At 70.9% G+C, this 113543-nt stretch carries 103 protein-coding genes and 7 pseudogenes (2 of these 110 only partly in view); 51 read left to right on the top strand and 59 right to left on the bottom strand.

Annotated elements, in window-relative coordinates:
- From LK06_RS30185 to LK06_RS30175, 3 genes are all read right to left on the bottom strand, one after another.
- On the bottom strand, window positions 1-1203 hold the 5' portion of the coding sequence (locus LK06_RS30185) for a GAF domain-containing sensor histidine kinase (RefSeq protein ID WP_043433263.1). Its footprint begins 537 nt before the window's first position; 1203 of the gene's 1740 nt are visible here — the first part of the coding sequence; its start codon is at window positions 1201-1203; its stop codon lies off the left edge, out of view.
- A 346-nt stretch (window positions 1204-1549) separates the two neighbouring features.
- On the bottom strand, window positions 1550-2242 hold the full coding sequence (locus LK06_RS30180; RefSeq protein WP_039651890.1) for a response regulator: 693 nt from the start codon (window positions 2240-2242) through the stop codon (window positions 1550-1552).
- Between the two features lie 185 nt (window positions 2243-2427).
- Window positions 2428-3057: a DoxX family membrane protein gene (locus tag LK06_RS30175; RefSeq protein ID WP_039652222.1), complete on the bottom strand. Its 630-nt coding sequence runs from the start codon at window positions 3055-3057 to the stop codon at window positions 2428-2430.
- A 196-nt stretch (window positions 3058-3253) separates the two neighbouring features.
- Between LK06_RS30175 and LK06_RS33990 the strand changes: the two genes are divergently transcribed.
- Window positions 3254-3649, top strand: coding sequence for a hypothetical protein (locus LK06_RS33990; protein WP_043408391.1), 396 nt, complete (start codon window positions 3254-3256; stop codon window positions 3647-3649).
- A gap of 333 nt (window positions 3650-3982) precedes the next feature.
- Window positions 3983-4741, top strand: a complete 759-nt coding sequence (locus LK06_RS30165) for a thioesterase II family protein (RefSeq protein ID WP_039652223.1) — start codon at window positions 3983-3985, stop codon at window positions 4739-4741.
- A gap of 19 nt (window positions 4742-4760) precedes the next feature.
- On the opposite strand, the gene LK06_RS30160 is transcribed toward LK06_RS30165, so the two are convergent.
- From LK06_RS30160 to lnt, 4 genes are all read right to left on the bottom strand, one after another.
- Window positions 4761-6728, bottom strand: coding sequence for a helix-turn-helix domain-containing protein (locus LK06_RS30160; RefSeq protein WP_052269879.1), 1968 nt, complete (start codon window positions 6726-6728; stop codon window positions 4761-4763).
- A 75-nt stretch (window positions 6729-6803) separates the two neighbouring features.
- Window positions 6804-7622, bottom strand: coding sequence for a 3-hydroxybutyrate dehydrogenase (locus LK06_RS30155; protein WP_039651894.1), 819 nt, complete (start codon window positions 7620-7622; stop codon window positions 6804-6806).
- A 54-nt stretch (window positions 7623-7676) separates the two neighbouring features.
- Window positions 7677-8156, bottom strand: a complete 480-nt coding sequence (locus tag LK06_RS30150; protein WP_039651896.1) for an NUDIX hydrolase — start codon at window positions 8154-8156, stop codon at window positions 7677-7679.
- Between the two features lie 58 nt (window positions 8157-8214).
- Window positions 8215-9816 (bottom strand): apolipoprotein N-acyltransferase, encoded by a 1602-nt coding sequence (gene lnt / locus LK06_RS30145; RefSeq protein ID WP_039651898.1) that lies wholly within the window; start codon window positions 9814-9816, stop codon window positions 8215-8217.
- Between the two features lie 362 nt (window positions 9817-10178).
- Between lnt and LK06_RS30140 the strand changes: the two genes are divergently transcribed.
- Window positions 10179-11186 (top strand): O-antigen ligase family protein, encoded by a 1008-nt coding sequence (locus tag LK06_RS30140; protein WP_234367544.1) that lies wholly within the window; start codon window positions 10179-10181, stop codon window positions 11184-11186.
- A gap of 94 nt (window positions 11187-11280) precedes the next feature.
- Here the strand turns inward: LK06_RS30140 and LK06_RS30135 are convergent, their stop codons facing one another.
- Together LK06_RS30135 and LK06_RS30130 are read right to left on the bottom strand one after the other, a co-directional pair.
- On the bottom strand, window positions 11281-11832 hold the full coding sequence (locus LK06_RS30135; protein WP_039651900.1) for a hypothetical protein: 552 nt from the start codon (window positions 11830-11832) through the stop codon (window positions 11281-11283).
- A gap of 115 nt (window positions 11833-11947) precedes the next feature.
- Window positions 11948-12733, bottom strand: coding sequence for a glutamate racemase (locus LK06_RS30130; RefSeq protein ID WP_039651902.1), 786 nt, complete (start codon window positions 12731-12733; stop codon window positions 11948-11950).
- 69 nt (window positions 12734-12802) lie between these two features.
- On the opposite strand from LK06_RS30130, the gene LK06_RS30125 reads away from it, so the two are divergent.
- Entirely contained in the window at window positions 12803-13966 is a 1164-nt protein-coding gene (locus LK06_RS30125; protein ID WP_078858798.1) for a glycosyltransferase, read from the top strand.
- Window positions 13967-13973: 7 nt separating this feature from the next.
- On the opposite strand, the gene LK06_RS30120 is transcribed toward LK06_RS30125, so the two are convergent.
- Window positions 13974-15269: a TerD family protein gene (locus LK06_RS30120; RefSeq protein ID WP_159025113.1), complete on the bottom strand. Its 1296-nt coding sequence runs from the start codon at window positions 15267-15269 to the stop codon at window positions 13974-13976.
- Window positions 15270-15564: 295 nt separating this feature from the next.
- Here LK06_RS30120 and LK06_RS30115 point away from each other — a divergent pair, with 295 nt between their 5' ends.
- From LK06_RS30115 to LK06_RS30100, 4 genes are all read left to right on the top strand, one after another.
- Entirely contained in the window at window positions 15565-15999 is a 435-nt protein-coding gene (locus tag LK06_RS30115; protein WP_039651908.1) for a DUF6643 family protein, read from the top strand.
- A 44-nt stretch (window positions 16000-16043) separates the two neighbouring features.
- A complete protein-coding gene (locus LK06_RS30110) occupies window positions 16044-16871 on the top strand; it encodes an MOSC domain-containing protein (RefSeq protein WP_039651909.1) in 828 nt (275 codons plus the stop codon).
- A gap of 194 nt (window positions 16872-17065) precedes the next feature.
- Complete coding sequence (locus LK06_RS30105; RefSeq protein ID WP_043408397.1) at window positions 17066-17671, top strand: Rv1733c family protein; 606 nt, start codon at window positions 17066-17068, stop codon at window positions 17669-17671.
- Between the two features lie 172 nt (window positions 17672-17843).
- Window positions 17844-20288 carry a right-handed parallel beta-helix repeat-containing protein gene (locus tag LK06_RS30100; RefSeq protein WP_039651911.1) on the top strand — a complete coding sequence of 815 codons (2445 nt, stop codon included), beginning with the start codon at window positions 17844-17846 and terminating at the stop codon, window positions 20286-20288.
- Between the two features lie 179 nt (window positions 20289-20467).
- Here the strand turns inward: LK06_RS30100 and LK06_RS34705 are convergent.
- Window positions 20468-20724: pseudogene (locus LK06_RS34705) on the bottom strand (hypothetical protein); the annotation flags it as partial.
- A 248-nt stretch (window positions 20725-20972) separates the two neighbouring features.
- Between LK06_RS34705 and LK06_RS30085 the strand changes: the two are divergent.
- Both LK06_RS30085 and LK06_RS30080 read left to right on the top strand, forming a co-directional pair.
- The gene (locus LK06_RS30085; RefSeq protein WP_039652227.1) at window positions 20973-21803 is read left to right on the top strand and encodes a DeoR/GlpR family DNA-binding transcription regulator; all 831 of its coding nucleotides are present in this window, start codon (window positions 20973-20975) and stop codon (window positions 21801-21803) included.
- Between the two features lie 68 nt (window positions 21804-21871).
- On the top strand, window positions 21872-22357 hold the full coding sequence (locus LK06_RS30080; RefSeq protein ID WP_039651912.1) for an SRPBCC family protein: 486 nt from the start codon (window positions 21872-21874) through the stop codon (window positions 22355-22357).
- Between the two features lie 18 nt (window positions 22358-22375).
- Here LK06_RS30080 and cds1 read toward each other — a convergent pair whose 3' ends face one another.
- The gene (gene cds1 / locus LK06_RS30075) at window positions 22376-23500 is read right to left on the bottom strand and encodes an L-cysteine desulfhydrase Cds1 (RefSeq protein ID WP_039651913.1); all 1125 of its coding nucleotides are present in this window, start codon (window positions 23498-23500) and stop codon (window positions 22376-22378) included.
- Between the two features lie 304 nt (window positions 23501-23804).
- Here cds1 and LK06_RS30070 point away from each other — a divergent pair, with 304 nt between their 5' ends.
- From LK06_RS30070 to LK06_RS34695, 5 genes and pseudogenes are all read left to right on the top strand, one after another.
- Window positions 23805-24128 (top strand): hypothetical protein, encoded by a 324-nt coding sequence (locus LK06_RS30070; protein ID WP_039651915.1) that lies wholly within the window; start codon window positions 23805-23807, stop codon window positions 24126-24128.
- Between the two features lie 297 nt (window positions 24129-24425).
- A pseudogene (locus LK06_RS34700) lies at window positions 24426-24842 on the top strand (ATP-binding protein); the annotation flags it as partial.
- 590 nt (window positions 24843-25432) lie between these two features.
- Window positions 25433-26038, top strand: a complete 606-nt coding sequence (locus LK06_RS30060) for a TetR/AcrR family transcriptional regulator (protein ID WP_052269880.1) — start codon at window positions 25433-25435, stop codon at window positions 26036-26038.
- 114 nt (window positions 26039-26152) lie between these two features.
- On the top strand, window positions 26153-26731 hold the full coding sequence (locus tag LK06_RS30055; RefSeq protein WP_039651918.1) for a DUF4865 family protein: 579 nt from the start codon (window positions 26153-26155) through the stop codon (window positions 26729-26731).
- Window positions 26725-27007 (top strand): annotated as a pseudogene (locus LK06_RS34695) (phosphotriesterase family protein); the annotation flags it as partial. The gene LK06_RS30055 and the pseudogene LK06_RS34695, both read left to right, overlap by 7 nt.
- A gap of 123 nt (window positions 27008-27130) precedes the next feature.
- On the opposite strand, the gene LK06_RS30045 reads toward LK06_RS34695, so the two are convergent.
- The 3 genes from LK06_RS30045 to LK06_RS30035 are packed head-to-tail and all read right to left on the bottom strand — an operon-like array spanning window position 27131 to window position 29865.
- A complete protein-coding gene (locus LK06_RS30045) occupies window positions 27131-27931 on the bottom strand; it encodes an NUDIX hydrolase (protein ID WP_234367543.1) in 801 nt (266 codons plus the stop codon).
- On the bottom strand, window positions 27928-29166 hold the full coding sequence (locus tag LK06_RS30040) for an ROK family protein (protein ID WP_039651920.1): 1239 nt from the start codon (window positions 29164-29166) through the stop codon (window positions 27928-27930). The genes LK06_RS30045 and LK06_RS30040 overlap by 4 nt, the downstream gene beginning before the upstream one ends.
- 48 nt (window positions 29167-29214) lie before the next feature.
- Complete coding sequence (locus tag LK06_RS30035) at window positions 29215-29865, bottom strand: alpha-ketoglutarate-dependent dioxygenase AlkB family protein (RefSeq protein ID WP_043433261.1); 651 nt, start codon at window positions 29863-29865, stop codon at window positions 29215-29217.
- 67 nt (window positions 29866-29932) lie between these two features.
- Here LK06_RS30035 and LK06_RS30030 point away from each other — a divergent pair, with 67 nt between their 5' ends.
- Entirely contained in the window at window positions 29933-31063 is a 1131-nt protein-coding gene (locus LK06_RS30030; protein ID WP_043408402.1) for a methyltransferase, read from the top strand.
- Between the two features lie 100 nt (window positions 31064-31163).
- Here the strand turns inward: LK06_RS30030 and LK06_RS30025 are convergent, their stop codons facing one another.
- Both LK06_RS30025 and LK06_RS30020 read right to left on the bottom strand, forming a co-directional pair.
- Window positions 31164-32048, bottom strand: a complete 885-nt coding sequence (locus LK06_RS30025) for a class II fructose-bisphosphate aldolase (protein WP_043408405.1) — start codon at window positions 32046-32048, stop codon at window positions 31164-31166.
- Window positions 32049-32193: 145 nt separating this feature from the next.
- The gene (locus LK06_RS30020) at window positions 32194-33075 is read right to left on the bottom strand and encodes an SIS domain-containing protein (protein ID WP_043433259.1); all 882 of its coding nucleotides are present in this window, start codon (window positions 33073-33075) and stop codon (window positions 32194-32196) included.
- 144 nt (window positions 33076-33219) lie between these two features.
- On the opposite strand from LK06_RS30020, the gene LK06_RS30015 reads away from it, so the two are divergent.
- Window positions 33220-33999: a DeoR/GlpR family DNA-binding transcription regulator gene (locus LK06_RS30015; protein WP_043433258.1), complete on the top strand. Its 780-nt coding sequence runs from the start codon at window positions 33220-33222 to the stop codon at window positions 33997-33999.
- Window positions 34000-34011: 12 nt separating this feature from the next.
- On the opposite strand, the gene LK06_RS30010 is transcribed toward LK06_RS30015, so the two are convergent.
- Together LK06_RS30010 and LK06_RS30005 are read right to left on the bottom strand one after the other, a co-directional pair.
- Window positions 34012-34407: a luciferase domain-containing protein gene (locus LK06_RS30010; protein ID WP_159025352.1), complete on the bottom strand. Its 396-nt coding sequence runs from the start codon at window positions 34405-34407 to the stop codon at window positions 34012-34014.
- A gap of 140 nt (window positions 34408-34547) precedes the next feature.
- Window positions 34548-35246 carry a TetR/AcrR family transcriptional regulator gene (locus LK06_RS30005; protein WP_043433256.1) on the bottom strand — a complete coding sequence of 233 codons (699 nt, stop codon included), beginning with the start codon at window positions 35244-35246 and terminating at the stop codon, window positions 34548-34550.
- A 164-nt stretch (window positions 35247-35410) separates the two neighbouring features.
- Here LK06_RS30005 and LK06_RS30000 point away from each other — a divergent pair, with 164 nt between their 5' ends.
- Window positions 35411-35860, top strand: coding sequence for a nitroreductase family deazaflavin-dependent oxidoreductase (locus LK06_RS30000; protein WP_039652231.1), 450 nt, complete (start codon window positions 35411-35413; stop codon window positions 35858-35860).
- Here LK06_RS30000 and LK06_RS29995 read toward each other — a convergent pair.
- Window positions 35850-37091, bottom strand: a complete 1242-nt coding sequence (locus LK06_RS29995; protein ID WP_039651930.1) for a geranylgeranyl reductase family protein — start codon at window positions 37089-37091, stop codon at window positions 35850-35852. The genes LK06_RS30000 and LK06_RS29995 overlap by 11 nt on opposite strands.
- Window positions 37092-37221: 130 nt before the next feature.
- Here LK06_RS29995 and LK06_RS29990 point away from each other — a divergent pair, with 130 nt between their 5' ends.
- Together LK06_RS29990 and LK06_RS29985 are read left to right on the top strand one after the other, a co-directional pair.
- Window positions 37222-38577 (top strand): dipeptidase, encoded by a 1356-nt coding sequence (locus LK06_RS29990; RefSeq protein ID WP_039651932.1) that lies wholly within the window; start codon window positions 37222-37224, stop codon window positions 38575-38577.
- Between the two features lie 58 nt (window positions 38578-38635).
- Window positions 38636-39148 carry an MBL fold metallo-hydrolase gene (locus LK06_RS29985; RefSeq protein ID WP_052269881.1) on the top strand — a complete coding sequence of 171 codons (513 nt, stop codon included), beginning with the start codon at window positions 38636-38638 and terminating at the stop codon, window positions 39146-39148.
- Between the two features lie 144 nt (window positions 39149-39292).
- Here LK06_RS29985 and LK06_RS29980 read toward each other — a convergent pair whose 3' ends face one another.
- The 3 genes from LK06_RS29980 to LK06_RS29970 all read right to left on the bottom strand — a co-directional run bounded on the left by LK06_RS29980 (window position 39293) and on the right by LK06_RS29970 (window position 41944).
- Window positions 39293-40336: an NUDIX hydrolase gene (locus tag LK06_RS29980; RefSeq protein WP_039651933.1), complete on the bottom strand. Its 1044-nt coding sequence runs from the start codon at window positions 40334-40336 to the stop codon at window positions 39293-39295.
- A gap of 146 nt (window positions 40337-40482) precedes the next feature.
- On the bottom strand, window positions 40483-40674 hold the full coding sequence (locus LK06_RS29975; protein WP_043433253.1) for a hypothetical protein: 192 nt from the start codon (window positions 40672-40674) through the stop codon (window positions 40483-40485).
- 316 nt (window positions 40675-40990) lie between these two features.
- Window positions 40991-41944 carry an ROK family protein gene (locus LK06_RS29970; protein ID WP_043433250.1) on the bottom strand — a complete coding sequence of 318 codons (954 nt, stop codon included), beginning with the start codon at window positions 41942-41944 and terminating at the stop codon, window positions 40991-40993.
- 253 nt (window positions 41945-42197) lie between these two features.
- Between LK06_RS29970 and LK06_RS29965 the strand changes: the two genes are divergently transcribed.
- Window positions 42198-43247 (top strand): LacI family DNA-binding transcriptional regulator, encoded by a 1050-nt coding sequence (locus LK06_RS29965; RefSeq protein ID WP_039651938.1) that lies wholly within the window; start codon window positions 42198-42200, stop codon window positions 43245-43247.
- A 148-nt stretch (window positions 43248-43395) separates the two neighbouring features.
- On the opposite strand, the gene LK06_RS29960 is transcribed toward LK06_RS29965, so the two are convergent.
- The 6 genes from LK06_RS29960 to LK06_RS29940 all read right to left on the bottom strand — a co-directional run bounded on the left by LK06_RS29960 (window position 43396) and on the right by LK06_RS29940 (window position 48035).
- Window positions 43396-44694, bottom strand: a complete 1299-nt coding sequence (locus LK06_RS29960; protein ID WP_039651940.1) for a DUF6986 family protein — start codon at window positions 44692-44694, stop codon at window positions 43396-43398.
- A gap of 220 nt (window positions 44695-44914) precedes the next feature.
- Window positions 44915-45880 carry an electron transfer flavoprotein subunit alpha/FixB family protein gene (locus tag LK06_RS29955; RefSeq protein ID WP_039651941.1) on the bottom strand — a complete coding sequence of 322 codons (966 nt, stop codon included), beginning with the start codon at window positions 45878-45880 and terminating at the stop codon, window positions 44915-44917.
- A gap of 53 nt (window positions 45881-45933) precedes the next feature.
- Entirely contained in the window at window positions 45934-46731 is a 798-nt protein-coding gene (locus tag LK06_RS29950) for an electron transfer flavoprotein subunit beta/FixA family protein (RefSeq protein ID WP_039651942.1), read from the bottom strand.
- 217 nt (window positions 46732-46948) lie between these two features.
- The gene (locus LK06_RS29945; protein ID WP_039652232.1) at window positions 46949-47458 is read right to left on the bottom strand and encodes a flavin reductase family protein; all 510 of its coding nucleotides are present in this window, start codon (window positions 47456-47458) and stop codon (window positions 46949-46951) included.
- Window positions 47459-47502: 44 nt separating this feature from the next.
- A complete protein-coding gene (locus LK06_RS35400; RefSeq protein WP_374208099.1) occupies window positions 47503-47583 on the bottom strand; it encodes a putative leader peptide in 81 nt (26 codons plus the stop codon).
- A gap of 83 nt (window positions 47584-47666) precedes the next feature.
- Entirely contained in the window at window positions 47667-48035 is a 369-nt protein-coding gene (locus LK06_RS29940) for a TlpA family protein disulfide reductase (RefSeq protein ID WP_174673955.1), read from the bottom strand.
- A 213-nt stretch (window positions 48036-48248) separates the two neighbouring features.
- Between LK06_RS29940 and LK06_RS29935 the strand changes: the two genes are divergently transcribed.
- A complete protein-coding gene (locus LK06_RS29935) occupies window positions 48249-48977 on the top strand; it encodes a lysophospholipid acyltransferase family protein (protein WP_039651943.1) in 729 nt (242 codons plus the stop codon).
- Between the two features lie 234 nt (window positions 48978-49211).
- On the opposite strand, the gene LK06_RS29930 is transcribed toward LK06_RS29935, so the two are convergent.
- Genes LK06_RS29930 through LK06_RS29920 form a run of 3 tightly spaced genes read right to left on the bottom strand, consistent with a single transcriptional unit; the run spans window position 49212 to window position 52464 of the window.
- On the bottom strand, window positions 49212-50282 hold the full coding sequence (locus LK06_RS29930; protein WP_039652234.1) for a threonine aldolase family protein: 1071 nt from the start codon (window positions 50280-50282) through the stop codon (window positions 49212-49214).
- On the bottom strand, window positions 50279-51028 hold the full coding sequence (locus tag LK06_RS29925; RefSeq protein ID WP_039652235.1) for an SDR family oxidoreductase: 750 nt from the start codon (window positions 51026-51028) through the stop codon (window positions 50279-50281). Before LK06_RS29925 ends, LK06_RS29930 begins: the two co-directional genes overlap by 4 nt.
- Window positions 51029-51066: 38 nt before the next feature.
- Window positions 51067-52464 (bottom strand): DUF6421 family protein, encoded by a 1398-nt coding sequence (locus tag LK06_RS29920; protein WP_039651944.1) that lies wholly within the window; start codon window positions 52462-52464, stop codon window positions 51067-51069.
- 403 nt (window positions 52465-52867) lie between these two features.
- Here LK06_RS29920 and LK06_RS29915 point away from each other — a divergent pair, with 403 nt between their 5' ends.
- Window positions 52868-53551: a glycerophosphodiester phosphodiesterase gene (locus LK06_RS29915; protein ID WP_043433392.1), complete on the top strand. Its 684-nt coding sequence runs from the start codon at window positions 52868-52870 to the stop codon at window positions 53549-53551.
- 30 nt (window positions 53552-53581) lie between these two features.
- Here the strand turns inward: LK06_RS29915 and LK06_RS29910 are convergent, their stop codons facing one another.
- Window positions 53582-54121 carry a GNAT family N-acetyltransferase gene (locus LK06_RS29910; protein WP_043433389.1) on the bottom strand — a complete coding sequence of 180 codons (540 nt, stop codon included), beginning with the start codon at window positions 54119-54121 and terminating at the stop codon, window positions 53582-53584.
- Window positions 54122-54190: 69 nt separating this feature from the next.
- Between LK06_RS29910 and LK06_RS29905 the strand changes: the two genes are divergently transcribed.
- Window positions 54191-54583, top strand: coding sequence for a VOC family protein (locus LK06_RS29905; protein WP_043433388.1), 393 nt, complete (start codon window positions 54191-54193; stop codon window positions 54581-54583).
- Between the two features lie 199 nt (window positions 54584-54782).
- Here the strand turns inward: LK06_RS29905 and LK06_RS29900 are convergent, their stop codons facing one another.
- Both LK06_RS29900 and LK06_RS29895 read right to left on the bottom strand, forming a co-directional pair.
- A complete protein-coding gene (locus LK06_RS29900; protein ID WP_039651949.1) occupies window positions 54783-55325 on the bottom strand; it encodes a MarR family winged helix-turn-helix transcriptional regulator in 543 nt (180 codons plus the stop codon).
- A 218-nt stretch (window positions 55326-55543) separates the two neighbouring features.
- Window positions 55544-56217 (bottom strand): annotated as a pseudogene (locus LK06_RS29895) (FUSC family protein); the annotation flags it as partial.
- A gap of 124 nt (window positions 56218-56341) precedes the next feature.
- Here LK06_RS29895 and LK06_RS29890 point away from each other — a divergent pair.
- From LK06_RS29890 to LK06_RS29880, 3 genes are all read left to right on the top strand, one after another.
- Window positions 56342-56908, top strand: coding sequence for a DUF5134 domain-containing protein (locus LK06_RS29890; RefSeq protein WP_039651950.1), 567 nt, complete (start codon window positions 56342-56344; stop codon window positions 56906-56908).
- Window positions 56909-57010: 102 nt separating this feature from the next.
- The gene (locus LK06_RS29885; protein WP_039652236.1) at window positions 57011-57946 is read left to right on the top strand and encodes a M56 family metallopeptidase; all 936 of its coding nucleotides are present in this window, start codon (window positions 57011-57013) and stop codon (window positions 57944-57946) included.
- A 560-nt stretch (window positions 57947-58506) separates the two neighbouring features.
- Entirely contained in the window at window positions 58507-59175 is a 669-nt protein-coding gene (locus LK06_RS29880) for a TetR/AcrR family transcriptional regulator (protein WP_039651951.1), read from the top strand.
- Window positions 59176-59370: 195 nt separating this feature from the next.
- On the opposite strand, the gene LK06_RS29875 is transcribed toward LK06_RS29880, so the two are convergent.
- Entirely contained in the window at window positions 59371-59901 is a 531-nt protein-coding gene (locus LK06_RS29875) for a DUF6214 family protein (protein ID WP_078858828.1), read from the bottom strand.
- A 196-nt stretch (window positions 59902-60097) separates the two neighbouring features.
- Here LK06_RS29875 and LK06_RS29870 point away from each other — a divergent pair, with 196 nt between their 5' ends.
- Complete coding sequence (locus LK06_RS29870) at window positions 60098-61444, top strand: FAD-dependent oxidoreductase (RefSeq protein ID WP_043408424.1); 1347 nt, start codon at window positions 60098-60100, stop codon at window positions 61442-61444.
- Window positions 61445-61695: 251 nt separating this feature from the next.
- Here LK06_RS29870 and LK06_RS29865 read toward each other — a convergent pair whose 3' ends face one another.
- The 3 genes from LK06_RS29865 to LK06_RS29855 form a co-directional block, all read right to left on the bottom strand.
- Entirely contained in the window at window positions 61696-66000 is a 4305-nt protein-coding gene (locus tag LK06_RS29865) for a cation-translocating P-type ATPase (RefSeq protein WP_086083569.1), read from the bottom strand.
- Window positions 66001-66017: 17 nt separating this feature from the next.
- The gene (locus LK06_RS29860) at window positions 66018-66515 is read right to left on the bottom strand and encodes a hypothetical protein (RefSeq protein ID WP_039651955.1); all 498 of its coding nucleotides are present in this window, start codon (window positions 66513-66515) and stop codon (window positions 66018-66020) included.
- A 369-nt stretch (window positions 66516-66884) separates the two neighbouring features.
- Window positions 66885-67649, bottom strand: coding sequence for a PaaX family transcriptional regulator C-terminal domain-containing protein (locus tag LK06_RS29855; protein WP_043408482.1), 765 nt, complete (start codon window positions 67647-67649; stop codon window positions 66885-66887).
- A gap of 72 nt (window positions 67650-67721) precedes the next feature.
- On the opposite strand from LK06_RS29855, the gene LK06_RS29850 reads away from it, so the two are divergent.
- Window positions 67722-69404: a DNA alkylation response protein gene (locus tag LK06_RS29850; RefSeq protein WP_174673954.1), complete on the top strand. Its 1683-nt coding sequence runs from the start codon at window positions 67722-67724 to the stop codon at window positions 69402-69404.
- 217 nt (window positions 69405-69621) lie between these two features.
- Here the strand turns inward: LK06_RS29850 and LK06_RS29845 are convergent, their stop codons facing one another.
- Window positions 69622-70212, bottom strand: coding sequence for an Rv1733c family protein (locus LK06_RS29845; RefSeq protein ID WP_039651957.1), 591 nt, complete (start codon window positions 70210-70212; stop codon window positions 69622-69624).
- A gap of 270 nt (window positions 70213-70482) precedes the next feature.
- On the opposite strand from LK06_RS29845, the gene LK06_RS29840 reads away from it, so the two are divergent.
- The gene (locus LK06_RS29840; RefSeq protein WP_039651958.1) at window positions 70483-71568 is read left to right on the top strand and encodes a WD40/YVTN/BNR-like repeat-containing protein; all 1086 of its coding nucleotides are present in this window, start codon (window positions 70483-70485) and stop codon (window positions 71566-71568) included.
- A 365-nt stretch (window positions 71569-71933) separates the two neighbouring features.
- Here the strand turns inward: LK06_RS29840 and LK06_RS29835 are convergent, their stop codons facing one another.
- Window positions 71934-72611: a uracil-DNA glycosylase gene (locus tag LK06_RS29835; RefSeq protein WP_043408433.1), complete on the bottom strand. Its 678-nt coding sequence runs from the start codon at window positions 72609-72611 to the stop codon at window positions 71934-71936.
- Between the two features lie 232 nt (window positions 72612-72843).
- Between LK06_RS29835 and LK06_RS29830 the strand changes: the two are divergent.
- The 3 genes and pseudogenes from LK06_RS29830 to LK06_RS29820 all read left to right on the top strand — a co-directional run.
- Window positions 72844-73311 (top strand): annotated as a pseudogene (locus LK06_RS29830) (uracil-DNA glycosylase); the annotation flags it as partial.
- Window positions 73308-74282, top strand: coding sequence for an N-acetylglucosamine kinase (locus LK06_RS29825; protein ID WP_043408436.1), 975 nt, complete (start codon window positions 73308-73310; stop codon window positions 74280-74282). The pseudogene LK06_RS29830 and the gene LK06_RS29825, both read left to right, overlap by 4 nt.
- A 165-nt stretch (window positions 74283-74447) precedes the next feature.
- On the top strand, window positions 74448-75374 hold the full coding sequence (locus LK06_RS29820; RefSeq protein ID WP_086083567.1) for a sirohydrochlorin chelatase: 927 nt from the start codon (window positions 74448-74450) through the stop codon (window positions 75372-75374).
- A 282-nt stretch (window positions 75375-75656) separates the two neighbouring features.
- Here LK06_RS29820 and LK06_RS29815 read toward each other — a convergent pair whose 3' ends face one another.
- Both LK06_RS29815 and LK06_RS29810 read right to left on the bottom strand, forming a co-directional pair.
- Window positions 75657-76694: a lactonase family protein gene (locus LK06_RS29815; protein WP_078858909.1), complete on the bottom strand. Its 1038-nt coding sequence runs from the start codon at window positions 76692-76694 to the stop codon at window positions 75657-75659.
- Window positions 76695-76869: 175 nt separating this feature from the next.
- Complete coding sequence (locus LK06_RS29810) at window positions 76870-78399, bottom strand: FUSC family protein (protein ID WP_039651962.1); 1530 nt, start codon at window positions 78397-78399, stop codon at window positions 76870-76872.
- A 229-nt stretch (window positions 78400-78628) separates the two neighbouring features.
- Here LK06_RS29810 and LK06_RS29805 point away from each other — a divergent pair, with 229 nt between their 5' ends.
- Together LK06_RS29805 and LK06_RS29800 are read left to right on the top strand one after the other, a co-directional pair.
- Entirely contained in the window at window positions 78629-79105 is a 477-nt protein-coding gene (locus LK06_RS29805) for an Lrp/AsnC family transcriptional regulator (RefSeq protein ID WP_039652244.1), read from the top strand.
- A 198-nt stretch (window positions 79106-79303) separates the two neighbouring features.
- The gene (locus tag LK06_RS29800; RefSeq protein ID WP_039651964.1) at window positions 79304-80767 is read left to right on the top strand and encodes an MFS transporter; all 1464 of its coding nucleotides are present in this window, start codon (window positions 79304-79306) and stop codon (window positions 80765-80767) included.
- A 70-nt stretch (window positions 80768-80837) separates the two neighbouring features.
- Here LK06_RS29800 and LK06_RS29795 read toward each other — a convergent pair whose 3' ends face one another.
- Complete coding sequence (locus tag LK06_RS29795) at window positions 80838-81617, bottom strand: LysR family substrate-binding domain-containing protein (protein ID WP_052318949.1); 780 nt, start codon at window positions 81615-81617, stop codon at window positions 80838-80840.
- A gap of 58 nt (window positions 81618-81675) precedes the next feature.
- Here LK06_RS29795 and LK06_RS29790 point away from each other — a divergent pair, with 58 nt between their 5' ends.
- From LK06_RS29790 to LK06_RS29780, 3 genes are all read left to right on the top strand, one after another.
- Window positions 81676-82077: a DUF5997 family protein gene (locus LK06_RS29790; protein WP_039651967.1), complete on the top strand. Its 402-nt coding sequence runs from the start codon at window positions 81676-81678 to the stop codon at window positions 82075-82077.
- 212 nt (window positions 82078-82289) lie between these two features.
- On the top strand, window positions 82290-82499 hold the full coding sequence (locus LK06_RS29785) for a hypothetical protein (RefSeq protein ID WP_039651969.1): 210 nt from the start codon (window positions 82290-82292) through the stop codon (window positions 82497-82499).
- Window positions 82500-83029: 530 nt separating this feature from the next.
- Window positions 83030-83845 carry a helix-turn-helix transcriptional regulator gene (locus tag LK06_RS29780; protein WP_039651971.1) on the top strand — a complete coding sequence of 272 codons (816 nt, stop codon included), beginning with the start codon at window positions 83030-83032 and terminating at the stop codon, window positions 83843-83845.
- Window positions 83846-83849: 4 nt separating this feature from the next.
- On the opposite strand, the gene LK06_RS29775 is transcribed toward LK06_RS29780, so the two are convergent.
- Window positions 83850-84236, bottom strand: a complete 387-nt coding sequence (locus LK06_RS29775) for an ARMT1-like domain-containing protein (protein WP_324618366.1) — start codon at window positions 84234-84236, stop codon at window positions 83850-83852.
- Window positions 84237-84721: 485 nt separating this feature from the next.
- On the opposite strand from LK06_RS29775, the gene LK06_RS29770 reads away from it, so the two are divergent.
- Window positions 84722-85906, top strand: a complete 1185-nt coding sequence (locus LK06_RS29770) for a beta-ketoacyl-[acyl-carrier-protein] synthase family protein (protein ID WP_039651972.1) — start codon at window positions 84722-84724, stop codon at window positions 85904-85906.
- A gap of 172 nt (window positions 85907-86078) precedes the next feature.
- Here LK06_RS29770 and LK06_RS29765 read toward each other — a convergent pair.
- The 5 genes and pseudogenes from LK06_RS29765 to LK06_RS29745 all read right to left on the bottom strand — a co-directional run bounded on the left by LK06_RS29765 (window position 86079) and on the right by LK06_RS29745 (window position 92895).
- Window positions 86079-88246: pseudogene (locus LK06_RS29765) on the bottom strand (ATP-binding SpoIIE family protein phosphatase).
- A 596-nt stretch (window positions 88247-88842) separates the two neighbouring features.
- Window positions 88843-89601: a hypothetical protein gene (locus tag LK06_RS29760; RefSeq protein WP_052269883.1), complete on the bottom strand. Its 759-nt coding sequence runs from the start codon at window positions 89599-89601 to the stop codon at window positions 88843-88845.
- Complete coding sequence (locus tag LK06_RS29755; RefSeq protein ID WP_052269884.1) at window positions 89598-90389, bottom strand: SDR family NAD(P)-dependent oxidoreductase; 792 nt, start codon at window positions 90387-90389, stop codon at window positions 89598-89600. Before LK06_RS29755 ends, LK06_RS29760 begins: the two co-directional genes overlap by 4 nt.
- Window positions 90386-91828: an AMP-binding protein gene (locus LK06_RS29750; RefSeq protein ID WP_043408439.1), complete on the bottom strand. Its 1443-nt coding sequence runs from the start codon at window positions 91826-91828 to the stop codon at window positions 90386-90388. The genes LK06_RS29755 and LK06_RS29750 overlap by 4 nt, the downstream gene beginning before the upstream one ends.
- Window positions 91825-92895: a methyltransferase gene (locus LK06_RS29745; RefSeq protein ID WP_052269885.1), complete on the bottom strand. Its 1071-nt coding sequence runs from the start codon at window positions 92893-92895 to the stop codon at window positions 91825-91827. The genes LK06_RS29750 and LK06_RS29745 overlap by 4 nt, the downstream gene beginning before the upstream one ends.
- A 1019-nt stretch (window positions 92896-93914) precedes the next feature.
- Here LK06_RS29745 and LK06_RS29740 point away from each other — a divergent pair.
- Both LK06_RS29740 and LK06_RS29735 read left to right on the top strand, forming a co-directional pair.
- A complete protein-coding gene (locus LK06_RS29740) occupies window positions 93915-95768 on the top strand; it encodes a putative Ig domain-containing protein (RefSeq protein ID WP_063837874.1) in 1854 nt (617 codons plus the stop codon).
- Window positions 95769-95977: 209 nt separating this feature from the next.
- Window positions 95978-96523, top strand: a complete 546-nt coding sequence (locus tag LK06_RS29735) for a hypothetical protein (RefSeq protein WP_043433864.1) — start codon at window positions 95978-95980, stop codon at window positions 96521-96523.
- On the opposite strand, the gene LK06_RS29730 is transcribed toward LK06_RS29735, so the two are convergent.
- A complete protein-coding gene (locus tag LK06_RS29730; RefSeq protein ID WP_459171083.1) occupies window positions 96498-97280 on the bottom strand; it encodes a class III lanthionine synthetase LanKC N-terminal domain-containing protein in 783 nt (260 codons plus the stop codon). The two genes, LK06_RS29735 and LK06_RS29730, sit on opposite strands and share 26 nt — an antisense overlap.
- 380 nt (window positions 97281-97660) lie before the next feature.
- Here LK06_RS29730 and LK06_RS29725 point away from each other — a divergent pair, with 380 nt between their 5' ends.
- Entirely contained in the window at window positions 97661-98092 is a 432-nt protein-coding gene (locus tag LK06_RS29725) for a thioredoxin family protein (RefSeq protein ID WP_159025112.1), read from the top strand.
- A gap of 161 nt (window positions 98093-98253) precedes the next feature.
- The gene (locus tag LK06_RS29720) at window positions 98254-98595 is read left to right on the top strand and encodes a hypothetical protein (RefSeq protein WP_039651984.1); all 342 of its coding nucleotides are present in this window, start codon (window positions 98254-98256) and stop codon (window positions 98593-98595) included.
- Window positions 98596-98807: 212 nt separating this feature from the next.
- Here the strand turns inward: LK06_RS29720 and LK06_RS29715 are convergent, their stop codons facing one another.
- Complete coding sequence (locus tag LK06_RS29715; protein ID WP_043408444.1) at window positions 98808-99230, bottom strand: secondary thiamine-phosphate synthase enzyme YjbQ; 423 nt, start codon at window positions 99228-99230, stop codon at window positions 98808-98810.
- A gap of 94 nt (window positions 99231-99324) precedes the next feature.
- Here LK06_RS29715 and LK06_RS29710 point away from each other — a divergent pair, with 94 nt between their 5' ends.
- Window positions 99325-100410, top strand: a complete 1086-nt coding sequence (locus LK06_RS29710) for an NAD(P)-binding domain-containing protein (protein ID WP_039652161.1) — start codon at window positions 99325-99327, stop codon at window positions 100408-100410.
- 12 nt (window positions 100411-100422) lie between these two features.
- On the opposite strand, the gene mltG is transcribed toward LK06_RS29710, so the two are convergent.
- A complete protein-coding gene (gene mltG, locus LK06_RS29705; protein ID WP_039652162.1) occupies window positions 100423-101319 on the bottom strand; it encodes an endolytic transglycosylase MltG in 897 nt (298 codons plus the stop codon).
- 135 nt (window positions 101320-101454) lie between these two features.
- On the bottom strand, window positions 101455-103257 hold the full coding sequence (locus LK06_RS29700; RefSeq protein ID WP_039652163.1) for an ABC transporter ATP-binding protein: 1803 nt from the start codon (window positions 103255-103257) through the stop codon (window positions 101455-101457).
- A 110-nt stretch (window positions 103258-103367) separates the two neighbouring features.
- Here LK06_RS29700 and LK06_RS29695 point away from each other — a divergent pair, with 110 nt between their 5' ends.
- The 3 genes from LK06_RS29695 to LK06_RS29680 all read left to right on the top strand — a co-directional run bounded on the left by LK06_RS29695 (window position 103368) and on the right by LK06_RS29680 (window position 105430).
- Entirely contained in the window at window positions 103368-103817 is a 450-nt protein-coding gene (locus LK06_RS29695) for a MarR family winged helix-turn-helix transcriptional regulator (RefSeq protein ID WP_039652164.1), read from the top strand.
- Window positions 103818-104634: 817 nt separating this feature from the next.
- Window positions 104635-105105 carry a DUF5709 domain-containing protein gene (locus LK06_RS29685; RefSeq protein WP_039652165.1) on the top strand — a complete coding sequence of 157 codons (471 nt, stop codon included), beginning with the start codon at window positions 104635-104637 and terminating at the stop codon, window positions 105103-105105.
- Between the two features lie 40 nt (window positions 105106-105145).
- Entirely contained in the window at window positions 105146-105430 is a 285-nt protein-coding gene (locus LK06_RS29680; protein WP_043433870.1) for a type B 50S ribosomal protein L31, read from the top strand.
- Between the two features lie 69 nt (window positions 105431-105499).
- Here the strand turns inward: LK06_RS29680 and LK06_RS29675 are convergent, their stop codons facing one another.
- The gene (locus LK06_RS29675) at window positions 105500-106294 is read right to left on the bottom strand and encodes a metal-dependent hydrolase (protein WP_039652169.1); all 795 of its coding nucleotides are present in this window, start codon (window positions 106292-106294) and stop codon (window positions 105500-105502) included.
- A 144-nt stretch (window positions 106295-106438) separates the two neighbouring features.
- Here LK06_RS29675 and LK06_RS29670 point away from each other — a divergent pair, with 144 nt between their 5' ends.
- Together LK06_RS29670 and LK06_RS29665 are read left to right on the top strand one after the other, a co-directional pair.
- Window positions 106439-108952, top strand: a complete 2514-nt coding sequence (locus tag LK06_RS29670; protein WP_039652170.1) for a DEAD/DEAH box helicase — start codon at window positions 106439-106441, stop codon at window positions 108950-108952.
- A gap of 19 nt (window positions 108953-108971) precedes the next feature.
- Window positions 108972-109841: an acyl-CoA thioesterase gene (locus tag LK06_RS29665; protein ID WP_043408448.1), complete on the top strand. Its 870-nt coding sequence runs from the start codon at window positions 108972-108974 to the stop codon at window positions 109839-109841.
- Between the two features lie 284 nt (window positions 109842-110125).
- On the opposite strand, the gene LK06_RS34685 is transcribed toward LK06_RS29665, so the two are convergent.
- The 3 genes and pseudogenes from LK06_RS34685 to LK06_RS29655 form a co-directional block, all read right to left on the bottom strand.
- Window positions 110126-110446, bottom strand: a complete 321-nt coding sequence (locus LK06_RS34685; protein WP_039652172.1) for a hypothetical protein — start codon at window positions 110444-110446, stop codon at window positions 110126-110128.
- A gap of 92 nt (window positions 110447-110538) precedes the next feature.
- Window positions 110539-110649 (bottom strand): annotated as a pseudogene (locus tag LK06_RS35395) (hypothetical protein); the annotation flags it as partial.
- A gap of 600 nt (window positions 110650-111249) precedes the next feature.
- The gene (locus tag LK06_RS29655) at window positions 111250-111663 is read right to left on the bottom strand and encodes a roadblock/LC7 domain-containing protein (protein WP_039652174.1); all 414 of its coding nucleotides are present in this window, start codon (window positions 111661-111663) and stop codon (window positions 111250-111252) included.
- Between the two features lie 91 nt (window positions 111664-111754).
- On the opposite strand from LK06_RS29655, the gene LK06_RS29650 reads away from it, so the two are divergent.
- The gene (locus LK06_RS29650) at window positions 111755-112183 is read left to right on the top strand and encodes a PPOX class F420-dependent oxidoreductase (RefSeq protein WP_039652257.1); all 429 of its coding nucleotides are present in this window, start codon (window positions 111755-111757) and stop codon (window positions 112181-112183) included.
- A gap of 8 nt (window positions 112184-112191) precedes the next feature.
- On the opposite strand, the gene LK06_RS29645 is transcribed toward LK06_RS29650, so the two are convergent.
- Window positions 112192-112794, bottom strand: a complete 603-nt coding sequence (locus LK06_RS29645) for a GTP-binding protein (protein WP_039652259.1) — start codon at window positions 112792-112794, stop codon at window positions 112192-112194.
- Window positions 112795-113071: 277 nt separating this feature from the next.
- Between LK06_RS29645 and LK06_RS29640 the strand changes: the two genes are divergently transcribed.
- Window positions 113072-113543: the 5' portion of a class I SAM-dependent methyltransferase gene (locus tag LK06_RS29640; protein ID WP_039652175.1), read on the top strand. The gene runs 128 nt beyond the window's last position; the window shows 472 of its 600 coding nt (coding positions 1-472); it begins with the start codon at window positions 113072-113074; the stop codon falls past the right edge of the window.

Here is a 113543-nt window from a genome sequence, read left to right as displayed (position 1 = left end):
CAGCGTCATGCCGGTGGCGAACAGCCGTTGAATCGCGAGATCGTGCAGGTCACGGGCGATACGGTCGCGGTCCTCCAGCAGGGCGATCTGTTCGGCGTCCCGACGACGCTCGGCTAGTTCCATGGTGACGGCGGCCTGCGCCGCGAACGCCATCAGCGGTTCGGTCTCCTTCTCGGAGAAGTCACTCGCACCCGATCCCCTGGCCAGCAGGACCACACCGCGGGCTTGTTTCCCCAAACCGAGGGGAACGGCCACGGCCGGGCCCAGGCCGACGAACCGCGGCGGTCCGGCCGAAATCCGCTCGTCGTGTGCGACGTCCGGGCTGCTCACCGGGGCGCCCAGGGCGAAGGCCCGTCCCGTGAGGGTGCCGTCCACCGGCAGCACCAGTCCCTGGTGCATCTCGGCACCCTGGCCCATGGCCAGCTCAACGGTGAGTGTGTCCGTGCCCTTCATCGGAATCGCCACCGCAGCGAGGGCCGCCCCGGTGATCTGCCGCGCCCGTTCGGCGATCAGCCCGAGGACCTCCTGCTGCCCGACGCCGGACATGAGACTGCTGGTGATCTCCGCGATGGCCTTCAGCCATCGCTCCCGCAGCAGGGACTCCTCGTACAGGCGGGCGTTGTCGATAGCCACTCCCGCCGCCACGGCCAGCGTCGACAGCACCGCCTCATCGTCCTCGTCGAACTGCTGCCCACCGCGCTTCTCGGTGAGGTACAGGTTGCCGAAGATCTGGTCCCGCACCCGGATGGGGACACCGAGAAAGGAGTTCATGGGCGGATGGTGCGCCGGGAAACCGTAGGACGAGGCGTGCTCCGAGAGCTTGGCCAGGCGCAGCGGCTCCGGATGGCGGATCAGCTCACCGAGGATGCCGTGTCCCTCCGGAAAGGGACCGATCTGAGCGATCTCCTCCTCGTCGACCCCGGCTGTGATGAACGCCGACAGGCGCTTGCCGTCGGATCCAATGACACCGAGTGCCGCGTATTCCGCGTCGACCAGGGCCGCCGCGGCCTCCACGATGCGACGCAGCGCCTGTTCAAGGTCCAGCTCCCGGCCGACGGAGAGCACCGCTTCCAGGAGGCTGTGCACCCGGTCGCGGGTACCGCGGGCCGCGTCCAGCCGGGCCTGTAGTTCCCCGAGCAACTCGTCCAGTCGTAGCTGAGGCAGCCGTACCCGGGCTTCCCGAGCCTCCCCGGCGCTTTCCACCGTCGATCCTCCCCAGCCCCCGAGCTTGCCTGCAGCCGTCCCCGCTCGCCAGTCACGGTAGCGGGCCTGGCAAGGAGGCGATGCGGAATCACGACGGCCGACGGCGTGGAAACGCGCCCGTGCGCCCCTCTACCGGACACGGCGTCGCGCAGAGCACCCACCGCCGCCAGAAGGTGCCCGGGCAGCAGCCCGGACCCGACCATCCACACGAGCGCGACTCGTTGCCGGATTCCGGCGATCAGCGGCCCCCGCCGCCGGGCGCGGAGTACGGAGTACGGAAAGGCTCCAGCCGTGGCGTCCGGTCCGGTACCAGGACCGGGAGCACAACCGCACCTGAACGGTGACATCAGCGAGCTTCGGCGCGCATCCTGTCCTGGGCCTGGGTGGCGATGACGGCCGCCTGGATACGGCGCTCGACGCCCAGCTTGGCCAGCAGGCGGGAGATGTGGTTCTTCACCGTCTTCTCGGCAAGGTACAACCGCTGGCCGATCTGGCGGTTGGTGAGGCCCTCACCGATTAGGGCGAGGATCTCCCGTTCGCGGTCGGTCAGACCGGGCAACGCGTCCGGGACTTCCTCCTGCTGCCCGCCCCGCAGCCTGGCCATGAGCTTGGTGGTGGCGCTCGGGTCCAGCAGCGACTGCCCGCGCGCGACCGTGCGCACCGCCGACACCAGGTCCGAGCCCTGGATCTGCTTCAACACGTAACCGGACGCCCCCGCCATGATCGAGTCGAGCAGCGCCTCCTCGTCGTCGAACGAGGTCAGCATCAGACAGGCCAGTTCCGGCAGGCGCGAGCGCAGTTCCCGGCAGACGCTCACACCGTCGCCGTCCGGGAGGCGGACGTCGAGCACCGCCACGTCCGGGCGCAGCGCGGGGACGCGGACCAGGGCCTGCTCGACAGTGGCCGCTTCACCGACGACCGTGATGTCCGCCTCGTCGTTCAGCAGGTCGTGCACTCCACGCCGTACCACCTCGTGGTCGTCGAGGAGGAAGACCCGGATGGGGGTTCCGGGGCCGCCGTCCTGCTCACGCTCTGCCATCGATCGCTCCTCGTCCTGTGTTCGCTTCATGTCTTCGGTGTCGTGTTGTTCGGTTCCCGGTGGGATCCTCCCGGACGCCGGAACCGGTGACCAGGGCCGGTCGGCCCTGGTCACCGCGGTTTTGATGCCCGGGGGCACCACCGCGCTGCGCGGTGGTGCCCCCGGGCATCAAAACCGGTCGGCCGTCACTGCAACCAGCGGTTGCGGCTCACGAACGGCAGCCGTGCCCACATCCGGCCCAGCCCCCAGGTGGCCCCGGCCCCCGCGGCTGCCACGGCGATCAGGGCAATGGCGTAGATGACATGGTAGTCGGCGAAGGGGTTCGTCGACATACTGCGTGAACCATCGGAAAGGTGCTTCGCCGGCGGCCACTCCGCCAGCCACATCAGCGCCATCATCACGGTCCCGGACGCCGCGGCGATGCGCACGCCGACGCCTGCGATCAGCGCGACACCCATGCCGAGCAGACCGAGCATGAACAGCCAGTCGGCCCAGGCCTCGCCGGCCCACGCATGGTAGGTCGACTCCATCGGACCGGCAGCCACTGAGCCGAGGAACCCCTTCGTGGGTGAGCCACCGTCGAGCCATCCCTTGCCCGAGGGGGTGGCGTAGCCGAGGCCGAAGGTCTTGTCGAGGAACGCCCACAGGAAAACGAACCCGAGCAGCAGCCGCAGTCCGGCCAGGGCGTACCCGCCGGCCGTAGCTGCCGCAGTCGCTTCGGAGGTCGCCGCAGCGGGCCCGGAGACTGTTCCGGACCGGCGCGCGAACGGCAGACGGACGCCCAGGTGCCGGTGGGAGTGGTTGTGCACGGCCATGATGCTCATCCCTTCCGAGGGAGTGTCAGGAGTACCTCGCGCTTTCGTTGCGCTGTCAATCTCCCGCAGCTCCGCCCCCCGGGCAGGGGGTCGGCAGACCCGGCTCCCAGGGCCGAACGTCCTTGTCCCGCAGACCCATTCAGCACGCGGCAGCGCCGAGGCCGGTCCGTGCTCCACGACGGCGGCCCTGTGCACAGTGGTGCGGGCAGGACCGGCGGGACGTCAGGCCTCTTTCAGGCCCGTCCTCCAGGCCGTCCTCCAGGCCGGGACGTTCCGCAGGCTCCGGGAGGTCGTCGACAAGGTCCGACCGGCGCTCGTGGCCGTCGACTGCACGAGCAGGTTGGCCGTGGGCCCGATCCTTTCCCGGGACGTCCCCTCCGTGCTGAGCCTGCCGTTCCTTCCGAGCAACGTGCTCACCTCGCACAACCCCTTCGCGCAGGTTCCGGACCTTGAAACTGGCGTACGACTTCCGGATGACGGGTATGCAGGCCACCGTGGCGCTGGCCAGGTGGAGATACTGGACGGGATCCTCGCCGCCCGGCGTGTCATCGCGAAGCGCTACGACGGACATCTGGCCGACGTCCCGGCCTAGTGCTGTCGTACCTGCCCAACGGCACCCGGGTGTGGCTGGGGACCCGGCACGAGCACGTGCGGGCCCACCGTTGAGCACGATTCCTGCGTCGCCGCGGACCAGTGCGTGCCGGTCCGCCCCGGAGGCCTTCGACTAGGGCGACGACGGACTGGCCCCCTGCCGGACCCGGCCCCCGCGTCCGGGACGGGCGCGGGGCACAGCGCCACCGACCTCTGCCCCGACCATGCCATCATCTCCCTGCACGCGGAGTGAGACCTCCGCTCCCCCGTCGCTGCTCCTGTGCGCCGCGCCGCGGCCACGTAACGGCTCCCGACCGAGAAAGGACCCGAGGTGTTGAACAGCGTGGACGACGACCTGGCTCTGTGGGCCAGGCGCTACCATCAGGCGCCCGGCAGTGCCGTCCGGCTGATCTGTTTCCCGCACGCCGGGGGATCCGCCAGCTTCTACTTCCCCATGTCCACCGCCTTCGCCCCTGGCGCCGACGTCATCGCCTTGCAGTACCCCGGGCGGCAGGACCGCAGGCTGGAGCCCTGTCTGACCGACATCGAGGAACTGGCCGACCGGATCACCGGCACGCTCCTGCAACTCGACGAGAAACCCACGCTGTTCTTCGGCCACAGCATGGGGGCCGTCCTGGCCTTCGAGACTGCGTGGCGGCTGGAGCGGAAAGGCTCGGGCGCCGCGCCCCGCGCCCTCATCGCCTCCGGACGCCGCGCGCCCTCCACGCACCGCCCGGAAACCGTGCACCAGCGCGACGACGACGGCATCATCGCCGAGCTCAAGCTCCTCAACGGCACCGATGCGCAAGTGCTGGGCAACGAGGAGATCCTGCGCATGGCACTGCCAGCGATCCGCGGCGACTACGAGGCCATCGAGAAGTACCGCTGCGACGAACAGCGCCGCGTCCACTGCCGGATCACCACACTGACCGGCGACGCCGATCCGCGCACGACCGTCGAGGAGGCCGCCGCCTGGGAGCGGCACACCGACGGCGCCTTCCGACTGGAGGTACTTCCCGGCGGGCACTTCTTCCTCACGAACCAGCAGGCCGCCGTGACCTCGCTGGTCTCCCGCGAACTCGGGCAGTTGTGATGCGTACGGTGCTGGTCGGCTACTCCGGCATTGGGAACGGCTGCTCCACAGCGGCTGCGCCGGTCCCGCACCCCCTGTCGGGGACCGCCAGTCGGTGGAGTCGCAGGGCGAGTTGAATCTCCAGAGCACGGGCGGGGGTCTGCCAGTCCTCGCCGAGCAGACGGCCCACGCGCTCCAATCGCTGGGCGACGGTGTTGACATGGACGTGGAGGGTCTTCCTGGTGCGGGCTGGGCTCATCCCACACGCGAAGTACGCGTCCAGGGTACGCAGCAGTTGGGTGCCGCGCCGCTCGTCGTAGGAGACGACGGGGCCGATGGTGCGCTCCACGAAGCCGGGGACGTTCTGCTCACCTGCCAGGAGCAGGCCGACGAAGCCGAAGTCCTCGGCAGCCGCCCCGTCTCCGTCCCGCCCCAGCAGGCCTAGCGCGTCGAGGCAGCGCCGGCCCTCGGCGTAGGCGGCGGCCACCGCCTCTGGGTGCGCGGCAAGGTCGGTGACGGGGGCGGAGGCCCCGACGGTCACCGGCTGGTGAACGGCCGTACCCAGGTGGCGGGCGGTACGGCGGGCCACGTCCGTGGGGGTGTCGCCGGCCCCGAGCGGCAGCAGCAGCACGGTGCCGCCGTCACGTGCGGCGGCCAGGCCCTGCCGGGTGGCGGCGAGGTGGGATGCGGCGGACCACAGGCGGCGGCGGGCCGAGGCCTCCCCTTCCACGTCGGTGGACGGGTCGTCGAGGCGTGCGGCGAGTACGACATGGCGGGCCTCCAGGTCTGCGCAGAGCCGGGCCGCGCGTTCGCGCAGCAGCCGGGGGTCCCGGGAACGGGCGTCCAGGAGGTCGTCCAGCAGTTCACCGCGCACACGCTGTTCGGCCTCCGCGGCGGATCGGCGGGCGAGCAGCAGCAGTGAGGTCACCATGGCGGCGCGCTCCAGAGTGCGCTGGTCGACGGGGTCCAGGCCTGGCTGGCCACGCAGCACGAGGGCGCCGAGGAGTTCGCCGCCCGCGGTCACGGCGGCGATCCGGTCGATGCCGTGCTGCATGGCGTGTCCCTCCGCGCGGGACGCCTCCAGCGCCTCGGCCGGAACTGCCGAAGCCTCAGTGAACTCCACTGTGCCATCAAGGACTTGGGATACGGCAGCGGCGACGTCGTGTACTCCGCCTCCACGCAGGACGAGTTCGGCGAGCCGGTCGTGGACCTCGGAGGCGCGCTCGATGACGGCGCTGCGGTCCCTGATGATCTCGTTGGCGCGCTCCAACCCGGCGAGGGCCGAGCGGGTCTCGGTGAGCAGGTTGGCGGTGTCGATGGCGGCCGCGGCGAGCGCCGCGAAGGAGCCGAGCAGGGCACTCTGCCCGCGCTCGAAGACACGTGCTCGGCGGTCGGCGGCGAAGAGGACACCAATGACGTGCGGGCCGAGCATCAGGGGGACGCCCAGGATGGCGACGAGTCCCTCGTCACGCACACCGGCGTCGATGGTGTGGGTGTGCTGGAAACGGCCGTCCTGGAAGTAGTCGTCGGTGACGTAGGGCCGCGCAGTCTGTGCGACGAGTCCGCCGAGTCCCTCCCCCATGCCGAGGCGCAACTGCTGGAATCGGGCGGAGACGGAGCCCGCCGTGACCCTCATGTAGGTGTCGCCGCGCGCCGGGTCGTTGAGGCTGAGATAAGCGACGTCCGTGCCGAGCAGGGAGCGGGCGCGTTGCACAATCGCCCGCAGTACAGCGTCCAGATCTCGCAGACCGGCCAGGTCGTGGGCGGTCTCGAAGAGCGCGGAGAGCTCCGCCTCGCGTCGTCGGCGTCCCTCCAGCTCGGCCCGGACCCGCAGGGCGAGCCGCTTGGACTGTTCCAGGACGGCGATCCGCTCGGCCGGCCGGCCCTCGGCCCGGGCGAGCAGCACCGGCTGCTCGTAGGCCTCCACGGAAGCGTCGCGGGCCAGCAACTCCAGGTACGGGGCCTCGGCGGTGCCACTGGGTGCCGGCTGAAGGTGATCGCGGGACATGTCTCCAGCATTCCGCATCTGCCATCCGGTCCGCCGGGCCTGTGGAAAACTCCGCGGATCGAGGGCGACGGGTTGTCAGTGGGCCGTCCATCCGCCGTCGAGCACCAGGGAGGTACCCGTGATGAAGGACGCCTGCGGGCTGCACAGATAGGCGACGGCCTCGGCGACTTCCTCCGGTTCGATGAGCCGCCGCATGGCAGTGTCCTTCAGCAGGACCTCGGTCAGTACATGTTGTTCGCTCAGGCCGTGGGCCTGTGCCTGATCGGCGATCTGCTTCTCGACCAAGGGAGTGCGCACATAGGCCGGGTTCACGCAGTTGGAGGTCACTTCATGGGAGGCACCTTCGAGCGCGACGGTCTTGGACAGGCCCTCCAAACCGTGTTTGGCCGCCACATAGGCCGATTTGAAGGCCGAAGCGCGCAGACCATGGACGGAGGACATATTGACGATCCGGCCCCAGCGCTGTGCGTACATGTGCGGGAGGGCTCCGCGGATGAGGCGGAACGGCGCCTCCAGCATCACGGTGAGCACGGTGTGGAACACGTCGGGCGGGAAGCCTTCAATGGGCCGCACAAGTTGTAGTCCGGCGTTGTTGACCAGCACATCGGTGCCGACGGCGGTGCGCTCGGCGGCGTCGAGGTCGGTGAGGTCCACGAGGCGCGGTACGACGGTCCCCGCGAGGTCCGTCCGCTTCGCCTCCTCGACCAGCTCGGCCAGCCGGGCGACGTCCCGGTCGACAGCCCGCACCTCGGCGCCAGCGGCGGCGAGCCGGAGCGCGCAGGCGCGGCCGATACCGCTGGCGGCGCCGGTGACCAGAGCGGTACGCCCGAGGAGGTCGAGGGCAGGTGGCTGGACGTGCGGACCGGGACCGGGCAGGGGGCTGGACGAGGTCATGCGGCGACCCTAGGCAGCACCCGGTCGCCGCCCCATGTGGTCACCATCCACACTTCAGCCTGCAGTCGTAGGGTCAAACCATGTGGGTGCCTCTGACAGGGCTTGCTTAATCCGAAAGAGGCCGAACTCGTTCAGGTCGGGCAGCGAATCCAGCTCGAACCAGCCGACCTCCAATGACTCGTCGTCGTTGACCTGGGCCTCGCCGCCCACGGCCCGGCAGCGGAAAGTGATGTCCATGTACTGGCAGACGTCCCCGTTGGCGTAGGTCGTGGGCTCCAGGGCCTGGACGAGGACCACTCGCTCCGCGACACAGTGCACCGCCGTCTCCTCGAAGACCTCCCGAACGGCGCAGGCGGCGGGCTGTTCGCCCGGTTCCGTGATGCCGCCGATCACCGACCACCTGCCGGTGTCGGACCGCCGTCCCAGGAGCACTCTGCCCTGGTCGTCGAAGACGATCGCGGTGACCCCGGGAAGCCAGAGCAACTGATGGCCAACGGAGGTCCGAAGCGTGCGGATGAATTCGGGGATAGCCATGGCCCGACCCTAATGGGCCGGGTCCCGGTTTCCCGGACCAGTGCCGCAAGGGGCGGCGCTAGACCTCACCGGAGCGGCGGCCGCGCAGGCCGGAGCCGATCGCCCAGCCGATCCCGCCCGCGGCCACCAGCACGAGCGCGATCTCCGGCAGGACACCCAGCTCAGTAGCGGGAGTCCGGGAAGTGCGCAGCGGCACCTTCTGCACGAGGTAGGCCGGGACGAACATGCCCGTCTTCTGGGTGACCTTCCCGTCCGGCATGATGATCGCACTGACACCGCTGGTGACCGGCACGGTTACGGTACGGCTGTGCTCGACGGCGCGGACCCGGGACATGGCGAGTTGCTGATAGGTCATCTCGCTGCGGTCGAAGGTCGCGTTGTTGCTCGGCACGGAGATCATCTCCGCACCGCGGGTGACCGTGTCCCGGACGGCCCAGTCGAAGGCCGCCTCGTAGCAGGTGTCGAGGCCCACCTTGGCGCCGTCGATGTCGAACACACCGGGCCGGTGGCCCCGGCTGAAGTCCTGGCGGACCATGCCGGTCCACTCCTTGTTGACCGCGCCGACGAGTCCACGCAGCGGAAGGTACTCGCCGAACGGCTGGATCTGCCGCTTGTCGTAGGTCTGTGTCGGCCCCTTGACCGGGTCCCACAGGATCTGCTCGTTGAGCAGCCTGCCGTCCTTCTCGACCACCGCGCCGACCGAGATGGGGACGCCCACGGCCTGGGCGGCGTCCTCGATCACGGCGGCCGCGTCGGGGTTGGTGAAGGGGTCGATGTCGGAGGAGTTCTCCGGCCACAGCACGTAGTCGGGCCTTGCGGTCTTCCCCGACTGGATGTCGGCGGCGAGTTTGAGCGTCTCGCGCACGTGGTAGTCGAGCACCGCCCGCCGCTGGGCACTGAACTCCAACCCAGAACGCGGCACGTTGCCCTGGATGACCGCGACGGTTCTGGTGCCGTCCTCGGCCTTGTCACTCACCAGTGACCGGGCGGCGACCGCCCCGACCACCGGTACGGCCACGCTCAGCAGCGCGGCTGCTGCAGCACCACGCCGTACGGCCCGGGTGCGGCGCCGCTCGGCGATCAGGCGCCCGGTCTCATAGAGGCCGAATCCGCACAGGACGACGGCGAAGCCGAGCACCGGAGTGCCGCCCACCGCAGCGAGCGGCAGGAAGACGCCGTCCGCCTGGCCGAAGGCGATCTTGCCCCAGGGGAAGCCCCCGAAGGGTGCGCGCGCACGTGCCGCTTCACCGGCGATCCAGACGGCTCCGGCCCACACCGGCCAGGCCGGCAGTCTGGAGACTGCGGCAACACCCACGCCGACCAGGGCGATGAAGACCGCCTCGATGGCGACCAGGGCGAGCCAGGGGCCTGGTCCCACCTCCACGCCCGTCCACACCAGCAACGGCAGCAGGAACCCCAGCCCGAAGAGGTAGCCGAGGCCGAGGGCTGCCTTCCAGCCACGGCCGCGCAGTGCCCAGCCGAAGCCGGCGAAGGCCGGTAGGGCCAGCCACCACAGGGGGCGCGGCGGGAAGCTGAGGTAGAGCAGGACTCCGCAGAGCGCGGAGACGGCGGCCGGGGCCAGACGCAGCAGTCGGCCGCCGGACGCGGGGGACGGCCGGAGCTGCTCCGACTGGTCCACGGAGGTTGCGGTGACGGTCACCTGCGTGAGTGTACGGCGAGGGTCCTGGCCTCCGTCCAGCACGGTCCGATGCCAGTCCGACCACGTCCCCCCAGGTAGCGCCGCCCGGCGTCCGCTCCAACCGGGGACGGGGCCGGATGCGCGGTCGGCACCGGCAGCCGCCCCGGAACAGTGCCGGCCGACGGGCCGGAACCGGACCAGGCGGGCATCACGGCGTTCCTGCGCACCTTGTCCACAAACCGGTCGCCAGCCGCTACGGTGTGGCGTGCCACGGCGGTGCGGCCGTATCCGGCGCGCGGCCTTGGCCTGCGACAGGTCCGAGGACCGGGTACGAGGGGCGACGGGTGGGGTCTACGGGGATGAATCCGACGTCCGGTGGTGTCATGGACGCCGACATCACCAGGAGAAACGTTTCCGACGGGGCGGGCATGATCCTGCTGGGGGCCTGCGCCGGGTGGTCACTGATCACCGCGGCGGCCCAGGGCGGGCGGCCCGAGGGCATGCTGCTCGCAATACTCGCCGTGACCGCCGGCTATGCCGCGGGCCGGGTCTCCGGGGCACTGCTGCCGGCCGCCGCACCGTGCGCTGGCGCGGCGGCCGGGCTCACCCTGGTCGTGGTGCTCCCCGGCCTCTCCCCCAGCTCTCGGTACGCGGCCCCACTCGGACACGCCGGCGCCGCTGCGGCCCTGCTGGCGCTGGCCACCGGAGCGGCCGCCTGTGCCGCGTGGGCGACACCCGTACCAGCGCTGCGGCTGGGTCTGCGAGCACTGGCCGTCGGGATCGTGCTGGCCGGGGCCGCGCTGGGATTGGTGGCCGGTTGCGCAGCCGGCGCGTTGGTCCTGCTGTGCTCGCTCGCCGCGGGGTCAGCACCCCGCCGGGGTGTCTGTCTCCTGGCTCTGGCCGTGGCAGTGGCTCTGACCGCGGGGACGACCTGGGCGATCGCCGCCGACGCCCTGCCCGACGGCATCTCCGGGATCCTCGAAGGCAGGATCGGCCCGTACCGGATACAGCTGTGGCAGGACGCCCTGCGGTTGGCGGGCGCGAACCGCACTCTGGGGGTGGGCCCGGGGCGGTTCGGCGAGCTGAGCCACGGGGTGCCCGGCAAACCGCACTCGGCTCCGCTCCAGCAGGCTGCGGAGCAGGGGCTGGCCGGCTTGTTCCTGCTGATCGTGGCGTTCGGCTGGGTCCTGTACGCGCTGTGGCGCACCCCGCGCTCCACCCCGGTGGCCCTCACCGCGGGCGCGGCCCTGGCAGGATTGGCCATCCTCGCCACGGTGAGCAATGCACTGAGCTTCACCCCCGTGACCGCCGGCGCCGGACTGGTCGCGGGATGGGCGACGGCACGCCCCTGGACGAGCGCCGGCCCGAGGCCCGACAACGATGAACAGTAGGAGTGAACGCTCGTCTCAGCGACCACTCGGTGTGCCCGGCTGACCGGGACCGTTGGCCCGGGCGGTCGCACCGGACCGGGCCGGGCGGACCGTCTCAGGGCGTCGCTCCGGCTCCCGGTGTGATCGTGCGCAGCCGGTCCCTGATGACCCGCACCGCCGACTCCGCGTTGTCCACGGTGATCGTGAAGGTGTGGCCGTCCCACAGGCGCAACACGATGCCCTCACCTCGACGCACGACGACGGCGGTGCCCTTCTCGGGCCGCCAGCGGTAGCCCCAGCCACCCCAGTGCCGGGGAGTGACGAGGGCGGTGAAGTCGGCGCCGGCCACCTGGGAGAGCGGGATGCGGCGACGCGGCAGCCCGATGTGGCCGCAGCGCACTTCGAGGGACTCCCCGTCCAGCCTGAGGTCGACGTGCACGAAGGCGAGGGTGCCGAAGAGGACCAGCAGACCGGCAGCGATGCAGCCCACGACGGACATCGCCAGCGGGGCGATGCCGGACGTCCAGGCGGAGTCCACGGCCAACTCGATGCCGAGCGCCATGCAGGCCGCGCCGATCAGGGCCAGCAGCCACTGGAAGCGGTTCGTGGCCCGCCCGGTCCAGACGTCCGGATGCGCGGTGCCGTCGGCGTGGGGGTGCTCCCTCATGCTTACGAGGTTACTCAGGTTCTGCTGCGCAGGCAGGGTGTCACGGAGAGTGGCCGACCAAGCGATGTGCGGGGCGGCCAGGCGTTCGCGTCGATCCCGGACGGTTCCGCTCAGGTCAGCGGACGGGGCTGACGGCGTGCAGGAAACGTCCCTCGTCGTAGGCGAGGGCCGTGTCCGGGAGCGCTTCCTCGCGACCGCTGAGCAGCACCGTCAGGGTGGTGTCGGCCGCGGCCACCGAGGCCGGCTCCGCTCCGATCCTGCGCAGGGCCTGTGCGGCAACGGCCCCGGCGGAGCCGTGCAGGATAAGCGGCGGACGTCCTGGCCGCTGGACGGCGGCCCGGATGCGCTCGGCGACCAGCTCGTAGTTGGTGCAGCCCAGGACCACGGTGGTCACGTCCTCCGGCGTCCGGGCGGCGGCCGCCGCCACGGCGGCGTCGACGGCGTCGTCATCGGCGTGGTGCACCGCGTCCGCGAGACCCGGGCACGGCACCTCGGTGACGGCCACGCCGTCGGCGAACTGTTCGATCAGTCCTCGTTGGTAGGCGCTGCCTGTGGTGGCGGGGGTCGCCCAGATCGCTACGGACCCGCCGCCAGCCGCAGCGGGCTTGATCGCCGGTACGGTCCCGATGACCGGCAGGTCGGGCTCGAAACGCGCCCGCATCACGGGCAGCGCGTGCACGGACGCCGTGTTGCAGGCGACGATCAGGACATCGGGGTCGTGGGCGGCAGCCGCCTCGGCCACGGCCAGGGCTCGCTCAGTGATGTCCTCGGGGGTGCGCGGGCCCCAGGGCATGCCGTCCGGGTCCCAGGAGAGCACGAGGTCGGCGTCGGGCCGCAGCCGACGTACCGCAGCGGCTGCGGGCAGCAGGCCGATTCCGGAGTCCATGAGCGCGATCTTCACCCGGTCACGATAGACGACACGCCCCGGCGGACCGGCACGGTGGGGCAGACTGCGAGGGTGAGCGCCCTCATGTGGATCACCGCCGTATCGCTGGCCGCCTGGTGCTGGCTGCTGTTGGGCCAGGGCTTCTTCTGGCGCACGGACGTCCGGCTGCCGCCGCACCGGGAACCGGAAGCGTGGCCGCCGGTCTGCGTGGTCGTACCGGCCCGTGACGAGGCCGCCGTGCTGCCCGAGAGCCTGCCGTCACTGCTGGCCCAGGACTATCCGGGGCGGGCGGAGGTCTTCCTGGTGGACGACGGCAGTTCGGACGGCACCGGGGCATTGGCCCGCGAGCTGGCCCGCCGCCACGGCGGGTTGCCGCTCACGGTGAGCTCGCCGGGCGAACCGCCGCGGGGTTGGACGGGCAAACTGTGGGCGGTGCGGCACGGCGTTTCGCTTGCACGCGCGCGGGCGCCCGAGTATCTGCTGCTGACGGACGCGGACATCGCGCACGGACCGGCGAGCCTGCGCGAGCTGGTGGCGGCGGCCCACACCGGGGGCTTCGACGTGGTGTCGCAGATGGCCCGGCTGCGGGTCGAAAGCCCGTGGGAGCGGTTCGTAGTGCCGGCGTTCGTCTACTTCTTTGCACAGTTGTATCCGTTCCGGTGGATTAGCCGGGAGGGATCGCGGACGGCCGCGGCGGCGGGCGGCTGTGTCCTGCTGCGCGCCGCAACGGCCCGGACGGCGTGCATCCCGGACGGCATCCGGCACTCCGTCATCGACGACGTGGCCCTCGCCCGCGCGGTGAAGGGCGCGGGAGGCCGCATCTGGCTGGGGCTGGCCGACCGGGTGGACAGCGTGCGGCCCTACCCACGGCTGCACGACCTGTGGCGCATGGTCGCGCGCAGCGCCTACGCCCAACTGCGGCACAACCCCCTGCTCCTGCTCGGGACGGTCGCCGGTCTGGCACTGGTGTACCTGCTGCCGCCCGCCGCACTGACCGCCGGCGTGACCGCGGGCGACCCGGCGACGGCCGTCCTCGGCGCGCTGGCCTGGACGGTCATGGCGGGCACGTACGCGCCGATGCTGCGTTACTACCGGCAGCCGCTGTGGCTCGCGCCCCTGCTGCCGTTCACCGCCTTCTTGTACCTCCTCATGACGATCGACTCGGCCCTGCAGCACTACCGGGGGCGCGGAGCCGCCTGGAAGGGCCGCACCTACGCCCGCCCCGACGCCGTGCCCGACGAGGGCTGAGCCGGGGTCACTTGCGGCCGGGTGTCCAGTTCATGCCCCACCCGTAGGCACGGTCTATGGTCCGCTGCGGGCTCACTCCTCGCTCGGGCACCAGGTACCGCGCCTCACGCTGGACGACGAGGTCGTCACCCCTACTGGCGATCAGGGCGAGCGCACACACGGTGGAGGGCACGGCGCACTCGTCGAGTGAGAAGTCGATGGGGGCACCGTACTGCGGCTGGAGGGTGACGGTGGCGTGCAGGTCGGCGAAGGAACTGGCGCCTTCGTAGATGGTGACGAAGACGAGGATGCGCCGGAAGTCACGCTTGTGGTCCAGATTGACGGTGAGGTTCTCACCGCTCGCCACAGCGCCGGTCCGGTCGTCGCCGTCGAGGTGGATGTACGGAGGCCGGTTCAGCGAGCCGAAGGCATTGCCGAGTGCCTGGACGACTCCTTTGCGGCCGTCGCTGAGTTCGTACAGGGCGCACAGGTCGAGGTCGAGGTCCCGGTGCCCGCCGCCCCATCGGCCGGTCCAGCCCGGAGTCGTCTTGCGCATCTGCCAGTTGAGGTTCACCCGCATCACCCCGGACGTACCACCCTGCTTGGCCAGCGAGACGGAGGGCGCTGCCTTGGTGAGGGTGACCTTGGACAGGCGGACCGGCGGGGACGCGGGCGCCGGGGGTGCCGCAGGAGGGACCGGCAGGGTCACTGGGGGCGGAGGCAGCGGCGCCTGGGACGGCGGGGGCACGGCCCCGGCCGGCGCCGCGGCGCCGGCGGCCGTCGCCGTGGGCGGTGCGGTGCGCTGAGGTCCGTCCACGGTGATGCCGAAGTCCGTCGCCAGCCCTACGAGCCCGCTGCGGTAGCCCTGGCCGACGGCGCGGAACTTCCAGCCTCCCTGGCGGCGGTAGAACTCGCCGAGCACGAAGGCCGTCTCCTCGGTCGCGCCTGGCGTGTCGAAGCGAGCCACCACCTGACCGGATCCGGCGTCGACCGCCTCGATGTAGAGACCGGGCACCTGCCCGAACGTCCCGCCATCCGCGGAAGCGGCGAGCACGATCCGCTCGACGGCTTGCTCCACCCCTGCGAGGTCGACGAAGAGGGTGTCGGTGACCCGTCCACCGGCCATCCGCTTGCCTTCGTGACGGACCGCGCCGGAGGGGTGGGCGGGCTGGTTGCCGGAGACGAAGTCCCCGTCGGAGCGGACCTTGCCCTCGGCGAGCAACAGCGCCGAGGCATCCGCATCGGGCACACCGGGCCCTGGGCACCAGCCCAGTTCCACGCGCAGGGCCGTGGTCGGCACCGGCTCATTGGCCCCCTTCGACATGGACATGTCCGCCCCCATCCCGTATCGACTTCCGAGCGTCCCCGGCGATCCGGGTTCATCCCTACCCGTTCAACCTAATCCCGGGCTCGACGAACCCCCATGAGGGACGCATGAAGATCAGCGGCCGACCGTCGGTAACCCGGCAGGAACTCGGGCTTTACACGATCCGAACGTCGCCCAGCGTCCCTTTTTGCCAAGTTCGCTCGGATTGACGATCCCAGGTCACTGCCGACACGGAAAACAACCCTCTTATCGGTCTCCCCAACCAGCACATCGTGGGCTTAACTTATGTGCCATGACCTCCCCCCGCTCCACTTATGGTGGCGGCTACTACTCCGCCTCCTTCCCGGACACCCCGATCTACGACTCGCTCGTGGCCGAGCGGGGCACCCCGCAGATCGCCCCGATCCGCGTCCCCGCCGCCTACGACACGGGCAGCCCGCTGCCCGCCCTGCCGTCGGCACTGCCCGCCCTCCCGTCGGCCCCGTCCCCACACGCCACCGCCTACGGTTACCCACAGGTGCCGCAGCCCGCCCCGTTGCAGCAGGCACCCACGGCGTACATCCCGCAGCAGGCGGGCGCCCCGCGCGGCTACCCCGGCCCGCAGGCTCCCCAGCAGCGGCCGGTGGCGACCGCAACGGGCTACGAGGCGATGCGCCCCGCGGCGCCGCGCCCGGCGCAGGCTCCCTACCAGGACCCCTACAACAACCAGCAGTACCGCGGCTACTGACAGCGTATCCCGTGCCGTCGATGCCTCCTGGCACGATGACACCTATGGAAAACGCCAAGGTGCAGTCGATTCACGTCTATCCGGTCAAGGCGTTCAAGGGCAGATCGCCTCGCGAGGCCGTGGTGGAGCCGTGGGGCCTGACCGGTGACCGGCGCTGGGCACTGATCGGCAACGGGGGGAAGGTCGTCACCCAGCGCGAGCAGCCGCGCCTGGCGTTGGCCGCCGCCGAGCCGCTGGCCGGCGGCGGCATCCGTCTGTCGGCACCCGGCCAGGCGCCACTGACGGTCGACGTACCCGACCCGACCATGACCGTACCGGTCGACATCTTCGGCACGAAGGTCGAGGCGGTGCCGGCAGCCACGGCCGCGCACTCTTGGTGCACTGCCTACGCGCAGGCCGAGGTGCGCCTGGTCCACTTGGACGACCCAGGCACCCGCCGGCCGGTCGACCCCGAGTACGCCCTGCCCGGCGAGACGGTGAGCCTCGCCGACGGCTACCCCCTGCTGGTCACCACCACGGCCTCCCTCGACGCCCTGAACTCCCTGATATCCGAGGGCGCGTACGCCCACGAGGGACCACTTCCCATGAACCGCTTCCGACCCAACATCGTCGTGACGGGCACCGAGGCCTGGGCCGAAGACCGGTGGTCGCGGATCTCCGTCGGCGAGGTGGTGTTCCGGGCCGCGAGGACGAGCGCCCGGTGCGTGGTCACCACGACCGACCAGGACACCGCAGCACGAGGCCGGGAGCCCCTGCACAGCTTGGCACGCCATCGCAGGATCGGCAGCAGGCTGGTCTTCGGCCTCAATCTCGTGCCCGTCTCCGCAGGCACCCTCAGGAACGGCGATCCCGTACGGGTGCTGGAGCAGTAGGGCGGTGATGCCCCGGCAACCGGTTCACCGTCCGGGGAACCCTCAGCGGGGTCCCGGCCGTTGGAGAAACATGAGACGTTCCTGAGGAACCGCGTTTCATGACGGCCCGCGATGGACGTGCCGTCATCATCCCGGTCCGCTCCGGGGGCGGGCGGCTACGTCGAGCGTGCCGACGGTGCGAAGGGGGGTGGGTCATGCGGGCTCTCACTGGCCTGTGGCGCTGGCGGCGCAATCCGCTGTGCCGCGCGACCGATCTGGCCGAGGCCTGGATGACGCTCGTGACCGTGGTACTGGTCGCCGTGGTCGCTCCGGTGACCGGCTTGCTGGCCGGGGTTCACGTCCAGGACTCGCTCCAGCGGTCCGCCCGGAGGCAGCGGCACACGCACCACCTCGTCACTGCCAGGGTAGTACGCGCCCTGGGCGAGGCTCCGCTGGAGACGGACCCCGTGTCCACGACCGCGCACCGAGCCCGGAGCCGCGTCCTCGCCGAGTGGACCGCGCCGGACGGCACCCGACAGCACGGCCCGGTCCTCACCGGTCTCAAGTCCCCGCACTCCGGAGAACACTTCGACCTCTGGACGGACTCGCACGGCCGAATATCGACCCGTCCGCTGGACACTCTCACCGCGACGACACACGCGGCCCTCGCCGGAATCGGCGCGGCTCTGACGACCGCGGCCCTGATGGAGAGCGGTCGACGCCTGGCCCTGTGGCGCATGGTCCGCCGCAGGTACGCGCGTTGGGACCAGGCATGGGACCGGGCTGGCCCGGACTGGGGCAAGGCGGGCACCGGCAGCTGATGGCCTTCCCGCTCTGGTCAACCCACCGTGCACCCACACGCTACGGTGGACCGGCCGAAGCGCTTTCGGCGACGACCCGCGGGTGAGCGGACCACAGGGGCGTGCCGGAACCACGGCGACGCCCTGACGGCAGCGAGCCATCAGTACGACGAGGTGGGGGCAGAACAACGCCATGGCACAGGGCACGGTCCAGGTGACGCACACCGGTACTTCGCGGTGGCGGCGCCGCACGGGTGAGTACGCTTCGCTCGCCGCCGCTCTGGAGGCCGCGGCCGACGGCGACGTCCTCACGATCGCCCCCGGAACCTACCGGGAGAACCTCGTCGTCCAGCGGGCGGTGACGCTCCGTGGCCCCGAGGGCTCGCCGGGCTCGGTGCGGATCGCGCCCCTGGACGGGGTGCCGCTGATCGTGCGGGCCTCGGCCATGGTGCAGGACCTGCACGTGGAGGGCCAGGACGCGGCGGCGCCCGCGCTGCTGGTCGAGGAGGGTACGCCCGAGCTGACGGACCTGCGGATCGTCACCCGGTCGGCAGCCGGTGTCGAGGTGCGCGGTGGCGCCCGCCCGACCGTGCGCCGCTGCACCGTCGACAACCCGGCAGGTGTCGGCATCGCCGTACTCGACGGCGCGGGCGGGGTCTTCGAGGAGTGCGAGGTCGTGGCGGCTGGGCAGGCTGGCGTGGCGGTCCGCGGCGGTGCTCATCCACGCCTGGAGCGCTGCCGAGTGCACCACGCCTCGGGCAACGGCCTGACCGCGACCGGCGAGAACTCCGCGCTGGAGGCGGTCGGTTGCGAGATCTACGAGGTCCGCGGCTCGGGGCTGCAGATCACCCAGCGAGCCACCGCGCACCTGACCGACTGCAATGTCCACCGCACCACCGGCGACGGCGTCACGCTGGACACGGACGCGGTGCTCACGCTCGCCGACTGCCGGATCCACGAGATTCCGGAGAACGCGGTCGACCTGCGCTCCCGCTCCGTGCTCACACTCACCCGGACCACCGTCCGCCAGTTCGGCCGCAACGGCCTGTCGGTGTGGGACCCGGGCACCCGCGTGGATGCCAACCAGTGCGAGATCTTCGACAGCACCGGCGACTACCCGGCCGTCTGGGTGAGTGACGGCGCCACCGCCGTACTCGACTCCTGCCGCGTGCACGACGTCCCGGACGCGCTGTTCGTGCTGGACCGCGGTTCCCGCGCGGACGTCGTGGACAGCGACCTGTCCCAAGTGCGCAACACGGCCGTGTCGGTGAGTGACGGGGCGACCGCGCAGCTCGACGACTGCCGGATCAGAGAGGCGGCCACCGGCGCCTGGTTCCGCGACCACGGCAGCGGCGGCACGCTCAACAGTTGCACCCTGGACGGCGTCCAGACCGGTGTGATCGTCACCAAGGGCGCCGACCCGACCATCGAACGCTGCACGGTGGACTCCCCTTCCGAGGCCGGGTTCTACGTCTCCGCGGGTGGTCGCGGCACTTTCCTGAACTGCCGGGTCCGCGGCAGCACCGGTTACGGCTTCCACGTCATCGACGGCTGCCGCACGGTCCTGCGCCGGTGCCGTACGGAACGATGTGCGCGCGGCGGTTACGAGTTCGCCGACCCGGCACCGGACGACGGATCCGGCACGGGTCCGGTCATGGACGACTGCACCAGCGACGAGAGCGGCAGCCTACGGCAGCCCACGGCCCACGAGGCCGCGGTGGAGACGGTGAGGCAGTCCGCCGGGCTGCTCGGTTCGGTTCCCGGACAGCGCGCGGAACAGGAGCCGCCGACCGGGGCCGCTGAGCCGGAGGAACCGCAGAAACCGGTGCGGACGTCGAAGGACGTGCTCGGCGAACTGGACGCGCTGGTCGGCCTGGAGAGCGTCAAACGCGAGGTGCGGGCGCTGACCGACATGATCGAGGTGGGACGTCGACGCCAGCGAGCGGGTCTGAAGGCGGCATCGGTCAAGCGCCACCTGGTCTTCACCGGCTCTCCCGGCACCGGCAAGACCACCGTGGCCAGGCTGTACGGGGAGATCCTCGCCTCGCTCGACGTACTGGACAAGGGCCACTTGGTCGAGGTGTCCAGGGTCGACTTGGTGGGCGAGCACATCGGCTCCACTGCGATCCGTACCCAGGAGGCCTTCGAACGGGCACGCGACGGAGTGCTGTTCATTGACGAGGCGTATGCGCTGTCACCTGAGGACGCCGGGCGCGATTTCGGCAAGGAGGCCATCGACACGCTGGTGAAGTTGATGGAGGACCACCGGGACGCGGTGGTAGTCATCGTGGCCGGCTACACCACGGAGATGCAACGCTTCCTCTCCGTCAACCCGGGAGTCGCCTCCCGTTTCTCACGCACCATCACGTTCGGCGACTACGGGCCGGAAGAACTCCTCCGGATCGTGGGGCAGCAGGCCGACGAGCATGAGTACCAACTGGCGCAGGGCACCTCCGAGGCACTGCTGAAGTACTTCACCGCGATCCCCAAGGGCCCGGCGTTCGGCAACGGCCGCACCGCCCGGCAGACCTTCGAGGCGATGGTGGAGCGACACGCGAGCCGGGTCGCCAGGCTCGGCGACCCCAGCACCGACGACCTGACCCTGCTCTACGCGGAGGACCTGCCAGACCTCCCCTGACCGCTGACCGCACTTCAGAACGCCGCGCGCACGACCTTCGTGTGCCACCACCTCGCCAGCCCCGACCTGCGCGGCGAGAACTACGGCGGGCTCCGGGTCGTGGAGAACGGGAACAGCGCGAACACCGTGCTGCACTACGGCGAGGAGGACGGCGCCCTGGCCGACCCGGACAAGGAACACGCCAGCGGAACCAGTGCGGCGAGGACGAGCCGGCGGCCGGGAGCACTCCACCCGACACCGAACACGTCGGGCGTGAGGCAGCCCAGCCAGGAGTGCCAGCGGGCGCAGCCACGGACACCGGCGCGCACTGCCAGTCCAGCAGGTCAGGCTCCACCTCGCCGGCGGCCACCAGGAGCGCGGTCAAGGTGAGGGCGGCCAGCCGCACGAGTAGGCGGTACAGGCGGACGGCGCGTGGCCGTGAAGGCCTGTGTCGGTGCGTGCACCAGGATCTGCGATTCCGTGACGGAGTACACCTCTCGTCATGGAATCTACCGCTCCGGGTGGTGACGGGCAGGACCACCGCGTCCTTGATGGCATGTGCGCGTCGTTGTCAGGTGATGGCGCAACCGATGCCGACCCGTGAAAGGATGGGACGCCCGCGCAGCCCCGGCGGGACGGAACGTCCTGGCCGGAGCGCGTACACCGGGTGTGTCGGACGGTAGCTACGAAAGGACCGGAGCGTACGTGAGCGAGAATCAGAACCTCCTCGCGGAGCAGCGCCGCGCCCTGATCCTGGACGAGGTCCGGCGCCGTGGCGGTGTACGCGTCAACGAACTGACCCGCAAGCTCGGCGTGTCGGACATGACCGTACGCCGTGATCTGGACGCACTCGCCCGGCAGGGGATGCTGGAGAAGGTGCACGGTGGTGCGGTGCCGGTCGTCGAGGCCAGCACCCACGAGCCGGGGTTCGAGGCGAAGTCGGGCCTCGAACCGACCGCCAAGGAAGACATCGCGCGCACCGCGGCCCGGCTGGTCGCCCCGGGAACGGCGATCGCCCTGTCTGGCGGTACGACCACGTATGCACTCGCCCGGCACCTGCTGGAAGTGCCGGACCTGACCGTGGTGACGAACTCGGTGCGGGTCGCGGACGTCTTCCATGCGGCACAGCGGACCACGGGGCAGCAGCAGGGAACGGCCACCGTGGTACTCACCGGTGGCGTGCGTACCCCGTCGGATTCGCTGGTCGGGCCGGTGGCCGACCAGGCGATCGCCTCCCTCCACTTCGACCTGCTCTTCCTCGGGGTGCACGGCATATCGGTCGAGGCCGGGCTGTCCACACCGAACCTCGCCGAGGCCGAGACCAACCGGCGACTGGTGCACTCCGCACGCCGGGTCGTGGTGGTCGCCGACCACACCAAGTGGGGCACGGTGGGCCTGAGTTCCTTCGCCACACTGGACCAGGTGGACACGCTGGTGACCGATGCGGGGCTGCCTGCCGAGGCTCGCAACGAGATGGCGGAGCACCTGCCCCGACTGATCGTGGCGGGCGAGCCGGAGACCGACGAGGACATCTGACGCTACGTCAACTACGCTGAGGCCCAACACCTTTCTTACACAGGGGACTTCACAAGGGGTACGTCGCCATGGCTCAGCGCCTGCGCCCGGTTGGGCTGGACTTCGTCGAGACCGCGCCGGTACGTCTGTCGTTCGTCCAGGACGTCGCTGCCACCCCGGACGCGGTCCACCGCGCCCTCGGCGAGGACGTGGAAGGCTGGTCCGAGTGGTTCTCGGCCGTGTCCTCGGCACGGCCCACCGAGGGTGGGCGCGCGGTCCGACTACGGGGCGGCATCCGCTTCGAGGAGACCGTTCTGGTGGCGAAAGCACCAGAGGTGTACGCCTACCGGGTCGACGCCACCAACGCCCCGGGAGCCCGCGCGTGGGTCGAGGAGTGGCGGCTCGCCCCGGCCGGGAGGGGGACCCGCATACAGATGACCTTCGCCCTGGACGGCACCGCCGCGTTCCGGCTCGTGTGCCGTCTGGCCAAGCCGGGTGCAGGCCGAGCCGTCAGGAGTGCGATCGCTGCCCTGGACCGGCGGCTGGCGCGGACGGACCGCCGGAGCACCACCTGACCGCAATCGCCCCGGAGGTCAGCCGGTCCACGCCCCCGTCGCCAGTAGGGCGGCGATCACCGCCGCGTACGGGGTGATGTCCAGGCCCTGCCCAGCGAGCCACGCGTCCGAGTAGTACTTGTCGAGGTACCTGTCACCGGGGTCGCACAGCAGGGTGACCACGCTGCCCTGGCGGCCCTCGGCCACCATCTCGGAGACGATCTTCAACGCGCTCCACAGCCCGGTGCCGGTCGAGCCACCGGCCTTGCGGCCGATGGCCCGCTCCAGGGCGCGTACGGCGGCAACGCTGGCTGCGTCCGGCACCTTCATCATCCGGTCGATCGCACCGGGTACGAAGCTGGGCTCCATGCGCGGCCGGCCGATGCCCTCGATCCGGGAGCCGCAGTCGCAGGTGACGCCCGGGTCACCGGTGGTCCAGCCTTCGAAGAAGCAGGAGTTCTCCGGATCGGCGACACAGATGCGGGTGTCGTACTGCATGTAGTGCACATAGCGGGCGAGCGTCGCCGACGTGCCGCCGGTGCCCGCCGTGGCGACGATCCAGGTTGGCTCCGGGAACCGTTCCAGCTCCAGCTGGCGGAAGATGGATTCGGCGATGTTGTTGTTGCCACGCCAGTCGGTGGCCCGCTCGGCGTAGGTGAACTGGTCCATGTAGTGGCCACCGGTCTCCACCGCGAGACGGGCGGACTCCTCGTACATCTTCCGAGAGTCGTCCACGAAGTGGCACTGGCCACCGTGGAACTCGATGAGGCGGCACTTCTCGGCGCTCGTCGTGCGTGGCATGACCGCGATGAAGGGCACCCCGATCAGCTTGGCGAAGTAGGCCTCTGAGACGGCGGTGGAGCCGCTGGACGCCTCAATGACGGGGCGGTCTGGACGGATCCAGCCATTGCAGAGGCCGTAGAGGAACAACGAGCGCGCGAGCCGGTGTTTGAGGCTACCGGTCGGGTGCGTCGACTCGTCCTTCAGGTACAGGTCGATGCCCCATCGTTCGGGCAGCGGAAAGCGCAGCAGGTGCGTGTCCGCCGATCGGTTGGCGTCGGCCTGAACCTTGCGGACAGCTTCTTTCAGCCAGTCGCGGTAGACGTCGTCGCTACGGTCGACATCAAGGGTGACGCCGGTCCGGGTCTGGGGGATGGTGCTCACGGCGGGGCTCCTTAGGCTGGGCGCCGGCAGCGCGTGGCGCAACCGGCACACCACGAGCATAGGCATCTTTCGCACCGCTTCCCACCTGCATAAACACATCTTTCAGCCACCCAAAGACACCCTGCGGCGCAGACGGCGGACACGCCGGGGCGCAGTGGCGGGAGTACTCCGGGCGGCTGCCGGATGCGCCTCGCGCGCACTGGTGCTCCGGACCTCATCGGGGCAGACTGCACGCGTCGGGACGATCGTCCCGAACGGGGGCTCGCTCACGACCACGGGAACCCAGGCAAGGGGGCGGCGAAGGATGGCGGAGCCGGAGTTCACGGCCACGGGCGTGCGGATCGGCATGCGCCTGCGCTCGCTCACCCGGGCCGGCCAGGTCCGGATCAGTGACGGCAGAGTGGAGTTGCTCACCAGCTACGGCAGCGAGATCGACAGCGCGCCGGTGCAGACGGTGCGCGCGTCCAAGCCGTGGTTCGCGCCGGACGACCGAGCGCTGGCCGACCTCAACGGCAAGCGGTACCTGCTGACATTGGCCGAGCAGGACCCCGCTCCCGGCGAACCGGGGCCACCCGCCGCTCGGCGGTTCATCGAGGCTGTACGCCGGGCAGCTGGACGTGGCGGTTGAGCCACGCGCGGCCGACAACCCCTGGGGCCCAACCCCAGCCCCACCTCCGCGTCCCTGTGCACCCGGGGCACGTCAGGTTTCGGGCCGACCCGGCGGCACCGCGGTCGCGGCGAGTTGCGGGAGCGCATCCGTTGCGTCACGCTGGTCTCACTTCACTCTGGGTTTACCGGCGATAACGCTGCGAACCAGCCCGCCGGCCCCGACAGCAGGCGGGCGTTTGGACGCAAGCACCCTGCTGGATCCGTTGTTCTCCGTGTTCCTCCGGTCCTCCGGACCTCACATCGGGGAGTCGCAGCCGTGATCAGTCACCCAAGCAGGCACTGCACGGTGGAGCTCCAAGCCCTGCCGTCGCGGATCGGCCAGGTCCGCAGAATCGTATCTGCGCAATTGCGCTACTGGCATCTGGACCCACTGATAGACAGGGCCGCGCTCGGCGTGACCGAGTTGCTGAGTAATGTCCACCGGCATGCCAGGCCCGACAAGTCGTGTACCGTCGAGCTGGAACTGTCACCGGACCGGCTCACGGTCTCGGTGCACGACCACGATCCCCGCCTTCCGGTGCCGGCCGACATCCCGGACGGCAGTGACCCCCCGGACGCCGCCCCGCTGCCCACATGCGGCCGAGGGCTGGCCATGGTGGCCGCGATGAGCGAGAGCTGGGGCGCGCGGCCGGACGGCGAGAACGGCAAGATCGTATGGTTCACGCTGTCCGCCCGGACGACGGTGCGCGCCCACCTCACCCGCGCACCGCACCGCATGACAGAACGGCAGTCAGCTGAACGGCAGCCGACGACGCAGTCGATCGAGGCACTCCCGGTCGAAACACTGCCGATCGGGGTTCTGCCTGCCGAGGCACGCCCGGAACCGAGGGCCGCTCCGACCTCGGCAGGGACTCCGCTCACCACGGGGGCTCACGCCCGGACGGAAGCTCCGGTCATGGGGGCGCCTCCCGGTAGCCCCGGAACACCCGCTGCCACCACAGCTCCCACCGCCGCAGCGGCTCCAGCGGCCGTCTCCGGTCACGCCCCCGCCCCCGCCGCGGCACAGGACTCCGCGACAACCGGGGCACGGGCTCCTGCCCCATCGGCCGTTCACGGCTGACCGGTCCGCACCCTCCCGTAGCGGGATGGGGCATCGGACAGCAGTCCGCGGTGTCTCCGGGCCTGCGAGCGCGGTGCAGGCGATCCAGGCCTGCCCGCAATCGCCACACAAGCCGTAGGGGCAGCGACCACCACGACCGCCACCCCAGTCCGGAACCACACATGCCATGCCCTCCCAGCAGACTGGAGCCTGTAACTACCAGTATGTACAGTGAGAGTGTGAGCACTTCGGATCGACTGATCGAGTCCACCCGCGAGCTGTTGTGGGAGCGCGGGTATGTGGGGACCAGCCCCAAGGCCATCCTGGAGCGCGCGGGGGCCGGACAGGGCAGCATGTACCACCATTTCCGGGGCAAACCCGACCTCGCCCTGACGGCGATCCGGCGAACCGCCGAGGACCTGCGGGCCACCGTCGAACCGCTCCTGGACGGACCGGGCACGCCGTACGAGCGCATCGAGGCGTATCTGCTGCGCGAGCGTGACGCACTGCGCGGTTGTCCGATCGGCAGGCTGACCATGGATCCGGACGTGATCGCCAGCGACGAGCTGCGCGCGCCGGTGGACGATACGATCGCGTGGCTCCGGGAACGACTCACCGGAATCGTGGAAGAAGGCAAGCAGCAGGGGCAGTTCCCACTCGAGTGGGACAGCGGGGAGATCAGCGCCGCGGTACTCGCCGCCGTACAGGGGGGTTACGTCCTGGCCCGCGCGTCCGGTTCCCCCGCGGCCTTCGACGCCAGTGTTCGCGGCCTGCTGTCCCTGCTCGGCCCCGGACTCCCCGGTCCTCCTGAGCTCCACGAACTCGCCTGACGCTCGGCCTCCGCAAGGTCCGTGAAGTCCGTGCGCGTCCGACGGGTGCACCGAGGCACGGGCCGGGGCCAAGCGGCCTGTCCCGGCACGCTCATCACGACGAAGGACCACCCCATGCACGCGATGCAGTACGAGTTGACCCTCCCCGCCGACTACGACACGGACATCGTACGCGCGCGGGTCGCTCGCGTCGGACACCTGCTCGACGACTGGGACGGTCTCGGCCTGAAGACGTACCTCCTGCGCGAACGCGGCCGGTACGGGTCACCGATCAACCAGTACGCGCCGTTCTACTTGTGGAACACGGTCGAGGGCATGAACCGTTTCCTGTGGGGCGGCGCCTTCCAGGGACTGGTCGACGACTTCGGCCGACCCACGGTCCGGCAGTGGACCGGACTCGCCTACGCGGAGGGCGCAGGCACGCGCGCCGCGTTCGCCGTACGACGGCGGCTACCCGTGCCGGACGGGTCCGAACTGTCCGTGCTGCTGCAGGACTCCGTCGACGAGGCGGAGCGACTGGCCGGCCAGGACGGCGCAGTGTTCGCGACGGCGGCCGTCGACCCGAGCCGCTGGGAAGTGGTGCGTTTCTCCGTCTGGGAGCACGACGCGCCCAAGGCCGACGGGGAGGTCTTCCAGGTGCTGCACCGGTCCGCGCCCGGCCGGGACCGGCTCCCCCTCGGCCGGCACTGGTGAGCGGCGTCCGTCCAGTTCTTCGGCGACATCCGCCCCAAGGAACTGGGCGTCTGCGACGCACACGACCACCTCTTCCTGCGCAGCCCTCGGTTGCCGGGCCGGGAGCTGGACGACGTCTCCACGGCGCAGGCCGAACTGACGGCGTTCCGTGCGGCGGGCGGAGCCGCCGTCGTGCTGTGGACCCCCTATGGGAGGGGACGGCGGGCGACGGAGCTGTCGGCGCTGTCGGCGCTGTCCCGGATCACCGGGGTACGGGTGGTCCGGTGCGGCAGCGGCTGGCAGAGGCGGTGGGCGCCGAACCCGTGGACCGCATCCTCGGTGAAGACCCGGGACGGGCTTTCGCGGTCGACTGGACGTAAGTGCCCCGGCCCGTTCGTGCCGGTCCTCCCTTCGGGAGGGTCAGGGCAGCAGTCGCTGTGGCGGGCCTGTCGGCCCGGGTGCCGTGTCATGGTCAAGAACAGGTTGCAGATAGGCGGCGTGCGGACCGTCGAGGCCGGAAAGACCGGCAGGTGCGTGGATCAGCTCGATCCGGTCGAACTCCGGATCGGCGCCGCGCGCGGTGTCCGCCTCCACCACCCCCGCGTACCGCTCACGCACCACCCGTGCGGGAAGCGGCGGGGCGGTGAAGAGGACACCGACGCCGCCTCGCCGGTGCCGGACGGTCAGCCACAGGGTCAGGGCGTCGGCCGGAGTCCCGGAGCCGGTCTCCTCGTCCAGTTCGCGTGCCGCGTGCCGGCACACCGCGGCGAGGTCCAACCGCTCGTCGCCCGCCGGTGGTTCGACGGTGCCGCCGGGCAGCTGCCAGCGGCCCGGATGCGTGGTCCACGGCGCCATCCGGCCCACCAGCAACCGTCCGTCGTCGGTCGGCTGCACCACGCAGACGAACAAGGACCGGTGGACCGGCGCACCGGGCACGTGCCGCAGCATCCGGAACCGGTAGGTGGCCCGCACCCATCTCAGCACCAGCCCGTCGGACCCGTCCCTCTCCACTGCGGTGACTGCCGCGACCGGGCCGTCGAACAGCGACGGGTTGGCCCGTACCGCCTCCGACCAGCAGCGGTCCATGGCCGAGCGGTGCCGCGGCGACAGCTCTGGCGCAGCCACCTCCACGAGCCGGATGCGCCGGGTGGGCAGGAGTTCCACCGAGCCGCCGGAGGAGGCCGCTGAGAAGCCGGGCCGGGAATCCCGGGAGGCCGTCACTGCAGCGCCCCCAGCGGATCGTCCAGCACCGGTTGCCACGCCAGCTCCGCCGCGCCCACCAGGCTGTTGTGATCCAGGATGCACGGCAGAATCGGTACGCCACCGCTCTGCCCCCACAGACTGCGGTCCGCGACGACCGCGCGCAGCCGGCCGGGATCGACTTCCAGGAGGGTGCGGTGCAGACCGCCCAGGACGATGCGGTCGGGGTTGAGGATGTTGACCAGCCCGGCGAGGCCGAGGCCGAGGCGGTCGATCAGGGCCTCGGCGGCCGTACGCACGACCGGGTCGGCGTACTGGGTGCGCAGCAGGTCGTTGGCCTGTTGGAGCAGGGACACCTCGGGGCCCGGCTCACGGTGTGCCTCGGCCAGCAGGGCGAACGGGTCGGCCTCGACGTCCAGACAGCCGCGGCTGCCACAGTGGCAGGGCCGGCCCTCGGGGTTCACCGTGAGATGGCCGACCTCCAGGGCGAGGCCCGAACTTCCGGTGTGCAGGCGACCGTCTAGGACCAGGGCGCCGCCGACGCCCCGGTGGCCGGTGGCCACGCACAGCAGGTCACGCGCACCCCGGCCGGCGCCGTGCCGGTGCTCAGCGAGCGCGGCGAGGTTGACGTCGTTGCCGGCGAACGCCGGGCCGCCGATGCCAGCGGCGCGCACGCACTGCGCGAAGATCTGCCGGACCGGGGCACCCACGGGCCAGGCGAGGTGCACGGGGTTGAGTGCCAGGCCGTCGGGCTCCGCGACGGCGGACGGTACGGCGAGCCCGGCGCCGACGCACCGGCGGCCGGTCGCGGTCAGCAGTTCCGCGCCCGCCTCGACGACGGAGCCGAGCACCTTGGCCGGATCGGCGTCCACGGTCACGCAGCCCGGCGCGGTCGCCACGATCCGTCCGCCGAGACCGACCAGCGCGGCCCGGAAACCGTCCGCGTGCACCTGCGCAGCCAGGACGACGGGCCCGTCCTCGGCCACCTGCAGCCGGTGCGAGGGACGCCCCTGGGAACCGACCGCCACACCCGGCCGGGCATCCACCCGGATCAGGCCCAGCGCCTCCAGCTCGGCGGCCACCGCGCCGGCCGTCGCCCGGGTGACGCCGAGTTCGGCGGTGAGTACGGCACGGGTCGGTGCCCGCCCGGTGTGCACCAGTTCCAGCGCGGGCCCGAGCGCACCTCGCCCCCGGTCCAGTCGCGCCCGTGAAGTGGTCCTCTCCCCCGCCGGCCGGGGATCCGCCTTACCGCTCATGAGGGCGAGTCTCCCATGATCCTCAGTCGTGGTGGCCGGCGCCGGCGGTTACCCACCGCTCACCCGCACAGTGATGTTCAGCCGGCCGGAGAGGCCCAGCCACCGCGGGCCGGTGCCCGGGTGCACGCGCGGCACCCCATGGTGGGCGAGCCGGGACGGGCCACCGAAGACGAAGAGGTCGCCGCTGCGCAGTGCCACGTCGGTGTACGGCTTGGACCGGTTCCCGGTGTTGCCGAAGCGGAAGACGCATGCGTCGCCGAGGCTGAGCGAGACCACGGGTGCGTCGTCCCTCTCGTCGCTGTCGCGGTGCATACCCATACGGGCGTCGCCGTCATAGAAGTTGATCAGGGCGATGTCGTACGGCGCGGCCGGGACGGCCTGCGGGCCGAGCGCGTCGGCCACCGCGCGGCGGCCCAGGTCGTCGAGCCAGGGCGGGAACGGTTTCACGGGTGCCCGGTCGCCGTCGACCGCCGTGCGGGCGTAGCCGTATGGGTACCAGTGCAGGCCCAGGCAGACCTGGCGCGCGGTCATCGTGCCGCCGCCCGGAGTGCGGACCGTGCGCAGCCCGGCTGGTGGCCGCGCCCATTCCCGGCAGGCGGCGAGCAGCTCACGCTGACGCTCCCCGGTCAGCCAGTCCGGGACGTGCACGGCGCCCGGAGCGACCTCCGCGCGCTCCCGGGGAAACAGCTCAGCGTCCACGCCCCCATCCTGCCCCACCATCCCTGATCTGCGGCTCCGCTAGCCTGGACGCACGATGAGCGACCGTATGACGACACCATGGGGCGAGGTCGAGCTGACCCGCTTCCCCGAGGATCCCCGCGACCGGCTGCGTGCCTGGGACGCCTCCGATGCGTACCTGCTGCACCACCTGGCCGAGCAGGGGGTACCGCTCACGGGGACGGTCGTGGTGGTCGGGGACCGCTGGGGCGCATTGGCCACGGCGCTGGCGCAGCACCGGCCGGCGCAGATCACCGACTCCTTCCTGGGCCAACAGGCGACCCTGAGGAACCTGGCGCGGGCGGGCGTCGAACCCGGTGCCGTGCCGCTGCTCACCACGCAGGACCCGCCGCCGGAGCGCGTGGACGTACTGCTGATTCGGGTACCCAAGAGCCTGGCACTGCTGGAGGAGCAGCTGCTGCGGCTGGCGCCCGCCGTTCACTCGGACACGGTCGTCGTCGGCGCTGGCATGGTCAAGGAGATCCACACCTCCACGCTCCAGCTCTTCGAGCGGATCCTCGGACCGACCCGGACCTCGTTGGCGCGGCAGAAGGCCCGGCTCGTCTTCTGCACCCCGGACCCGGATCTGGAGCGGCCCGCGAACCCGTGGCCTTACAGCTACGTCCTTCCGAGAGGCATCGGTGCGGTGTCGGGGCGAACGGTCGTCAACCACGCCGGCGTGTTCTGTGCCGATCGCCTCGACATCGGCACCCGCTTCTTCCTCCAGCATCTGCCCGGACCGGGCGCCGGGCGTGTGGTGGACCTCGGGTGCGGCAACGGCGTCGTCGGTACAGCAGTGGCCCTCGCCGATCCGGTGGCCGAGGTGTTGTTCGTGGACGAGTCGTTCCAGGCGGTGGCTTCCGCCGAGGCCACGTACAAGGCCAACGGAGTACCTGGGCATGCCGAGTTCCGGGTCGGGGACGGGCTGGCCGGCGTGGCGTCCGCCAGCGTGGACCTGGTCCTGAACAACCCGCCGTTCCACTCTCACCAGGCGACCTCCGACGCCACGGCGTGGCGGATGTTCACCGGGGCACGGCGCGCGCTGCGGCCCGGCGGCGAACTCTGGGTGATCGGCAACCGCCATCTGGGCTACCACGTGAAACTCAAACGACTGTTCGGGAACTGTCAGCTGGTCGCGAGTGACCCGAAGTTCGTGGTGCTGAAGGCCGTCAAGGCGTGAGGGTCGTCCAGGAGCTGGGGCACATCGAGGACTGACGGACCTCGCCGGCCGCGGGCAGCTGTCGGAGTCGGGGCGCGACGGTGGAGGGGCAGGCGGCTGATCAGCCGGGCGAACCGCTGAGGACGCCGATGATCCGGTGCACCGTCCGGGCCATCGCCTCCCTGCCGACGCTGAGGTACCTGCGGGAGTCAACGGCCTCCGGGTGGGTGGCGAGGAACTCCCGGATCGCTCTGGTCATGGCGATGTTGAGCGCGGTGCCGACGTTGACCTTGGCAATGCCTCCCGTAACCGCCGCGACCAGCCCGTCGTCTGGTACGCCGGAGGAGCCGTGCAGGACGAGCGGGACGCAGAGCGCGGCAGAGAGCCGCTTGAGCAGGCCGTGGTCGAGGGTGGCGGTGCGGGTGGTCATGGCGTGCACGCTGCCGATGGCGACGGCCAGGGCGTCGACGCCGGTCGCGGCGACGAAACCGCGTGCCTGGTCGGGGTCGGTGCGGGCGCCGGGCGCGTGTGCGTCCCGTGCGGGCCGACCGCCCCGCCCTCGCCCGTCCTGCCCGTCCTTGCCGCCCACCTGCCCCAACTCTGCCTCGATCCACAATCCCTGGGCATGCGCCCAGTCCGCGGCGGCGCGGGTCGCAGCGAGGTTGTCGGCGTACGGCAGGCGGGCCGCGTCGTACATCACCGAACTGAAGCCTGCGCCGGGCGCCTGACGCAGCAGGTCGTCGCTCTGCACGTGGTCCAGGTGCAAGGCCACGGGTACGGCCGCACGTTCGGCGGCGGCGACGGCCGCGCGAGCCAGCGGCAGGAGCCGTCCGTAGCGGAACTTCACGGCGTTCTCGCTGACTTGGAGGACGACGGGCGTGCCGGCCGACTCGGCGCCGGTGATGACCGCCTCGATGTGTTCCAGGGTGACGATGTTGAACGCGGCGACGGCCGAGCGGACTTCGGCGGCACGGGTGACCAGCTCACCGGTTGACGCTAGAGGCACGTGAGGTGTCCTTCCAGGGCGCAGGGCGGCACATTCGGGGGGCTTGGATTTGCCGGGGCTGGGGGACCGCGGGGGCTGGGGTGCGGGGTATTCAGGGTGCTCAGGGTGCTCAGGGTGCTCAGGGTGCTCAGGGTGCTCAGGGTGCTCAGGGTGCGAGGATCACCGAACGGGTGAGGTGGCGCGGCCGGTCGGGATCGAGACCGCGCGCGGCGGCGACGGCGACCGCAAGACGCTGGACGCGGACGAGTTCGGCGAGCGGGTCGAGACCACTGTCGATCCACAAGCCGCCGGTGGCCCGGACCTGGTCAGCGAGACCGTCAGGCGCCTCGCCGAGCATCCAGGTGGCCGTGCCCTCGGCGGTGATGCTGATCGGGCCGTGCCGGTACTCCATCGCTGGGTAGGCCTCTGTCCAGGAGAGCGAGGCCTCGCGCATCTTCAACCCGGCCTCGTTCGCGAGTCCGACGGTCCAGCCGCGTCCCAGAAAGGTGAACTGAGCACACTCCACCAGCCCCTTGGGCAGGGGAATGGCCAGGGCGGTGTGCGCGTCGGCGACGACGGAGTCGGTGTGTCGGCCGAGATGGGCGCGCAGCAAGGTGAGAGCGGTGGTCGCGAACCGCGTCTGAACGACGGAGCACTCATCGGCGAAGTCCAGGGCGACGAGGTCGTCGGCAACCGCGCTGACGGGGGTGTCCGGGTCGGCGGTGACCGCTGTGGTCCGCATCCTGCCCCTCAACTGGCTGAGCAGTTGGAGCACTTCGGTGGTGGTACCGGAGCGGGTGAGGGCGATCACCCGGTCGTAGGAACGCCCGCACGGGAACTCGGAGGCGGCGAACGCGTCACTCTCGCCCCGTCCGGCGCCCTCGCGCAGGGCGGCCACCGCCTGCGCCATGAAGTACGAGGTTCCGCACCCGACGACCGCGATCCGCTCACCGGGGACCGGAAGCGCGTCGCGGTGCCGGCCGACCTCCTCGGCCGCCCGGATCCAGCACTCGGGCTGGCTGTTCAGTTCGTCCTCGACATGGGTCATGCCCCCACCCTTCCCTTCTGCTTGTTCCTGCAAGATATAGCGAAGTTTCAATCACAATCAAGCATTTCCTCGCGAGATCAGTGCGCTAGGGTCGCCGTGGCATGGGAGAACGATCGGGAACGATCGGAGAAACGGAGGGTGCGGATGTCCCGGGACGCTCGCTGGAAAGCGCTGCTGGAACTGCTCGTCGAGCGGGGCCGGCTGGAGGTGGAGGAGGCGGCGACCGAACTGGAGGTATCGGCGGCGACGATCCGCCGGGACTTCGACCAGCTCGCCGAACAGCAGATGCTGGTGCGCACCCGGGGCGGGGCGGTAGTGCACGGAGTGTCGTACGAACTCCCCCTGCGCTACAAGACGGCCCGCCGCGCCTCCGAGAAGCATCGCATCGCCAAGGCGGTGGCCGGCCTGGTCGCCCCCGGAGAGGCAGTGGGGCTGACCGGCGGTACGACCACCACGGAGGTTGCCCGATCCCTGGCCGTCCGCAGCGACCTGTCCGCGGGCTCACCGGCGCTCACCGTCGTCACCAACGCGCTCAACATCGCCAACGAGCTCGCCGTACGACCCCAGTTCAAGATCGTGGTGACGGGCGGGGTGGCACGCCCGCAGTCGTACGAACTCATCGGCCCGCTCGCGGACGGCGTCCTCGGGCAGGTCACGCTCGATGTGGCCGTGCTGGGTGTCGTCGCCTTCGACGTCGTCCACGGCGCGGCGGCGCACGACGAGGCGGAGGCAGCGATCAACCGGATGTTGTGCGAGCGCGCCGTACGGGTGGTGGTTGCGGCCGACTCCAGCAAGCTGGGTCAACGCGCGTTCGCCTGGATCTGCGGAGCCGAGCTGGTGAACACCCTCGTGACGGACACCGCAGTGGACCAGGAGACCGTGCGGCGGTTCGAGGAGGCGGGCGTCCAGGTCATGGCGGTGTGACGCCCGGCGGCCTCAGACGCCGCCGAAATCGGCCTTCACGAAACCTGCGCCACGCTGGTCGTTGCAGCCGACCGCGTGACGGCCGGCCAGGTCGGGCCACCTCTGTTGGGCCTGGAGCGCTACGCTCACCAGGGTCAACAGCAGGTCCACGTCGCTCGCTGCGTCCAGGCGCAGGGTCACCCACTGCGAGCCGGGCACTATCCTTATCACCCCCGAGTCCCTGAGGTCCTTGGCGAACCGCCGAATGGCGCGGTCGGTGAGCCGCAGGTCGACATCCCGGTCCGAGTGGAAGTGGACGATCTCGCCTTGGGCCGAACTCACTCCCTGCCCCAGACCGCAGCTCGGTGCGGTCTGTCGCAGGTCCGGCCAGGTCGCCAATTGCGCTAGCGCGCGCGAGGCCAACGTCATGGACCCATCATGGCGCGCTCACCCGTCGGCAACCAGCTTGTGAGCAAGCCTTAACCGACCCGTGTCCGCCGGACGTTGACGGTTTCGCACGTCCGCGCAGTGAGCGCACCGGTGATGCGCGGGCACGAAGTGCGCACGCATCACCGGTGCGACCCCACCAGGCCCACGCCGTGCGCCAACTGGGTGGCCGCGTGCCGGAAGAAGGCATCACGGTCCTCCACCACCCCCTTGAACTGCCCGAACAGTTCGAAGCCGATCAGCCCGAACAACTGCGCCCAGGCCGCCACCAGCGCCAAGGCTGCCTCGGGCGGCAGGTCCGGGGCAAGATCGGCGGCCATACGCTCGGCTTCGGGACGCAGGCCTGCGGGCAGCGGGAGCTCGGCCAGGCCGGACGTTTCACGGGCGTCCCGGACGACGCCGATGAGGACCAGTCCCACGCGGGACGCGGCCCGGACCGTGGCCTGGGGGGCGGTGTAGCCAGGTACGGGCGAGCCATAGATCAGCGCGTACTCGTGCGTATGGGTGAGCGCCCAGCCGCGCGCCGCCTCGCACACCGCTATCCAACGGGCCACGGGGCCGGCACCGACAACCGCGCCGCCCGCTCTCTCGGCCGCCTCGCCGAGGGAGTCGTAGGCGTCGATGATCAGTGCGGTCAGCAGTTCATCGCGGCTGGGGAAGTAGCGGTACAGCGCCGACGAGACCATACCCAGCTCACGGGCTACGGCCCGCAGCGAGAGCTTGGCCGCGCCCTCCGCCGCGAGCTGTCTGCGGGCCACCTCCTTGATGGCGGCGGTGACTTCGATTCTGGCCCGTGCCCGGGCGCCCCGTACTGCGCTCATACCAGCAGTGTGCCACGAGTGAGAGCGGTGCACACAAAGGAGTTCAGTGCACTTGAAAGAGATCATCAACCCAATACGAGAACAGTGCTCTTGCATCGGGGTGCCTGCTGGCCCCACACTGGAACCAAGCGAGAGCACCGCTCTCCCAAACCGTGGGGATCGCCATGTCTGCACACGTCAAGAAGCCCGGCTGGTTCACCGTCAACGTCTTCAATCGCACCGTCGCCTGGATGACCCGGCGCGGGGTCAGCATCTGGGGTTCCCGCGTCCTCGCGGTCCGGGGCCGCACAAGCGGGCAGTGGCGCACCACCCCGGTCAACCTGCTCACAGTGGACGGTCAGCAGTACCTGGTGGCCCCGCGCGGCCACGTCCAGTGGACCCGCAACATGCGGGCGGCGGGCGGCGGCGAGCTCCGGCTCGGCAAGAACGTGGACGTCTTCACCGCCACCGAGGTCCCCGACGACGACAAGGTCCCACTGCTGCGGGCCTACCTCAAGCGGTGGAAGGCGGAGGTCGGGGTCTTCTTCAACGGCGTCGGCCCCGACTCCCCGGATGAGGACCTGCGCCGCATCGCCCCCGACCACCCGGTCTTCCACCTCACCGTTACGAGCTGACGGCGTCCTCAGCCGCGACTACCGGTTCCCGGTCCAGCGCGGTCAGGGCACGCTGGGCGAACGGACGGGTGCGCACCAGCTCGCCGAGCGAGGTCGAGCCCTGCGTGACGCCCTTGAACGCCCGCCACGCCGGACGGAACCCGGTGAGAGCCGCGTGGAAGAGGCCGGGACGCTTCTCGAACGCGGTCAGCAGCCGCTTCCCCACACTCATCTCGACGCCGAGCCCCGCCTTGATCGCGAAAGCGTAGTTCAGGGCCTGGCGCCGGGTGTCGACGGCGTCATGCGCCTCGGCGATCCGCACCGCCCATTCCCCCGCCAGCCGGCCCGAGCGCAACGCGAAGGAGATGCCCTCACGGGTCCACGGCTCCAGCAGCCCGGCCGCGTCACCGCAGACCAGCACCCGTCCGCGGGAGAGCGGCGAGTCGTCGGCACGGCAACGGGTCAGATGGCCCGAGGAGATGGCCGGCTCGAAACCGGACAGCCCCAGCCGGGCGATGAAATCCTCCAGGTAGCGCTTGGTGGCGGCGCCTTCGCCCCGCGCGGAGATCACGCCGACCGTCAGCGTGTCGGCCTTGGGGAACACCCAACCGTAGCTTCCGGGCATCGGGCCCCAATCGATGAGGACCCGTCCCTTCCAGTCCTCCGCGACCGGTTCCGGAACCGGGATCTCAGCCTCCAAGCCAAGGTCCACCTGGTCCAGCTTCACACCGACGTGAGCTCCTATGCGGCTGGCGCTGCCGTCGGCGCCGACGACCGCACGGGCCAGCACCGTCTCCCCGCCGTGCAGGACGACCGCCACGGTGCGCCGGTCCGGCACCGCGGAGCCGTGCTGCTCGACCCGCTGAACCGCAACGCCCGTGCGGAGCTCGGCGCCCGCCTTCTGAGCGTGCTCGACCAACTGCTGGTCGAATTCAGGACGATTGATCAGCCCGAACAGCATCTGCTTGGAACGGCGGGTGCGGGTGAAGCGGCCGTTGTTCGAGAAGGTGATCGCGTGCACCCGGTCCCGGAAGGGAAGCTCGAACCCGGGCGGCAGCGCGTCGCGCGAAGGGCCGATGATGCCACCGCCGCAGGTTTTGTACCGGGGGAGATCGGCTTTCTCCAGCAACAACACCCGCCGTCCGGCAACCGCCGCCGCATAGGCGGCGGAGGCCCCCGCAGGCCCCGCGCCCACCACGACGACGTCCCACACCCGTTGCACGTCCTCCGCCGAAGAGTTCTCGCCGCTCACGATGGTCTACTGCTCCGATCAAGCCGCTGCCGTAGTGTCCCCCGCATCCTACGGCGGCCGTCACCGCAGGCCACTGTGGGAGGATCGGGAAACCCACGCGTTCAACGTCGCACCCACAAGGAGCGTGCCCATGTCGTCGAATCCGGTCGCCGAGACCGTCGCCTCGCTACTACCCCGGGCGAAGGCGGAGCTGACCGAGCTGGTCGCCTTCAAGTCGGTGGCGGACTTCGAACAGTTCCCGAAGAGCGAGAGCGAGGCCGCCGCGAATTGGATCGCCGACGCGCTGCGCGCCGAGGGCTTCGTCGACGTGGCCTTGCTGGACACTCCCGACGGCACTCAGTCCGTCTACGGCTACCTGCCCGGCCCCGAGGGTGCGAAGACAGTTCTTCTCTATGCTCACTACGACGTTCAGCCGCCGCTGGACGAGGCCGGCTGGGCCACCCCACCGTTCGAGCTGACCGAGCGGGACGGCCGCTGGTACGGCCGTGGCTCCGCCGACTGCAAGGGCGGACTGGTCATGCACCTGCTCGCGCTGCGCGCCCTCAAGGCGAACGGCGGCGTCCCCGTGCACGTGAAGGTGATCGTGGAGGGCTCGGAGGAGCAGGGCACGGGGGGCCTCGAGCAGTACGCTGAGCAGCACCCCGAGCTACTGGCGGCGGACACGATCGTCATCGGCGACACGGGCAACTTCCGCGTCGGCCTGCCGACGGTCACCACCACCTTGCGCGGCATGACCCTGATCCGGGTGCAGATCGACACCCTGGCCGGCAACCTGCACTCGGGCCAGTTTGGCGGCGCCGCGCCGGACGCTCTCGCCGCGCTGATCCGCGTCCTTGACTCGCTGCGCACCGATGACGGCTCCACCACCATCGACGGGCTGGACGCCACCGCCGTGTGGGAGGGCCTGGAGTACACCGAAGACCAGTTCCGCACGGACGCCAAAGTGCTGGACGGCGTGCAGCTGATCGGCGAGGGTTCGGTCGCCGACCGCATCTGGGCACGCCCGGCGGTCACGGTCCTCGGCATCGACTGCCCGCCGGTGGTGGGGGCCACCCCGTCAGTGCAGTCCACTGCCCGTGCCTTGATCAGCCTGCGGGTGCCGCCGGGTGCGGACGCAGTGGCGGCGACCAAGCTGCTCCAGGCGCACGTGGAAGCGCACACACCGTGGGGTGCCCGGGTCACCACCGAACAGATCGGCCAGGGCCAGGCCTTCCGGGCCGACACCGAAAGCCCGGCCTATCGGGCAATGGCCGACGCAATGACGGTGGCCTACCCCGGCGAGACCATGCAGTACGCCGGCCAGGGCGGCTCCATCCCGCTGTGCAGCACCCTCGCCGGGCTGTACCCGCAGGCCGAGATCCTGCTCATCGGCCTGAGCGAGCCGGAGGCGCAGATCCACGCACTCAACGAGAGCGTGTCGCCGCAGGAACTGGAGCGGCTGTCGGTCGCCGAGGCGCTCTTCCTGCGCAACTACGCGGCGGGCTGAACCTTCTGCCCGTAGCAGAGGGTCCTCGCCCCCGGCAGGGCCCTCCTACGGTCAGCACATGCACGTCATCGACCTGCTCCCCCACCTCCACCTGCTGTGCTTCCCCGTCGGCCAGGCCTATCTCTGGCGCAGCGACCATGAGTTGACGCTGACCGACGCGGGCCCGATGGGTTCCGGCCGGAAGATCTGCGACGCGGCCAGCGCCCTGGGGCACGTGCCTGGTGACGTGCGGCAGATCGTGTCGACCCACTTCCGCGCGGAGCACGCGGGCAGGGCAGGCGAGTTCGCCGCACTGAGCGGCGCCGACGTACTGGGCTCCGCCTGGACGCGCCGTTCGTCCGTGGGGAACCACGCAGCACACCCCGGCGGTTCGAGGAGTGGGAGCTGTCGATCCACGCGGCGGCGGCCGGGCAACTGTCCAGGGGAACGCCGGTGCCGCCGGCTGCGGTCACCGGTGTGTCGGAGGGCGACCATCAGCGTCTGCGACGCCGTCTTCCGGGGGCCCGCCGACTTACCAGACCACCCCCAGGTCATGCCTTCGGCGGAGAGCGACAGTCATGCCGGCGGGTGATCAAGCAGCTCACTTGCCGGGTGCGGGAAGGAGGCCGAGGGACGACCGCCTGGAGCGCGCGGAGCCGGCCGTCCGCACCCGTGTCGCGGCCCTACCGGAGGGGCTCCAGCACTACCGCAGCGACGGATCTGCGGCGCCGGGAGGTCATCCGACCGGCACTCCAGCCTCCAGGTAGAGCGCAGTGCCCCGCTCGCGGGCCCGCAGGGCCCAGCGCAAACGCTCGTAGCGGACCGGCGGGAGCATCTCGGCGGCCTCCTGCTCGCTGGCGAAGCGCCACGCCCGCAGCTCCGGCCCCGGCAACAGCACTCCGGAGGCCTCGGCAGATCCCAGCCGGCCACCGTCGAACAGCAGGCGCAGCCCGCCGAAGCCGGGCGGCGCGGGCCGCTCCCAGTCGACGACGAGCAGCCGGGGCACCTCCCGCAACCGTATCCCGGTCTCCTCGGCGACCTCGCGTATGCCCGCACGAGCCGGGGCCTCCCCGGGTTCCACCACCCCGCCGGGAAACTCCCAGCCGGGCTTGTAGGTGGGGTCCACGAGCAGCACCCGATCGTGCTCGTCGAAGAGGAGGACGCCGGCGGCGAGCGTCTCAGCGGTCGGCTCCGGGGTCTGCACGATGTCACAGGCGGGTACAGCACCGCTGCCGACGGAGTCGGCTATGCGGACCGCCGTCTCGCGGGAGGTGAGAGCGCTGTTGTCCACGAGATGGGCGTCGGCCGTGAGCCAGGAGGCGAGGGCGGCGCGGTAGGCATCCATCTGTTCGTCCGACCACTGCCGCTCCCGTGCCCCACCCCAGTGCGGGTCCGGCGGCGCCTCCCGCTGGGCGGCGCGCTCGCGCAGGATCGTTTCGGCCGGGGTGAGCAGAAGATGGTGCACCGGAATCCTCCGGGCGGCGAGGCCGCCGAAGATCTCATCCCGGTACTCCTGACGGAACACGGTCATGGGCACGACGAGGGTACCGCCCAGTTCGGCCAGCATCCCGGCGGCCGTGTCCACCACGAGTCGGCGCCAGATCGGCAGCTCCTGGAGGTCACCGGCCTCGGCGACGCGCTTGGCCGGCAGCAGGTGCGCAAGCGCCGCGCCGACTATCTCGGGGTCGAAGAGCGTGCTGTGCGGGATCAGCTCGATCAGCTCCCGTGCGGTCGTGGTCTTCCCCGCACCGAACGCGCCGTTGATCCAGACGACGGTCACTGACTCCCCCTCTTCTGTTGGCCCCCTGTGGCTTGCCCGTTTCACTCTGCCACGGAAACCCTGTCCCGGTGAGGGCGCCCGTACGGAGGGGGGCGGCGATGCCCTCTTACCACGGGACACCGGCACGCACGCCGTACGCCGTGGGGCTATTCCTGGCCAAGGGCGTCGTCGTCAACGGCCAGGCTGTCCTGGCTGACCAGATGACCAGCCGTGCCGAGGGTGTCCGAGACCTTGAGGTCACCGAGGACTCCGTCGTCCGCGGCATGGGACGGGGTGACCGCCGCGACGACGAATCCGGCGGTCAGGGTGGCGATGGCGAGCATGCTGCGCTTCTTCATGCGCTGATCAACTACGGAAACCGCCGGGAGTCACGGGGCTCGCCCCGGTTTCGTATCCGGTCCGGTAGCTGGGGCGGATCCGGCGACACAGCGTGACGCCGGACTCGTCCTCTCAACGACCCCGTGCCACCGGATCCGGCTCCACCACAGCACGGGGTTGCTGGCGTGTCCAGGAGGCCACGACGGGCACCGACCGGGGTGCCCCGGCTCATCGTCGCGAGGGCTGCGAGGCGAGGGCAAGGCCGCGCCGGCGAAGCGGCGGCCGCTCAGACCATGCTGGCAGGGCGGACCCCCGCCGAGCCGGCGCACCCCTGGATCAGAAGCCCACCGCGGCCGGGTCCGGCCTACGGGCCAGCGCCGCCGCGGCAGCACCGACGAGACCCGCGTCAGTGCCCATCTGCGCGGGCACGACCGTCAGCCGCTGCACGAAGGACAGGGTCGCGTAGTCGGTGAGGGCTTTGCGCAGCGGTGTGAAGAGGATGTCACCGGCCTTGCCGACGCCCCCGCCGATCACCGCGATGTCGATCTCGACCAAGGTTGCGGTGGCCGCGATACCGGCGGCCAGTGCCTGCGCGGCACGCTCGAAGGAGGCCAAGGCGACTGCATCGCCCTCACGGGCGGCGGCAGCCACCGCAGCGGCAGAGGTGTCACCGCCGGCTCCCGGGCGCCAGCCCTGTTCCAGGGCGCGCCGGGCGATGTGGGGCCCACTGGCGATGCGCTCCACGCAGCCGCGCGAGCCGCACGGGCAGGGATCGCCGTCGAGGTCGACGCTGATGTGACCGATGTGCCCAGCATTGCCGGTCGGGCCGGGGTGCAACTCACCATTGAGGACCAGCCCGCCGCCGACACCGGTCGAGACCACCATGCACAGCGCGTTGTCGTGGCCGCGGGCCGCGCCCTGCCAGTGCTCGGCCGCCGTGATGGCCACACCATCGCCGATCAGCTCGACGGGGCGGCCACCGGTGACCGCACCTACCCGCTCGACCAGGGGAAATTCACGCCAGCCGGGCACGTTCACCGGACTGACGGTGCCTGCTGAGGCGTCCACCGGGCCCGCGCTACCGATACCGATCGAACCTGCTCGTCCCCACAGGGGCGAACCGGCGAGCTCGCCGAGCACCTCCTCGACGGCCTGCATGACCGTTTCGCCGTCCTGCTGGGCGGGGGTGGGGCGCTGAGCCCGCGTCAGGATCCGCCCGCCCGCGTCCACCAGCGCGCCGGCGATCTTGGTGCCGCCGATGTCCAGGGCCGCCACGAAATCGGTATGCATCAGAGTCAGACTCCCCGTTGAAGCTTGAGAACCGAACGAAGAAAAGCCGGTCAAGCGGTGGGGGCGCAGGCCGGAGACAGTGGTGGACAGTCTCTCTCGCATCTGACAACGTTGTCCAGGCTCTATGCTCGACGGCACATCCTGATACACATACAAGCCCGCGAGCCGGCGCACCACCACGAGGGGGACGCAATTCCCCCCTGAGGGGACATCCCCCCACGGGCCGGACGGACGAGAGACAGGACAGCGCATCGTGCCCGAGATAACCCGCGGCGCAGACCGCCCACCGGGGACCCGCTACGGCAACCGCCCGACGATGAAGGACGTGGCGGCCCGGGCTGGAGTCGGGCTCAAGACGGTCTCCCGGGTGGTCAACGGCGAGCCCGGGGTCACTCCGGACACCGAACGCCGGGTGCAGGAGGCGATCGACGCTCTCGGGTTCCGCCGCAACGACAGCGCCAGGGTGTTGCGCAAGGGGCGTACCGCGAGCATAGGCCTGGTCCTGGAGGATCTCGCCGACCCGTTCTACGGCCCGCTCAGCCGGGCCGTGGAGGAGGTGGCCCGCGCTCACGGCGCCCTGCTGATCAACGGCTCCAGTGCGGAGGATCCGGAGCGCGAACAAGAGCTTGCGCTCGCCCTGTGTGCGCGGCGGGTGGACGGACTGGTGGTCATCCCGGCCGGGAGCGACCACCGCTATCTGGAGCCCGAGATCAGGGCCGGTGTGGCGACGGTGTTCGTGGACCGTCCGGCCGGACGGATCGACGCCGACGTGGTGCTGTCCGACAACTACGGCGGTGCCCGCGACGGCGTGGCTCACCTGATCGCGCACGGGCACCGGCGGATCGGGTTCATCGGCGACATGCCCCGCATCCACACTGCGGCCGAGCGGCTGCGCGGCTACCAGGCGGCCATGGCGGACGCGGACATACCCGTCGCGGAACACTGGATGTCCCTCGGGGCGACGAGTCCGGAGCGGGTGCGCCGGGAGGCAGAGGCGATGCTCTGCGACCGTGATCCGGTCACCGCGGTCTTCACCGGCAACAACCGGGTGACGGTCACCGTGATCCGGGTCCTCGCCGAACACTCCCGGCAGGTCGCCCTGGTCGGTTTCGACGACATCGAACTGGCCGATCTGCTCCAGCCCGGCGTCACGGTCGTCGCGCAGGACGCTGCGGCCCTGGGCCGGACGGCCGCCGAACGTCTCTTCCGCCAGTTGGACGGCACCCTCGTCACTCCGGAGCGCATCGAGTTGCCCACCCGGCTGATCACTCGCGGCTCGGGCGAGCTGTCACCGGCCGGGTGAGCCGTACGGCGGCGGCCAGCGGACCAGAAAAGCCCCAGCACCGGCGCGCACCCCGACCCGGCTCCAGCGATACCGGCTCTCGGGCCCGGTCCGTGCTCCCCGGCGCCGGTCGGCCCGAAGTCACGCGGCCGGGGCCGAGGCGGGCGCGCTACTTCGCGGAGGCCGTCAAGTCACCGCGGCGGGGGGCAGCGAAGGCCTCCAGGTCGGCCCGGGCCAGACCGGTCAGGCGCGCGACCTCGGCGATGTCGAGGGCTCCACAATCCAGCCCGCGCAGCAGGTAGCCGCTGAGCGCCTTGGCGGTGGCGGGCTCGTCCATGACGTCGCCGCCGACGTGGCCCGCGTAGCGGGCCAGGCGGACCGCCGCCTGCTCGAAGCCCTCGCGATAGAACGCGAAGACGGCGGCGTAGCGGGTGGGGATGTGGCCGGGGTGCATGTCCCACCCCTGGTAGTAGGCACGGGCGAGGGCTCGGCGGGTGAGGCCGTAGTGCAGCCGCCAGGCGTCGTGGACCTTGTCCGCCGGACCGACCGGAAGGACGTTGGTGGAGCCGTCGCAGACGCGGACGCCGGTGCCCGCGGCAGCCACCTGCATGACCGCCTTGGCGTGGTCAGCGGCTGGGTGGTCACTGGCCTGATAGGCGGCGGAGACGCCGAGGCAGGCGCTGTAGTCGAAGGTTCCGTAGTGGAGCCCGGTGGCCCGGCCTTCGGACGCCTGGATCATGCGGGCGACCGCAGCGGTTCCGTCCGCCGCGAGGATGGCTTGGCTGGTCTCGATCTGGATCTCGAAGCCCAGACGACCGGCGTCGAGTCCGTGCGCCTCCTCGAAGGCTTCCAGCAGTCGCACGAAGGCGCTCACCTGCTCGGGGTACGTCACCTTCGGCAGGGTGATGACCAGTCCCTCGGGTAGACCGCCGGCCGCCATCAGACCGGTGAGGAAGACGTCGAGGGTGCGGATGCCCCGGTCACGCACGGCGGCTTCCATGCACTTCGTGCGAATGCCCATATAGGGCGCCGCCGAACCGTTGCGGCAGGCCTCGGCGATGATGCGGGCGGCGCGCGCGGCTGCCTCGTCCTCCTCGGCGTCGGGGCGGGGACCGTAGCCGTCCTCGAAGTCGACGCGCAGGTCCTCGATGGGCTCACTCTCCAGCTTGGCGCGGACGCGGGAGTAGACCGGTTCGGCGAGTTCGCCGGCGAGGCCGAGGACAGCCGCGAAGGAGGTGGCGTCGGGGGCGTGCCGGTCCAGGAGTGCGAGGGCCTGGTCGCCCCAGGAACGGACGGTACCGGCGGCGAACACGTCACCGGGGACGTAGACGGTGTGGACGGGCTGGCGGGTCCCCGGGTCCCCCGGGTAGCGGCGCTCCAGCTCCGCATCGACCGGTGCGAGGGAGGCGTTGATCTCCTCGCTGACGGCGCCCGCGAGACTCGTCGCCACCTTTTCCTGCTGACCCATCCCACACCCTCCAATTTCCACTGTACGGAATCAACAATCCGTAGAATGAAGTTATCCGGGTCATTCTCACTGGTCAACACCCGTCCGGACACCGGTCAACACCCGTCGGACACGGCCCGTACCAGCCCGGATTCCCGCGCGCCGCCACCAGGATGCACCGAGGCCCCTGTGACCACACCGGTCACAGGGGCCTCGTACGCCTTGGGGGCGGGGCGGGGTATCAGCCCTTGCGGGTCTTGATCTCCTCGGTCAGCTGCGGGACGACGTCGAAGAGGTCGCCGACAACGCCGTAGTCGACCAGCTCGAAGATCGGGGCCTCGGCGTCCTTGTTGACGGCCACGATCGTCTTCGAGGTCTGCATACCGGCGCGGTGCTGGATCGCACCGGAGATGCCGTTGGCGATGTAGAGCTGCGGCGAGACCGACTTGCCCGTCTGGCCGACCTGGTTGGTGTGCGGGTACCAGCCGGCATCCACCGCGGCACGCGAGGCACCCACAGCCGCGCCGAGCTGGTCGGCCAGCGCCTCGATGATCGCGAAGTTCTCCGCGCCGTTCACACCGCGGCCACCGGAGACCACGATCGCGGCCTCGGTCAGCTCCGGACGGCCCGTCGACTCACGCGGCGTACGGCCGGTGACCTGGGTGCCGGTCGCCTGGGCGGAGAAGGTCACCGACAGGCCCTCCACGGCACCGGCGGCCGGGGCCGCCTCAACGGCCGCGCTGTTCGGCTTGACCGTGATGACCGGGGTGCCCTTGACGACCCGGGACTTGGTGGTGAAGGAGGCGGCGAACACCGACTGGGTGGCCACCGGGCCGCCCTCGTCACCCGCTTCCAGGTCGACGGCGTCGGTGATGATGCCGGACCCGATGCGCAGCGCCAGGCGGGCGGCGATCTCCTTGCCCTCGACGGAGGACGGGACCAGCACGGCGGCCGGGGCGACGGCCTCGTGGGCGGCCTGCAGGGCGTCCACCTTCGGCACGACGAGGTACGCGGCATACTCGGGCGCGTCGTGGGTGAGGACCTTCACCGCGCCGTGCTCAGCGAGCGTGGCGGCGGTGTCGGCGGCACCGTTGCCGAGGGCGACGGCGACGGGCTCGCCGATGCGGCGGGCCAGGGTCAGCAGCTCCAGGGTGGGCTTGCGGACGGCGCCGTCCACGTGGTCGACGTAGACGAGGACTTCAGCCATGGGATTGCTCTCCTGCGTAACGAAGTTGAGGGGCGGTCAGCGGGGGTGAGCCCTTAGATGAACTTCTGGCTCGCGAGGAACTCAGCGAGCTGCTTGCCGCCCTCGCCCTCGTCCTTGACGATGGTGCCGGCCGACCGGGCCGGGCGCTCGGCCGCGGACTCCACCTTGGTGAACGCGCCGTCCAGGCCGACCTCTTCGGCCTCGATGTCCAGGTCGGACAGGTCCCAGGACTGAACCGGCTTCTTCTTGGCCGCCATGATGCCCTTGAAGGACGGGTAGCGAGCCTCGCCCGACTGGTCGGTGACGGACACGACCGCCGGGAGCTGCGCCTGAAGCTGCTCACTGGCCGTGTCGCCGTCCCGACGGCCCTTGACGGTGCCGTCCTCGACGGAGACCTCCGACAGAAGGGTGACCTGCGGGACGCCCAGGCGCTCGGCGACGAGTGCGGGAACGACGCCCATGGTGCCGTCGGTGGAGGCCATGCCGGAGACGACCAGGTCGAAGCCAGCCTTCTCGATGGCCTTGGCCAACACCAGCGAGGTGCCGATGACGTCGGTGCCGTGCAGGTCGTCGTCCTCGACGTGGATGGCCTTGTCGGCACCCATGGACAGCGCCTTGCGGAGCGCGTCCTTCGCGTCCTCCGGACCGATGGTCACCACGGTGACCTCGGCGTCGCCCCCCTCGTCCCGCCGACCTTCGGCGATCTGCAGCGCCTGTTCGACCGCGTACTCGTCCAGCTCGGAGAGCAGACCGTCCACGTCGTCACGGTCGACGGTCAGGTCATCGGCGAAGTGCCGGTCGCCAGTGGCGTCGGGCACGTACTTCACAGTGACAACGATCCTCAAGCTCACGCCGGCTCTCCTACTGCATCGTCTTTTCCGGGCTGCCTCTTGCAGGCAGCATAGGCGCCTGCAGCGGCCGATCCCGTTCGGGGCGTCCGCACGCCGCGAACGGAATATTACTCGTCAGTACACCCAGTTCAGGCGCGCTAAGCAAGCGCTTTGAACTGTGACCTTTGCAACGCAGCGTAACCGGAACTCGACGGCTCCGCAGGAGCGACGGGCGTGATCAATCCCGCAGGCCGCTGAAGCGACCCTGGTGGTAGAGGAGGGGGCGCCCCACCCCCGAGGGGTCGCCCAGGACGACCTCGGCGAGCACAATCCGATGGTCACCGGCGGGCACACGCCCGACGATCCGGCACACCAGCCAGGCGAGCACGTCATCCAACACGGGTACGCCTTCTGGACCCTCCCACCATGCCGTGGGGGCACCGAAGCGGTCGGCACCGCTGCGGGCGAAGGTCGCCGCAAGCTCGCTCTGGTGCTCGCCGAGTATGTGGACACCGACGTGGTCGGACGCCGCCACCGCGGGCCAGCTGGAGGCGCCCGTGCCGATACCGAAGGAGACCAGCGGCGGGTCGGCCGACACAGAGGTGAGGGAGGTGGCGGTGAAGCCGACCGGACCGGAGGCGCCGCGCGCGGTGATCACCGCGACTCCCGCAGCATGCCGGCGGAAGGTGGAGCGCAGCAGGTCGGGAGAGGCGAGCTGCGGGGCGCCGAGTTCGGGCGTGGCCGTCATGGAGTTGTCCTTCTGCCGGGGATCAGGGGCGGGGGCGTCGATGCTCAGCAGCCCGGACAGCACGCGCTCGCAGTGCGGCCCAGGTCGACGTGGACCCGTCCGTGGAGAAGGAGTTCGATCGGCATACGGTCAGGCTGACGAGGGAGGGCGGGCGCGGTCAAGTGCGGTCCGTGAACTGAAAGATCTCTCACGGCACGCCGAAGCCCCCTCACACCGCCTCCCCGAGCGCCGCGATGACATCCGCCTTGCGGGGCAGGCCGGCGGCGCGCCGCACCACCCGCCCGTCGGCGTCCAGGACCAGGACGGTGGGCGTCTTGCGGATTCCGAGTTCACGCACCAGATCCAGGCGAGCCTCTGCATCGACGTCGACACAGTTCACCCCGGCAACCATGGCAGCGACCTCACCGAGGACCCGGCGGGTGGCCCGGCAGGGTGCACAGAAGGCGCTGGAGAACTGGACCAGAGTGGCCCGCTCACCGAGTTCGCCGCCGAGTTCAGCCGCACCCAGCCGCTCGCCGTCGCCGCGCCCTCGCACCAGCACCCTCCCGTTCGCCCATCCAATCCTCGGCACTAGCATCCACCACAGGGACACGGATCACGTAAAGGGATCATAAAGATCCAAGGTGGGATGCGCGCCGACGTGACGAGGATCTCCCCGCCACGGGGCACTAGGACTGGTCACCCGACCGTTCTTGGGGCACCATCTGCGAGGCACCGTAAACCTACGGCTGCGTAAGTTACCCGCCGGGAGCCCCTTTCCCGAGCAGAGCAGAAAGGGCCCACCCCACCCATGGCAGAGCTGGTCTACCGTCCCGTCATCGGTCTCGCCAAGACGATGTTCAAGGTCTGGGACCTGAGGATCGACTGCAAGGGGTCGGAGAACATCCCCCGCTCGGGCGGCGCCGTGCTGGTGAGCAATCACATCAGCTACCTGGACTTCATCTTCAACGGCCTGGCGGCCCTGCCGCAGAAGCGTCTGGTGCGCTTCATGGCGAAGGAGTCCGTCTTCCGTCACCGGATCTCCGGCCCGCTGATGCGCGGGATGAAGCACATCCCGGTGGACCGCGGACAGGGTGACGCGGCCTACGCGCACGCGCTGGACTCGCTGCGCTCCGGCGAGGTCGTCGGGGTGTTCCCGGAGGCCACCATCTCCCAGTCCTTCACGCTGAAGAGCTTCAAATCAGGTGCCGCCCGTCTCGCCCAGGAAGCGGGCGTCCCGTTGATCCCGATGGCGGTGTGGGGAACACAGCGGCTGTGGACCAAGGGCCATCCGCGCAATCTCAAGCGCAACCACCTGCCCGTCACCATGCGTGTCGGGGAGGCGGTCCAGGCACCCGGCGACCAGTACGCCGGCGCCATCACCCGCCGGCTGCGCGAGCGCGTCCAGGAACTGCTGGAGGCCGCCCAACGTGCCTACCCGGGTCGCCCCAAGGGCGCCGAGGACTCCTGGTGGCTGCCCGCGCACCTCGGTGGTACGGCGCCGACGGTGGAGCAACTGCGGGCGGCCGGGGCGCACTGACACGCAGGACGCACGCCACTGCACACGGCAGGTGCGGTCGGGGACGGGGAGCCCGTGCCACAGGTGCGGCCGGTCCGCAGCGGCGGTGCCCCGGACCGGCCGTGGGCCCGCCGGGCACACGCATGCGGTCATCCGGACCCCCATGGGGGTCCGGATGACCGCATGCGGAGGTTCTGCTGGACGCCGCTCCGCGGCGGGCAAGCGCTGCCCGCCGCGCTACCAGCGCCCATACACCTAGCGCGCCATCTCCTCCTTGAGCGCGGCTACGAACGCGTCGACGTCCTCTTCCGTGGTGTCGAAGGAACACATCCAGCGCACCACCCCAGCTGCCTCGTCCCAGAAGTAGAACCGGAACCGCTTCTGCAGCCGTTCGCTCACGTCGTGCGGGAGCCGGGCGAAGACACCGTTGGCCTGCACCGGGTAGAGGATCTCCACGCCGTGCACCGCGCGCACGCCCTCGGCGAGTCGCTGGGCCATCTCATTGGCGTGGCGGGCGTTGCGCAGCCACAGGTCCCTGGCGAGCAGGGCCTCCAGTTGCACCGACACAAAGCGCATCTTGGAAGCGAGTTGCATGGACAGCTTGCGCAGATGCTTCATGCGCCGGACGGCGTCCTGGTTGATGACCACGACCGCCTCACCGAACAGGGCACCGTTCTTCGTCCCGCCGAGGGAGAGGATGTCGACACCGACCGCGTTGGTGAACGTCCGCATGGGCACGTTCAGGGAGGCCGCCGCGTTGGCTATCCGGGAGCCGTCCAGGTGGACCTTCATGCCGTGCGCGTGGGCATGCTCGCAGATCGCGCGGATCTCCTCGGGCGTGTAGAGGGTACCCAGCTCCGTGCTCTGGGTGATCGACACGACCTGCGGCATGGCCCGGTGCTCGTCGTCCCAGCCGTATGCCTGCCGGTCGATCAGCTCGGGCGTGAGCTTGCCGTCGGGCGTGGGCACCGTGAGCAGCTTCAGACCGCCGACCCGCTCCGGTGCCCCACACTCGTCCACGTTGATGTGGGCGCTCTCGGCACAGATCACCGCACCCCAGCGGTCGGTGACCGCCTGGAGCGCGACGACGTTCGCGCCGGTGCCGTTGAAGACCGGGAAGGCCTCCGCGGTGGCTCCGAAGTGGCTGCGGATGATCCGCTGGAGGTTCTCGGTGTAGTCGTCCTCCCCGTACGCCACCTGGTGACCGCCGTTCGCGAGGGCGATGGCGGCCAGCACCTCCGGGTGTGCTCCGGCGTAGTTGTCACTGGCGAAACCGCGGACCTGCGGGTCGTGATGGCGACGTGCGTCGGTCCTGGGAGGGTTCACGGCTTCTCGGTCAGCCACAGACGGTTTCCGTTCACTTCGGCGGCGGGCCTGCTCCAGACGCCTTCGATGGCCTCGGCCAGGTCCTTGACGTCCGTGAAGCCCGCAAACTTCGCGTTGGGGCGTTCGGCGCGCATCGCGTCGTGCACCAGCGCCTTCACCACCAGGATGGCAGCTGCCGAATGCGGGCCCTGCTCACCCCCCGCCTTGCGGAAGGCGTCCGCCATGGCCAGCGTCCAGGCCTCGGCCGCGGCCTTGGCCGCGGCGTACGAGGCGTTGCCCGCGGTGGGCTTCGAGGCACCGGCGGCGCTGATCAGCACGTAGCGGCCACGGTCGCTGCGCTGGAGCCCGTCGTAGAAGGCCAGCGAGGTGTGCTGGACGGTCCGGATGAGCAGCAGCTCAAGGAAGTCCCAGTCGTCGAGGCTGCTCTTGACGAAGGTCTCGCTGCCGCGCCAACCGCCGACGAGGTGGACCAGGCCGTCGACGCGGCCGTAGTCCCTTTCGACCCGGGCGGCCCAGTCCTGGGTTGATTGCAGGTCGAGTAGGTCGACCGTGTCACCGGTGACGGCCGCACCGCCGTGCGCGTAGCGGGCCGCGTCCACGGCCTCCGCCAGGCGCTCGGGGTCGTTGTCGGAGCCGACGACCGTGGCGCCCGCCTCGGCCAGTCTGAGCAGGGTGGCCCGCCCAGCCGGTCCGCCCGCACCGGCCACCGCGATCACTGCACCGCTGAGAGACCCGTTCCGCACCATGTTCATCCCCTCTTGAGCAATGTTCCGGATGCGGCCGCTCACGCGGCGAGCCGCTCGGCGCTGTCCGCCGTGATGCCCTTCGTGGAGGCGATCACGTGCTTCAGCTTCTTGGACAGGGCCTCATAGAACATGCTCAGCGGAAACTCGTCCGGAAGCACGTCGTCCACGAGCTTGCGCGGCGGCTGGGTCAGGTCCAGGGCCTCGGGGCCCTTGGCCCACTTGGAGCCCGGGTGCGGGGCGAGGTACTCGGAGACCAGCCGGTAGCCGGCGAACCAGTGCACGAGTTTCGGGCGGTCGATGCCGTCCCGGTACAACTTCTCGATCTCGGCGCACAGCTGGTTGGTGACCTGCGGGGCGCGCTCCCAGTCGATGGTGAGCTTGTTGTCGGTCCAGCGGACGACGTCGTGCTTGTGCAGGTAGGAGAAGAGCAGCTGGCCGCCGAGCCCGTCGTAGTTGCGGACGCGGTCTCCGGTGACCGGGAAGCGGAACATGCGGTCGAACAGTACCGCGTACTGCACGTCACGGGCCTGTGGGACACCGTCCGCCTGCAGCTTCACGGCCTCCTTGAAAGCGGTGAGATCGCAGCGCAGCTCCTCCAAGCCGTACATCCAGAATGGCTGGCGCTGCTTGATCATGAACGGGTCGAACGGCAGGTCGCCGTGGCTGTGCGTGCGGTCGTGGACCATGTCCCACAGCACGAAGGCCTCTTCGCAGCGCTTCTGGTCGTGGACCATCGCGGCAATGTCCTCGGGCAGCTGAAGGCCCAAGGTGTCGACTGCTGCTTCGGTGACCCGGCGGAAGCGGGCCGCCTCGCGGTCGCAGAAGATGCCACCCCAAGAGAAACGTTCCGGCGCCTCGCGTACCGCGATGGTCTCGGGGAAGAGCACCGCGGAGTTGGTGTCATAGCCAGAGGTGAAGTCCTCGAACGTGATGCCGCAGAACAGCGGGTTGTCGTAGCGGGTGCGCTCCAGCTCGGCCAGCCAGTCCGGCCAGACCATGCGCAGTACGACCGCCTCCAGATTGCGGTCGGGGTTGCCGTTCTGCGTGTACATCGGGAAGACGACCAGGTGCTGCAGGCCGTCCGCACGCTTCTCCGCGGGCTGGAAGGCCAGCAGGGAGTCAAGGAAGTCCGGCACCTGGAAGCCGTCTTCGGCCCAGCCCCGCAGGTCCTTCACCAGGGCCTGGTGGTAGGCCGCGTCGTGCGGCAGCAGGACGGAGAGCTGCCCGACAGCGTCAACGGCCCGCTCGACCGCCGCCACGACATCGGCGCGGAGCGGAGCGCCCTCAGCATCGAGGTCAATCGATCCGTCCTTCGACTGCCATGGCCGGATCTGCTCCACGGCATCCTTGAGCACGGGCCATGCCGGGTGCTCCACCACCCTGGACAGCGAAGAAACCTGTCCCTCCGCACCCGCCTGCACAAGAATTTCCGTCATGTCCCATCCTCCACGGGAGAAGCTCACGTAAGGACACCGTATGCGTACCCGGTTTCAGCCAGCAAGAGGCAGCGTCGGGAAAATATTCTGCCTGCATCCTTAGTGACCGACATTTTTCCTGCCGTAAACCGTGACGACGCTCACTTTCGCCGTCCACGCACGCTACTGGCGTAGCCGCACCCCGACCGGCCGAAGAGGTCAAGGGAGCGGGAGGCGCGCCCACCCGCGGGGGGCGGTAGGGGCGGGAACTGGCCAAGTGCCACCTGCGGCACGCTCCAATCCGCCGCGCACATGCGGGTTCATCGTGGTTCCCGGCCATTAGGCTGCGACCCTGCCCGCGCGGACGACGGCGTCCGCCCGCTCCGCGCGCGCCGAGCCGCCGTCGACGGAAGCGAGTTGAACCTTGAACTTCCTTACCATCGGTCACCGCGGGGTCATGGGTGTCGAGCCCGAGAACACCCTTCGTTCCTTCATCGCCGCGCAGCACGCCGGCCTCGACCTGATCGAACTCGACCTGCACCTGAGCAAGGACGGCGCCCTGGTCGTCATGCACGACGCGGAGGTGAACCGCACCACTGACGGCTCCGGGCCGATCGCCGAGAAGACCCTCGCGGAGCTCCGCACCCTGGACGCGGGTTACGGGGAGCGGGTACCGGTGTTCGAGGAGGTGCTGGATGCGGTGAGCACACCGCTGCAGGCCGAGATCAAGGACACCGCAGCGGCCCGGGCACTGGCCGAGGTGATGCACGCCCGGGATCTGGTCGGGCGGGTGGAGGTGTCCTCCTTCCACGACGAGGCGATCGCCGAGATCGCCCGGCTGGTGCCCGGGGTACGCACCGCATTGGTCGCGAGCCGCTACGGCACCGATGTGGTGGAGCGCGCCGTGGCGGTGGGTGCGGCGACCGTCTGCCTCAACATCCGCCGGCTCACCCTGGAGACCGTCGAACACGCGCGTGCGTCGGGGCTGAGGATCTTCGGCTGGGTGGTCAACACGCAAGACCACCTGCGGCTGGTCCGCGCCCTGGAACTGGACGGGGCGACCACCGACCATCCGGAGATCAAGCGCACGGGCCGCTTCACCGCGTGACCCGGCGTCGCCCGTCCCCCTGTCCCAGCGTCACACCAGCGGCTTGACCAGCAGCTCGAACTGCAGGTCGGCGCGCTGCGGGATACCGAAGCGCTCGTCGCCGTACGGGAACGGCGACATCTTTCCCGTACGGCGGTAGCCGCGGCGTTCGTACCAGGCGATCAGGTCGTCGCGGGCCGAGATCACCGTCATGTGCATCTCGGTGACGCCCCACTTCTCCCGGGCCTGGGCCTCCGCCTCCGCCATGACGGCCCTGCCGAGGCCCGCGCCCTGCAGGGTGGGGCTGACCGCGAACATGCCGAAGTAGGCGTGCTCGCCACGGTGTTCCAGCTGGCAGCAGGCGACGATCTGGCCATCCCGCTCGAAGACCAGCAGCCGGCTGCCGGGCGACTTGATCACCTGCAGCACACCTTCGGGATCCGTCCGCTGACCCTCCAGGATGTCCGCCTCGGTGGTCCATCCGGCCCGGCTGGCATCCCCCCGGTACGCCGACTCGACCAGCGCCACCAGTGCATCGACGTCGGCGTCGGTGGCATCACGGAAGCTGATTCCGGTGGCGGGCGTGCGCATGGGGCGTCTCCGATCTCGGGCGTGGCTGGGCCAGGAATGAGGGTAACCCTGCCCGTAGAATTCGGATGCATGGTGCATGTACTCAGCGGCCGGACACTCCTACGGCCCACCGACCCCGAACGCTCCCGCGTCTTCTACGACGAACAACTCGGGCTCTCCGTCTACCGCGAGTTCGGTATGGGGCCCGAACGCGGGACGGTCTACTTCCTCGGCGGCGGCTTCCTGGAGGTCTCCGGCAGGTCCGAAACTCCCCCCTCGCCCGCTGTGGCACTCTGGCTGCAGGTCGAGGACGTGGCGTCCGCACACGACGAACTGCGGGCGAAGGGCGTCGACATCACCCGGCCGCCGGTGCGGGAGCCGTGGGGGCTGGTCGAGATGTGGATCGCCGACCCGGACGGGACCCGGATCGTCCTGGTGGAGGTACCGGCGGACCATCCGCTGCGGTACCGGCCGGGGATCTAGGGCTGCACCAAGCGCGGCACCAGGGGTGTCGCGAAGGCCCGTCGCGGTGTCCGCGGTGTCAGGTCCGTACTCTCGGCGTGCCGGCCGGAGGCCCTCGTACTGGACGCACTGGACGCACTGGGGGTCCCGGCCGGCGGGCCGGTGACCACACCCGCCGGAGGCCGCATGGCCGGAGCGGGCGGTAGGCACGGGACCCAGGTCACTGGGCACCCGTCCGGGCCGCGCCCGTCCAGCCTTCCAGACGGCTCAGCAACTCGGCGAGCAGACCGGCGAGTTCGCCTTGCCCTTCGGGTTCCAGGATGGACAGCGCGGCCGCTTCGTAGGCGAGTTGCCCCGGAAGGACGTCGTCGACCAGGTCACGACCCGCGTCGGTGAGGCTGACGTGGGCGACACGGCGGTCGCGGCTGTCGCCGCGCCGTTCCACCAGGCCACGTTCGGTCAATTGTCTGAGCCGCTTGGTGACGGCGGCTCCGGAGGAGAAGGTCTCCCGGGCCAACTCCCCCGGTGTCAGCTCGTGGCCGGTACGACGCAACGCGCCGAGCAGGTCGAACTCGGACCGGCTGAGGCCGGCCCGGCGCAGCGGCGCGTCCTCTGCCTGCTGGAGCAGGGCCGCGCAGCGGTTGATCCGGCCGACGACCTCCATGGGCCCGGTGTCCAGCCGGGGGTGCACGGCCCGCCACTGCCGGACCACGACGGCGACGGTGTCGCTCCGTACGTCGACTCCGTACGGTTGCCCGTGCAAGGGCGGCTCGCCCGTCCGTGACGCCCCGCCGCCCACCGGCTCACCGGTCCCGGGCGCCTGACCGTGCGGCTCCCCGGCAAAGGCAAGCGCCCCGCGCGGCTTCTCCCCGGCGTCCTGCGACGCCTGCTGGTGCGGCTCTCCGCCCGTCCCCGGCGTCCGCTCTCCCCGGCGCGTCCCGGAGACGTCTTCGCCGGGTGTTGGTTCACCGTTCCTCGCCGTCATGGCCGTGTGCCCTCCGTCGTCCTGCCGGGGTCGCGTGCGTGCGGCACGTGGCCTCGCCGTCGTACCGTCGCCGCGAGCGTACGGTGTCCGGCCTGCTCGATGAGCGCGACCCGCTCCTCGGGCAGGGGTGGCTGCCACCGCTGGCCGCGGACCGTGTCGGTCGCCCAGCGCAGATCGACGAGTGCGGTGGCGAGGGCTCATCGGGCCGACTCCAGGGCCGGGGGTGCGGGGTGGGGCGCAGCGAGCAACAGGATGGTGTTCTCGCTGACGCGTTCCGTCGCGTCAGCGCGTGCTCCAGGCGCTGGAACACACGCCGGTTGGTGACGGTGACGGCCGCGTCGAAGCCGGCCAACACTCCGACGAGGGTGTCCGCGACCCGGTCGGTGATCAGTCGTCCCAGGTCCTGACTGCGGGCGAACTCGGTGATGAGCACGGCCATCGGGATGGCACAGACGCTCCCCGGCCAGTAGGCGCGGCCGATCAGCGCCTCCGCGCCGAAGAGGAGAGCGAGGGTGCACAGCACCAGGGCCACCGGGTGGATGCGGGCGAGCGGCAGGACGGCGGCGAAGGCCAGCACCCCGATGAGGTTGCCGACGACGCGCTGGATGCCCCGGCTCCAGGTGGGGGTGAGGTTGACCTGGTGAAGGGCAGCCGCGGTGACCAGCGCCCAGGACATGCATACCCGTTTCGATGCGCTCCGTCGCACGCTCCCCGTATACACCCTTGCGCTCGCATGCGCTCCGCCCGCCCTGGGCATCGCACCCCTCGGACAACCGCCGAACAGGGAGGTGCACATGCACGGACCGGTGCCGGCAGCCTGGTTGTTGGTCGCGCTGTGCGCGGCGACCGGGGCGTACTGCCTGCTGCGGATGCGCAGCAGCGTGGAGGAACAGCGTCGGGCTGCGGGCGGTGAAGCGGTGATGGGCTTCGGCATGGCGGCGATGGCCGTACCGGCGGCAGTGTTCGCACCGCCGAGGTGGGCATGGCCGGTGTACGCGTCGGTGTTCGCCGGGGCAGCGCTGCGCGCATGGTGGGCCACGCGCAGCAGTCGGCATCATCTGCACCATCTGGTGGGGTCGGCGGCGATGGTCTACATGTCGGTGGCGATGGCCATATCCCCGCCCTCCGCTCACCAGACTCACTGTGATGCCGGGGTGCCGCAAGTGACCGGCGGTCTGATCCTCTACTTCACCGGCTACGTGCTGCTCTCCGGGGCCCGCCTGGTACCGACCCCCGCGGCCCCGGACAGAGGCGGGGCCGGGGCGGCCGGGAGCGGGGGCTGGGGCGACCGCCCCGAGCTGGCACAGGCGTGCCGACTGTCGATGGGAATCGGCATGGTGACGATGCTGCTGGCCATGTGAGGGGCGACCGGGCGCGGGGGCTTGGGGAACGCGCGTTGCCTGCGTCACTTCCCTCCCACGGAGCGTACCGGTGAGCGGCTTCGCCCTCATAAGGTGCTGACCATGATGGTCCCGGTGACCCTGCTGCTGCTCGGCGCCCTGACGGCTGTCGTCGGGCCGCGGATACTCGCCCGGGCCAGCTGGCCGGACCGAGAACCGGTCGTCGCGCTCTGGGCGTGGCAGTGCGTCGTAGCGGCCGTGCTGCTGTGCTGCGCGCTGTCGATGACGCTCAGCGCCGCGGCGGCCTGGAAGGCAGTGCGCGGGCATGTGTTCGCCACGGCGCCACCCGCGGTTGCGGACGCCTACTCCCTCGGCGCGGCCGGTCCGTGGGCCGCTCCGCTCGCCATGCTGTTGGCCGCTGGCGGCCTGTGGAGCTTCACGATGCTGGTGAGCGAGGTCGTGCGGGCCCGGGCGCAACGACGTGCACGACAGTCCGAACTCCTCTTACGAGCACCGTTGTTGCCAGGTGAGGACACCGCGGGCAGGCGCCTGGTGGTATTGGAGGGGGAGTGTCCCGATGTCCGGTGGCTACCCGGCGCGGCGCCCCGGCTGGTTGTCACCACGGCCGCGTTGCGCCGTCTGAAGGGACACCAGCTGGACGCGCTCTTCGCCCATGAGCAGGGTCACGCGCAGGCCCGGCACGACTGGCTGCTGCACTGCTCCGCAGCGCTGGCAGCCGGGTTCCCGCAGATCCCCGTGTTCGCCGCGTTCCACGAGGAGATGCACCGGCTGGTCGAGCTGGCCGCCGACGATGTGGCCTCCCGGCGATACGGCCGGTTGACGACAGCGCTGGCACTGGTCGGACTCAACGAGGAACGAGGCGTGTTCGGGCCCTGCCCGACTCCACATGCACTCGTGCCGCAGCGTGTGTATCGGCTGCTGACTCCCCCGAACCGGTTGCCGGCCCTGCGCCGGCTGCGGCTGACGGCGACCGCAGCACTGGTGCCGCTCGTTCCGGTACTGGTGACGCTGGTTCCCGGGCTGCGGGCACTGAGCTGACACCGCGGTACTCCCCTACCAGCCGCCGGTGGGAGGCACCGGCCCAGCAGGGGCCTTGGCAAGACTGCCGTGCTGTTCCACCTCTCCGGAACGCTGTTCCGCCTCGAGTCCACCGAGTCCTGGCTGCGCGCGGTCCTGGACGAGAGCGGGACCACCCTGCCGGAACCCGAACCGGTCGGGGCGGCACGGGCCCTGGAGACTGCGAGTGCACTCCCGGGTGGTGTGCCACAGGTACGGTCGCCACCGCTCCCCGCCGGTGTGCAGGCGACGCGGGACGAGAACGGGAACCTCACCGGGCGGCCTGTACGAGTCCGTCCCGGCAGGTTCCGCTGCTCGGTCCGGGCCTGCACGACGCCCTCCACGAGCGGCGCATGTCCCGCGCCGCCTGCTCACCGCCCCGGAGCCGCTGAGGTGCGTCACCACGGCGAAGCCGCCCTCCGCCTGAGACGATCCCCCGCGTCGCCCCAGACGGACGGCAGCCCCCGGCGAGCTCTGCGCGCAGCAGTGCCCGCTGCGTTGAATATAGTTGGCTGGCAGCCAGTCAACGCAGGAGTTACAGGATGTCCCCACGGAGCGCGTCGGTCAATGAAGAGTTGCGGCGCCGTTCCCGGGAACGGCTGCTGCAAGCCGCCGTGGAGCTGGTCGGGGAAGGCGGGTTCGAGGCCACGACGCTGAGCGACATCGCGGACCGCGCCGGTGCGGCGCGCGGGCTCGTGTCGTACTACTTCCCCGGCAAACGCCAGTTGGTGCAGTCCGCGGTGCACCGGCTGATGCACCGCACCCTGGAGGAGGCCCTGGAACGGCAGCCCCGAACCGAGGACGGGCGGGAACGTCTGGCCCGAGCCATAGACGCGGTTCTGGGCCTTGCCCGCGACCGGCCCGTGCTCATGCGCCAGCACATGGCGGGGCTGATGCAGGCCGAGGGGTTCGTGCACTGCCCGGAGCAGCAGCGGCTGTCGGAGCTGCTCAGTGACACGATCGCCCGGTACGGCACTCAGGACGTCTCGACCGGCTATCCCATGCTGCGCGCCCTGCTGATGGGCGCGGTGTACGCGGCGCTGGTACCGGGGGTCCCCATGTCCATCCGGGTACTCCGGGCCGAGTTGTTCCAGCGGTACCAACTCGATTGGGAGTTGGGTGTTCCGCCGGAGAGCGAGGCGGTCACGGGAACGACGGAGCAGGACCTGTCCCGGTTCTTCGCCACTGAGGAGCGCCCCCACCGGCCCTGATGTGACCGGTGGGCCCGAACCTCTCCTACGGCTGGGCCTGAACGGCCTCGCCGTGGGCCGGCCCGCTTCCGGACGGACAGGCCCGCGCCCAGCGTTGCCCCGCAACCGTGCAGACGAGTCCGAGCCCGGGCAGGACACCCCCGAACGCAGTCACCGGGCCCCTCGAACCCCCCGTGCGGGTTTCCGCTCCGCCACTCAGCGGCGCGCATGACGGGGCGTCAGGAATCCCGCGTCCCGCGCCTGGGCGATGAGTCTGAGGGAGCGTCGGCGGCTGTGACCGGTGGCACTCATCACGGCGAGTACGGGATCCGCGCCCTCCTCCTGCGCGGCGCGGTACTCCTCCGCACAGAGCCAGCGACCCTCGATGCCGCGCGGCCAGGACGGCCGGGCGCGGCGCGACCCGCCGTAGAGGACGTCCTCCTCACCCCCGTCGGTCCCTGGCCCCCGCTCTTCGGGGCCGGCGTCGCCCTCGCCCTCGAACGCGAACACGTCTTCCGTTGCTACCCCGCACGCCTCGAACAGGGGCCCCTCGATCCAGTCCGCGAGCACGGTCAGGTCGGCGAGGGACAGGGCGGGCTGGGCCTTGACGTCCTCGATGGACACACGGCCGGCGTTCACCACGGCCATGGCCTCGACCCGGGCTCCGTCGGTGAAGGCCAGCCGGACGTGGAACCAGGACGTGGCACCGCCGTGCTCCTGCACCTCCCAGGCGGGCCACACGGACACCGCACTGTCCTCCGCGTTCCGATCAGAAAGATTAAGAAACGATGCGTCTAGCACACACGCAACGTAACCGCATGATCACTTTCCATACGAACGGACACGCGTCGACGTCACCCCGCCGGCCCCTGCCGCCTCGGACCCCAGCGGTGTCATGCTGGAGCCGTTCGCGGACCACCTCCTTCGGGCAAGGGGTAACGCTGTGCTGCGTGTCGCCGTCGTCGGTTCCGGGCCGAGCGGGTGCTACACCGCCCAGAGCCTCCTCCAGCTGGAATCCGAGGCGCAGGTGGACGTCCTGGACCGGCTGCCGTGCCCGTACGGCCTGGTCCGCTACGGTGTCGCCCCGGATCACGCGAAGATCAAGTCCCTGCAAGGCAACCTGCGGACGGTCCTGGAGCACGAGCGGGTACGGTTCCTCGGCGGCGTCCCGGTGGGCGGCCCCAGCGGCCTGCCGGCGGCGCTGCTGCGCGGGCTGTACCACGCGGTGGTGTACTGCGTGGGCGCCGCCGCTGACCGCCGGCTCGGCATCCCCGGCGAGGAGTTGCTGGGCAGTTGGTCGGCGACCGAGTTCGTGTCCTGGTACAACGGGCATCCGGACGCGGCCGACACGGGCTTTCTGCGCGGGGTGAGTTCGGCGGTGGTCATCGGAGTGGGCAATGTCGCGGTAGATGTGGCACGAATACTGGTCCGGAACGCCGCGGACCTGCGCTCGACGGACATCCCCCAGGCGGCGCTGGAGGAACTGACGGCGAGCCGGATCACCGACGTGCAGATGGCGGGCAGACGCGGCCCATCTCAGGCCCGCTTCACCACCAAGGAACTACGTGAACTGGGCCAGCTGCCCGGGGCGGACATCTCGGTGGACAGCGGTGAGTTGGCTCTGGACTCGGTCGACGCCGCCGCCTTGCCGGCCGTACGGCGCCGTAACCTGGAGGTGTTGAACGGCTGGGCGGCCCGGTCCCCAACGCCGGACGCCGCCCGGCGGATCCGGCTGCGTTTCTTCCTTCGCCCCGTGGAACTGCTCGCGGACGGCGATCGGGTGGGTGCAGTCCGATTCGAACGCACGGCACCGGACGGACACGGCGGGGTGTCGGGCACGGGACGGTACGAGGACGTGGCCGCCCAGTTGGTACTGCGGTCGGTCGGCTATCGCGGTGTGCCGATCGACGGGCTACCGTTCGACGCGGTCGATGGCACCGTGCCTCATGTGGCGGGACGGGTGATCCGCGACGGCGTTCCCTCCCCCGGCGAGTACGTCGCCGGATGGATCAAGCGCGGCCCAACGGGTGTCATCGGCTCCAACCGACCTTGTGCGAAGGAGACGGTGACCTCCCTGCTGGCCGATGCCCCAGCGCTCGCCCACAAGGACGTACCCACTGATCCGGTGGCGGCGATCCGAGCGGCCGGCGTCGATCCCGTGCCCTGGAGCGGGTGGCTGGCGATCGAGCACGCCGAGGCCGCGCTGGGTGCCCGGCTGGGCCGGACGGCCGTCAAACTGGCCGACTGGGGTTCACTGCTCGGAGCGGCTCGGGGGTCGCGGTCCGCCTGATCGGGCCGGGGAGAGCGGGGAGAAGGCAGGCATCGGGACCGCCCGCCCGGGCACGCCCCTCCACTTCGTCGCGCCGGGCCCTGTTCGGGTGCGGCGACACGCGACCGGGGTGGGGCTCCGAGTCGGGCGGCTGCCCGTCTCCGGCCACGGCCCCAGGGTCCTTGGGCCGTGGTCAACCGGTGGGGCCCCACGGCGGGGCTCACGCCGCCGCCCCGCGGCGCACTCTCGCGGATCGGGCCGGCGCTCGCGGGTCACGTCGGCAGAAGACGTTCGACTGTTTCCTCCAGGCGGGGCAGGGTCCGCTGCCCCGCGAGCGCGAGGACGATCGCCACCACGACACCTGCCCAGCCGACCGGGCCCAGCGGGGTGCAGCCGACGAGACGGCTGACGCCCGGGATCTGGACGACGGCGACCAGGGCGGCGGCGGAGCCGAGCGACGTGATGCGCACCAGATGGCTGCCGCGCCGGTCGAGGAGAGTCTGCACGAGCTGGGTACCGACCACCCCGCACAGGGCCATGGTGCTGGAGCGACGGGCGGTGCCCGGGGTGAACCGACCGATCAGCCAGGCCGTGACCGCACCGAGACAGGTGGTGAGGGCACGGTGCCGGATCTGCCGCAGCAGGGGATCGCCGAGCACTCCGGCCGGCTCCTCCACGTGGGCCAGGTCCGCCTCGCCTTCCTTCTCCGTCACCGCCACGGCCATCGACGGGAAGAGGTCCGTGAACAGGTTGACCATGAGCATCTGCCGGGTGGACAGCGGCGCCCGCCCGGCCAGCAGCGTGCCCAGGATGCCGAAGCCGACCTCGCCCGCGTTGCCGCCGATCAGGATGGCGATGGCGTCGGCGACGCTGTGCCACAGGGCGCGGCCCTCACCCACCGCGTCGATCAGGACCGTGAGGTCGTCGTCGGTGAGGACGACGTCCGCGGCGTTGCGCGCGGCGGACGAGCCCCGTGCGTTGATGCCCACACCGATGTCTGCGGCGCGGATGGCCGCAGCGTCGTTGGCGCCGTCGCCGACCATCCCGACCACCCGTCCGGCGTCCCGCAAAGCCTCCACGACCTGGAGCTTCTGCTCGGGAGCCACCCGGGCCACCACACCTGCGTCGCGCAACATCCGGGCCCGGGCCGCCCGGTCCGCCGCCGCCAGTTCGTCTCCGGTGACCACCACGGTCTCCGCGGGCCAGCCCAGTTCTGCGGCGATGGCCCGTGCGGTCTGCGGATGGTCGCCGGTGAGCATCACCGGTCGTACGCCTGCCTTGTCCAAACCCCTGACGAGGGCGGTGGAGGTCCCGCGCGGAACGTCGGACAGTGCGAGCAGTCCGGTGAACTCCAGTTCCCTCAGCGGTTGTTCAAGAACGTCGGCCGAGTCCTCGCCCTCGCCGAGGCGCCGTTCGGCCACCGCCAGGACCCGCAGGCCGTCAACGGCCAGCGCCTGCGCCACCGCGAAGGCATGCGCTGGCGGACCGGAGCAGGCGGGCAGCACGGTCTCGGGGGCGCCCTTGACCACCAACACCAGCGGACCATCCCCGCTCCGGCCGACTGCGGCGGCGTAGCCGCGCGCCGCCTCGAACGGCAGGTCGGCACGACACGTCCAGCCCGGGTCGGGAACGGCCGCGGCCAGCACGGCCTCGTCGGTGGCGTGCACCGGCCGGTCGGAACCGCCGTTCAGCTGCGGGCAAGCGCGCACCGCGGCCCGGACCGTGTGCGCAGACCCGGCGTCCCCCACCGGCCGGACCGTGCCGTCGGCGTCGGCGGTACGTACCAGTCGCAGCCGGTTCTCGGTGAGGGTGCCGGTCTTGTCGAAGCAGACGGTGTCCATCCGGCCCAGCGCCTCCAGCGTGCGCGGGGTGCGAACCAGAACGCCGCCGCGGCTCAGCCGCCGGGCAGCCGCCAGCTGCGCCACCGTGGCCACCAGTGGCAGCCCTTCCGGGACGGCTGCCACGGCCACCGCCACACCGCCGCTGACGGCCTCGCGGATCGGGGACCCGCGCAGCAGAGCCAGAGCCGTCACGGCGCCACCGCCCGCCAGCGTCAACGGCAGTGCCTTGCGGGAGAGACCCTCCAGTCTGGCCTGCACTCCGGCGGCCGGAGGCGTGCGGGCGGCGAGGTGGACCGCGCGGGCGGCCTCGGTGCGGTCACCGGTGTCCACCACGACCGCCCGTGCGTCTCCCGCCACCACGGTCGTGCCCGCGAAGACCATGCAGCGCCGGTCAGCGACCGGGGCGTGCGGGGTCTGGTCCGTCTGCTTCCCGACCGGCAGCGACTCACCCGTCAGCGCGGACTCGTCGACTTCCAGGCCGTCCTGCCACAGCAGCCGGGCATCGGCGGGAACCACGTCGTCGGCCTTGAGCTGGATGACGTCACCCGGCTGGAGTCTGCCCGCCTCCACAGTGCGGGTGCCGCCGGCTGGTGCCTCCTCCTCAGGCGGCACCAGCCGCGCCTTCTGCTGTTGCTCCGCGACCAGTCCGGACAGCGCCCGCTCGGCTCGCAGCTGCTGGATGCCTCCGACCAGGGCGTTCAGATCGAGGGCACCGACGACGAGCAGGGCGTCCACGACCGAGCCCAGGATGGCCGAGGCTGCCGAACCGACAGCCAGGACCGGGGTAAGGGGATCGTGTAGTTCGCCGCGGACGGCCCGGCCGAGCCGGTAGGACAGCCGTACGGGCGCGACGGCTGGGTGCCGGGTGATCCCGTCGGCCACCCTGTGCACACGGGCAGTGAGGTTGGCCAACGCAGTGCCCTCGGCGGCCGGTTCGTGCGCCAGTCGCTCACGCGCCTCGTCCGGGTCGAGCTCGTGCCAGTGCACGCGCGCACGCGGGTGCGGTGAGCCGGCCGCGGCCACGCCGACCGCGGCCCGTACCCCGGACAACAGGGCGAAGGCGGCACCGGCGTCAACGGGTGCGTGGCGCAGCCCCGGCAGCACGGCGCGGCGTCCGCGTCCGCCCCCGGACTCACCGACGGCCACGAGCAGCCCGGACAGCGCGGCACCGGAGCGGGCCAGGGTCTGGGACCGACGGCCGACCGCGCGGGCGGCGGGGACGGCGGTCAGCACGCGCCACACGTCCGCCAGACCGTGCAGGGCCAGGATGTCCGCTCCCCACATGACCGCGCCCTCGCGGTCGGTGAGGACGACGGCGATATCGCTGGCGCGAAGACCGGCCAGGACGTCCCGCGCGACGTCCTGCTCGCCGGCCGCACGTATCCTCGCGACGGTGAGCACCGCGCCCTCGTCGCCGCGCGCCTCGTGCACGACGTCGTCCAGGGCCCGGCGCGCGTCCACCACCTGGTCGGCGAGCCCGGTGAAGTCCTCCAGGGCAGGGTCGTCCACGAGCACCACCCGCAGACCGGCCCGGCGGGCCGCGTCCAGCACCGGCTCGGCCCACGCGTCCGCCTCGCCCTCGTCGGTTCGCAGTGCGCCGGCCTGCAGGACCACGGTGCCGGTCATCTCCAGCTGGCGCAGCCGGTCCGGGTCCCGGACCAACACGCCGGTACGGGCCAGCGCGGCGCTGAGCACGGCGTGGAAAGCCGCGGGACCATAGCGCGCGGCCTTCGGCGAGCCGGCGAGCACCGCCTCCGCCGCCTCGGCGACGTCGTGCTTGACCAGCAGGGTGGCGGCCGCACCCAGCACGCTGCCCGCGGAGGCGTGGGCGGCGTACTCCTGGGCCGGTGTCGCACGCAGCGCCGGACGTGGCGGGCCGCCCGGGGCGAGGCTGACCCGGTCGGGCGCGCACAGCTGGTCGTGTACCGCGTCAAAGGCCGCGGCACGGGCCACCGTCTCGCCCACCTGGCAGGCACGCAAGGCACCGTCGAGCACCAGGGAGGTGGGCGTTTGGCCGGCACCGTGGGCGGCGGCGTTCGCACCGGCCAGCACCACATCCATCACGGTGCCGCCCAGGCGGTCGCGCAGCCAGACGCGGAAGCGCGGGTTCTCCCGCAGCAGCGTCACCGCCGCGGTCACCATCCGGGGCGAGGGCGGCAGGCGCAGCCCGTACGCCGTGATCGCGGCGCCCATGCCCAGGCCGTCGACCGCGAGCGTGACCACGGCGGCGCGCACCCCGGCCGGGTCGGCCGGATGCGTGGTCTCCTCTGCGTCCGGGGCCGCCAGGGCGAGCCCGTGCCGGGCGGCCACGTCAGCGGCATGTTCCACGACCCGGTCGGTGGCGTCCTCCTCCGTCGCGGTCACTACCAGACGCGCGAGCCCCTGGTCCCAATAGGCGACGAGCACGTCGGGGTGTTCAGCCAGCGTCTCGGCCACTTGCCGGGCCAGGTGCGCGGTGCCGCCCGCGCGCCGCACCCGTTCGTGCTCCAGCGGTCGCAGGGCCAGGTGCGTCCGGGCTCCGGAACGCCAGTGCTCGCCGGCGCCGGGCAGCGCGTTGCGGGCTACCCGCGCCACTCTTACGGCAGCGTCCGCGCCGCGCACTCCGGCGCGAGCCGTCCCTGCGACGGCACCGGCGGCCACTCCGACGGCCGGAGCCGCGGCCCGGGCGAGCAGCCGCGGGGCCGCGGGCAGCAGACGTACGGCGGCCGAGGGTGCCGTCAGCAGACCGAGTACCACGGCGCTTCCCGGCTCTTCTAGAGGGTGGTGCGCTCGGGCCGCGCCGTCGGGCCCAGCGGGCCGGTCGACACCCTGGGCCTCGGCGCCTCGGCAGCATGGCGCGCCTGCGCGCCGCCCGTGGGAGCACGACCGTGAGCCACCGGGGCAGGACCGTGAGGGGCGGCGGCGGGACCGTGCGCCCTGGTGCCAGACCTGAGTGCCGCGGTGCCGATGTCGTGCGGGCGGTCGGGGCCCGCTCCGGCCGCGTCCCCGTGCCCGGCGGGCCTGGCCTGGGTGAGCCAGGCGACGGCGGCGCCGGTGAGGGCCACAGGCCACTCCACCACGCCCGCGGCACCGAGCAGTCCGGCCCCGGCGTACACCGCCATGCGACGGCTACGGGGGGAGACCGCACCGACCTTGTCCAGGGTTTCCTCCGCGGCCCTGCTCAGCGTTTCGGCACCGGGCACCCGGCGCAGTGCCGAAGCCGCGCTGCGCAGGGGCGCCGGGAGAACCGGCGCCGACTTCTGCTCAGCCATGACTCTCCTCGGGCGAGATCGACTTCCGTACCCCACCGAGTGCCCGCGACCGCGCCGACCGTCCCTGCTCTCCCCGGGGACCGCCGCCTCTTCCAAGGGAACGCCATGGGCCGCGCCCGCGCCACCCGCCGGGAGCGGGCGCGGTGGCCCCGGACCTTCGAGGCCGCGGGGCGGTGGCCCCTCGGGCCGTCTCCGGGGGCTCGCCCAGGGCCTGGCAGGGCTCGGCCTGCGTCTTTTGGACCGGACCACCGACGTCAGGGCGGGCGGAGCCGGAGGCATCGGAGACGGGCGATCAGGGACGCAACGATCGCCGATGTCCCAAGGCCGGTGTTCATTACCGCCCGCGGCGGTCCTCGTGGCGCTGCGCGGTCATGGCGGGCACGGCCCCGTGCCCGCCAGGCCGAGGGAGACCGCCAGGTCCCGGCGGTAGTCGGCATAGGCCTCACGCAGAGCCGCGCCCGGCCAGTCCGCGGGCAGGAGGGCGGGCGGCAGGACGGGGTCGGTGAGCAGATGGCGCACGACCGCGGCGAAGGCGGTGAGGCGGTCGGCGGGGCGGTCGACCCGGACCACGCGAGCCCGCAGCGAGCGGGCGGTGGCTGCCCAGGCCTCAAGCGGCCAGAGGCGGCCGGCCAACTCGTGCGCCGGCTCGTCGGGGCGTGCGGTGTACGTCCGGCCCACGCTGCACAGGTCGTCCGGCAGAGGTCGGACCAGATTGGCCGGGCGCAGCCACACGCCCTCGCGCAGTTCGGCCAGGCGCAGGACGGTCAACCGGGTGCGCAGCTCGGCACGTTCGGCGGGGCCACGACCCGTCGCCGTGATCACCGCCATCTCCCAGTCTCCGGTCCACGCGCGGGTGCCGGGGTGCACCGCGTCGTCCTGTCGGCGCCGGCGGGCGAGCAGCCGGTCGCTCAGCCCGTAGACGGCGTCCGTGCGCACGAGGTCACCGGCGGCCACCATGCGGCTCAGCGCGGCCCGCAGGGTGGAACCACCGACCCCGAACGGCTCCACCAGCCGGACCAGATCCTTCACCGGCAGCTCCGGCGGATGCGCGCCGAGCAGCAGACTCAGTACGACCGACCGCGCCGAAAGCGGCCGCAGGCCCGCGCCGTCCGGCTCGGACGTGTTCATGTGCATGAACACGTACTGTACGCGCGTCAGTTTATTGCGCTATTGCTACAGTCGCAGAAGAGTTGCAACATGGCCCGTATGGTTTCGATACCCGCGCAGTCGCCGTCGCCGTCGCACCCTCAGCCGGAGTTCTCCGCCACGCACGACGTCACCAATCAGGCCCCACCGCTCGCTCCGTACGACGCCTCCGCCGACCAAGCCCTGTTGGAGGGGCTGCGCCGGGAAGGCGCCGGGTGGGCCGAGGACGGCATCCGGCGGCTGGGGACGCGCGCCGGCAGCGAGGAGGCACAGGAGTGGGGCGAACTGGCCAACCGGAACGAACCCGAACTGCGCACCCACGACCGCTACGGCCACCGCGTCGACGAGGTGGAGTTCCACCCCAGCTGGCACCATCTGATGCGCACGGCGGTCGCCGAAGGTCTGGCCGGCGCCCCATGGGCCGACGACCGTCCGGGCGCGCACGTGGCCCGGACGGCAGGAAGCCTGGTGTGGGGGCACACGGAGGCGGGGCACGGTTGCCCGACATCGATGACGTACGCCGCAGTGCCCGCGCTGCGCGCCCAGCCGGATCTCGCCAAGGTCTACGAGCCACTGCTCACCAGCCGGGAATACGACCCGGAACTGCGCGTGCCGACCCGGAAGCCCGGCCTGCTCGCCGGAATGGGCATGACCGAGAAGCAGGGGGGGTCGGACGTCCGCTCCAACACCACCACGGCCACGCCCACCGGGGAAGCGGGCGTGTACACGCTGCGCGGGCACAAGTGGTTCACATCGGCGCCGATGTGCGACGTGTTCCTGGTGCTCGCGCAGGCCCCGGGCGGTCTGTCGTGCTTCCTGGTGCCGCGGGTCCTGCCGGATGGCAGCCGCAACACCTTCCGCATCCAGCGGCTCAAGGACAAACTGGGCAACCGGTCCAACGCCTCCTCCGAGCCTGAGTTCGACCGGACCGTGGCCTGGCTGGTGGGTCCGGAGGGGCGCGGCGTCAAGACCATCATCGAGATGGTCAACTGCACCCGCCTGGACTGTGTGACGTCCTCGGCGACCCTGATGCGCAAGACACTGGTCGAGGCCGGACACCACGCCCGGCACCGCAGCGCCTTCGGCGCCCCATTGATCGGCCAGCCGCTGATGCGCAACGTCCTGGCCGACCTGGCGCTGGAGTCGGAGGCGGCGACCACGCTGACGCTGCGGCTGGCCGGAGCGGCGGACCGCGCAGTACGCGGGGACACCGGGGAACGGGCCTTCCGGCGCATCGCCACGGCGGTGGGCAAGTACTGGGTGACCAAACGGGGCCCGGCGTTCACCGCCGAGGCACTGGAGTGCCTCGGCGGCAACGGGTACGTGGAGGAGTCCGGCATGCCCCGGCACTACCGGGAGGCTCCGCTGCTGTCGATCTGGGAAGGCTCGGGGAACGTCAACGCGCTCGATGTGCTGCGCGCCCTGAGCCGTGAACCGGACACCACCGAGGCCCTGTTCGCCGAGCTCGCCCTCGCCCGCGGGGCCGACGCCCGGCTGGACGCGGCGGTGGCCGCGCTGCAGAACCAGCTGGCCGGAACCGATCAGGCGGGCGCCCGCCGGCTGGTCGAGCGCATGGCCCTCGCACTCCAGGCCTCGCTGCTCGTCCGGTACGCCCCGCATCCGGTCGCGGACGCCTTCTGCGCCACCCGGTTGGGTGGCGACTGGGGCCACTCCTTCGGCACGCTGCCCGCCGGAACCGACCAGGATGCGATCCTGCAGCGGGCCCTGCCCAGCCTGGACTGATCCTCCGCCGCTGTCCTCCCCGGCAGGTGACAGGCCGCCGGGGACCGCGCTCACCGCGGTACGGCCGGCACGGTCGAGGTACTACGGCAGCGCAGGGCCACGGCCGGGCAGCCACTCGGAGCCCTGACCACGCAGAGCGTCGGAACAGAGTGCCGGACGGCCGGGGCACCGGCCCGCCGGGCCGGGGCACACCCAGTCGTCCGGCCCCACCACGCGGTCAGACCCTCCGGCCCCAGCGCGGACCGAGCCAGGCCCATTCCGCGGCCCAGGCGTCCATCCGTCGGCGCTCCAACCGACCGCGCAGGGCCAGGCCCCCGGCCAGAGGCACGGCGGCGCAGCTCACACCGGCCAGTCCGCCCAACAGGGCGGCCCGGAGGGCTCCCTCGGAGGCGGAGGCGGGCCGGCTGCCGAGACGTCCCGCCTCATCGGTCCAGACGGTGACGAGGGTGCCCGCCTTGCTGCCGGGGGCCACCCGGGCCCGGCCGGTGTGGGCGGAGCCGTCGGCCGCCGTCCAGCGCACTTTGACCCAGACCCGTTCGCCGGCGCTGATACGGCTGTGTGCGGGGGACCCTCCCGGGACCGGTTCGACGACCTGTGCCACGGCGGGACGCCAGGTGGCCCTTTCCCGAGCGAGTCCCTGCTCCGCCGACCGGACCGCCGCCAGGCCCGCCAGCACCCCCGTCAGGACGGTCAGCAGCCAGGTACCGAGGACCAACCAGGCCTCCGCCACGTCAGTGCGGCGCTTGAGCGGGTTGCGCCGCCAGCGCCACAACCACACTTTCGGACCACGGAACGCCTTCAAAGGCATCCTCCTCACGAGCGCACCGACCGGCCGGACGCCCTCCCATACGGGAAAGGTCGCTCCGCTGCTCACGACGAGCCGACTCCTCGGCGGTCCCACGGGACGCCCCCGCCCCGCAGGCGCATCCTCGAACGGATCCTGCTGGCTTTCGGCGCCGGCCGACGACACTGCCACGACCTGCGGGAACGTTGGCTTCGGAGAGAGTGTCAGTGGTGGGGTGCACACTGGCCGGTATCTGACGACTACCTGGACACAGGCGTCCCGGAGGTGATCGGCATGACCGAGGTTCTGCTGGCGGTGGGTACCCGCAAGGGCCTCTTCATCGGGCGGCGGGGCGGTGGCGCCTGGGAGTTCGACGAGAGTCCCTACTTCAATGCGCAGGCGATCTACTCGGTGGCGATCGACACGCGGGGCGCCCGCCCCAGGCTGCTGGCGGGGGGCGACAGCGCACACTGGGGTCCGTCGGTCTTCCACTCCGACGACCTCGGCCGTACCTGGACCGAACCTGCGCGGCCGGCCGTCAGATTCCCCGAGGACACTGGGGCCTCCCTGGAGCGCGTCTGGCAGTTGCATCCGGCTGCCGCTGAGCCGGATGTGGTGTACGCGGGCACCGAACCGGCCGCGTTGTACCGCTCGCAGGACCGGGGGGAGAGCTTCGAGCTGGTGCGACCGCTGTGGGAGCACCCGACCCGCACCCGGTGGGTGCCCGGCGGTGGCGGTGAGGGCCTGCACACGGTCGTCACCTATGCGCGCGACCCGCAGGCGGTGACCGTGGCCGTCTCGACGGCCGGGGTGTTCCGCACCACCGACGGCGGCGCGAGCTGGGCGCCGTCCAACTCCGGTGTGTCCGCGGTGTTCCTGCCGGACCCCAACCCCGACTTCGGCCAGTGCGTGCACAAGATCGCCAAGGACGCGGGCGATCCAGACCGGCTGTATCTGCAGAACCACTGGGGGGTGTACCGCAGTGACGACGCTGGGGCCCACTGGACCGACATCGGCGCGGGCCTGCCGTCCACGTTCGGGTTCGCGGTGGCAGCCCATCCGAGCCGTGGTGGCACAGCGTACGTCTTCCCGATCAACGCGGACACCGACCGGGTTCCCGCCGGTCGCCGCTGCCGGGTCTTCCGCACCACGGACGCGGGCAGATCGTGGGAGCCGCTGTCCAGCGGACTGCCAGAGGGAGACCACTACGGCACGGTGCTGCGGGACGCCCTGTGCACCGACGACGCCGACCCGGCGGGCGTGTACTTCGGAAACCGCAACGGTGAGTTGTTCGCCTCCGCCAACGGCGGCGACAGCTGGCAGCAACTGGCCGCGCATCTGCCGGACGTGCTGTGCGTACGGGCAGCGGTGACCGGCTGAGCGTGCGGCAGGAACGCGGCAGGACACCAGGAAGCTCCCGATCGCACGTCAGGCATCGGTCTGTCACCAGCCGGTGTAGAGCAGCCGGGTGACGCCCGTGGCACCACGGCCTTTACAGGAAGTGGCGCCACGGCCTTTACAGGAAATCGCCGAACGGGGCTGGGCGTCAGAAGGGCGCGGCTGGGGGCAGGTACTCCCGGGTGTTCCTCCGGCCGGTCCGGTGGATAGCGTGCTGCCCGTGGACAGGCAACTGAGCGAGGCGGAACTCGACGATCTGGGCCTGGTCAGAACCTCGATGGCAGACGGGTCGGGCTGTACGCCGGTGCTTCACCAAGCGGCTCGCGGTCGCTGCGGCGGGCGTGAGGTTACGGCAGTCGCCAATCCACCGGCTGGGCGCCCTGTCTGACCAGCAGGTCATTGGCCCGGCTGAACGGACGCGAGCCGAAGAAGCCCCGGTCCGCCGACATCGGGGAGGGATGAGCGGACTCGATCGCTGGGAGATCTCCCAGCAGCGGCCGCAGATTGCGCGCGTCACGCCCCCACAGGATGGACACCAGCGGCTTGCCCCGTGCCGCCAGCGCCCGGATCGCCTGCTCGGTGACCTCCTCCCAGCCCTTGCCGCGGTGGGCACCCGGGCTGCGCGGGGCCGTGGTCAGCGCCCTGTTGAGCAGGAGAACGCCCTGTCGGGTCCACGGCGTCAGGTCACCATTGGACGGGCGATCGAGGCCCAGGTCGGAGTGCATCTCCCGGAAGATGTTCTCCAAACTGCCGGGCAGCGAACGCACCTCGGGCGCCACCGCGAAACTCAACCCGATCGCCATCCCCGGCGTGGGGTAGGGATCCTGGCCGACGATCAGGACACGGACGTCATCGAACGGCTGCTGGAAGGCCCGCAGGACATTCGCCCCGGCCGGAAGGTAGGTCCGGCCGGCCGCTATCTCGGCCCGGAGGAAGTCCCCCATGGCCGCGATGCGTTCGGCTGCAGGTTCGAGAGCCTTCGCCCAGCCTGCTTCAACAAGTTCGTGCAAGGGTCGTGGTGCCACAGCGCGTCACTCTACCGGCATGCACCGAAGCCCTGCACAAGCCAACAGGCCCTACGCACCAGGGCCCCTACCGGCGCTACTCTTCCTCCTCGTCGAGGTCTTCGAGACGGTCGAGCAGTTCGCGCAACCGGTCACCGGGAAGGAGGGAATCTTGGTGCATCCCGTGCTCAAGCCACTCCGTCATGGTCATCATGCCTGGTCAGCCCTTCGTCCTGCATGCCGACACCTCGGAACTCCCGCACACGCAGCGAGACTGTCGTTCTCAGTCGCGTCGGACGTGCGCCCGCTGCCCCCGAGCTTGATCAACTTCTTCCGCGAGCTGAACCACCAGCTGGGTCTGTCCCAGCAGCCCAACGGCGATCACTCTCCGTGGATAGCGCAGGGTGTGCTGCTGCTCAACAGGGCGCTCTCCACCGTGCGGCGCAGCACCCCGGGTGCGCACCCCGGCACGGGCTGGGAGGAGGTCACCGAGCGGACGATCCGGGCGCTGGTCGCGCGCGGCCTGCTGCGGGCGTCCATCCTGTGGGGGCGTGACACCCGCACGCTGCGTCCGTGGCTGGACAATCTGCCATCGGGGGAATTCACGCGCCCCTCCCCCACGTCGGCCGACCGCGAATTCTTCGGCTCGCGCCCGTTCAGCCGCGCCAACGACCTGCTGATCCAGCACGGAGGACAGCCCGTGGATTGGCGACTGCCGTGAGCGTGCCCAGCTACCTCGCCGTGGACTCCGGCGGTTCCGGCCTCCGGATCGCCGTCGGGATCCCGGGCCGGGAGCCCGCTGCCCTGCGGGAGACCCGGGAACCCCTCCGCACGGGTGCACGAGGCATCGATCCCGCGCATCTGATGACGCAACTCGTCCCGCTGGTCCGAGCGCTGACGGCGGAGGCCGGGGTCAGCGGGCCGACCACGGCCGTCGTCGGCGCCGCCGGATTCGCCACCCTCGGAGGCGCCCTGCGCGCTGAACTTCCCGACGCCCTCGCGCGGGAGTTGGGGGTACGGGACGTGGCGCTGGCCGCCGACGCCGTCACCGCCTACGTAGGCGCGCTCGGCCCCCGCCCGGGCGCGGTCCTCGCCGCAGGAACCGGACTGATCGCCATCGGCACCGACCTGACGGGCTGGCGGCGGGCCGACGGCTGGGGACATCTGCTGGGCGACTGCGGCAGCGGCGCCTGGATCGGACGGGCTGGTCTGGAAGCGGCACTGCGCGCCCACGACGGTCGCGCCGGCGGCTCCGCACCACTGCTGGCCCGCACGGAAGATCGGTTCGGCCCGGTGCACGGGCTCCCCAGCCTGCTCTATCCACGCACCGACCGGCCTGCCCTGCTGGCCTCCTTCGCGCCCGAAGTGGCCGCATGCGCCGTGCACGATCCCGTCGCAGCGGACCTCCTGCGCACCGCGGCCCGGCACATGGCCGATTCCGCCCTGGCCGTGTGCCCGGCCGGAGGAGAACCCGAAGTGGCACTCACCGGTGGCCTCTTCAGGCTGGGCGACGCCCTCCTCGTTCCTCTGCGCGAGGAGTTGGCGGCACAGCTACCCCACGCACGGCAGGTGCCGGCCGAGGGCGACCCCTTGCACGGCTCGGTACGGATCGCGACCGACCTGTCGACCGGTCGGCTCGCTCTGCCGGGTGACCCGACGATGCTGTACGTGGTGCGCACTGAGACGGAATGAGGAACCGCCAACAACGGATGGACCCCTCTTGTCAGCCCGTGTTCCGGGCACGTGCCCGGAACACGTGTCGCTCGTCCGTAACTCATCAGACAAAACCGGACGGATACCGCTCACCTGCACCCTCCCCGAACGGAGGAAGCCAGGAAGCCAGTAACATGCGACGCCATGAGTTCCCCCACTGGACCCGCGTCCGGCCTGCCAGTACGAATGCCGCGACCCCGCCAGCCCGGACGGCACCGCCGACCGGAACCGCTGGTGGCTCCCGAGGGCGCGCCCGCGCTCGTCCTCGCGGTGCCCGGTGCGCCCAGCGCCGCCACACGCGGCCTCGCCGAGGAGGTCGTGAGCATCGCCCGCTCCGAGCTGCCCGGCCTGGACGCCCGGATCGGGTACCTGGAAGGGGACGACACCGAGTTCCCCGCTCTCCGGTCCGTGCTGGCGCACGCCGCCGAGGAGCGCGCAACCCGCTATGAGCAGGCCGTCGCCGCCGGAGCGGAAGGCGTCAAGGAGCCCAGCGGTCCGGTCGCCGTCGTCGTCCCGTTGGTGGCCGGTCCGGACAACGCCCTGCTGCGGCGGATCCGCCAGTCGGTGATGGACAGCCGGGTCGCCGCCGAACTGACCGACGCCCTCGGTCCGCACCCGCTGCTCGCCGAGGCGCTGCACGTGCGGCTTTCCGAGGCGGGGCTGGCGCGCGCCGACCGTGCCCGGCTGTTCACCGTGGCCACCGCGGCCGACGGCATCATCCTGGCCTCCGTGGGTGGTGAGGAGGCAGTGCAGGCCGCCGGGATCACCGGCATGTTGCTCGCCGCGCGTCTGGCCGTACCGGTGATGGCGGCGGCCCTGGACCAGGAGGGCTCCATCACCTCCGTCGCCGAGCAACTGCGTTCCGCCGGCTCCCAGCAGCTCGCCCTCGCCCCGTACCTGATCGGTCCGGAAATCGACCCGGCGCTGCTGAACGCGGCCGCCGAGGAGGCAGGCTGCGCCACCGCCGAGGCGCTCGGCGCATACCCGGCGATCGGCAAGCTGGCGCTCGCCAAGTACACGACGACGCTGGGTATCGCCCCGCAGCAGCCGCAGGGCACGCCGGTCCGCTGACACCGCACGGCATGCCCCGACGACTCAGGGCCCGCTCCGGTCTTCGGAGCGGGCCTTCCGCCTTCCGCTACCGAGCGGCGCCCGGGCCGGGCGGGCGTTCCCAGGCGGGCGTTCCCAGGCGGGCGTTCCCGGGCGGAGCGGAGCGGCCCGCACCGCAGGCGCATTGCTCACGGCCCGCGACTCACCCGAGAGCCGGCACTCCGAGCCGGCCCTCAGCCGGAGCGGTGTCCCAGGCGGCAAGGCCGCCCCGACCACGTCGGCGCGCCCGAACGCGGCCGGGGGTCAGCCGAAAACGATGCAGGAGGCCGCGGTGACCTGCACAGATCCGTCATACTGGGGCCGCCCGGTCGCCTCGTCGACGGCGAACCAGGTCACGTCACCGGAGCGCTCGTTGGCGGCGTAGAGGAACCCGTCGTGCTCTTCCAGCGCGCGTGGCCAGTGCCCACCGCAGGGCACCGTACCGGTCAGCCGGAGTCCGTCCGGCGCGACGCCGAGCACCGACAGCACGTCCTCGCCACGGGTCGCGGTCCATACGAAGCGGCCGTCGGGCGACACCACGATCCCGGACGGGTAGGCGTCACCGGCCGGAGCGCCCGGCAGTACGGAGACCTCCGACAGCGGCTTCAGAGAACCACCCGCCGCGTCCCAACGGCACACCGTCACCGTCGGGGTGAGTTCATTGACCACGTAGGCGTGCTCGCCGTCCGGGTGGAAGGCAAGATGACGGGGGCCGGACCCGGGACGCAGCGCGAACTCGCGGTGCAGCACGGGAACGCCCCGCTCCAGGGCACAGACCCGCACCGAGTCCGTGCCGAGGTCGACACTGACGGCCCAGCGGCCACTGGGGTCGGGCTGCACCTGGTGGGCGTGCGGACCGCGCTGGCGCCGGTCGTGCGGACCCGAACCGGTGTGCCGGAGGACTCCGGAGGGTTTGGCGGCGAGGCCGCCGTCCGGACGCACGGGGACCGCGGTAACGCTTCCCGAGCCATAGTTGGCGGTCAGCACGTGCCCGGCGTACAGGCTGAGGTGGGTGGGGCCACTGCCGTCCACCGGCACCGGCGGCCCGGCGGGTTCCGGCCGGTCCCCGCCGACCCGGTACGCCGCGACGGCGCCCTCGGCGGTCTCACTGACCACGTACAGCGTGTTCCCGTCCGGGGACAGGGCCAGGTAGGAGGGGTCGGGCACTACGTTCACTGCGGCCACGAGGGTGAGCGCCCCGCTGTTCGACGCAATCTCCGCGGTCACCAGCCCGGGCCCGCCCGCAGCCGTGAACGAGCCGATGAACGCCCTCCTCCTGTCCGCCCTGCCCTCCTGCACCACCGTTGTCCCCTCTCGGTCGAGCCAGTCCGTGGCTGACGGTAGCAGTCGACCTGCGACGGTCTAGACCAAGTGGCGGCCGACAGGGCGGTCCTTTTGCACGGTCGCGGTTCATCTGCGCAGTCAGCGTCTTCCCGGAACGCCCCCACCCGCTCCGCGCCCGGATGGCGCCCAGCGGTCAGGCGCCGACCAGCCGCGACCGCGACGGCGACCGCAGCGGCTCGGCCAGGTCCGCGAGGGCACGTTCCAGGCCGTGCAGGTGGGCGAGGGCCGGCTCGGCAGGTGGCTCGGCAGGATGGTGCGGGGGCCGGGCACCGCCTGCGGTGAGGGCTTCCACAGCGGCTTCCACGCGTCGGCAGGCGGCGGCCAGACGGGCGTCGTGGCAGGCCTGGGGGTCGGCCGCGACGGCCACCAGGCCACGGATCTCGCGGGCGCAGTCGTCAAGCAGCGCGAGAACCCGGCGGGCGCGCCGTTTGCGGGCCGGCATCGGGTTCAGCGGATGGACGAGGGGGGCCACCGAGAGCCGGACCCGGCCGAGCAACTGCTCCAGTTCGGCCACGCGCGGCGCCGCACCGGCCATGGTGGAACCCATCGGGGGGATGCCGCTCGCCCGAGCGACGCCCGGCGGCTGGGGGTAGGCCGCGACCTCGGCCGTACAGGCATGGACGCTGCGCAGGGCTCGCTGGATCCAGGCGTTGGTGGTGGCGTGCGTGGTGACCGGCAGGAGGCACAGCACGGCGAGCGCGGCCCCCAGCGCTCCCACAGCGGTCTCGGCCAGGCGCAGGGCGAGCAGTCCCGGGCCGAGAACCCCGAGGAGACCGTAGAGCAGTTCGGCGAGCAGGGTCACCCAGAGCATCATCCACGTGTAGGAGACGGCCGCCGTGTAGAAGATGCCGAACACGGCAACCGTCACCAGGACGGCCGTTGGGACGGGCGCGCCGTGCACGGGGACGGCGACGAGGAAGCCCAGGGCGATGCCGATCACCGTGCCGAGGACCCGCCGGAAGCCGCGCACCAGAGTCTCGCCGCGCGAGGTGGTGTTGACGAAGATCCACCAGGTGGCCCCGACGGCCCAGTACCAGCGCTGTCCGGACACTAGCTGGCCCACGACCAGCGCGAAGCCGGCGCCCGCGGTCGCCTGCACCGCCTGCCGTGTGGTGGTCCGGGCCAGTCCGGTGCCGTCGGGCGGGGCGGGGGCTGCGGCCGGGGCCAGCCGGCGCTCGTAGCACCACACGCCGAAACGCACCAGGGCAGCGCTGAGGACAGAGAGCGCGATGGCGGAGTACAGCTCGGGCAGCCGGTCCGGTGTGGCGCGCAGGAACTGGGCCACGTAGTAGGTCATGAAGGCGAACACGCCGAGGCTGTGCCCGCGCGGACCCCAGCGGCGCGCGTACACGCCGGCGCCGACGACGGCCAGGAAGGCGAGGTCGCGCCCCACGGGGTGGTCGTGCAGGCCGGCCGCGACTGCCAGCACCGGCACTCCCACGGCGGGCAGCAGCACGGTGGTGACCGCCTGGCCGCGCACGGTCGGATCGGTGACCGTGAAGAGTGCGAGCAGCGCGGCGAGGCCGCCGGTCACCGCGCCGACGAGGGAGTATCCGGCACTCAGGCAGACCGCGACCGCCAGGCCGATGCCGAGGACGGCCCGTGCGGCGAAGCGCAGTCGCGCCCGCCCCGGGTCCGGAGCCACGAACACCCTCTTCAGCACTGCTGCCCTCCGCTTGGAACACGACACAGAAAAGGCGCCGCGGAGGTCCGCAGCGCCATCGACACGTCCATAAGAGCATCACAGAGGGCGCTGGATCAAGTTCTGTCCGACTCACTGGGCCATTGGCCCAGCTTCGGCCACGTTGCCTTGTCGGCCGAGATACCAACGGACCAGGTCGGTGGGGAGACGTGCCGATCCGTCGGGTGGGCCATTGGTACAGTCGTTCATCATGGCCGTGGACGAACTCGACACCCGCATCCTGCGACTGCTCCTGGAGCAGCCCCGCACCAGCGTGCGCGAGTACGCCCGCGTCCTCGGCGTGGCACGAGGCACGGTCCAGGCCCGGCTGGACCGGATGGAACGTGACGGTGTGATCACCGGTACCGGACCGGTCCTGTCCCCCGCCGCCCTAGGCCATCCCGTGCTCGCGTTCGTGCACATCGAGGTCACCCAGGGCCATCTCGACGACGTGGGGGACGCACTTGCGGCCGTCCCGGAAATCGTGGAGGCCTTCTCGATCACCGGTGGCGGAGATCTGCTCGCTCGGGTGGTGGGCCGGGACAACGCCCATCTGGAGGACGTCATCCAGAAGCTGATCAGCCTCCCCGGCGTGGTGCGCACCCGTACCGAGGTGGCGCTGCGCGAACGCGTTCCGCACCGGCTGCTCCCCCTAGTGGAGTCGGTCGGCCGGACGGCCCGCGCCTGACGCCGGGCCCCGCTGGACCGTGCCTGCGGTCCCGACCCCGTCCGGCCCGGCGGAACACCCACGACCGCAACCACCCCCTCGGTATCCACACCCGGGAAGCAGCGGCACTCCGGCCGGGGCCCTCCGGCGAGCCCGCGCCTGGCCTCCCCGCGCGTCCCAGCGGGTGCACGAGGCATCGCGGATGCTTAGCGTGACTCCATGACCACAGACCAGGCTGGGCCTGCCCTCGGCGACCGGCGGTGGAAGGCGCTCGCGGTCTGTCTGACCTCCAGCTTCATGACGCTGCTGGACACCTCGATCGTGAACGTGGCGCTGCCTTCGATGCAGCGCGGACTGCACGCCGACGACGCCGACTTGTCCTGGGTGATCTCCGGCTACGCCCTGGCCTTCGGGCTGGTGCTCGTCCCGGCGGGGCGCCTTGGGGATCTGCGCGGCCGTCGTGAGGCCTTTCTGACCGGTCTCGCCCTGTTCACCCTGGCCTCGGCGGCTTGCGGGCTGGCCCGCGGCGCCACCTGGTTGGTGCTGTTCCGACTGCTCCAGGGAGCGGCGGCGGGCCTGGTCGCGCCACAGACTTCAGGGCTGATCCAGCAGATGTTCCAGGGCCCGGAGCGAGCACGTGCCTTCGGCAGGGTGGGGAGCGTCGTCGGGTTTTCCACCGCGGTCGGACCGCTGGCCGGCGGCCTGCTGATCCAGGCGTTCGGCAGCGCTGACGGCTGGCGCTGGGTGTTCTTCGTCAATCTGCCCATCGGCGTGACGGTGTTCGCCGCGGCGCTGCGCCTGCTACCCCGCTCACCGGCGTCGCCGGGACGGCGCGAGGGTTTCGACCTGCTGGGTGTTCTGCTCCTGGGGGCCGGAGTGCTCGCCCTCATGCTGCCCCTGGTGCAGGAGCAACAGTGGCCCGGACGGCTGAAGTGGGCGCTGCTCCCGGTCGCTGCCGGGCTACTGTTCGCGTTCTGGGCATGGGAACGGCACCAGGGCCGACGGGACCGGGCTCCCCTGATCGACCTGGAGCTGTTCTCCCTCCGTTCCTTCTGGCTGGGCGCGGTACTGAGCCTGGTGTACTTCGGCGGCTTCACCACGCTGTTCTTCGTCTACACGCTGTTCCTGCAGAACGGTATGAACTACAGCGCGCTGGAGGCCGGTCTGGCGTCCTTGCCCTTCGCCGCAGGCTCAGTGGCAGGGGCCGCTGCCGGGGGGCGACTCGTGGTCCGTTACGGGCGCGGCCTGGTCATCTGGGGGTTGTCCGTGGTGTCCGTGGGGCTGCTCGGCGTCATCGCTGCCGTGCAGTGGGTGCCGGGGCGGGCCGTGGCGGTGGCGGCTGCACTGCCGTTGCTCGTCGCCGGTATCGGCTCGGGTCTGACCATCTCACCGAACACCACGCTCACCCTCTCCCGCGTTCCCGTGCGGCGCGCAGGGGCGGCGGGCGGAATGCTGCAGACCGCCCAGCGCATCGGCTCGGCGTCGGGCATCGCGGTCGTGGGCGCGGTGTTCTTCGCGCATCTCGCGAGCCACGGCAGTCCTGCCGCCGCGCTCCAGCTCGGACTGCTCACTGCCGTCGGCATCATCCTGATGGCCCTGGTGCTGGCCTTCGCTGACCTCCGGGAACGCCGGGCCCGTCCGGAGCCGGAGCGGAGGATGGAATCGGCGCGGCAGGCGACGTAGGCCACTCCGGTCGAGGGCGCCCCGCACGGGCGGACAGGCGCACAGGGCGGCGCCGAGAAGGCGGCCCGCTTCACGACCTCCGGCGCGGTCGGCCTCGCCCGGAGGCCGGTTTACCGCCTCCCGAGCGCGCGTGTGCCGCGCGGCCCGGAGTCTTGCCGGCCTGCTTCTGCCGGGTGCCGCCCTGCTCGGAGCGCTTGCGCTTGCGTTCCTCCGAGGCCTTGGCCTGCGGCGTGGCCGCCGCACGGCCCCGGGTGCTGTTGACGGTCCGCCCGCGGACGATGCCGATGAAGTCCTCCACCAGATCGGTGGTGGCCTCCTCCGGCCAGGACAGGGCGACGCTCGACTGCGGGGCGTCCACCACCGGGCGGTAGGTGAGGTCCCGGCGGTGGTACAGCCGGGCGAGCGACTGCGGGACGACCAGGAGGCCAGCGTTCGCCGCCACCAGCTCGACCGCATCGTGTGTCGTCACCGGCCGTTCGAAAGCCGGCTCACCGGGCGGGCGGTCCCAGTCGAAGACGTCATCACGGGGATGGAAGAGCACCTCGTCGGCGAGGTCGGCGAGGTTGACCTCGTCCACAGCCGTGATCAGGTGGTCCTTGGGGACGATGACCACCGTGGTCTCGGTGTACAGAGGGATCGCGCTGAAGTACGTGCGGTCGACGGGCAACCGCACGAGACCCGCGTCCGCCTCGCCCGCGCGTAGGAGTCCGGGTGCCTCGGCGGCCGGAACCTGGACGAGGGTGAGCGGGATGCCGGGCAGGCGCTCGTTCCAGATCTTCACCCACTTGGCGGGCGTCACTCCGGGAACGTACGCGAGCCGGAACGACGGTGGTTCCTCCGAGCCTGTCACCAGGCCAGGTTACCGGCCGTGGCGGGCCCCGCGGCACGCGGCCGATACCCTTGAGCTCATGAGTTCGCAGCAGAGCACCCAGACGATGAAGCCCGCGACCGCGGCCAAGAAGCTGGGTGTGTACCTCCCCGCCACCCCCGCCGCCTTCCAGGAGGGCGTGGTCTCGCGCGCCGAGCTGAACGAGCTGCAGGCCAATCCGCCCGAGTGGCTGCGCGAGCTGCGAGAGAACGGACCCCATCCTCGTCCGGTGGTCGCCGCCAAGCTCGGCGTGTCCATCGCCGGCCTCGGACGCGGCGGGGTCACCGAGCCGCTGACCACCGATCAGATCGAGGCGCTCAAGCGGGAGCGGCCCGAGTGGTTGGAGAAGGAACGCGCCACCCAGGCCGAGGTCCGCAGGGAAGCGGCACGCGTCAAGAACATCAGGAAGGAGAAGCGCGAGAAGGAAGCTGAGCAGGACTGAACCGCCCTTTCCCGCTCGCTCTTCCCCCCTCTCCCGTACCTCCCCCGTCTCTTCCCCCTCGATTCCCTTCTGCTCCCTTCCTGCCCCCCTTTCACTCCTTTTCCACTCCATTTCCACTCCATTTCCACAACGCCCCCGGCCTCCGGGGGCGTTGTCAGTGGCCTGTCCTACAGTTCGCGTCACTTGATCACTGCGGGTGCGCGGAGGCACGCATGGAGTGGATCCCGACCGGCGACGTGGAGATCGCCCTCCACGGCAGGAAGGTGGTGTGCCGCCATGCGGCCGGGCGCAGGCTGGAGTCCGTGCCGGCGACCATCGCCGACGTCACCCCCCTGTGGATCTGGTGCGCTCAGAGCTGCGGCACGCGGGCAGCTTGCCGGAAGCCCGGCTCGCCGCGCTGCGCCCATCGGCCCGGCGCCTAGTCGAGGCGCTGACCAGGCAGTTGGCCACCCGACTGCGCCCTGCACAGCACCGCCCTACCCCGCCCCAGGCAGCACTCCGGAGAGGCACCCTCGGCCCGCCCCGCACCGTGCGGGTGAGCCTGACCACCGCCCGGCGCATGCCGGACGAAACGGTCCGGATCGTCCTCGGACGACCCGCCTTCCGCGGCCGTGCCCGGCGCTCGGCTGACTGTGGCGGTTGCCACTACGCCGACGAGGTGGACGGCGCGTTGTGTGCGGCTGCATGGTGCGATGAGGTCGAGGACGCCGGACGGGCCCGGAAGAGGACGGAAGTGGCGTTGGCGCGCGGAGCGCAGACCCAGCGGACCGCATCCCGCTTGGGCGGCGACACCGAACGGGCCGCCGTTCCCCCGTGCCGGCGGCCCGCCGGATGTCCACCCGATCAGGCCGGTGTCGCCGTGCTCAAGTATGGGCGGGAGACGGCGGCAGGGACATGCGTACAACTACGTACGCGCACGGGGAACGGACGAGGCTCAACCGGAGAGGAAGACGTGGGGCTGGACAAGGCCTACGAGCGGATGACGGCGGTTGCCGTGGCGGCACTGCACGAGCGGACACCGGAGCATCTGTGGCCGCTACTCGCCGGCGCGCTGGCGGACCTGTGCGGCGGCGAGGCGGTCGTCCACAAACTGGACGACTGGAGTGAGAGCACCGGACAGATCGGTGTGGCGCCCGATGCCGCCGTCGAGTTGGACCGGCTCGGGGAGGCTGATCTGCGCCTGCTGCGCGCTGGTTATCCCTTCGCCCACCACTACGCGGACCGGACTGACCGGACACCAGTCACCGCGCAACGGGCGGCGGGCCGGGCCTGGCCGGGCAGTGCGACCTCGCGCCTGCTCAACGCGGCCCTGGACGTCGACCACGCACTGGGCGTACCGCTTCCCGACAGCACCAGCCCGATCACGGGGTGCCTCGTCTACCGCTCCGGATCGGACTTCACCGACGACCACCTGGTCATGGCCGAGCGGGCACAACCGCTGCTGGTCGCGGTCGAGCGGCAGCGACAGTTGCTGGAGGCATGGCGGCGAACGGCCGGCCCCGACGGAGCAGCGGACCAGCGAGCGGCCGACTGCACACTGACGCCCCGCGAAACCGCCGTTCTGGTGCTCCTCGCGGAGGCACTCACCGCCGACGCCATCGGCCGCCGGCTCGGTATCTCGACCCGCACCGTGCACAAACACATTGAGAACGTCTACCGGAAGCTGGGCACGCGTGACCGCGTGGGCACCGTGCTGCGCGCCCAGCATCTCGGCCTGGTGCCGTCCCCCGGACCGCCTGGGACCAGGGGACGGACTCCCCCACCGTGATGCGTCACCGTGGGGCTGCCCGCCCAGGCGGGTTTCCCCACCGTCGCACCTGGATCAGCACATGAGTTCCGTTCGTGCGCCAGGCAGTCCCGGATCGTTGGAGGGCGTCCAGAGTTTTCTGCCCCAGGCCGATGACGACGTCTGACTTCCGGGTCCGGAAACGCCGCGACGCCCCCGAGAAGGAGGCGGTGAGACGGGCGAGCGGTGTCGTGGTGTCCCACGGTCGGCCGCCCACCAGACGACGGTGCTTCAGGCCGCCCTCCACCACGGTGAGCGAGACGCCCTCGAACTCCGTGCGGAGGTCCGCGGGCATCTCCTGGTACGGCAAACGGACACAGAAGAACGGGTGAGTGCGGACCTCCAGGCCTCTCCCGGCCATGGCCTTCCACAGCCGGCCGCCGATCCGGCTCGTTTCGGCGGGCGTCCCGATGGGGCGCCGAAGGGCGCCGCACGCAGATCCGGCGGGACCGGCGGATCTGCGCAGCGCGGAGCCGTGACGGGCACCGGCGCCGAACTCGCTCTGACCGGGAGCCTTCGGACGGCGCGTACCCGGTCGGGGGCTGCTGCCCGACCCGGATCACGTCGACGTGCGGGAGCTGGGTCCTGGTCAGGCAGCGTCCTGACTGAGGCTAGGTCAGGCAAGCCCAGCGGAACCACTCCGAGGGACCCCGCTTCAGCAGTGTGCGCCGTGTCACACACCCCAAAAGGCGTCCGAGTTGTCTACATCACAGCGGAAATGTCCTATTAGCGTCCATGCTCGACACGGATGCCGACTCCCGAAGTGGAGCCCATCGGCAACCTCTTGGGTGCGAAGTCCAAAGTGACCCATGACATAGCACTCTTGACATTCCTCCTCCCCTGGGAAGGTGCCCCACCATGGCCGCTTACCTCTGTCCTCCTGCCGTAATACACGGTGAGAACGCCGTGGAGACCAGCCAGATCGTGGCGGACGTACGCAACCGGCATCCGCACGCGACGTGGGCGCCACGGATCGACGGCATCGCCGCCAGCACGGGCATCCAGACACGCGGGTGGATGCTGCCGCTGGAGGCTGCCGTCGCGCCCGGAAACGGCGGCGGCCTGCGCACGGTCGGCGTCGGGCCAGCCCAAGAGGCGTTGGCGCGCAACGGGTTCACCCAGCAGGACGTGGACCGCGTGATCGCCACGCTGGAAGCGATACCCGCGCCGCAGACCGTCCAGGAACGCACCGCGCCGGCCTGGGAGGCCGTGCGGTCCTACGGAGAGCGTGCGGCGCGCGGAGCCCTACAGATCGCGGGGCTGGACGCCGCAGACGTCGATTGTCTGATCACCAGTCACTCCACCACCCCGGCGTTGCCGGGTCTGGACATCGCCCTGGCCAACCAACTTCCGCTCCGCAGCGACGTGATGCTGCTGCCTGCCACGCAGTGGGCCTGCGTAGCGGGGACCCGCTCCCTGGCGCTGGCGGCGGACCTCGTGGCCGCGGACCCCGACCGGGTGGTCCTGGTCGTGATCGCGGAGGCGCTGAGCACGACCTACCAGCCCGCGGACGACACCCTCGAGTCCTTGATCGTCCGGCTGCTCTTTGCAGACACCGCGGTCGCCGCGGTGGTCACGGGCCGCCCGAGGCACGAGTCGGTACTGCGACTGGACGCCGCCTGGCACCACACCCTGCCCGGCACCCAAGACCTGCACCGTCTGGATACACGGGCGGACGGCACCCACTTCGTGATGGACCGGCGCGGGCCGCGCGCGGTCCAGGAAACGGTCACCGCGATGTGGGAGTGGCTGCGCGTCCGTTACCAGGACGACCCCAACTCCTGGCACCCCGACGTACTGCTGGCGCACCCCGGCGGGACCCGGGTGCTGGAGTACATGGAGCAGACCATGCCCGACGCATGGCCGTCGGGGCTGCTGGACTACAGCCGGGACAGCTACACCAGCGGCAACCGCGGAGGCGCCGCCGTGTTCGACATCCTGCGGCGTGCGCACGACGCCGGGCAGAAGCCGGGCAACCGCGCCGTCCTGTACGCGGCGGCACCGGGTCTCACCGCCACCGCCCTGGAAGGGGAGTGGCTGTAGCGCGAGCCCCCGGCGCTCGTAGGGAGCAAGCGGGGCGTCCCCGTTGCCGGTCAGGTCACCAGTGCCGCCGAGGGCACCGTCCGTACCGTCGGTGGCACCGGGTGACGTGCACACCGCCCGCACCCTCGCCACGCCCCCATGCGCCGGTCGCGTCCCCCGTTCCGCAACCGCATCACCTCGCGACTTCCGCCCAGACCACCTTGCCGGCGTCCGTCCATCGCACCCCCACCGGGTGGTGAGCCTGTGCACGACGTGCAGACCACGGCCACCGTCGTCGAGGAAGTCGTCCCGGCTCAGACGTGGCCTGCCGTTGCTGGTGTCGCCGACCTCGCACAGCAGACCGTGACCGGCCCTGATCAGCCGTATCGTGATGGGACCGGTGGCGAAGCGCACAGCGTTCGTGACCAGCTCGCTGACCAGCAACAACACGTTGTCCCGAGTGTCGTCCTTGGTGTGCCATTGCCGCAACAGCGCGGAGACCTGTGCGCGGGCACGGGCGGGGGCATCGTCACGGGCGGGCAACCGCCAGGTTGCGGTGTCCCCCTTGCGGTAACCGATCATGCGCGCGAGGAGCAGGGTCACGTCGTCGCGCTGGCGTACGGGTCCCATCGCGGAGACGACACGGCGTGCAGCCTGCTGCAGGGTGTCCCAGGGGTGCACCGTGGACACGGCCTCCGCCAGCCTACCGATGCCCTCGTCGATCGACACGGCCGGATCCTCCACGAGGCCGTCGGTATAGAGGGCGAGCAGGGAGCCCGGGGGCGCGCCGAACGTGTGGACGTCGAACGGCTCCCGCAGGGCGAACTCAGCACCCAGACCTGGATGAGGGCGAACCACGAGCGGGCCCACATGCCCGTCTGGGGACACCAGGACCGGGGGAAGGTGACCCGCGCTGGACAGCGCCACGCGGTGGCTGACCGGATCGTAGAGGGCGATGCAGCACGTCGACCCGAGGGCGCTGTAGCCGGCCGCCAGCCCGGACTCCGAGTCGTCCAGCAGCGTCACGGTCTCGTCCAGGTGCTCCAGCACCTCGTCGGGCGCAAGCCCCGCGGACAGCAGCGCGCGGGCCTCCATGCTCAGCTGACCCATGGTTGCCGCGGCTCCCAGGCCGTGCCCGACGACATCGCCGACCACCAGCGCGGTACGGCCGTCCGGCAATGGAAAGCTGTTCACCCAGTCGCCACCGACGCCCGCGCTGTCGGGCGTGGCGGGCTGGTAGACGCTGGCGATCTCAATCGTGTCGCCGCCGGTCCGGGGGAGCAGCCGGCGCTGCAACGCCAGCACCTGCCTGTGTTCGCGCTGGTGCTGACGGGCCAGGTCGACGTGATGGGCGGTCCTGGCCACCAGTTCCTGCAGGTCGAACAGCTCACTGTCACGGAAGGGGTAGTCCGCCCGCCGCCACACCTCGGCCAGGCCCAGCACGACGGGCGGCGCGCTGTCCAGGACCAGCGGTACGCACACCACACCCGCCGACTGGTCGCCGGGCACCAGGGCACGCATCACTCGCGGGCTGCCGAGTACCCGCTCGACCGCCTCCCGGTCCGGTATGACGATGGCCTGCGGAGCATCGTCCCTCCGTACCGCCTGCGCCAGCAGGCGACTCGCGTCACTCGGGAGGTCGTCTCCCGGAGTCACGTAGCCCTCGGGCCACGCCCGATCCGGCACCAGGGCCGCCCGGCGTAGCCGGATGCGCCCCTCCCCCTGCCCCTGCCCGGTGACTCCCTCGCCCGTCCACACGGCGAAGTCGAGGTCGACAGCGGCCACGTCTCCCCAGGCCAGCAGGGACTGTGCCAGCGACTGCGCGGTTTCGCCGATGTCCAGCGAGGTCCCGATCGCGGTCTCGGCGGCGTACAGGTGCAGCCTCTTGGCCATGGCGATCACGGAGACAGTCAGGCCCTCCTGAGGCGCCGCGGCGGGCAGGATGCTCAGCGAAACCACCAACTCCGACCCGTCACCTCGCCGCAGACGCTGGATGCGGGCGACGTGCGCCTCACCGGTCTCCAGGACCTGGCGCAACCGCCGAGTGACTGTCGGTACGTCCCCGGGGGGAAGGAGATCGACAAAGGGACTCCCGGTCCCGGCGTCCAGACCCGCGAATACGGGGGCGTCCAGATTACAGCGGGTGATTCGCAGGTCCCTGTCCAGGTTGACCGCGCCGAGAATCTGATCGTGGCGGCTGGCTTCCGGTTCGTCCGGTACGCGTTCGCGGGGAGCACGGTCGCCTTGGGCATCGGCAGGACCGGCGGCCGATGCCGCTCCGCCGCGTGGGATGTAGCGCCCCAGGGCGCTACTGACGAGGTCGAACGACGAAGAGGACGAGGGAGAGGGTGTGGAGTCCATGCGGCTCTCTCAGCAATCCCCGGCACAGCGCCGGGGCCGTATTCGGACTCGTGCGTCGGGGCCCCGAGATCCCCGCCGCACACCTCATTGAATAACACCGGGGGTCGCATCGCCCACACCAGCGAATCGCGCGGTGAACGCGGAGAGTGAGCGGGTGTGACAGCCGGCGGGGCCGTGCTCACGTTGCCGGGGCCGTCGCCCGCCAGGTCATGGAGACCGCCACAGGACCGCTGGGCGCCGGCGCCGTCGGCTCCGGCGAGACCCAGGCAGCGCTGCCCCGCCGGACGATCGGCGCGTTGGCGCAGTGGTCTGCACTGTCGCAGTTCCCGCGCCCGTCCTCCGCGCGTCCGTCTGGCGGCCGGGGTCGAACCGGCAGGCCGGTTCGGTCCGCAGTCGGTAGGCGGGGCACTACCAGGCGTTCGCCAGGGTTCCAGCCTCTGCAGCGGTGTCGGTGACCAGGCCCGTCGGCGGTTCGGGTTCGGTGTGCCACCGGCGTGACGCTCGTTCGGGTCTCCGCACGCCTGCCTTTGGTCGGCCGACAGGCTCCGGCGAGCGCCACGTGGTGCGGCCGGGCCGCATTCGCCCGGCCCCGTGCTTCAGGGTCGGTCGGGAAGGGGCTCCGGAACCGCGGGGTTCCGGGTACGTCTGAGGTGGGTGTGGAGCAGGTCGTCGTGGCGTCCCGGGACGACCAGTTCCAGGCGGTGGGGCAGGCCGTTTCGGAAGGGGGGCGGAGGTGTGCGGTGCCGGGTGAAGTACAGGACGGTGCGGCCGGCTGATCCGTCGGCGGGGTTGTGGCCGCCGCCGTCCGGGTGGAGTCCGCAGTGGTCGCGGAGCAGGGCGCACAGTGCGGGCAGGTGCCGTGGGGCCGCTTCGGTGGTGACGGCGAGGTGGTCCTCCCAGCGGTGCAGGCGCTCGTCGCGTGCCACGTCGTCGAAGCGGCGGTCGGGGTCGGCCAGGACGAACGCCTCGATCACCCGGGGATCGCCGTCGGAACCCGCCACGGGGATGTGCAGGATGCGTACGTCCGGTTCGGCGGTGTGGTCGAGGCGGCGGCGGACGCGTTCGCGGACGACGGTGCTGGGCAGCGGCGCCCGGCTGGGCAGACCTCGGCGGGCGAGTTCCGCACGGGCCGTGTCGAGGTCAGTGGGGAAGATCATCACGGCAAGGTGGTCGACTCGGCATGCCGCGGCGAGCTGATCGAGTACTCGGGGCGGTGCGGTGTCCGGGAGGACGCCGGCCAAGGCGGTCCGCGTGCCGAGGGTGCGCAGGAGGCGGGCGGACCGCTCCAGACGACGCAGATCCCGATCGTCGAGCGCTGTGGGGATGGCCGTGGGCGCGGCCGGGCGGGGGGTCATGGGGCTCCGTCGTTCGCGAGGCGGGTGACCGTTTCGGTGGTGAAGTAGGCGCCGGACGAGGTCTCGGTCAGCCGCCGGGCCAGCACGGCGACGGCGTCGGCGGCGTCCTCGGGCGGCACGCCTCGACCGGCCTCGATCTGCCCGCGCAGCCACACGTGGGCCCGGCCGCGCCAGGATGCGGGGTCGGCCTCCCCGGCGAGGACGGCGTCCGTGAATCCGGTGAGGACGATGCCGGGGTGCAGGGACGCGGTGTGGACGCCGGTGCCGCGCAGTTCCTGCCCGAGGTTCTCGGTGAGTTTGATGACGGCGGCCTTGGACACGGAGTACGCCGACACGTGCGGCCAGCGGTGCACCCCCGCGTGGCTGGCCAGGTTGACGATCCGTCCGGTGCGCCGGGCCAGCATGCCCGGCAGCAGCGCATGGGTGGCCAGCAGCACACCGCGCACGTTGGTGTCCATCGCCGCCCACCACGCGTCGGGGTCACACTCCCACAAGGGGCCGAACGGCCCTTCGACTCCGGCGTTGTTGACCAGTAGGTCCACCGTGCCGAGTTCGCAGCGCAACTCGTCCAGCGCCGTCCGCAGGGTGTCGGCCCGCGTGACGTCGGCGGCCCGGCCGTACGCCGTGCAGCCGGCGCGGCGCAGTGTGGTGACGGCGTCGTGGACGCCGCGCTCCGAACGCGCCACCAGAGCCACGCGTACGCCGTCTTGCGCCAGTCTGCGGGCGACGGCGAACCCCAGGCCGCGGCTGCCGCCCGTCACCAGCGCCGTGTGGATGGCGGCGGTCACCGGGGCTCCGCCGGGACGGTGAGCAGCCTGCGGACGATCTTCCCGGAGGCGGTGCGGGGAATGGCCCCGACCCGGTGCACGGTCTGGACACGTTTGTACGGCGCGACCTGGGCGTTGACGAAGGCGGCGAGTTCCGCGTCCGCAGCCGGGGCGCGCAGTACGACGTAGGCCACGGGTACCTCACCCCTGGCCTGATCGGGAACCGCGGCCACGGCGGCGTCGGCGACCGCTGGATGCCGTTGCATCAGCTCCTCCAGTTCCGCCGGGGCCACCTGGTAGCCGTTGACCTTGATCAGTTCCTTGCACCGGCCGGTGACGCGCAACGCACCGTGCTCCAGGGACACCAGGTCGCCGGTGTGCAGCCAGCCGTCCGCGTCGACGGCGTCGCGCGCGACCTGGGGCCCGCGCACCCACAACTCCCCGTGGACGACGCGGTGCTCCACGCCGGCGACGACGGGCGCCGTCCGGCCCGGTTCCGGTGTGTCCTCGCCGGCGGCGACCGCGAGGTACCCGGCCGTCTCGGTGAGGCCGTATCCCATCAGCACCGGGGCAGCGAGAACCCGACGGGCATCGGCGACCAGGTCGGGCGGGACGGGAGCGCCCCCGGTGACGACACCGCGCAACCGGTCCAGGTTCACCGGGGTGTCCCGTTGCCCGGCGCACAGGGTGCGCAGTTGGGGCGGTACGACGAAGAGCCGGGTCACGCCGTGCTCCGCCATCGCCCGCAGCGCCGGTCCCGGCCGGTACCTTGCCAGGGTGACGACCGTGCCACCGCAGCGCAGGGTGTGATGGAGCACCGCCTGGAGGCCGTAGGCATGGGCGAAGGGCAGGACGGCAAGCACCCGGTCGTCCGGGGCCAGCGGCAGGGCGGCCGTGCCGGCGGCCAGGGCGGCGATCATGTTGCCGTGGCTGAGGCGGATCGTCTTCGGTTGGCCGGTCGTCCCGCTGGAGGAGGCGAGCACGGCCGTTCCGGCTTCCCGAAGGGGAGCGCTCGCCTCCCGTGCGGGCGGGCAGACTTCGGTCCGGGCGGACTCCGACGGAACGGCGGGTGCGCCGGAAGGCGGGGCGGTCAGCCGTTTCAGGGGTGCGGCCCGCGTACCGTCGCCGCCCACGGCGTCGATGAGCCAGTCGGCTCCGGCATGTTCCAACTGCCGCTGCGCCTCACCGGCCGTGTGGACCGGGTTCACCGGGACGACGCTGCCGCCCGTCGTCAGCACGGCGTGCAGCGCGACCACGAAGTCGACACCGTTCGACAGCCGCACCCCCACCGTGTCCCCCTGCCGCAACCCCCGCCCCAGAAGGTCGTCCGCCGTCCGGCGCACGGCGTCACCGAGTTCGCGATGGCTGATGCGGCGTCCGGTGTCGGCCTCGAACACCGCATCGGAATCAGCCTGTTGGGCGCCTGCGGCCAAGACGTAGGGCGTCAGCTGCGGGGTCACTCCTCTCCCCCGGCTTCTCCGGTCGCTGCGACGGGGCGCGCAGCCAGTACCTCCATGTCCAGCGGCAGCGTGGCCCGCCCGGCGGGTTCCAGCCCCGCTCGCACGAAGAGTCGCTCGTACTCCCGTGGGGTGCGTTCCCGCCCGCTGCTGGTGTTGACGAGCATGTGCAGGTCCCATGCCGTGGCCAGGTCCACGGTGCCGTCCTGCGATCCGTGCGGTTCCTCCGGCAGCGGTCGTTCCACCACCAGCACGACACCACCCGGCGCCAGGGCGTCGGCACAGGCGCTCAGCAGCGCGACGCACCGGTCGTCGTCCCAGTCGTGCAGAATGCGGGAGAGGACGTGGACGTCGCAGCCCGGGGGCAACGGATCGGTGAAGAAGTCCGCCCCCACGAAGGCGAATCGGTCGGCGACCCCCGCCTCGCTCATGCGGGTGCCGCACAGCTCGGACACATGGGGCTGATCCACCACCACGCCCCGCAGCCACCGGCACTGCGTCAGCAGCGACGCCAGCAGCGCGCCGTCGCCTCCTCCGACGTCGAGCACGCTCCGGACGCCCCGGAAGTCGTGGGCAGCGGTCAGGGACTCGAAGAAGACGTCCCCGAACGCCATGGCTCCGGCGAACCGTTCCGCCATGTCGGGCCGCTCGGTCATGTAGTCGAACGCCGGCTCTCCGAACACCTTGGCAAAACCCTCCTGCCCGGTGCGTACGGCGTACGGCAGTTCGTGCCAGGACCGGTGGAACTCGTCGCCGTACAGCAGAGCCAGTTGCCGGGCCGACCCCGGAATTCCGGTACGCAGCAGGGCACCCAGCGGGGTCAGCGCATAGCCGTCGGGCAGCGGTTCGACCACGCCCAGCCCGGCGAGGAAGAGCAGCAGGCGTTCGGTGGCACCGGGATCGGCCGCGATCCGCTCGGCCGCGTCCCGCGCCGGGCGAACGCCGTCGGCGAGGGCGTCCACGAGCCCCAACTCCACAGCGGTACGGATGGCTTGGGTGGTCCAGGCTCCGGTCAGCAGTCCGAGCATTCGACGGCGCAGACCCGCCTCCGTGTCCTGGCGCGTCAGCACGTGGCACTCATCATCGTCGTGATCATCACGTGCCGCATTCTGTGTATCAGCGTTAAGTCAGCACAAATCCGGACGTGTTGTTTCACCCGTTCAGGGGATCTTGCGCAGAGACTCAGGTCGAAGGTGCGCCGGGCGCCCTCCAGGTCGCAATACGCCGGGCGTCCGAAACCGGCGCTCCGCGACGGGCGCGGAGCGCCCTAGGGGGCCCGGGTCTCCCAACGGGTACGACCGGCCGCAGCAACACCGGTCAACAGGGTTGCCGGCTCTCCGGATTCCGCTCGCTCGGATGGCGCCCGCGCGCCGGCCGGGTCCCGCACCTCCTCGGCGACGGACAGCGAGGGACTCGGCCTTCTTGGCGGCTCCACGCCCCTTGGGCCCGGCAGTACTGGCCGGCTTCGCCAAGTCGCGGCAGTGACGCCTTGTGGTGTGAGGGCAGGGGGAGTCACGCGCCGGTGGTGAGCTGGCCGCGGTCCCTGCCTCCGACCATCCGGGTCACGCCGTGGACTTCATCCACGGTGTCCGCACCGAGCGGCTCGACGTCCCCGAACCCTCCACATCGACGGCGATGAGGAGGCCCGGGCTGTGGTGCAAGCAGCACCGGCCGGGTTCGACAGGCCCGCCGCCTTCCGTTCGCCGATGTTCACGGACACGCACCGACTCGCACCATCCATGCGGAATCTTTGCCTCCGTCATCCGCCGGCCTCAGCGGCCACACAGATGGGCGGCGGAAGAAGACACAGTCTTGGCACTATGCGCGTCGACCCGCGCCAAGCTCACGAATTGTTCACCACAAGGCCAAGACCTGTTGTTTTCCTGTGGATCATCCATTGACCGTGGCTTGTCAATTCTGTTTTGCTCTGTGCCCACGGGCGGCAGCCACCACGAGGAGTGCTGACCCACAGCCAAGGAGCTTTTAGGGCTCGGTACTTGGCCATGCCGCCATCCCCACAGGGCATACGGACGCCCTTCCCTCGTGCCAGCGCACGCGGCGTCCGTAAGAGAGAGGAACTCCCCCGCACATGGGCAACACCCCAAGAACCAGCCGAGCCAGACGATGGGCGCTCACCGGCGCCATCTCCCTCGGCACGGCCGCCGCCACCCTCGCGGCAGCCCCCGCAGCCCAGGCACGACCCGTGCCGCCGGCCGCCCGCTACCACGCACACCACCACGGCGTCTTTCCGACCGTCCCGCAGATGGCAGCCGCGCGTGCCTCCAGCACCGCGTCCTCCACCGGCCAGGAGACGCTTTCCTACGGCGGCGGCGTCGACGGCATCGGTGTCCAGAGTGGCCACTCCAAGGTCTACCTGGTCTTCTACGGCACCCAATGGGGCACCAAGAGCACCGACTCCAACGGCGATGCCACCTTCTCCGGTGACCCCGACAGCGCCGCTCCGGTCGCCCAGGAGATGTTCAAGGACATCGGCACCGGCAACGAACGGTGGTCGGCCGACCTGACGCAGTGGTGCGACGGCCCCAACGTCAGTACCGGCGCCACCAGCTGCCCGTCCAACGCCGACTTCATCCCGTACCAGAGCGGTGGCGTGCTCTCCGGCGTCTGGTACGACAACTCGGCCGCCTCCCCGAGCAGCGCCACCGGCCACCAGCTGGCCCAGGAGGCCATCAACGCCGCCGCGCACTTCGGCAACACCTCGGCTTCGGCGAACCGCCACGCCTACTACGTCATCCTCTCTCCGCACGGCACCGATCCGGACAACTACAAGGACCCCAACACCGGTTACTGCGCCTGGCACGACTGGAACGGCGACACCACCCTCAACGGTGGCGCGGCCTCCTCGCCGTACGGGGACATCGCCTTCTCCAACCAGCCGTACAACACGGACATGGGTTCCACCTGCGGCGTCGGCTTCGTCAACGGCTCCTCCGCCGGGAAGCTGGACGGCTACACGATGACCCTGGGTCACGAGTGGCAGGAGATGATGTCCGACCAGAACCCGGCGGGCGGTTGGACCAACCACGTCAGCGGCAGCTCCTACAACGGCCAGGAGAACGCCGACGAGTGCGCCTGGATCCGACCGGGACAGTTCGGAGGCGCGGCCAATGTGACCATGGGCACCGGCACCTTCGCCGAGCAGGCCAGCTGGTCCAACGACACCAACGAGTGCGACATATCGCACGCGATCGTGGGCCAGACCTCCAGCAACACGGTCACGGTCACCAACCCGGGCAACCAGAGCGGCACCGTCGGCACCGCGACCAGCCTGCAGATCCAGGCCAGTGACTCCGACAGCAGCCAGACGCTCACGTACGCGGCGAGCGGGCTGCCCGCGGGCCTGTCCATCAGCTCCTCCACCGGTCGGATCTCCGGCACGCCCACGAAGTCCGGCACGTCCAGCGTCACGGTCACCGTCACGGACGGCACCGGCGCCACCGGCACCACGTCGTTCACCTGGACCGAGAACTCCACGGGTGGCGGCTCCGGCGGCATCACCAACGGCGGTTTCGAGACCGGCTCCCTCAGCGGCTGGACCACCAGCGGCTCCGCGTCGGCCACCGGATCGGCTGCGCACAGCGGTTCCTACGGTGCGTCGCTCGGCACGAGCAGCCCGAGCAACGACTCCACCGCGGCGCAGACCTTCACCGCGCCGAGCGGCAGCAGCCAGCTGTCCTTCTCCTACAGCTCGACCTGTCCGGACACCGTCTACTACGACTGGGCCACGGCGACGCTGAAGGACAACACCACCGGCACCACCACCACGGTCCTGGCCAAGACCTGCGCCTCCTCCTCGGCATGGCACCAGGTCACCGCGCCGGTCACCGCCGGCCACAGCTACACGCTCACCCTGGCCAACCACGACGACGACTACTGGGGTGACGCGACCTACACCTACTACGACGACGTGACCGTCTCCTGACGAGCGGGCACGCGTAACGTCGAAACCATCCAAGCACCGGGGGCGACCATCGGCCGCCCCCGGTGCGTTTGCGCACAGGGGGAACCAGAGCGCGGCGGCACGCATCCAACCGTCAGCCGTCCGAACCACCGCGGGCTCCGGGCCACCGTGGGCGTCGAACCGCCTCCGGCTCCGGACACTGCCCCGCCCCGAACCAGGAGCACTCGCACATGACCAAGCCCTCCACCTCCCTGCGCAACCCCAGACGCTCGCTTCTACTGCCGCTCACCGGGCTCGGGTCCGCCGCCGTGCTGGCACTCTCCGGCTGCGGTACCCACACACAGCCGGTTTCAGCCCAGTCGACGCTGTCCTCCACCTCCGGCCCTGCGTCCACCTCCGCACCGGCCACGGCCTCCGCGTCCGCCTCGGCGCCGGGAACAACACGTGCGGTCGGGACCACGCTCACCCTCGACGAGCACGCCAACCGCACCACCGTGCACGTGGCCCGAGGCAGTACGGTCTCCCTCGTCCTGCACAGCACGCTCTGGCCCGCACTGAAGGACAGCGCGCCCGCGCTGCTGCAGCCGCTCGGCAAACCGGCGGTCACCCACGACGCTTCCTGCGTCACCGGCGGCGGCTGCGGCACCCAGACCACCCGCTACCTGGCTCACAAGCCCGGCACGGTGGTGCTCTCCGACCACCGCACCTCCTGCGGTGAGGCCAAACTGTGCACCCCAGCCCAGGCGTCCTTCACGGTGACGCTGGTGATCGGCTAGCTCGGCCAGGTAGGCAGGCGCCGGTCCAGGTGGCGAGGAGTGCCTGCGGAGTGGCGAGGAGTGCCTGCGGACGGTGAGCTGTCGACCGGGGCGGGGGGAGCAGGAGGCGGCGTTCCTCGCCGACCGCCGTCTGCGACAGACGTAGCAGGAAGGTGCCGACGCCGGAGGAGCCACTGCACCAGTGGTGGATCAGCCCGGTGTCGGGCTGCTCGTCCACGTCGGAGCGCCAGCGGACCAGGCTGCCCTTGTGGTATGGGCGGTCGGAGGGAATGGCCGGACCGGGCAGCCCGGCGGTTGTGGCGTCCAACCGGGCAGCGAGCACCCGGTGTTGGTCGTCGTTTCGCGGATACGCGGATACGCGGATACACGGTGATGATCTGGCCGCGCTGGCGCGGTCGTAGTTGCCGGAGGTCATCTCCTCGACGGTCCGCAGGTCGCGGGCCGTCTTGAAGGCGCATCCGGCTTGGACCAGTACCCCGGCGGCCCGGTGCAGCACCTCCGGCGCGGACAACCGGGTCGCCGAGATGTGCAGCTTCCAGCCCTGCACCAGGGACTCGTGCTTCAAAGGAGTGACCCGGCACCAGACGCCGTCCTCTACGACCTGCCGGTCTTGTCGTCCAGCGTGGTGAGCACGGAGCGCACCACCTCCCCCAGAGAAGACGCGAGCCAGAGACCCACTCCCTACGCCCGGCCGACGGAGCGGGACGCCCGGCTCTCGAATGGCTCCACTCTGGTCTCGGCCGAGGTCGTCGAGCACGGGGGAAACCCCTAACGACGGCGTCGGCGAAGTTGAGCGCGGCGCTGACGTGACGTGAGGACGGTCGCGCGAGCACTTCCATATGCACCAAAAAGGGTGAACCAACCTCTGCCGTGACCGGCGGCGCGTGCCGACACGAGTCCGCCTCAACAGCAGCGGAACGCGACGGCTATCCTCCTGCGACTGATCAATTACGAGAGGGGACACCCATGCGTCGCATACGCCTCGGGATGACGACGGCCATAGCAGCAGTCGCGCTCACCGCAGGATGCGCTGCAAGCAGTACCACGGCGCAGGCACCGGCCTCCCCGGCGACGACTCCTTCCACCACGGCGGCAACGCCTTCCAGGACAGCCTTGGCCAGCGACAGTCCCTCCTCCGTGAGGACTCCGGCCACCGGTCAGAACATCCCCGACAGTTACGACGCCGCGCGCAACGCGAAAGCGGACATCCAGGCCGCGCTCACCGAGGCCGCCAAGGACCATCGAGAGGTTCTCATCGACTTCGGCGCCAACTGGTGCCCCGACTGCCGGGTACTGGACGTGATGTTCCACTCGCCACAGGTCGAGCCCCTGCTGAAGAAGGACTACATCGTGGTTGCCGTCGACGTCGGCCAGTTCAACCACAACCTCGACCTCGCCAGTCACTACGTCAACCTTCGCACCAGCGGGATCCCGGCTCTGGTGGTCTTGAAGTCGAACGGTGTCCTGCGGACCACGACCAACGACGGCAGCTTCGCCAACGCCCGCTCCATGAACCCGGGCCAGGTCAGGGCCTTCCTGACCCACTGGGCGCCCACCGGACACCAGTGAAGTCCCCATCGTGGTGCAGCGTCGTGGTGGGGGCCGCAGCGGGGGTCCTCTTGCTCGGTGGATGCGAAGCACGCCAGTCCCCCGCGCCAACAGCGCGCGCCACGGCAAACGGGGTCACCGTCACGGTCACCCTTCTCCCACCAGCCAACGGCCAACGCCGGATGCAGGCGACCTTCAGCCCGCAGCAGCCCGGATTCCACCTCTACAGCATCGACCTTCCCGCGCAGGGCATCGACGGATTGGGGATCCCGACCAGACTTTCCGTCGAGGGAGACCTCACCGCTACGGGCAAACCGACGGCGAACCGCTCGACCCTCCTCCTTCGACCCGCAGGGCTCACCACCGAACTCCCGGTCTACCCGAACGGGCCGGTGACCTTCACCCTGCCGGTCCGCCAGACAGGCCCCCACCAGGCCGACGTGGTCGTCAGCTACGGAGCCTGCGGTGAAAGCCACTGCCTCGTCCCGGTCAAGGACGAAGTAATCCACCTCAGCCTCGGCTGATCCGCACCGGCCGCATGCAAGCCGGGGTCCGAGACGCGGACACCGGCCCCAGCTGCGACTGTCGGGACGGAGCATCTGCATTCGTTCGGGTGGTCCAGGTTCCGGACGCCCTGATGGCCGTAGGAGACGAGGAGTTTGCCCCTGTCGCGCATCGAGTAGCCGGTGTTCAGGATATGTGGCGGCCACACCCAGGACGATCCTGACCGACTTGCTCAGCCCAGGAAGCTCAGCCGCACCCGACGGTCGGGATTATCCCTGTTCGTGTCCACCAGGCACACGGACTGCCAGGTGCCCAGGGCCAGACGTCCGCCGATCACCGGGAGGGTCGCGTGGGGCGGAACGATGGCTGGCAGAACGTGGTCGCGGCCATGGCCGGGGCTGCCGTGCCGGTGCTGCCAGCGGTCGTCGGCGGGCAGCAGAGTGTGCAGGGCCGCCAGCAGGTCGTCGTCGCTGCCGGAGCCCGTCTCGATGATGGCGATGCCCGCGGTGGCGTGCGGGACGAAGAGGTTCAGCAGGCCGTCGCGACCGCTCGCGGCCTCCCGTAGGAACTCCTCACAGCCCCCGGTGAGGTCGACGACCCGCTCCCGGGCACCGGTGGAGACGGAAAGCGTTCGGGTGGTGAAGGCATCTGGCATGGCCCCATCCTGGCCCATGGAGCGGACCCCCGCCGACTGCCGTCCGGCCTGAACCCCGGGGAAGATATCCGCATCACCCCTTGTTGGTTCAACCGTGAACGAATTGCGTGAGGTCGAGGTTGTCGTCATAGGCGCCGGGCAGGCGGGCTTGTCCAGCGCCTATCACCTGCGCCGGGTCGGTAACCGACCGGACCACGGTTTCGTGGTGCTGGACCACTCGCCCGGGCCGGGCGGCGCCTGGCAGTTCCGGTGGCCCTCGCTGACCTACGGCAAGGTGCACGGGATGCACGCGCTGCCCGGCATGGAGCTGGCGGACGCCGACCCGGCGCGCCCCTCGGCCGAGGTCGTCCAGGAGTACTTCGAACGGTACGAGCGCACCTTCGACTTGCGGGTGCGGCGCCCGGTCGACGTACGGTCGGTGCGTGAGGGGGACGGTGGGCGGCTGCTCGTCGAGACCTCGGCCGGCAGCTGGTCGACGCGGGCGCTGATCAACTCGACGGGTACCTGGGACCGCCCGTTCTGGCCCCGCTACCCCGGCCAGGAAACCTTCCGCGGGCGGCAACTGCACACCGCGCAGTACGCCGGGCCGGAGGAGTTCGCCGGCCAGCGGGTCGTGGTGGTCGGCGGCGGCGCCTCAGGCACCCAGCATGTGCTGGAGCTGGCCCCGTACGCGGCAGAGACCTTCTGGGTCACCCGGAGGCCACCGGTGTTCCGAGAGGAGCCGTTCGACGAGGAGGCGGGCCGTTCTGCGGTCGCGCTGGTGGAAGAACGGGTACGCCAGGGCCTGCCGCCGCGCAGTGTGGTCTCGGTCACCGGGCTGCCTCTCAATGAGGCGGTCCGGCAGGGACTCGCGGACGGAGTCCTGGTCCGCCGGCCGATGTTCGACAGGATCACTCCGGACGGCGTGGCGTGGCGCGACGGACGGCACGACCGGTACGTCGCAGCCGATGTGATCCTGTGGGCGACCGGGTTCCGGGCCGCGCTCGACCACCTGGCTCCGCTGCGGCTGCGCGAGCCAGGTGGCGGCATCCGGGTGGAGGGTACCCGCGCCGTCGCGGACCCGCGTGTCCACCTCGTCGGCTACGGCCCCTCGGCCAGCTCCGTCGGCGCCAACCGGGCCGGGCGTAAGGCCGTCCGGGACATCAGGCGGCTGCTGGCCGGGGAACCGGTCACTGTGTGACGCCCCGTCGGTTCAGTGGCCTACCGGTTGCGGGGAGGCGGTGGACTGACGCGGGCTCCGGCTCGGCGGTTGCGCCTGTCCCGTGGGCTGGTGCAGGGCGTTGAACTCCGCCACGTTGCGCATGTGGGCCGCGTAGTCGGTGGTGAAGCGGGTGTCGCCGGGCTTGACCGTGACGAAGTACAGCCACTCGCCGGAGGGCGGATCGAGAACGGCGCGCATCGCCTCCTCCCCGGGGTTGCCGATGGGTGTGGGCGGCAGGCCCATGCGTTGGTAGGAGTTGTACGGGCTCTCGATGCGGGTGTCGTCCTGGCTGGTGCGGATGGTGCTGCGGTGCAGCGCGTAGTTGATGGTCGAATCCATCTGCAGCGGCATGCCGCGATCCAGCCGGTTGAAGATGACCCGAGCGACCTTGCCCATGTCCGCCTTCGTCGCGGCCTCGGCCTGGACGATGCTCGCGATGGTGACGGCTTGGTAGACGTTCATGGAGTGGTACTGCGCCCCGGCGGCGACCGGTGCCGCATTGAACTTCTTGTTAGCGGTATCGACCATGAACCGCAGCAGACTCTCGGGGGTTTCCCCCTTGCGCAGTGGATATGTCGCTGGGAAGAGGTAGCCCTCGGGGTTGCCCTCGGCGTCGTTCGGCAGCTTCAGTCCGGCCTTGCCGATGGACTTGCGGGTACTGCCCGGTGGCAGCTTCAGTGCTGTGTCGACCGCGTCGTAGACCTGGCTCGCGCGCCAGCCCTCCGGAATGACGAGGGTGGCGGGCTTCGCCTCGTCGTGGCCGCTGCCCAGCGTCAGCAACGGCACCGCCACGGCGGTGCCGGCCACGACGGTGCCGGCCACGACGAGGGCGAGTCTGCCCCGGCGCGTCAGTCGGATCGTGTTCCGCGGCGGAATGTTCATCTGCATGCGGGCACGGTAATACGCATATCGCCATAAACCCGGCATATCTTCAGTTTGTCGGCTGGAAGGTCAGCTGGACTGCGACCAGTACCGATGGGCCGGTTCCGCGTCCGATTCCGACTCCGGCTCGCCCTCCCGACTTCAGGCGACCGATTCCAGCCGCGCGTCCCTGCGCACCAGAGCCGCGTAGCGCCCGCCCTCTTCCAACAACTCCTGGTGCGTGCCGCGCTCGGCAACTCGCCCGGAATCCAGCACCACGATCTGATCAGCACCTCGAACGGTGGACAGGCGATGGGCGATGGTGAGGGTCGTACGTCCGGCGGACAGGGCGTCGATGGCCTGCTGGACGGCCGCTTCCGTCCGGGTGTCGAGCGCACTGGTCGCCTCGTCGAGGATGAGGACCGGCGGGTCGCGCAGGATGGTCCGGGCTATGGCGAGGCGCTGCTTCTCGCCGCCGGAAAATCGGTGACCGCGTTCCCCGACGACCGTGTCGTAGCCGTCGGGCAGTGCGGCTATGTGGTCGTGGATCTGCGCTGCCTTGGCGGCCGAGTGCAGCTCCTCTTCGGTGGCGTCCGGCTTGGCGAAGCGGAGGTTCTCGGCGACCGAGGCATGGAAGAGGTACGTCTCCTGCGAGACGACGCCAACCGCGCGGGCGAGGGTGTCGAAGTCGAGGTCGCGGACGTCCACGCCGTCCAGGGTGACGCGACCGCCGGTGACGTCGTAGAGGCGGGGCACCAGATGGCCGAGCGTGGACTTACCGGCGCCGGTCGACCCGACGACGGCGAGGCTGCCGCCGGCCGGGACGACGAGGTCTATGCCGTCGAGCACCGGTCCGCCCTTGCCGTCGTAGCGGAACTCAACGTCCTGGAAGCGCACTTCGCCCTTGATCCGGTCGAGATGGACGGGCTGGTCGCGCTCGGTGATGTCGATGGGCAGGTCCAGATACTCGAAGATGCGCTGGAAGAGTGCGAGCGAGGTCTGCACCTGGACACCAGTGGCGAGGAGGCTCACGGCAGGGCGGAACAGGCCTTGCTGGAGCGAGACGAAGGCGACGATGGTACCGAGGGAGACCTCGGGCCCGCCGAGCTGAAGAGCGAGGCCGGCGGTCCAGTAGATGACGGCAGGCATCGCGGCCATGACGATCGTGATCACGGCCATGCGCCAGCGGCCGGCCATGTTCGACCTCACCTCCAGTCCGACCAGACGCTCGGACTCCTCGGAGAAGGAGGCGGTGAGGGAGTCGGAGCGCCCCATGGTGCGGCCGAGCAGGATGCCGCTGACGGAGAGCGACTCGGTGACGGTCGCGGCCATCGCCGCCATTTGGTTCTGCCGCTGCGTGGTGATCCTCTTCCGCTCCCTGCCGACGCGGCGGCTGACCCACACGAACACCGGCAGCAGGAGCAGCGACACGATCGTGAGCCGCCAGTCGAGGGCGACCATCGCCACGATCGTGGCCACGACGCTGGTGGCGTTGGAGACCAGGGAGGTCGCGGTGGAGGTGACGGTCGCCTGCATCCCACCGATGTCGTTGGCGATGCGGGACTGCACCTCACCGGTGCGGGTGCGGGTGAAGAAGGCCAGTGACATGCGCTGCAGCCGGCCGTAGACGGCGGTGCGCAGGTCGTGCATGACGCGCTGGCCGACGGTGGTCGAGATCAGCGTCTGCAGCACGCCGAAGACACTGGAGAGGACGGCGCTGAGGATCATGCCGAGCGCAAGCAGGCTCAGCAGACCGGTGCGGCCCTGCGGGATCGCGACGTCCAGCGTCTCCTTCAGGAGGAACGGTGTGGCCACCGAGACCAGCGAGGACGCGCCGACCAGGAGGCCGACGATCGCAAGTCGTCCACGATAGGGGCGGAAGAGGCTCAGGATGCGGCGCACCTGCCGCGGATGCTCCCCGGCATCGGCAGGCGGGGTCCAGGAGGGTTCACGATCGGGATGCATGGGCTCCTACGGAAGTGAGCGGACGCCGGTCAGGGCAGGCCGACGACGGACGGACCTGAGTTCATTGTTACCTATACTCACAATGAATGGCATCCTGATATTGTTCCCGCATGACCACCCCTGACCCCGACGGCCTGCTCGCCGAGCAGTTGCTGCGGCTCACCCGCCGGGTGCACCGCATCCAGAAGCGCCACATGACACAGCGCGACCTGGACGTCACCCCGGCGCAGTCCCGGCTGCTGCGCACCCTCGCGCACTACGGCTCGCCCCCGCGCATGGCCGACCTCGCCGAGCGCCTCGAGGTCGTACCGCGCGCGGTGACGACGCTGGTCGACGGGCTGGAGGCGAGCGGCAAGGTGCGCCGGGCGCCCGATCCGGCGAACCGGCGCGTGACCCGGATCGAGCTGACGGACGAGGGGCGCGCGACCCTGCGCGAGCTGCGCGGCGCACGCCGTTCCGCCGCCGAGGAGATTCTCGCTCCGTTGACGGAGAAGGAACGCCAGGTGCTCGGCGTGCTGCTGGACACACTGATCGACGGGGATGCCGTCCAGCCCTGTTGACGGCTGTGCGCTGCGTGCGGAGCGGGACGCGGTGTACGTGCGGGGAGCCCGTGCCCGCAGCCGCGGCGGTTCGCGGCACACTCCGCACGCTACCCGCGCCACCCGGCTCAGCAGCGGATGCGGTCCTCCTCGACCACTCCTTGAACGCTGGTCAGCGAGTGGTCGTGGCAGCCGGACGAGCCGTACAGCCGATAGCGCCCGGTCGACGTGCCGACCACGTGCCGCCGACCGCGCGGGACGGTGTTCTCCGGTGAACCGGCCCACCTCGCAACGATGCCTCGTACACATCGGTCGAACCCGGACACCGGGGGCTTTGGGCTCGGTTCTTCGCCGTCCCCCACCCCCGGTGGCCGGGCTGTGACCGAAGGCCGAGGCGTTCACCCTCGCCCGCGGAGCGGGTGGGTTCGCCCGGCGAGGCGGGGCCTGAGCCCCGGCTGCCGATCCGCACCCCGTCATTCCGCGCCCCGTCATGACGACATTGCTCGGCTCGGGCGAGGTGCCCCCGGCCCGAGCGGGCGACGGAGGGGGCAGGGGACCGGGGAACGCCCGGGCTGTGTCGTCATGCGGGGCGTACAACAGCCCGCCTGCGCCGGTCGGCGCCCGGGGTGCCCGGTGCGGCCCTGCACGGTGGCACGGGCCCCGAGCGGGGCCCGTGGCGTTGCGCGGTCCCGAGTCGGGGTGGAAGTCTGGAAATCGGCACCGCTTCGGGAAGCGCCCGGGAACGCCACCGGTTCGCGCGGCGTACCCGTCTCGGGCATGCCGGCGGCCCGCCACCCGTTTCGGGGTGCGCGGCCGTCCTCACCACCTGGAGGTACTCGTGGACAGCGCCGACGGTTGGGGGGACGACGTCTATCAGCCCGATCCCTCGGAGGTTCGGGAGGACACAGGGGTGCTCGACGCCGAGGACACGCTGGACTCCGACGGCGTCGCTGACCCGCTCGACCGCGGCTGGTCCCCTCCTGAGCGGCCGTGGGCGGTGGAACACGTGGGGGTGACGGCTACCGAACGCAAGGCGGGCGAGACCCTGGACCAGCGTCTGGCCGAAGAGCTGCCTGACCTCGCCACGCCCGCAGGCGACGGCATCGGTGACTGCGACGGCACCGACGGCGAACTCCTCGACAACGAGGTCGGTGGCCTCCGCTCGGGTCGGCTGGTGGCTCCTGATGAGGGAGCTCACGAGGACGAGGAAGCCGCCCTCGTCGCCACCGACGTCGGCATCGACGGTGCCGCCGCCTCCGCGGAGGAGGCCGCCATGCACATCGTCGACGACGATTCCTCGTCCGGCTGACCCGCACGCCCCTGCCCGACCACCGGCACGAGGAGCCGCCGTGCAGCAGGACAAGCAGCCCAGCTACCACCCCGTGGTCTTCCGCGACCGCGCCGCCGGATACGCCTTCCTCACCCGGTCCACGGCGCAGAGCCAGCAGACGATTGAGTGGGACGACGGCCACACCTACCCGGTGATCGACGTGGAGATCTCCTCCGAGAGTCATCCCTTCTACACGGGCAGGGCCCGAATCTACACGGGCAGGGCCCGAACGGTGGACGCCGAGGGCCGCGTCGCCCGGTTCGAGCGCCGGTACGGCCGGGCGGAGTCGGGCGAGGCGACCTGACCCGGAGCGGAAGCCCGGGTAGCCCGTGACAACTCGGGACGTGCGGCGCCCCGTCTGGGGTTCGTAGGGTCAGATCACGTTGAGGGCCGCCACACCCCCCACTCCACCCAGCAGCATGAACACAGGCATGAGTACCCTCAGCTCGACCCAGCTGCCCGCCCGGAACCGCATCGCCTTCGGCGGCCCCAAGGGGTACCAGCGCTTGCGGCCCACCGGGATCGGCCAGAGGATCGGGCAGCCGGACACGGTCAGCGCGTCCCCGATGTCGTGCACCAGTGCGCCCAGCAGGATCGGCAGGCCCAGCCACAGGTACTCCTGCCCGGGCGCGGTGAACAGCCAGTCGGAGCCATGGCCTGGCTTGTCCAGCACCCCCGCGAGGATCCACGCGCTGGTCGCTGCCAGCAGCCAGACCAGGACGTCGCTGCTGGAGCCACGTGCCGCACGCCACAGCAGGCCCTCGATCGCCAGCACCATGTGCACGAAGAGGACCGCCAACACCGCCCAGCGGCCACCTGTGACCGCGATCGCGGAACAGCCTGCGCCGATCAGTACCGCCCACAACCATGTGTGCGTCAGCGTGCGGTGACCTCCGGAACGGCGTGGGTCCCCCTGTTTCCTGGTCGCCTTGTAGACCGCGTACGACAGTTTGTCCACGATCTCGCAGAGCCAGCGGGAGACCGGCCCGAAGGCGCGCGAGATGGTGGCCGCCTTGTGGTCGAGGTCCGGGGCAAGCGCAGCACCGGCGCAGATCAAGGCGCCGGAGAGGAGGACCGGCCAGGGCATCGGGTGCCCTGCTGCGGCGACGGCCGCTCCGACGCCGAGCCAGGCCGCGGCCCCCGACAGTGAGTGTGCTGGTCCCATCATGACCGTTCCCGCCCCATTCCTCGTGTGCCGCTGCCCAGTTGACCCGGTGCGCTGACGCCGTGCCGGCGACACAGCGTAGCGGCCGTGATCTTCACACCCGCAGCCGATTCCCCTCTCAAGGACAAGGCCAGGCAAGATGGGGGCGTGACCCTCATCGATCAGCTGCCTCCGACCGCCGACCCCGACGCCCTGTACGAAGCCTTCGAGTCATGGGCGCTGGAGCGCGGTCTCACGCTCTATCCCCACCAAGAGGAGGCGCTGATCGAGGTGGTCTCGGGGGCGAACGTGATCGTCTCCACACCCACTGGCTCCGGCAAGAGCATGATCGCCGCCGGAGCGCACTTCGCTGCACTGGCCCGGGACGAAGTCACCTTCTACACGGCCCCGATCAAGGCGCTGGTGTCGGAGAAGTTCTTCGAGTTGTGCAAGCTCTTCGGGACCGAGAACGTCGGCATGCTCACTGGGGACGCCTCCGTGAACGCGGACGCGCCCGTGATCTGCTGTACCGCCGAGGTACTGGCGTCGATCGCACTGCGCGACGGCAAGCACGCCGATGTCGGTCAGGTCGTGATGGACGAGTTCCACTTCTATGCCGAGGGCGATCGAGGCTGGGCCTGGCAGATTCCGCTGCTGGAACTCCCCCAAGCGCAGTTCATCCTGATGTCTGCCACTTTGGGTGATGTATCTTTCTTCGAGGAGGACCTGACCCGTCGCACGGGTCGCCCCACCTCGGTGGTCCGCTCCGCGACCCGCCCGGTGCCGCTGTCCTACGCGTACAAGCTCACCCCGCTCACCGAGACGCTCACCGATCTGCTGGAGAGCAAGCAGGCCCCCGTCTACATCGTGCACTTCACACAGGCGCAGGCCGTGGAGCGGGCGCAGGCGCTGATGAGCATCAACATGTGCTCGCGCGAGGAGAAGGACCAGATCGCCGAGTTGATCGGCAGTTTCCGCTTCACCACCAAGTTCGGCCGTAACCTCTCCCGTTACGTCCGGCACGGCATCGGCGTGCACCACGCCGGCATGCTGCCCAAGTATCGGCGCCTGGTGGAGAAGCTCGCGCAGGCCGGTCTACTGAAGGTCATCTGCGGCACGGACACACTGGGTGTAGGCGTCAACGTGCCCATCCGTACAGTGCTGTTCACGGCCCTGACCAAGTACGACGGCAGCCGGGTACGCACCCTGCGCGCCCGCGAGTTCCACCAGATCGCGGGGCGGGCCGGACGGGCGGGCTTCGACACGGCCGGACTGGTCGTGGCGCAGGCGCCCGAGCACGTCATCGAGAACGAGAAGGCGCTGGCGAAGGCGGGCGATGATCCGAAGAAGCGCCGCAAGGTGGTGCGCAAGAAGGCGCCGGAAGGTTTTGTCGCCTGGACGGAGAACACCTTCCAGAAACTGATCGGTTCGGAGCCGGAGCCACTGACCTCACGGTTCCGTGTGACACACACCATGCTGCTCTCGGTGATCGCCCGCCCGGGCAACGCCTTCGAGGCGATGCGCCACCTCCTGGAGGACAACCACGAGCCGCGCAAACAGCAGCTCAGGCACATCCGCCGAGCGATCGCGATCTACCGCTCGCTGCTGGACGGCGGAATCGTGGAGAAGCTCGACACGCCCGACGCCGAGGGACGCATCGTCCGACTCACGGTCGATCTTCAACAGGACTTCGCGCTCAACCAGCCACTGTCCACGTTCGCGCTCGCCGCCTTCGAGCTCCTCGACCCCGAGTCGCCCTCGTACGCCCTGGACATGGTGTCCGTGGTCGAGTCGACCTTGGACGACCCGCGGCAGATCCTCGCCGCCCAGCAGAACAAGGCGCGTGGTGAGGCCGTGGCCGCGATGAAGGCGGACGGCGTCGAATACGAGGAGCGCATGGAGCGCCTCCAGGACATCACCTACCCGAGGCCGCTGGAGGAACTGCTCTTCCACGCGTACGACACCTACCGCAGGAGCCACCCGTGGGTCGGCGACCACCCGCTGTCGCCCAAGTCGGTCGTCCGGGACATGTACGAACGGGCGATGTCGTTCACGGAGCTGGTCGCCTTCTACGAACTGGCCCGCACCGAGGGCATCGTGCTGCGGTACCTCGCCAGTGCCTACAAGACCCTCGCCCACACCATCCCGGACGACCTGAAGTCCGAGGACCTGCAGGATCTGATCGAGTGGCTCGGCGAAATGGTCCGCCAGGTGGACTCCAGTCTGCTGGACGAGTGGGAGCAGCTCGCGAATCCGGAGGAGATGACCGCCGAGGAGGCCCAGGAGAAAGCCGACGAGGTCAAGCCGGTCACCGCCAACGCCCGCGCCTTCCGAGTCCTGGTCCGCAATGCCATGTTCCGCCGGGTGGAGCTGGCCGCGCTGGACCAGGTCGAGGAGCTCGGTGAGATGGACGCCGATTCCGGCTGGGACGCCGACGCCTGGGGCGAGGCGATGGACAAGTACTGGGACGAGTACGACGACCTCGGCACCGGTCCGGATGCTCGCGGTCCCAAACTGCTGATCATCGAGGAAGAGCCGGAGCACGGTCTCTGGCGCGCCCGCCAGATCTTCGACGACCCCCATGACGACCACGACTGGGGCATCAGCGCGGAAATCGACCTCGCGGCCTCGGACGCCGAGGGCCGTGCAGTAGTCCGGGTCACCGCGGTCGGCCAACTGTGAGCAACGGAGAACGCCGCCGATGACGAACCCGGCCGAGAGACTGGTCGACCTGCTCGACCTGGAACAGATCGACGTCAACATCTTCCGTGGCCGAAGCCCGCAGGAATCCCTACAGAGGGTCTTCGGAGGCCAGGTGGCGGGCCAGGCACTGGTTGCTGCGGGCCGCACCACGGACGGTGACCGCCCGGTCCACTCGCTGCACGCGTACTTCCTGCGCCCGGGCCGGCCCGGCGTGCCGATCGTGTACCAGGTGGAACGGGTCCGTGACGGCCGGTCGTTCACGACGCGTCGGGTCACGGCTGTGCAGCAGGGCCGCACGATCTTTAATCTGACCGCCTCCTTTCACAAGCCCGAGGAAGGTCCGTTCGAACATCAGCTGCCGCCGGCCCGGGTGGTGCCCGATCCGGAGTCGCTGCCCACGGTGAGGGAGGAGCTCCGCAAGCATCTCGGGGCCCTGCCGGAGCAGTGGGAACGGATGGCGCGCCGCCAGCCCTTCGACATCCGGTACGTCGACCGGCTGCGCTGGAGTGCCGAGGAGATCGAGGGCGCCGAGCCGCGCAGCGCCGTATGGATGCGCGCGGTCGGGCCGCTCGGTGACGACCCGCTGGTCCACACGTGCGCACTGACCTACGCCAGTGACATGACCCTGCTGGACGCGGTCCGCATTCCGGTGGAGCCTCTCTGGGGCACCAGGAACTTCGACATGGCCTCGCTGGACCACGCCATGTGGTTCCACCGGCCGTTCCGCGCGGACGAGTGGTTCCTGTACGACCAGGAGTCCCCGATCGCGGTGGGCAGCCGCGGTCTGGCCCGGGGCCGCCTCTACAACCTCCAGGGGCAGCTGATCGTGTCCGTAGTGCAAGAGGGGCTGTTCCGCAAGCTGGGCTGACTTGGGGTTTTACCGATACTCAACTGACCCATGTCACACCCCGCCACCCAAGGCATCGGTGTCTCCGACCGTGCGGTAGACGACCTCCGGGTGGGATGACGAGGACGGGCCTGCCGGCGAGCAGCCCGGCCAGCGCGGTGCTGTGGCCGCCGTGGCAGACGACGACGTCCAACCAGTCCGACGCGGCCCGCAGACCGCCGAAGCGGTGTAGCAGGACCCGGGCACCGGGCGGCACCGAGGTCGAGCCGGGCGCGTGGCCGGTGGCGAGCAGCAGCGCCCAGGATTCACCGTCTGCGGCGCCGACGGCGGCCGAGGCCGTCTCGACGGCCGAGACTGCGCCGCCCGCCGACCGAGAGATAAACCCGGACCTCGTCGGGCGTGCCGAACGAATCAAGTCGGCGGCCGAATACACCGTCCAAGTCGGGGTCCCACAGCAGCGGGCCGACGTGGTGGATCCGCGGGGCGCCGGCGTAACGTTCGGCAGTCCGCTCGATCTCCGGTTCCCCGATCGGGTCCGCGGCGAACACCGCCTCGTGGCCGGCGGCGCGCATGGCCGCCAGTGCCGGACAGCGTCCGGTGTGGCCGGCCAAGATGGTGCCCGACACGATGTCGTCGGCACATGTCCAGTTTCGCACCTGGTGCCGTCGCCCCAGATCTCGAAGGGGTTCTGCCGGATCAGGGCCCGGGCCATCATCGCGATGACCGCGTGGTTCTCGATGCCGCGCGGGCCGTGCATCGTGAAGTAGCGGCAGGAAGCGGCCTTGAAGCCGTGTTCCTGATGCAGGGCGCGCAGAGTGAGCTCGCCCATCAGCTTGGCGTGTCCGTACATGCCGTCGGCGTCGTACAGCGGGCCCGCCAGATCCTCGGTGAACAGCAGGTCCACGCTGAGGTCGCGCTGAGGTCGCGCTGGAGGCGCAAGGGGCAGACGCATCCCGAGGAGGCGAACACCACCTTGCGGACACCGGAGTTCAGCGCGGTGCGGAAGACGAGGCCGTCCAGGTAGAGGTTCTCCGCGCAGGCCGCCTGGTGCAGGTCGACGTAGCCTCAGCCGCCGTGTGCCGCGGCGAGGTGGAACACGGTGTCGGCGCCGGCCAGGACCCGTTCCGTCACCGTGGCGCCCCGCATCGCGGTGGGCCCCTCCCCTCCCTCGCGGAGCACGGTCCGGCAGCGACCGGGGTGCGCGGCGCGGTCGAACTCGCCTCGTCCGCGGCCGGATTCAGGGAAAGCGCTCCCCGGGGACGCAGACGACGGAGGTCGGATGGGCTGATGGTGCTCGCCGGCATGGCGGTACTCCCCCGTGGAGTCGATGGCGCACGCCGTCTGCGTTCGCCGTGCACACACCGTAACCACATTGCGGTAGCTCGCGCCGCACCTGTGGATAACTCCCGGCTTGGGGAAGCTTCCCCGTTCAGACGTCTGCGATGGGGGTCCGATCGGGTTGTCTGGCATCCACACCGAGGTGTTCGCCGACGCGATTGACGAGCAAGGTCATCTCATAGGCGATCCGACCGATGTCGGCCTCGGCCCCGCTGAACACACACAGGCAACTGCCGGTACCGGCCGCGGCGACGAACAGCACGGCGTCGTCGTACTCGACCATGGTCTGGCGCACGCCACCCGCGCCGAAGTGGCGCCCCGACCCCTTGGCCAGACTGTGCAGCCCGGATGCCACGGCGGCCAGATGTTCGGCGTCCTCCCGGCGCAGGCCCGTGCTGGCTCCGGTGACCAGCCCGTCGTTCGACAGGACCAGCGCGTGGCGCACGTGGTCCACCCGCTCGGTCAGATCGTCCAGGAGCCAGCCGAGTCCCTGGTTCTGGGCCATGTCCTACTCCCCGTACGGTGTCTCCCCCTGGCTGGAGGAACTCTCCGCCAGCCTTCCCCACGGCCGCCGTCCGGGCAAGCAGGATGGACACATGGCACAGAAGATGACCGACGAGGAATGGCGGACGTTCCTCTCCGAGGGCACCCGAACCGGCAAGCTGTCCACCGTTCGCGCCGATGGGAGCCCCCATGTGGCTCCGGTCTGGTTCCTGCTGGACGGGGACGAATTGGTCTTCAACACCGGCCTGGACACCGTGAAGGGGCGCAATCTGGTCCGTGACGGGCGGGTCGCTCTGTGCGTGGACGACGATAGGCCGCCATTCCACTTCGTGACGCTAAACGGCCGCGCCCGGCTGTCGGAGGACCTGGACGAGGTACGCCTCTGGGCCTCCCGGATCGCCGCCCGGTACATGGGTGAGGAGCACGCCGAGGAGTACGGCGCGCGCAACGCCGTTCCTGGGGAGTTGCTGGTACGCGTCACCATCGACAAGGTGGTGGCCGTGAAGGATCTGGCGGCCTGAGCGGCCCGTCAGCCGACCGAGTTCAGGAGCCGGGCGGTGTGCATCCGCCCGGCGTACTCGACCAGCCGGATCAGCACCTCCTTGCCCGATTCCCGGTCGCGCGCGTCGCACGGCACCACCGGCGTGCCACGGTCGAGGTCCAAAGCGAGGGAGACCTCGTGAGCGCCGTAGGTGCGGGTTCCCGCGAAGCAGTTGACGGCCACCACGAACGGGATGCGCCGGTGCTCGAAGTAGTCGACGGCGGGGAAGCAGTCCTCCAGGCGCCGGGTGTCCGCGAGGACCACGGCACCGAGCGCTCCCCGGGACAACTCTTCCCACAGGAACCAGAAGCGGTCCTGCCCCGGTGTGCCGAAGAGGTACAGGGACAGGCCTGAGCGCATCGTGATGCGCCCGAAGTCCATGGCGACCGTCGTGGTCACCTTGTGGTCCACGCCGTCGGTGTCGTCCGCGAGCTGACCGGCTCGACTGAGCAGTTCCTCGGTGCGCAGCGGCTGGATCTCGCTCACGGCCCCGACCAAGGTCGTCTTCCCGACACCGAATCCGCCCGCGACCAGTATCTTCAGAGCCAGGGCGGAGGTGTCGCCGACGGCGTCGGAGTACTCGGAGACCATGATCACTTCTCTCGGGAGGGCCGGTTGCGGTCGACGTCCGGGCAGTCCGGGCGTGGAGTCAGCATCATGACAACGCGGGCACACCTGGAGGTGGTTGGACCGAAACGCACCTGATGTGACCGGTTCGCGTCCAATCGGTGGCACAACGAGCACGGTGCGGAACGCAGCGCGATGTCCGGCAGTTGTCCGGAATGTTCATCCCCGGCGCTCGCGACCCAGCGACGACCCGGTGCGCACACCGAGGCGCCCCGCACTTCGGTGCGGGATCATGCGGAACATGAGTGACGACCACACGCATGTCCAGGAGTTCTTCGCCGCCCGGGCGGCCGACTGGGACCGCAGGTTCCCCGACGACGGGCCCGCCTACGCGGCTGCCGTCTCCGACCTCGGGCTGCAGGCGGGTGACCGCGTGCTGGACGCGGGGTGCGGCACGGGACGCGCCCTGCCGCCGCTGCGGGCCGCGGTGGGCCCATCGGGAGTAGTGCTCGGTGCCGATCTGACCCCGGCGATGCTGGAGGCCGCAGTACGGGCGGGCCGGGACCGCGACGGGTGGCTGCTGCTCGCGGACGTGGGCGCGCTGCCGCTGCGATCCGGGTCCCTGGACGCCGTTTTCGCAGCCGGCCTGATCTCGCATCTGCCGCGCCCGGTGGACAACCTGAGGGAAGTGGCCCGCGTGGTGCGGCCGGGTGGCAGGCTCGCACTGTTCCACCCCGTCGGCCGCGCGGCCCTGGCGGCACGCCAGGGCCGCC

It is taken from the genome of Streptomyces pluripotens (genome assembly GCF_000802245.2).
GTDB lineage: Bacteria > Actinomycetota > Actinomycetes > Streptomycetales > Streptomycetaceae > Streptomyces > Streptomyces pluripotens.
The sequence above is the reverse complement of the archived record's forward strand: the minus strand, read 5'-3'. Positions and strand labels throughout refer to the sequence as shown.

Bases quoted from the DNA above. Each gene is read 5' to 3' on its own strand.
- LK06_RS29665 (WP_043408448.1), top strand. From the start codon at position 108,972: ATGACGAACCCGGCCGAGAGACTGGTCGACCTGCTCGACCTGGAACAG.
- LK06_RS29855 (WP_043408482.1), bottom strand. From the start codon at position 67,649: ATGCACATGAACACGTCCGAGCCGGACGGCGCGGGCCTGCGGCCGCTT.
- LK06_RS29985 (WP_052269881.1), top strand. From the start codon at position 38,636: ATGCACGTCATCGACCTGCTCCCCCACCTCCACCTGCTGTGCTTCCCC.
- LK06_RS30070 (WP_039651915.1), top strand. From the start codon at position 23,805: ATGGCGGAGCCGGAGTTCACGGCCACGGGCGTGCGGATCGGCATGCGC.
- LK06_RS30100 (WP_039651911.1), top strand. From the start codon at position 17,844: ATGGCACAGGGCACGGTCCAGGTGACGCACACCGGTACTTCGCGGTGG.
- LK06_RS29735 (WP_043433864.1), top strand. From the start codon at position 95,978: ATGACCAAGCCCTCCACCTCCCTGCGCAACCCCAGACGCTCGCTTCTA.
- LK06_RS29820 (WP_086083567.1), top strand. From the start codon at position 74,448: ATGAGTTCCCCCACTGGACCCGCGTCCGGCCTGCCAGTACGAATGCCG.
- LK06_RS29740 (WP_063837874.1), top strand. From the start codon at position 93,915: ATGGGCAACACCCCAAGAACCAGCCGAGCCAGACGATGGGCGCTCACC.
- LK06_RS35400 (WP_374208099.1), bottom strand. From the start codon at position 47,583: ATGCCGATCGAACTCCTTCTCCACGGACGGGTCCACGTCGACCTGGGC.
- LK06_RS29715 (WP_043408444.1), bottom strand. From the start codon at position 99,230: ATGCCAGATGCCTTCACCACCCGAACGCTTTCCGTCTCCACCGGTGCC.
- LK06_RS29840 (WP_039651958.1), top strand. From the start codon at position 70,483: ATGACCGAGGTTCTGCTGGCGGTGGGTACCCGCAAGGGCCTCTTCATC.
- LK06_RS30105 (WP_043408397.1), top strand. From the start codon at position 17,066: ATGCGGGCTCTCACTGGCCTGTGGCGCTGGCGGCGCAATCCGCTGTGC.
- LK06_RS30060 (WP_052269880.1), top strand. From the start codon at position 25,433: ATGTACAGTGAGAGTGTGAGCACTTCGGATCGACTGATCGAGTCCACC.
- LK06_RS30055 (WP_039651918.1), top strand. From the start codon at position 26,153: ATGCACGCGATGCAGTACGAGTTGACCCTCCCCGCCGACTACGACACG.
- LK06_RS30020 (WP_043433259.1), bottom strand. From the start codon at position 33,075: ATGACCCATGTCGAGGACGAACTGAACAGCCAGCCCGAGTGCTGGATC.
- LK06_RS29805 (WP_039652244.1), top strand. From the start codon at position 78,629: ATGGCCGTGGACGAACTCGACACCCGCATCCTGCGACTGCTCCTGGAG.
- LK06_RS30125 (WP_078858798.1), top strand. From the start codon at position 12,803: ATGTGGATCACCGCCGTATCGCTGGCCGCCTGGTGCTGGCTGCTGTTG.
- LK06_RS29960 (WP_039651940.1), bottom strand. From the start codon at position 44,694: ATGGGTCAGCAGGAAAAGGTGGCGACGAGTCTCGCGGGCGCCGTCAGC.
- LK06_RS29945 (WP_039652232.1), bottom strand. From the start codon at position 47,458: ATGACGGCCACGCCCGAACTCGGCGCCCCGCAGCTCGCCTCTCCCGAC.
- LK06_RS29695 (WP_039652164.1), top strand. From the start codon at position 103,368: ATGACCACCCCTGACCCCGACGGCCTGCTCGCCGAGCAGTTGCTGCGG.
- LK06_RS30150 (WP_039651896.1), bottom strand. From the start codon at position 8,156: ATGGCTATCCCCGAATTCATCCGCACGCTTCGGACCTCCGTTGGCCAT.
- LK06_RS30115 (WP_039651908.1), top strand. From the start codon at position 15,565: ATGACCTCCCCCCGCTCCACTTATGGTGGCGGCTACTACTCCGCCTCC.
- LK06_RS29645 (WP_039652259.1), bottom strand. From the start codon at position 112,794: ATGGTCTCCGAGTACTCCGACGCCGTCGGCGACACCTCCGCCCTGGCT.
- LK06_RS30180 (WP_039651890.1), bottom strand. From the start codon at position 2,242: ATGGCAGAGCGTGAGCAGGACGGCGGCCCCGGAACCCCCATCCGGGTC.
- LK06_RS30160 (WP_052269879.1), bottom strand. From the start codon at position 6,728: ATGTCCCGCGATCACCTTCAGCCGGCACCCAGTGGCACCGCCGAGGCC.
- LK06_RS29880 (WP_039651951.1), top strand. From the start codon at position 58,507: ATGTCCCCACGGAGCGCGTCGGTCAATGAAGAGTTGCGGCGCCGTTCC.
- LK06_RS29720 (WP_039651984.1), top strand. From the start codon at position 98,254: ATGCAGGCGACCTTCAGCCCGCAGCAGCCCGGATTCCACCTCTACAGC.
- LK06_RS29970 (WP_043433250.1), bottom strand. From the start codon at position 41,944: ATGCATACCGATTTCGTGGCGGCCCTGGACATCGGCGGCACCAAGATC.
- LK06_RS30175 (WP_039652222.1), bottom strand. From the start codon at position 3,057: ATGGCCGTGCACAACCACTCCCACCGGCACCTGGGCGTCCGTCTGCCG.
- LK06_RS29910 (WP_043433389.1), bottom strand. From the start codon at position 54,121: ATGCGCACGCCCGCCACCGGAATCAGCTTCCGTGATGCCACCGACGCC.
- LK06_RS29655 (WP_039652174.1), bottom strand. From the start codon at position 111,663: ATGGCCCAGAACCAGGGACTCGGCTGGCTCCTGGACGATCTGACCGAG.
- LK06_RS29675 (WP_039652169.1), bottom strand. From the start codon at position 106,294: ATGATGGGACCAGCACACTCACTGTCGGGGGCCGCGGCCTGGCTCGGC.
- LK06_RS29905 (WP_043433388.1), top strand. From the start codon at position 54,191: ATGGTGCATGTACTCAGCGGCCGGACACTCCTACGGCCCACCGACCCC.
- LK06_RS29790 (WP_039651967.1), top strand. From the start codon at position 81,676: ATGAGTTCGCAGCAGAGCACCCAGACGATGAAGCCCGCGACCGCGGCC.
- LK06_RS29860 (WP_039651955.1), bottom strand. From the start codon at position 66,515: ATGGCTGAGCAGAAGTCGGCGCCGGTTCTCCCGGCGCCCCTGCGCAGC.
- LK06_RS29925 (WP_039652235.1), bottom strand. From the start codon at position 51,028: ATGGTGCGGAACGGGTCTCTCAGCGGTGCAGTGATCGCGGTGGCCGGT.
- LK06_RS29890 (WP_039651950.1), top strand. From the start codon at position 56,342: ATGCACGGACCGGTGCCGGCAGCCTGGTTGTTGGTCGCGCTGTGCGCG.
- LK06_RS30040 (WP_039651920.1), bottom strand. From the start codon at position 29,166: ATGAGCGGTAAGGCGGATCCCCGGCCGGCGGGGGAGAGGACCACTTCA.
- LK06_RS29650 (WP_039652257.1), top strand. From the start codon at position 111,755: ATGGCACAGAAGATGACCGACGAGGAATGGCGGACGTTCCTCTCCGAG.
- LK06_RS29770 (WP_039651972.1), top strand. From the start codon at position 84,722: ATGGCCGCTTACCTCTGTCCTCCTGCCGTAATACACGGTGAGAACGCC.
- LK06_RS30000 (WP_039652231.1), top strand. From the start codon at position 35,411: ATGTCTGCACACGTCAAGAAGCCCGGCTGGTTCACCGTCAACGTCTTC.
- LK06_RS29845 (WP_039651957.1), bottom strand. From the start codon at position 70,212: ATGCCTTTGAAGGCGTTCCGTGGTCCGAAAGTGTGGTTGTGGCGCTGG.
- LK06_RS29940 (WP_174673955.1), bottom strand. From the start codon at position 48,035: ATGCTAGTGCCGAGGATTGGATGGGCGAACGGGAGGGTGCTGGTGCGA.
- LK06_RS29955 (WP_039651941.1), bottom strand. From the start codon at position 45,880: ATGGCTGAAGTCCTCGTCTACGTCGACCACGTGGACGGCGCCGTCCGC.
- LK06_RS29850 (WP_174673954.1), top strand. From the start codon at position 67,722: ATGGTTTCGATACCCGCGCAGTCGCCGTCGCCGTCGCACCCTCAGCCG.
- LK06_RS30110 (WP_039651909.1), top strand. From the start codon at position 16,044: ATGGAAAACGCCAAGGTGCAGTCGATTCACGTCTATCCGGTCAAGGCG.
- LK06_RS30015 (WP_043433258.1), top strand. From the start codon at position 33,220: ATGTCCCGGGACGCTCGCTGGAAAGCGCTGCTGGAACTGCTCGTCGAG.
- LK06_RS29885 (WP_039652236.1), top strand. From the start codon at position 57,011: ATGATGGTCCCGGTGACCCTGCTGCTGCTCGGCGCCCTGACGGCTGTC.
- LK06_RS29700 (WP_039652163.1), bottom strand. From the start codon at position 103,257: ATGCATCCCGATCGTGAACCCTCCTGGACCCCGCCTGCCGATGCCGGG.
- mltG (WP_039652162.1), bottom strand. From the start codon at position 101,319: ATGCAGATGAACATTCCGCCGCGGAACACGATCCGACTGACGCGCCGG.
- LK06_RS30030 (WP_043408402.1), top strand. From the start codon at position 29,933: ATGACGACACCATGGGGCGAGGTCGAGCTGACCCGCTTCCCCGAGGAT.
- LK06_RS30010 (WP_159025352.1), bottom strand. From the start codon at position 34,407: ATGACGTTGGCCTCGCGCGCGCTAGCGCAATTGGCGACCTGGCCGGAC.
- LK06_RS30155 (WP_039651894.1), bottom strand. From the start codon at position 7,622: ATGACCTCGTCCAGCCCCCTGCCCGGTCCCGGTCCGCACGTCCAGCCA.
- LK06_RS29785 (WP_039651969.1), top strand. From the start codon at position 82,290: ATGGAGTGGATCCCGACCGGCGACGTGGAGATCGCCCTCCACGGCAGG.
- LK06_RS29800 (WP_039651964.1), top strand. From the start codon at position 79,304: ATGACCACAGACCAGGCTGGGCCTGCCCTCGGCGACCGGCGGTGGAAG.
- LK06_RS29935 (WP_039651943.1), top strand. From the start codon at position 48,249: ATGGCAGAGCTGGTCTACCGTCCCGTCATCGGTCTCGCCAAGACGATG.
- LK06_RS29760 (WP_052269883.1), bottom strand. From the start codon at position 89,601: ATGACCCCCCGCCCGGCCGCGCCCACGGCCATCCCCACAGCGCTCGAC.
- LK06_RS30080 (WP_039651912.1), top strand. From the start codon at position 21,872: ATGGCTCAGCGCCTGCGCCCGGTTGGGCTGGACTTCGTCGAGACCGCG.
- LK06_RS29920 (WP_039651944.1), bottom strand. From the start codon at position 52,464: ATGACGGAAATTCTTGTGCAGGCGGGTGCGGAGGGACAGGTTTCTTCG.
- LK06_RS30135 (WP_039651900.1), bottom strand. From the start codon at position 11,832: ATGAGGGAGCACCCCCACGCCGACGGCACCGCGCATCCGGACGTCTGG.
- LK06_RS30005 (WP_043433256.1), bottom strand. From the start codon at position 35,246: ATGAGCGCAGTACGGGGCGCCCGGGCACGGGCCAGAATCGAAGTCACC.
- LK06_RS29975 (WP_043433253.1), bottom strand. From the start codon at position 40,674: ATGAAGAAGCGCAGCATGCTCGCCATCGCCACCCTGACCGCCGGATTC.
- LK06_RS29990 (WP_039651932.1), top strand. From the start codon at position 37,222: ATGTCGTCGAATCCGGTCGCCGAGACCGTCGCCTCGCTACTACCCCGG.
- LK06_RS30140 (WP_234367544.1), top strand. From the start codon at position 10,179: ATGGACGCCGACATCACCAGGAGAAACGTTTCCGACGGGGCGGGCATG.
- LK06_RS30120 (WP_159025113.1), bottom strand. From the start codon at position 15,269: ATGTCGAAGGGGGCCAATGAGCCGGTGCCGACCACGGCCCTGCGCGTG.